Origin of the sequence: Micromonospora violae, from assembly GCF_004217135.1 — a bacterium.
In the GTDB taxonomy this organism is placed as follows: Bacteria; Actinomycetota; Actinomycetes; order Mycobacteriales; family Micromonosporaceae; genus Micromonospora; species Micromonospora violae.
This window is the reverse complement of record NZ_SHKK01000001.1, coordinates 4012732-4127810: the sequence shown is the minus strand read 5'-3', so window position 1 is coordinate 4127810 and position 115079 is coordinate 4012732. Positions and strand designations below refer to the sequence as shown.

The following is a 115079-nucleotide window of genomic DNA, read 5'->3' as shown; positions in this document are numbered from 1 at the left end:
CGCCGCCATCGGCCGCGACCCGGACGAGTTGCGGGCCAACGGCCTGGCCGGCACGCCCGCCGAGGTGCTGGACACCATCGGCCGGTACGCGGAGATCGGCAGTCAGCGGCTCTACCTCCAGGTGTTGGACCTCAGCGACCTGGAGCACCTGGAGTTGGTCGCCAGCGAGGTGATGGCGAAGCTCTGAGTCGGCCGGGTGGCCCGGGGACGCCACCGCCGGTCAGGCCCGGTGGGCGCCCGTCGCGACCGCGTTCGGGTCGCCCAGCACGGTGTCCAGCCGCCCGTCGTGGTCACTGTCCACATAGGTGATGTCCGGGATCCCGTCGCCGTCCACGTCGATCTGGACGACGTCGGCGACACCGTCACCGTCGAGGTCGGTGACCACCTCCACCGAGCCGTCCAGGTGGCGGGTCACGATCGACTGTGTGCCGGGGGCGCGTGGTGGCGGGCCGGGCGCCGGCACCGGTGTCGGGGCCGGCGCGGGTGCCGGGGTGGGGCGAGGGCCGGGCGTCGGCGACGGGTGGCTCGGCGATCCGCCCGCCGGCGGCGCGCTGGCCTGCTCGATTCCGGTGCCGGTCGGGTCCAGCTCCTCCTCGGAGGGGAAGACGTCACCTCGTGCGGCCGGATCACGGTAGCTGCTCATGGGCGTAGGGTTCCCCGACGATGACGAGAACAACCGTGCCCGATCGACCGGTGTCCTCGGTGCCCGGTTTGGCGGAAGATGCGGGGACCGACGCCACGGTCATGAACGGGGGATCGAGCGTGGAACTGCGCCGGAGTCGGGGCGCCCGGGTGCTCGCCCTGGTCTGCGTACTCGGTGGAGCGCTCTTGTTGGTTTATCCCAGCGACGGCGCCCTGCTACGGACGATCATCGCGGTGGGGGCGATCGCGCTCGGCGTGGTGGCGCTGCTCAGCGCGTTGCGTCCGTTCCGGTTCGGGATCGGCGCCGACGGGCTCACCGTCCGACGGCCCGGCCTGCGCCGGGACATCCGGTGGGCCGAGGTCGGCGCGCTGGTCCTCGACGAGCCGCCCCGGCGCGACGGCCATCCGGAGCCGCCGCGACTGCTGCTGGTGCCCGCGCCAGGTGTGACGATTGAGCCGGCGACCGCCCGCCATCCGCTCGACGGCCGACCCGCCATCGAGTTGCTCGTCCTCGACCAGGTCCGTGAGCAGCCCGAGCAGGTGTCGGCCGCGCTCACCCGCTACGCCGGAGACCGCTTCGTCGACCTGCTCGCGCAGCGTCGCGCCGCCTTCGACCCCCCGGACCTCCCGGTCGGCCTGCGCGGCTACCAGATGGACCGGGTCGACCGGTTGATCCGACGCGGCCAGGACGCCCTGCTGTCCGGGGACCCGTCGGCCCGGCAGGCGGCCCGGGGGGAGATCGAACGCGCGAGCGCGGCCGGCCTGCCGCTGGCCCAGCGTGGCTACCACCCGCTCCAGGCGGATACGGTTCTGGACGCCCTCGTCGCCGCGTTGGCCGACCAGCAGACCACCGATCGGGAGACCGCCACATGACCGCGCAGGGACCGCACACCGCGTCGAACGCCGACGTTCCGCGCCGCAACTGGGCCGGCAACGTGCGGTACGCCGCGAAGGCGTTCCACCGGCCCACCTCCGTCGACGACCTGCGCCGGCTCGTCGCCGGCAGCCCCCGGATCCGGGCGGTGGGCAGCGGGCACTCCTTCAACCGGTTCGGCGACACCGACGGTGACCTGGTCAGCCTCGCCGGGCTGCCCCCGGTGGTCGAGGTGGACCACGAGCGGCGGCAGGTCACCGTGAGCGGCGCGCTGCGCTACGGCGACGTCGCCCAACAGCTGCACACCCAGGGGTACGCGCTGGCCAACCTCGCCTCGCTCCCGCACATCTCGGTGGCCGGCGCGGTGGCCACCGCCACCCACGGCTCCGGCCAGACCCACGGCAACCTGGCCAGCGCGGTCGCCGGCCTGGAGTTGGTCACCGCCGACGGCGATCTGCTCCGGGTCGACCGTGACACCGACACGTTCGCCGGCATGGTGGTCGGGCTCGGCGCGCTCGGCGTGGTCACCCGCGTCACCCTGGACATCGTGCCGACCTTCGCGGTGCGCCAGTACGTCCGCCTCGACCTCGACCGGGCGGCGCTGGACGAGGCGCTCGGCTCGGCGTACAGCGTCAGTGTCTTCACCGACTTCCGTAGCCCCCGGCTGCGTGAGGTCTGGCGTAAGCAGGTGGCGGACCAGGCCCCGCCGTCGGCGGAGTGGCTGGGCACCACCGCCGCCGACCAGCCCCGGCACCCGGTGCTCGGGATGCCGGCGGAGAACAGCACCCCGCAGCTGGGCGAGCCGGGCCCGTGGCACGAGCGGCTACCGCACTTCAAGCTCGGCTTCACCCCGAGCAGCGGCGACGAGTTGCAGTCCGAGTACCACGTCGCGCGGTCGGCCGCGGCGGACGCGCTCGCCGCGCTGGACGACCTGGCGGACCTGATCGCCCCGGTGCTGCTGGTGTCGGAGCTGCGGACCGTGGCGGCCGACGAGCTGTGGCTCAGCCCGAACTACCGGCGGGACAGCTTCGTGCTGCACTTCACCTGGGTCGAGGACACTGCGGCGGTGCTGCCGGTGGTGGCCGCCGTGGAGGAGCGCCTGGCGCCCTTCGCGCCCCGCCCGCACTGGGGCAAGGTCTTCGTCACCGACCCGGCCGCGCTGTCCACCCGCTACCCGAAGTACGTCGACTTCACCACCCTCCTAACCCGGCTCGATCCCACCGGGAAGTTCCGCACCGACCTGCTGAACCACTACTTCCCCCGCCCCCTCTCCGGTTGATCATGAGGTTAGCGGTGCGAGACGCCCGTTTTGGTGCCGCTAACCTCATGATCAGCGGGAGCGGGCGAGGGTGCTGCGTTGGACGGCTCGGCTGATGTCGCTGGGGGAGACGATGCCGGTCAGGTGGCCGTCGTCGGTCACCACCAGGGCGCGGCCGTCGGCGCACTCGCTGAGCCGGGGGAGCAGGTCGTTGAGCTGTTCACCGGGCTGGGCCAGCACCAGATCGTCGGCACGGCAGGCCACCTCGGCCAGGGTGGTCGATGCCCGCCGCTCGGGCGGTACGCCCCGCACCCGGTCGACGGTGACCAGGCCGGTCGGCCGGCCGTCCTCGGTCAGCGGCAGCGCCGAATGCCGGTACGCGAACAGGTAGTGGTCGACGAAGTCCGCGACCGTCATCTCCGCTGAGGCGGTCTGCGGCTGCGGGGTCATCACATCACCGACCCGGATTCCGCGCAGCGCGGTGCCGGTGCGGGCCTGCCGCTCCTCCATGCCGGCCGCGCCGATCAGGAACCAGCCGATCAGCGCCAGCCAGAGCCCGCCGAAGCCGACCCCGGACAGGAACTGCCACAGCCCCAGGCCGATCAGCAGCACACCCAGCACCCAGCCGGCCCGGGCAGCGACCACGGATGCCCTGGTCCGGTCACCGGTGGCCTTCCAGACCGCCGCCCGCAGCAACCGGCCACCGTCCAGGGGCGCGGCCGGCAGCACGTTAAAGATGGCCAGCAGCACGTTGATCCCCGCCAGCCAGGCCACGGCCCCGAACAGCAGCCCGCCCTGCCCGGTCAGCGCGAGCAGCGCCGCGATGGCACCGAAGAACGCCCCGATCAGCAGGCTGACCAGCGGGCCGACGCCCGCGATCCGCAACTCCGCGCCCGGGTCACGCGGCTCGCCGCGCAACTCGGCGACGCCGCCGAACAGCCACAGCGTGATGCCGTCGACCGTCAACCCGTTGCGCTTGGCCACCACCGCGTGCGACACCTCGTGGGCGAGCAGGCCGACGAGGAAGACCACCGCCGCGGCCAGCCCGGCGAGGGCGTACGCCACCGGCGAGTGGTCGGGGTACGAGCGGGGAAACTGGTTGGCGGCCAACCCCCACGCGATCAGCGCGAAGATGACCAGCACGCTCCAGTTGACGCCGACCGGTACTCCCGCGACCCGGCCAAGCCGGAAACTGGCCCTCATCCCCGGCTCATACCCCTACTCAGCCTGCCCATGCCAGTCGACGAGGCGACGTCTCGGTCGGTGTGATCGGTCGGCCATGCCAAGCGAACATCTGCCCAAGTTCCGTCCGACCGCGCTCCACCACGTCGAGCAGGGGACCAGGGCCGACGGTGTCCGGCAGCGGAGTGTCGGTGGTCAGGTCTCGAACGGAGATGGGGCGGCACAACCACTGGTGCAGTGCCCGTCGATCGACGGCAGCCTTCTCCCGGTCGCCGAGCATCCACACATCCGTCTTGTACGGGGTGCTGTCGCTTCCGAGCGCGGTAAGGAGACCAGAATGGCGTACCAGACAGGGGTAACAGGTCCCGCAGTGGTAGTGCTCGGCACCCGGTCGATCCCGTGGTGGGCGCCCACAGCTGATGGTGGCATGGGTGAGCGTCGCCGGGGCCAGACCGGCGTCCAGGGCCTGCTGGCAGACCTCTCCCTTGGTGAGGTGCAGGTACGGGTTGATGACGGTCACCCCGCCGCCGAGAGCGTCGATCAACGAGTTGAGCGGGTGCAGTGTCCCAGGATGTACAGATTTCGTGGAGCAGGCGGCTACCCGGGCCGGTGTGAGCGGGGGATTGACGGCAAGCTGCCCGTTCTCCGGTACGACCACCTGTGGCACCCCGTGGGCGGCGGCGAGGTAGATGGCGGTGGTGAGATAGAGCAGCCCGCGGGTACGCGCAGATTTTTCCAGCTTCCTGGTGAGACGGACCTGCTGCGACGCCTTGAGTTGCTCGATGTCGCGACGGGCCGAGCTCTCGATCGCGTTGAGAGTCTGGTCCTGCTGGCTGCCCCACTGAGGTTCGAAGTAGGAGACGAGCAGCAGGGGGCCGGCCGTGACCTTGGCACGCTCTGCCGCCCACGCGGTGGAATCGAGGCCTCCGGAGAACAGGGCTACCTCTCCCACATCGGCGTAGATGGTCCGTCCCTGCTGGGGCCACCGCTGCCCGCCGACCCGGACGTTGATCGTCCATTGATCCGCGCTTAACGTCTCCGCGAGGTGGGACAGCAGCCGCAGCGTCGGCGGGCTCCAGACGGAGGGGTCGACCACCTCCACGGACAGGTCGATCCTTCGGGTCCAGCCGTCGACCGCGTACTCGCGCAGCGACAGCTTGTCGGCCAGGTACACGGCTCGGGCGATCTGCAGCAGGTCCTGGGCCCAGTCCGGGCGGTCCTGGGGTACCTCGGCCAATTTCTGCAACCGCTCGTCGGCGTGCTCCAGCAGCGGCCATCCAATGGCCTCCCGCTTCCTATCGGTGGAAACGCCGCCCCGGGCTGCGTAGTGATACGCGAAGCTGGCCCGGCTCACGCCGCCAACTCCAGTCCGCTGTCGCCGAGCCCGAGGGCCTGAGTCACCGTGGTCGTCAGCAGGTCCCTGGCGACGTCGGCGAGCCGTGGCGGCTCCGGCCCACGTTTGACCGCCTCGGCGCAGGGGTTGGGCAGCACCTTGACGACCTGATTGGCAACGAAACCAGCCACCACATCGGTCGGGTCGAGGATGGCCAGTGCCGGTACGGCGATCTTGATGTTCTCCGCGATGAGGATGTGTACGAATTCGCCGACCACCTCACCGAAGAACGCCCGATACAACGCGCAGAACAGCTCGCCGGTGATCGGTCTTGGACGGCCAGGATCGGCGAGCGGTCCTTCCTGCGTCACGAGGCGTTCCGCGACGCGTCGGGCGGCCCGGCGGACGGCAGCGTCCACGATGAGTTGGCCATCGCCGGCGACCTGCCCGACGAACCGCCGGACGAACTCGTCGGCGTCATCCTGCGCGGCCAAGTCCCCCACCAGCGGGAGATCCGCTCGCCCGAGGCCATCGAGCAGCTCGATCAGCCGTCCGCCGGCCTGCTCCGCTGCCGCACGGATGCCGAACGCCTCCGGATCTGCGTTCAGGGCGTCTCGCAACGCTCGCTGGTACTGGGCCGCGATCGCCTCGGCGCGCTGCTGGTCATGCTCGAGTAGTTGATCGGGTCGGCTGGTGGCGTCCGGTGTCCAGGTGCCCAGCCGGCCTTTGGCAGCGGTCCAGCTGCCGTTCTTTGGACCTGGTAGACGCGTCGAGGTGCCCATGCCGACCTCCCGAGGGGATGGGAAGGACGTCGAGCAAAGTCTATTGATACCCAGCGTGTTTGGCCAGATGCACTACGTACGCGAGTGGTGGTCTCCGCTGATCAAGCGGCGAAACGGTAAAGTGCGCAGCCTGAGCCGGAACATGACGGCCGGGGCGGAAGGGTCGGCGCATGCGGGAGGATTCACCGCGCTGGGAGCAGATCAACTCCAGCTCGTACATCTGGGAGCAGGACGGCCTGCGCGAGCTGGCCGGCTACCTTCCCGACGCTGACCCGTACCACGTCTGGACGAACGTCGAGTTCGTCGGCGCCGACGGCTCGATCAACGAGGTCGACGCCCTGGTGTTGACCCCGAGCGGGCTCTACGTGCTGGAGTTGAAGCACTGGCAGGGCGAGATTCGCGGTGACGGCACCCAGTGGCTGCGCCGAGCCCCGAACTCCCGGCTCATCCCCGAGGACAACCCTTACATCCTGGCCAACCGGAAAGCGAAGCGGCTGGCCAGCCTGATCCGGTACTACGCGAAGCAACACGGACGGCAACGCGAGACGCCCTACGTCGGGGCCGCCGTATTCCTCCACGCGAGAGCGATGCGGGCCGACCTCGATGAGATCGGCAGCCAACACATCTACGGGCTGGAGCAACACGACTCCGGTCTGCCCGGTCTGAAGAAGCTGCTCCTGGCCCTGCCGCGGAACCCTGATCATCTGGTGGACGAGGCGCGCGGCCGGGAGATCGTCGAGCTGGTGCGCGGCGCGAAGATCCGGCCGTCCGTGGCCGACCGCAAGGTCGGTCAACTGCTGCTGCACCCGAAGCCGTTCGCCGAAGGGCTCGGCTGGCAGGACTTCCTCGCCGGACACGCGCTGGACACCTCGCTGGTGCGTCGGGTGCGGTTCTACCTGACCAGCCGGGCCGCTGAGCATGAGGTTCCGGCGATCCGCAGGGCGGCGGAGCGGGAGTTCCGCCTGCTGCAGGGCATTCACCACCCCGGGGTGGCGCGGGCGCACGACCTGGTCGAGCATTCGTGGGGCCCGGCGGTCATCTTTGACCACCAGGAGGAGTGGGTACGCCTCGACCAGTGGCTGCTGCGCCGCGGCGACGCGTTGACCCTGGCCCAGCGACTGCAGTTGGTGCAGGATCTCGCCGAGATCATCGACTATGCGCACTCCCGCCGGCTGGCCCACCGGGCGCTTTCGCCCCGGGCGATCTACGTCGGTAACCCGGACGGGTCGCGCCCGACGCTGGTGGTCACCGACTGGCAGACCGGCGGCCGGTTGGCTGGCACTACCCAGTTCACCCGGCTCGGCCCGTCGAGCGACCCGGCCAGCCTGGAGCTGTTCTTCGATGACGAGGTCCGCCGCTACCAGGCGCCGGAGGCGGAGAACGCCACCCGGCTGCCAGGCCACCAGCTCGACGTGTTCTCCCTCGGCGCGCTGGCGTACCGGATCTTCGCCGGGGCGGTGCCGGCCGCCACGCCGGAGGAACTCGTCAACGCGGTACGCGACAGCGGCCTGCACCTCGATGCTGCGGTCGACGGCATGCCGCACACGCTGGTCACCCTGGTCTACGACGCGACCCGAGGCGATCCGGCGCAACGGCTGCCCAGCGTCTCCCGGTTCCACAAGGACCTGGAGAAGGTCTGGGAGGAGCTGACCGCGCCTGAGCCCGAGCCGGTCGCCGACCCGCTCTCCGCTCACCGAGGTGACGTGCTCGACGGCGGCCTGGAGGTGAAGGACCGGCTTGGCTCCGGCGCCACCGCCGTCGCCTTCCTGGTCACTCACGACGGGGAGTCGCGTGACCTGGTGCTGAAGGTCGCCCGCGACGAGCAGCACGAGGAACGGCTGACGGCGGAGGCACGTACCCTCGCGCGGTTGAAGCACCCCCAGGTGGCCGCGCTGGTCAAGGGTCCGGTCCGGGTCGGCGGCCGGACCGCGCTGCTGATGGAGAGCGCCGGATCGCGGACCCTCGCCGAGGAGCTGCGCGGCGGCCGACTGGCGCTGGACCTGCTGGAGCGGTACGGCCGGGACCTGCTCGACATCGTCAACTACCTGGACGGCCAGGGCATCTGGCACCGTGACCTGAAGCCGGCGAACCTGGCGGCCCGGCCCCGGCCGAAGGACAAGCAGCCGCACCTGTGCGTCTTCGACTTCTCGCTCTCGTCCGCCCCCGCCGACCAGCTCGGCGCGGGCACCGTCGGCTACCTCGATCCGTTCCTCGGTCCGCCGCGCCGGCTGCGCTACGACGCGGCGGCCGAGCGGTTCGCGGCGGCCGTCGTGCTCTACGAGATGGCGACCGGCGTGCTGCCCCGGTGGGGTGACAACGCCAACCCGGCCGTGGTCAGCGACGAGGTGGCCCTCGACCCGGCGGTGTTCGACCCGGCGGTCGCCGATCGGCTGGTGGAGTTCTTCGGCCGGGCGTTGGCGAGGGACGCGGCGGCGCGCTTCGACACGGTCGACGAGATGACCGACGCCTGGCGGGCCATCTTCCAGCAGATCCCGCAGCCGGCGGTGACCCCGGTCGGCCCGGTGCCGGCGGCGGTGGGGCTGACTCGTGAGTCGCCGTTGGAGGTCACCGAGCTGACCGCCCGGGCCCGCTCGGCGTTGGAACGGCTCGGCCTGCACACCGTCGGCGAGCTGCTGGACGCGGAACCGTCGGCGTTGACCCGAGCCAAGGGAGTGCCGGACGCCACCCGCAAGGAGATCCTCGCCCAGGCGAGGGCGCTGCGCGCCGTGCTGCCAGGCGGCAGCGAGTCGGCCGCCGTCGAGGAGCAACCGCTGGCGCAGGGCGTGGAGGCGCTCTGCGCGACCCTGCTTCCCGCCGCGACCTCCCGCAACCACCGGACCCTCGCCGTGCTACTTGGGCAGACGCCCACCGACGACGGTGAGTTCCTGTGCTGGCCGGCGCAGAGCGAAGCGGCCCGGGCCACCGGCCGGAGCCAGCCGCAGATCTCCAAGCTTCTCGCTGCCCAGGCCAGGAACTGGCTGGGGGAGCCGGCACTGGAGGCGGTGCGCAACGAGATCGTGGCGCTGCTCGACGCTCGCGGCGGGGTGATGTCCGCCGAGGAGTTGGCCCAGGCGCTGATCGCCGCCCGCGGCTCCTACACCCCCGAGCCGAAGCGGCTGCCACAGGCGATCGGGCTCGTCCGCGCCGCCGTCGAGGCCGAGCTGAGCACCGGCGGGGACGCCAGGGTGGCCATTCACCGGCTCCGCACCTCCGGCACCGTCCTGATCGGCCGGGAACCGGACGATCCGGCGTCCGACGTCACCGCCGCCGACTTCCTCGGGTACGTGGTGGAGCTGGGCGGCCGGGCCGTCGAGCTGGCTGGTGCCGATCCGCTGCCGACCCGGCAACGTGCCGTCGAGGAACTGCGCCGGCTGCCCGTGCCGGCCGGGATGCCGGCCGTGGCCGACCTGCGGCTGTTGCAGCTCGCGGCAGCCGCCCGCAACGATCGGGTCGACGTCAACGCGCAGGGGCAGCTCTACCCGGTGGGAATGCCGGCGGAGCGGGCGCTGCGGCTGTCGGTGGGCAGCCTGATCGGGCAGCGGCTCAGCGAGGAGCAGATCCGCGACCGGGTGCGGAGCCGCTTCCCCAGCGCGGAGCGGCTGCCGAAGCGGCCCGCGCTGAACGAGATGCTCGCTGCGGCTGAGATTCCGCTGACCTGGCACCCGCACGACCGGGTGTACGGGCCGGCGACCACGGCGGCGTCGGTGACCGGTACCCGGATGGCCACCACCCACGCACCGCTGCTCGGGCTCACCGCAGCCGACGAGGTGGGAGACAAGCTCACCGCTGCCATCGAGCGGCGGGCCTTCCTCGCGGTGCTGGCGCCGCTGCGCCGGCTCGGGCCAGCCCGGCGGGCGCTGCTGGCCCGGCTGCCGCTGACCGAGGTGGACGTCACCGCGATCCTGCTGGACCGGCTGCGTGCGCTGGGCTTCCCGTGGGAGGCGATCGTGGCGGCCGACAACGGCTCCGCGCTGGACGCGGACTTCCGCAGCCTGGTGGACCTGGTCCGGCACCAGGTGGTGCCGGCGGTCAGCACGGCGATTGCCGCCGCCGACGGGCCGGTACTCATCACCGAGGCGGCACCACTGGCCCGGTACGGGCAGCTCGGACTGCTCCAGGAGCTGGCCGACCCGACCCGGTCCCGGCCGGCGGCGCGGATGCTGCTGGTGCCGGCGCGCCGCCCCGAGCCGGCGGTGCTGGACGGGGTGCAGTTGCCGCTGACATCCCCGGCCAGCCAGTCGCTGTGGCTCGCCGAAGACTGGCTAGAGTCGTCGGGCCGGGCGCCATCAGCGACGGGTTGAGCGGGGGAGACTCCCGTAGCGGTGCCGCTCGCCGGTCGGCTGGCCGCGCCCGGTACGGGGTGCCAGGAGCGGTGATCCAGCGAAGGAGTTGAATCGTGGCGAAGCTCGCGTTGACGCCGGCTGAGGCCGCGCTCTACGAGCTTGTCGGCTCCCGGACTTTCCTGCGCGCGCGCCAGGTGCTTGAGCGCGGGGAGTTGCTGGACGTGCGGTGGGATCCGGAAGCCGGCCAGGCTAACGGTCGGCTCGGCAGCGGACCCGGGCTGGTGGCGGCGACGGTAGAGCTGGCCGCCGACGGCACGGTCGAGGCGTTGAAGGGCACCTGTACGTGCGGGCACGCCAGCTGTGCCCACCCAACCGCGCTGGTGCTTTCAACGCTCTCCACGGCCACGCCCCGGAAATCTCGCCCGGCGCGGTCGGCGGCGAGCTGGGAGCGGGCGGTCTTCGCGTTGGTCCGGGACATCGCACCGCCGCAGGCCGTGGTGGAGTCGGAGCCGCCGGGTCTCGGCCTGCAGTTCGACGTCGTCTCCCAGGGCTCGGATGACGCGGCGGGTTTTCAGGTCGAGCTGCGGCCGGTGCTGCCGGGCCGCACCGGCTGGGTGCGGTCCGGGATCAGCTGGTCGACGCTGAGCTACGCCTACTTCGGCCGGTCGGGGCAGACCGAGCGGCATCGTCGACTGCTCGTCGAGATCGCCCGGCTGGGGAGTACGGACACCGACCCCTACCACTACTACGACGGCCACCGGCGGACGTTCGCGCTGCACGAGTTCTCCAGCCGGAGAATCTGGGACCTGCTGGCCGAGGCGGACGAGGCCGGGTTGCCTGGTGCAGGCTGGCAAACGTGCCGGGCCGGTCGTGCTGGGCCGTCCGGCCCGACTCTCGGTGCAGGTCGGTCGGGCCGATCGGGAGCTGGTGCTGGCCCCGACATTGTCAGCTGGCGGCGCGCCGATCCCCGTTTCGCGCGTACTCCTCGTCGGCGAGCCAGCGCACGGCCTCGCCGGGCTGGCGGAGCTGAGCGGGCCGGACGCCCGAGCCGGCGCACCGGCGCTCTGGCTGGCGCCGCTGGTCGGGACGTTGCAGCCGGGAATGCTAAGGGCGCTTGCCGGGCCGGCGATCCGGATTCCGGCTGCCGAGGAACAGCAGTTCTTCGACCGTTTCTACCCGGAACTGCTCCGCCAGGTGGAAGTGTTCGCCGCCGATCCGGCCGTTCAGCTTCCGACGGTAGGGCCGGCCACGCTGAGCGCGACGGTGAGCCCCGAGCCCGACCACCGTCTGAGGGTGGGCTGGGAGTGGCATCGGGTCGTCGGTGGCCAGCGACACCCCGAGCCGCTGCGACAAGGGATGGCCGCCGAAGCGGACGAGCGCCGTGCGGAGCTGTTGCAGCAGGTCGCCGACCTGGTCGCCAAGCCGGCGCCCGAGCTGCTGGAGCCGTCGTCGAGCGGGCCCCGGCTGGCAGCCTCGGCGAGCCTTGCTGGCGACGCCCTGATCCGGTTCGTCAGTGACGTCCTGCCGCGACTGGCCGAGCTGGACGGTGTCGAGCTGGTCACTCCATCGGGCGGGGCGCTCGACGACTATCAGGAGACGTACGCCGCGCCCACCATCACCTTCCCCGACGGCGCTGAGCCCGGCGAGAACGACTGGTTCGACCTGTCGGTGCGGGTCACCGTCGGCGAAGAACAGGTCGACTTCGCCGCGCTCTTCGCGGCATTGGCGCAGGAGCAGCAGTACCTGATCCTGCCCAGCGGTACCTACTTCGCACTCGAACGACCGGAATTCCAGCAGTTGCGGGACCTGATCGCCGAGTCGCGCGCACTCGCGGATGCTCCCCCCGGGGTGCTGCGGGTCGGTCGGTTCCAGGCCGGGATCTGGGACGAACTGGCCGACCTGGGTGAGGTCACCGGCCAGGCCGCGGCCTGGCAGCGGTCGGTACGCGCGGTCAGCGAGTTGGAACCCCGCGCCGAGCAGCAGATCCCATCCGGGGTACGGGCGCAGCTGCGCCCGTACCAGCAGGAGGGTTTCCGTTGGTTGGCCATTCTGCACGACCACGGCCTCGGCGGCGTTCTCGCCGACGACATGGGGCTCGGTAAGACCCTGCAGACGCTGGCGTTGATCTGCCACGCGCGCGCCGAGTCGCCGTTCCTGGTGGTCGCACCGGCCAGTGTCGTCGCCAACTGGGCGAGTGAGGCGGCCCGCTTCACGCCGGAGCTGGACGTCCGGGCGGTCACCCAGACCGTGGCGCGGCGCGGCGCCCCGCTGGCCGAGACGGTTGCCGGCGCGGACATCGTGGTCACCTCGTACACGCTGTTCCGGCTGGAGTACGACGACTATCGCGCTCTCGACTGGGCAGGGCTGATCCTCGACGAGGCGCAGTTCGTCAAGAACCCGCAGTCTCAGGCGTACCGCTGCGCGAAGCTGCTGTCGGCCCCGTTCAAGTTGGCGATCACCGGTACGCCGATGGAGAACCACCTCGGCGAGCTCTGGTCGCTCTGCTCGATCACCGCACCCGGGTTGCTGCCCCGCGCCGACCGGTTCACCGACTACTACCGGAACCCGATCGAGAAGGAGCGGGACGCGGAGCGGCTCGCCCAACTGCGCCGCCGGATCCGGCCGCTGATGCTGCGCCGACGCAAGGCCGACGTGGCGGCCGACCTACCGGCCAAGCAGGAACAGGTCATCGAGGTCGAGCTGGACCGCCGGCACCGCCGGGTTTATCAGGCGTACCTGCAGCGGGAGCGGCAGAAGGTCCTCGGGCTCCTCGGGAATTTGGAGAAGAACCGGTTCGAGATCTTCCGGTCGTTGACGCTGCTCCGGCAGGCGAGCCTGGACGTTGCGCTTGTCGATCCGAAGCACCAGAACGTGCCGGCGACAAAGCTGGACGTGCTCACCGAACGGATCAGCAACCTGGTCGCCGAGGGGCACCGGAGTCTGGTGTTCAGCCAGTTCACCCGCTTCCTCGGCGCGGCCCGGCAACGACTGGAGGCGGCCGGGATCACCTGCAGCTGCCTGGACGGGACCACCCGGGACCGGGCTGCCGTCATCGACGGGTTCAAGACCGGCGGCAACCAGGTCTTCCTGATCAGCCTCAAAGCCGGCGGTTTCGGCCTCAACCTCACCGAGGCCGACTACTGCCTGCTGCTCGACCCGTGGTGGAACCCGGCCGCGGAGAACCAGGCGGTCGACCGGACGCACCGCATCGGCCAGACCCGCAACGTCATGGTGTATCGGATGGTCGCCAAGGACACCATCGAGGAGAAGGTGATGGCGTTGCAGGCGCGTAAGGCGGAGCTGTTCAGCAGCGTCCTGGACGGCAGCGAGTTCGCCTCCGCACAGTTCACCGCCGCCGACATCAAAAGCCTGCTGGAGTAGGCGGCGACGGCTTCTCGGGGGTCTCGAAGGGACCTGTCAGATCGGGTAGCCCTCCGCTCTTGAGCCAGTCGGCGAACTGCCGCCGCTTCTCCCGGTCGGCGACAGCCTTGAGAGCGGCGTCGACGGTGGCCCGCGTCGTCGCGGTGCCAAGGATCTTGCCGGCCTCGGCCAATAGCTCGTCATCCACATCAAGGACAGTCCGGCTCATGGCTACTCCTCAGGTGGGCGATCATCGCCGATGGCATCGACCGGTCCGGCCTGCCCTTGATAGCAGACGCTGCTGGAACGCCCTACCTTTGCCCCGTAAGCCAACGTCTGGAGTTGATCGTTGAGGGTGATAAAGCGCGACCGGTCCACAGCAGACGGCCGGAGGGCACCTGCGTCGTTACTGGCTGTGGTAAGAATCTAGGAATGCCGCTGCGCAAGATCGTGTTGGAGAACTACCGCTGTTTTCGGGACCGGCAGGAGATCGAGTTGGCCCCGGTCACGGTGGTCCTCGGTAAGAACAACTCTGGCAAGAGTGTGCTGACCCGCGCGCCGCTAGTCATCGCCACGGGGTTCAATACCAGCGGCACGGCACCGCTCGACCTCGACAGGCTCGGGCCGGACACCGTCGACGACTTCCGAGAGCTCTACCATGATCATCTGACGGGACGCCCGATAAAGCTCGGGCTGGTTGTCGAGGGCAGATCGAGGTTTGCTCTTGAGGCCGAGATCCAGTACTTGGACAGCATCAACAGCGCGGTCGTGTCGAGCCTGGACATCATGTCGCCGCAGATCACGGCGATGCTCGTCTCATCACGGTTGGTCGCGTCCGGTCAGCGCGATACACCCGACATCGACGGGATCGCCGTCACGCCGCTACCCCAGATTCGTCAGGGCGAGCAACTGGAGTACGAAATCAAGCAGGTTGGACAAGAACGGATTGTCCTGCCGGTCGCCTTCAAGGGTCTCGTGCCGGACCTGAGCGCCGTGCCGGGGCTGACGGACCTGTTCGACTTCGACCTGAGCCCCGGCCCGATCCGATATCTCAGCCCCTATCGGGAACGGGTCGCTCGGCAGCACCGGCTGCCGCTGGGGGCACCGAAGCTGCTGGGCGTGCAGGGCGAAGGAATGCAGGGGATCCTCGCGGATGATGCCCGGCGAGCAGGTGGGGCCTTGGTCGCACGGGTCAACGAACTATTGGAGGCGATCGTGCCAGACTGGCGGATCGCCGAGATTCCGGACGGCACCCTGTGGTCGACCGTATTGGTCCGGCGGGACAGCGAGGTCAGGGTCAACCTGGCCGACGCGGGTACCGGGCTGGCCCAGGTGCTGCCGATCCTGGTGCAGTGTGCCCTCGACGAGATGCGCGGCGCTACGGACCGCGCGCCCTTGCAGATCATCGAGGAGCCGGAGATGCACCTGCATCCGGCGGCGCACGCCGAGTTGGCGGACCTCTACCTCAACACCGCCATGGCGACGAGCACCCAGTTCCTCATCGAGACGCACAGCGAGACGTTGCTGCTGCGACTACGCCGCAGGATCGCCGAGCCCAACGACATCTCGGCTGACATGGTCCGGGTGTATGTCGTCGAGCAGCAGGACGGCGCCTCGGTGGTTCGTCGGGTGGACATCGACGAACTAGGCAACCTCGACGACACCTGGCCCGACGGCTACTTCTCGCAGGACTACCACGAGGTCCGAGCCCTCGCTGCCGCACAGATGGAGCGACTCGACGATGCTTCTTGACATCGACACTGAGGTCTTCGATGGCGACGACCATCTTCCGGTGATCGAGATCCTCAAGCTGGTCGCACGGGGACGTCACGATTGGTCGCCGACCGGCCCCGAGGCGGTACGCGCCGCATCCTTCGTGGCGACGCTCTACGCGGCCAAGATCAAAGGGCCGGACCTGAAGCTTTGGGCCACGAAGGCGGTGGAGGCGGCAGCGGACCGTGGCGTACCAGCCGCCGCCCGGCCGCGCAGCCGACGAGGGTTCGCGGTGACGACGGGAAATGTCGGGGCGGTCGCCGATGACCTGGGCAAGCCAGCGGTGCTGGTGGTCGAGAACAGAATCGGCGACGGCGGCTTCGTCCAGGCAATGGCTGCTGCCCTCGACGACCAGCGGGTGGTCCAGGCGCTTCGGAAGCGGTGGTTGAAGTTCTGCCACAGCGGCGGCACCGGTCAGATGCCGGCTCTGGCAGCCGACGAGTGTCGGGACTTCTCGCTGATCATTCGGGTCGCGATGCTGCTCGACAGCGACCGTGACGATGCCGCCAAACCTAGCCCGAACGACGCCAAGGTTCGGCAGGCGCAGCGCGACGGCGTGCCGCACGTGCACATGCTCACCTGGCGGATGGTCGAGAACTATGTGCCCTTCCAGGTGTGGGACCGGCACTTCCCGCACCGCACGGACAAGGTCAAGGAACTCCGGGGGATGGTCCCGCAGCAGCGCGGATACAAGCATCTGAAAGTTCACTTCGTGGGCAGAGATGGGAAGATGCCTTCGCCACTGATGCCGGAGGGCCTGATGTTGTCCGAAGCCGACTTTCATGAGCTGGGACCCGACGTGGTAGCCGAGCTGCGGCAGGTGCTGGCAATGATCCACGAGATCCTGTAGGACACTAGGCTCATGCTGAGTGAGCGCGGCGAGAGCCGACTCGAACCGGCCGTACTCCATTTGGACGCGGTGTTGGATGACGTTGCCGCTGGCGTGCTGCGGGTGCCGGCGTTTCAACGGCCATTCGTGTGGCGGCCTGAGCAGATGCTCGACCTGTTCGACAGTATCGAGCGCGGCTACCCGATCGGGAGTCTGCTGCTGTGGGAAACCACCAGGCAGGTCGAGTCACTCGACCAGGTTGGGGACGTCGCTGTCGATGATCCACCCGTAGGGGAGTTGGTGTCCTATGTGCTGGATGGACACCAACGGATTTCCACACTCTTCGGTGTCCTGCGTCGCCTCGGTCGCCCGCCTCGCCCTGACGATCAGCGCGAATGGAAGTGGCGGATCTACCGTGACCTGTCGCCCAAAAGCGACACTGAACGCTACCGCCACCACCGTGCAGCTGGCAGTCCGCCCGCTCCCGCTCCGGACAACTTCCTCCCCGTTCGCTCAGTGGCCAGCACCCTCGACTTCCTGAACTTCTCTCGAAACCTGGAGTATCGGGTGGGGCGGGACAGGGCGGACCGGCTGGTGCGCGAGGCGGATCGGGTCGTTCAGCGAATCAAGGGTTACAAGCTCAGCCTGATCAAGATCAAGGGCGGTGACCTGGAGCAGGCGGTAGAGGTCTACACCAGGCTCAACCGCAAGGGCGTACGGATGGACGCCGATCAGGTGATCTCAGCGCTCACTCACCGGCCGGGTCAGCGCACACTGGCCAACCGCGTCGACGACATCGTCGAATCGATCGCCACTACTGGCTTCGGTGAGCTGCCCCGTCTGGCAGTTTTCCGCGTCGTCCTGGCGGTCGCCGACGAGCCGGACGTGATGACGCCGCGGTGGGAGGCGATGGCCCGGCGACTTCAGAACCGCCTGGTTGATGCCGTTCCCGCCGCAGAGCAGGCGGTGCACCGCACGGTCGCTTTCCTGATTTCTGCGGGGCTGCCGTTGGCTCGGTTCCTACCGTACGCACACCAACTCGTGGTGCTGGCCAAGTTTTTCCACCACTGCCCGAAGCCGAACGATGACCAGTGGTTTGAGCTTCGGCGCTGGTTCTGGGTCACCTCCTGGGCTGGCTCCTTCGCGGGTGCAAACTCGACGGTTCTCCGTTCGGCTCTTGATGAGATGCAACAGTTCGCCGAGCGGCGGGTCAGGCTGAGCCTCGACACCGGGGCGGTCCAGCCGATGCCCGACTCCTTCAACCTCAACAGTGCTCGTACGCTGGCCTATGTCGCGTGGGAGACGAACGAGCTGCCCAAGCGCTTGGATGGAATGGGTCAGGAGTTCGACGTGGTCCGGTTGCTCGCCTCAGGTGCGACCCAGGCATATCGTTCGGTAGTCGCCGGTGATTCCCGGCCCGCCAACAAGCTGGTCTTCCCTACTGTCGCGGGGCTCGGGGTGGAGAATTCATTGACCGGTCTGCCGGTTGGCGGAGGTGGGTTGTTCGATCACGATCCCACCAGCCCGTACTCATCTGCTGGTGCCCGGCGGATTCTGGAAAGCCACGCCATTCCCTTGTCCGCCTGGTTTCGACTCAAAGAGGGCGGCGGCGGCCTCTTCGTTGCCGACCGTACCCGCGAACTTGAGGTCCGGCTGCGTGCTTTCGCTGAGGAAATCGGGTTTGGACTGGGTGATGATCTCGAAGGCGTGGCCGACGACGACTCGGAGTAGTGGCTGTGGGGGCGTCCGGCCTTAGAATCTGGCGGTGATCGAGCTGAAGGCGTTGCAGACGCAGGTCAAGACCCTGGTGGAGGATCTGCGTCGGCAGGTCGCGGAGGCGCCGGGCCTGCGGGCTGAGCTGCGCCAGGAGTACGCGGCGGCGCAGGCCGCCCAGCGGGTCGGCGGCAGCTTCGAGACCTGGCTCGACGACGTGCTCGACCAGGCGGCGGTGGCCTGGGTGCTCGGCTGCGTGTTCGTCCGATTCTGCGAGGACAACGCGCTGGTCGAGAAGCTCTGGATCGGCGGCGCCGACCCGGCCGCGCCGGCCGAACGGGCCGTGCAGCACCGGCAGGCGTACCTGATCGCCAATCCCCGCCACAACGACCGGCACTGGCTGCGGGAGGCGTTCGGCTATCTGGCGGAGCTGAAGGCCACCGGCAAGATCTTCGACAGAAAGCACAACCCGCTGTGGCGGTTCGACATCTCCGGCCCCGCCGCTGAGGAGCTGAGCGACTTCTTCCGGCGCGGCGCCGGCCAGGAGTCGCTGCGCCGCGACGACCTGAACACCCGCTTCCTGGGCGACCTCTACCAGGACATGTCGACGCACGCGAAGAAGACGTACGCGCTGTTGCAGACGCCGGAGTTCGTGGAGGAGTTCATCCTCGACCGCACGTTCGAGCCTGCGGTCAAGGAGTTCGGCCTCGCCGCGACCAGCGTCATCGACCCGACCTGCGGCTCCGGCCACTTCCTGCTCGGTGCGTTCCACCGGTTGGTGGGTAAGTGGCGGGACCGGGAGCCGGCCACCGACGTGAAGGTGCTCGCCGAGCGGGCGCTCGGCCAGGTCACCGGCGTCGACATCAACGGCTTCGCGGTGGCGATCGCACGGTTCCGGCTGCTGATCGCGGCGATGAAGGTCTGCGGCCTGAACAAGCTGGAACGCACGCCGGAGTGGCCGATCCGGGTCGCGACAGGCGACTCACTGCTGCCATGGGGCCCGTTGTACTCCCGAGCTCAGGGTGACCTGCTCAAGGTCTTGGAGAGTCAGGCGCAGGAGAACGACGAGACTGAGGCCCCAAAGAAGAACATTTTCGCGTACGAGAGCGAAGACGCCGACCTCCTCAAGGACTACCTCGCCGAGAATCAGTACACGGTGGTGGTCGGTAACCCGCCCTACATCACCGTCGCCGACAGCGCCCGCAATAGCCTCTACCGCGAGATCTATAAGACTGTTTGCCACCGGCAGTACGCGTTGACCGTGCCCTTCGCAAAGCGGTTCTTCGATCTGGCTAATTGGTCAGACGAGCACGGCGAGGCTGCTGGCTACGTTGGCCAAATTACCGGTAACGCCTTCATGAAGCGCGAGTTTGGTAAGCACCTGATCGAGAAGTACTTTGCCCACGAGGTCGAGTTGACTGAGGTGATCGATACCTCCGGCGCCTACATTCCCGGCCACGGCACGCCGACGGTGATCCTTGTTGGCCGCGCAAACAAGCGCCGCCGTTCTCCCACCCTGCGCACGGTCCTCGGCGTGCGGGGCGAGCCTTCGACTCCGGAAAACCCCGCCGAAGGTTTGGTTTGGGCGTCAATTATCAAGCAATTCGACTATCCGGATTCTGAATCCGAGTGGATCAACGTCGTTGATCTTCCACGTTCGAGGTTCGCTGGCTACCCCTGGAGCCTTTCCGGGGGTGGCGCGGTGAGTCTGATGCAGTCATTGAAGTTGGAGCGGCGACTTGCTGACCTGGTCGACTCGATCGGCCGGACTACTGTGCTTGGTGAAGATGATGCCTGGATTCTTCCCGATCTTGCAACTGTTAGAAGGCTTGGGGAGCGCGACTTTGTCGACGTTTTCGCTACGGGTGAGCATGTTCGTGACTTTCGGATAGAGGAACCGCTTTTCGCGCGTTCGCCGTACGTTGATGAGAAACATTCGAAGGTTGCGCCTCCCGATCACCCTTTGGTTTCTCGTTTGTGGCCGATGCGCACTACCCTGAAGGCCCGGGTTATCTTTGGCATGACGATGGCGGACAAGGGTCGGCACTGGTATGAGCATCTAGAAAATTATGCTCAGAGACTTCGGGAGCCTTTGTCGATCGTCTTTGTTTTCGTGGCTACCCATAACCATTTCGTCCTTGATCGAGGTGGGAAGATCTTTAACCGTCACGCGCCGGTGATTAAGTTGCCGGAGGGGGCGACGGAGGACGATCACCTGCGGCTGCTCGGGGTGCTGAACAGCTCGACCGCCTGCTTCTGGCTGAAGCAGGTGAGCCAGAGCAAGGCAGGGAGCGGGATCGGGCGGGGCATTCAGCCCGAGGCTTGGATGGATCGGTGGGAGTTCACTGGTACCAAGCTGGAGGAGTTTCCGCTGCCTTCGGCGTACCCGTTGGGGCGGGCTCGGGAGATTGATCAGCTGGCGCAGCGGCTCGCTAGCTTGACCCCGGCGGCGGTTGCCGCCTCGGGCGTGCCTAGCCGGCAGCGGCTCGCGGAGGCTGCGGCGGAGTACCACTCGGTGCGGGCGCGGATGATCGCGTTGCAGGAGGAGTTGGACTGGGAGGTCTACCGGCTCTACGGGCTGATCGATGAGGACCTGACCTGCGCCGACCCACCGGAGTTGGCGTTGGGGGAGCGGGCCTTCGAGATTGTGCTGCACACCAGCGGGGCGCAGACCGAGTGGTTCAACCGGCACGGGTCGAAGCCGATCGACCGGCCGCAGCCGCACTGGCCGGCGGAGTACCGGTCCCTCGTGGAGCGGCGGATCGCCACCATCGAAGCGAACCGGCACATTGGGCTGATCGAGCGGCCGGAGTGCAAGCGGCGCTGGTCCACCGACGGGTGGGAGAAGATGCAGTCGGCCGCGCTGTGGGAGTGGCTGCTCGATCGGTTGGAGTCCGCGGAGCTGTGGGCGGGGCAGCCGAAGCCCTTGTCGGTGGCGCAGCTCGCCGACCGGGTCGGTGGCGATCAGGATTTCCGGGCGGTGCTGGACCTGTGGGTTGGGCACGACAGCTACGACCTGACCCGCACGCTGGGGCAGTTGCTCGCCGACGAGCACGTGCCGTACTTGCCTGCGCAGCGTTACAAGCCAGCCGGGCTGCGCAAGCGTGCGCAGTGGGAGCGGACCTGGGCGTTGCAGCGCAAGGAGGACGCGGGGGAGAAGGTCACCATCGAGGTGCCGCCGAAGTACACGTCGGCGGACTTCGCCCGGCCGTCGTACTGGAAGGCGCGCGGCAAGCTCGATGTGCCGAAGGAGCGGTTCATCTCGTACCCGCAGGCGGGGCGGGATAGCGACGGCAGTGAGCTGCTCGGTTGGGCCGGGTGGGACCACTTGAGGCAGGCGCAGGCGCTCGCCACCGTCTACCTTGACCGGAAGACGCAGGAGGCGTGGCCGGCGCACCGGCTGCTACCGCTGCTTGCCGGGCTGGTGGAGATCGAGCCGTGGCTACACCAGTGGCACTCGGGTGAGGAGCCTGGCTTCCCCGGGTCGCCCGCCGAGTTCTTCACCGACTTCATCAACGCCGAGCTGGCCCAGCTCAGCTCCGACCGTTCGGCGTTGGCGTTGCTGCGCGGGGTGCCCGAGCTGCCGTGAACTCTGGCGGGCGGCTCGCCGGAAGTCGTTCAGAGGTGGGAATCTATTGATTCGGTGTATGCGCCTAACTACTATCCGTAGTTGCCGACCTCTGGAGGGGGAACGATGAAGCTTCGCTTTCTGACGACGTCGAGCAACTCTGGCTCCTGCCCCACCCTCTACGAGACTGACGAGGGCGACATCGTGGTGCAGGGCTACCAGTTGACCGATCCTGAGGCGCTCGCGCAGTTGCGCGACGTGCTGCCCAACGAGACGTTCGTCGTGGTGCCGCGCGAGCTGATGACCTGGTTCGAACAGAAGGGCTGAGATGGGGTTGCTCGTCACTGATCCAGACGCTTTCCAGCGCCTGTTCGAAGACTTCCAACACGTGGCCTTCAAGCTGGAGGTTCGCCGGTCATACGGCCTCGCGTCCGAGGACGAGCCATTCCAGACGTTCCTCGCCGGGGGAGATCCGGGCATCGAGTGGCTTCGGTCGTGGCTGGACCTGATGGAAGCGGAGACCTCGAAGGGCAAGCGGGTGGAGCGGGTGCGGGTCGTTGACGAGCCCCCGAGCGACTATTTGCGTTTCGAGATATCGGTGACGCCGCACAATCTGGCGGTGGGTGAGGATATTCGATACCTTGCCCGCACACGCGCGGCAGAGCTGGCGCTGCCGGAGTACGACTTCTGGCTGTTCGACTCGCAGGTCGTTGCCTTCCTGCACTTCACCGACGATGACCGGTTCGTGGGCTTCAGCACCACCGAAGATCCCGCTGAGGTGTTGATGCACTGCCAGTGGCGGGACCGGGCTTGGACGAGAGCCACCCACTTCACGGAGCTTCCCGCGACCGTGACGGCTGCGAGCTGATCGGCGGTTCCGTGTTCTCTGGATGGTCGGGCAGCCTGGTGAGGCTCCGCGCCATCGAGCCCGAGGACGACGGCTACTACCGAGAGTTCGCTGCGGACGTCGTCGGGGCGCGTGCCGTCTATATGGCCGAACCACCGCGTTCGCGGGGACAACTGCGCAAAGATGTCGAACGCCTCAGCCTGTCCGAAGTGAGTGACGACTGCTTCGCTCTCGCCATCGAGCGAATCGACGACACCGGAATGATCGGTGCCATCTCGACTCATCGCACGAACGCGCGCACCGGCACCTTCAGCTACGGCCTCGCGATCAGCGCGGCACACCGCAGGCGGGGGCACGGCACAGCGGCAGCCCGAATCCTGCTGGCGTACATGTTCACCGAGCGCCGCTACCACAAGTGCCTCGTCGAGATCCACGCCGACAACGCCGCCTCCCTGCGGCTGCACCACAGTCTGGGATTCACCCAGGAAGGACTACTCAGGGAGCAGGAGTACCTGGCGGGTCGCCACCACGATGTCGTGCTCATGGGGCTGATCGGCCGTGAATTCCTGTCGGACATACAGCCCCATGACTGACGACAGGGGCCCGGTCGAGAACGACTTCTCCGGCCACAGCGGGGCGGTGGTCCAGGCTGGCCTCATCCAGGGAAGCGTCAACTTGCGCACGGTTAAGGAGGTGCCGCTGCCGTCGCCACGGCAGCTGCCGCCCGCGACGAAGGGCTTCATCGACCGTGAGGTGCACATCCGGCAGCTCGACTCCCTGCTCGACGAGGTCGAACTGACCACCGATGAAGCGCAGCTGCCAGTCGTGACCATCTCGACGATCTCCGGCAGTGCCGGGGTCGGCAAGACCGCGCTGGCCGTGCACTGGGCCCATCGGGTTCGGGAACGTTTCCCCGACGGCGACATCTACATCAATCTGCGCGGATACGATGCTGTGCCGCCGCTGACTCCGCACGAGGCCCTGGACGGGTTTCTCCGCGCCATGGACGTACCCGCCGAGAAGATTCCGCGGGACCTGCACGGTCGCGCCGCGCTCTACCGATCGTTGACCACCGGCCGGAAGATGCTGATCCTCCTCGACAACGCCGCCACCGCCGAGCAGGTGCGACCGCTCCTGCCGGCCTCACCCAGCTGCATGGTGATCATCACGAGCCGCAGTCGGCTCTCCGGCCTGGCTGTCCGCGATGGCGCCATCCGTGCCGTACTGGACGTGTTGTCGAGCCAGGACGCGACGCGGCTGCTGAGCGTGACGATCGGATCGGAACGGGTGGATCGCGAACGAGTACCAGTAGCTAAGCTGGTCGAACTCTGCTCCTACCTGCCGCTCGCCCTGCGGATCGTCGCCGACCGAGCCTGCCTCGACGACGAAATGCCGCTCACGGAGTTGGTCGAGGAACTTGCGGCTGAGGAGAGCCGGCTTGATGCGCTGACCGTCGAGGACGACGAGCTGTCGGCCGTACGGACTGTCTTCTCTTGGTCGTACAAGGCGCTGAACGCGGAGACGGCGCGGGTCTTCCGGCTGATCGGCATTCACCCCGGGGCGGACATCGCCCTGGACGCCGCGGCCAGCCTCACCGGACTCGCACCACAGTCCGCGCGCCGCCACCTGGAATCACTGGTCGGGCTACACATGTTGGCCCGCACCGGGCCCAACCGATACCGCCTGCACGACCTATTGAAGCTCTACGCCGCGGAGCGGGCGAACCTCGACGAAAACTTCGACGCCGTGCACACAGCGCGGGAGAGACTGCTGGACTGGTATCTGCACCACACCTATGCGGCCTACCAGGCGATCCTCCCGCAGGGTCGCTCCCTGCCTGAGGTTGACGACCCTCCGAGGCAGTCGCTCGACGAAGCCCTGCGGTGGTGCGAGAAGGAGCGGCTCAACCTTCTCGACCTCATCCGGACCGCGTCCGGGTGGGGTCAGCACCAGTTCGGGTGGCAGCTTGCGCTCGCTGGGATGGCCTTCTTCGAACTGCGCTCCTACTGGAGGGCCTGGGTGGACAGCCACCTCATCGGGCTCCAATGCGCCCGCTACCTGGGCGACCGCCTGGCCGAAGGCTGGCTGCTGCTCAGCCTTGGTGACGCCTGGTGGGATCGGGGGGACCTCGACGAGGCCTTGCGCAGCTACACCGATTCCCTGCGGGCGGCGCGGGACGTCGATGACCTGTGGACTGCCGGCTTCGCCGTGCGTGGCTGCGGACTGGTCTACGAGGACCGTGAAGAATTCCAGGCAGCCACTCGACACGCGCAGGAGGCACTCGACACCTTCGGCCGGATGGGAGAAAGACGAGGCGCGGGCTTGGCGCTCATGAGCCTCGGCAACGCGCACCGCGGCGCCGGGCGGTTCGCTGAGGCGCTGGCCTCATACCGCGAAGCGATGCAGGTCTTTCAACGTCTGAACAACCGATGGAGTCAGGGGCTGGTTGAGTTTCATCGCGGTCAGACGCTGCTCCGCACAGGTGACCATGAGGAGGCGCTATCCGCGCTGACCTCGGCAGCGGCACTCTTTCGAGAGCTGGGCGACCGTCGGCACGCGGCCCTGGCCCGGTCGTACGAGGGTGAAGCGCACCTCAAGCTGCACGACCGACGTGCCGCCCGGGAAGCCCTCGCCGATGCCCTTCTGACGCTGCTGGAACTCGACGATCCGGTAGCGGTGGACGTGCAGCGACGACTGAAAGATGTCGGCTGGGAAGAGCCTGATGCCGGAGCGAACCGGGGAGAGCTAGATGGATGATCCGATTCTCGCGGCCATCGCGGTGGCCCTGTCGACCCGGGCCGCAGAGGGCATGGCCGACGCAGGAAAAACGGCGTTTGCCTCGTTGGTGCGCCTTGTTCGCCGCAAGGCCGGGGACCACTCTGGCCTACGGACCTCGATTGAGGCCGAGCCGACGTCATCGACATCCGATGACCGAGCTGTTGCTTTACGGCGAGCGCTGGTCGACGCGGCCGCGCAGGATCCGTTCTTTGATCAAGAGCTACGCCGGCGCTGGGAGATCTTCCACCAGACAACCCTGAGGGCCGACACGGTGACCAACACGGTCTCGGGCCGCATCACCGGGCCAGTGGTGCAGGCGCGCGACATCTTCGGCGGAGTGAATCTGGCGCCACCTCCGCAACAGCGCCACGAGCCGTAATTTCGGCAAGACGGCACTGCCTGAGTCGGGTTGTGCATATGCCTCATCCGGTATGCGCGCCATGGAGTACCAGTGGGGTCGTTGCAGCCGAGTTGACGGGGCCCGCCGCCCGGCGTGTCAAGTGTCCGTCCGCAAAGGCTAGTGACCTTTCCCGATTGTCGGCGGCATGGCGGGGTCACAAACTCAAGAACCGTGAGCCAAGATCTTCAGGCGTGCCGATCAACGCGTAACTCTCTCGCCCGTTTTCTGCATAAGGTAGCACGGCGAGACTGCCAGGAGACCCTCAACTTGATCAACAAGTTCGCCGGACGCCTCGGGGTCATTCTTCACGCGTCCTCGACACCTTGGTTCAATTTCGAACACCCGAACGGTCCATGTTGATGATCATGCTTCCCGGAATACTGAGTTGCGTGGAAGAAACGGACTTGGGAACGTTGGTTGTGGATGTTCTTTCTGGAGCTATGGGGAACTATGTGGGAGGCGAGTTGGTGCAGCTGCGGCGTGTCCTTCAAGAGCGTTTCCGGGGCACCCAGGCGTACCAGGCTTTCGTCGACTATCCCAATGACCCCAAGGCGCACGAGCTTTTGACGCTGGCGATCAACCAGGAGGCCGGGCGGGATTCGGCCTTCGACATCAAGATCTCGGATCTTGTTCACCACATTACTATGGGTCCGGTCAAAACGAACACACAGCACGCTGACCGCGGGGGCATGATCATCGGTGGTGATGTGGGCGCCGGAAGTGTGATTGCTGGCCCAAAGAGCAACGTTAAGATCCAGATCGGGGATAGAAACTACTCGTTCTCTCTTGGTGGCCTCGCTCAGGCGGCATTGGCTGTCATTCTAGTGATCTACCTTGCGGGCTATTTCACGCCGGTGGTAGTTGGGCAGATGACGGACGGTACCTCGGCACTCACCGCGGAATCCCTATGCAGCGACTTCATGGCCGAGCCGCCGGAAGTCCGAGACGAAGCAGTCCGGCGACTCGGCAAAGAGTTGGGGCGAGTGCAGCGCTCCTTTGATCTTCTGAACGTCGAGTCCACGTGCGGAAACGTTCCTGCCCGGACTCTCGGCGAGGCGATCAGAGGGGTTATGCCTGCTGGACGCTGACGTGCGATGCCCTGCTATTGACCGGATCACCTCGTCTGGGCACGCGCCGTTCGGGAAGCGGCAGCCCACCGCGAGGCAGAAGACCGGGCTGAGCAGTGGCGACGCGACGCCACACTGCGGTGCCCGGCGCTCTGGCTGCCCCGGCGGTGGCAACCGCCAGGTGCGATGAAGAACCGTGATGGCCCCCGAGACGTCGACCAGCACATACGTCCCAACAAGGTTGTCGTGAACGTGTTGATGTCCGTGATCATCCAAGAGCCCTTGCCGGCGACCATCACGGCTGCGCGGTGGCTGTCGACATCGACGAAAGTCTGCGCGCCCGTGAAGCTCACCCGGTGACCCCCGGCATTGGCCAGAGTTTGCGGAGAGCCTTCGCCTCGGGGGACTGCGCCTCGAAGGGCTCGCGCCAGTCGATCTCACCGCCAACTGCCTGGACAGCCTCACTCACCTTCTCGAACGGGCAGGTGCCAAGACCACCGGTGTTGTGCGGCCATACCAGGAAGGCCACCGGCCGGCGTCGCTCCTCGATCACCACCCGTGCGACCCGGGCCGGTGGCCAGGCTCGGGAATTCTTCCGTGGTTCCTGCCTGATCGGGCCGACGTCGACCAGAACGACCTCGTCACCCTGACGGACCATGCGCTCGTCGCCTCGGTACATGCGCCACGGCAGGACGGCGCCGTGGCCGTGGCGCTGCTCCAGCCGCTCTGCCACCGCCGCAGCCTTTCCTGAGATTGTCGTCGGCTCGTTGACTGCCATGCCCACCCACAGGCGGGAAAGCCGCCGGCTGGCGCGCGGCGGGGATGCGATAACAGGAGGGCGATAGACCTGCTGTGCGTGCGTCAGCCACGCTGCGTCAACCCGATCGCTGTCGGCCTGCCACACGTCCAACTGCTCGACGACCTGCGCGCACAGCCCGTCGTCGTCCGTTACGACGGCGGCCTCCCGCAGTCGATCGCGAGAGTGAGCGGAAGCGTTCGCCGAACCGATCACGACGCGCGTCCGTCTGCCCTCCAGATGCATCACCTTGGCATGCAGACCGCACAGGGAGCGCACTTCGACACCGGCGGTGACCCAGGCCCCGATGACGGCGGGGTCCACGAGACCGGCTCCGAGCGCGGCGTCGGAACCGTCGATGATGATCAGATCAGCCGACACGAGATTGAGCAGGTCAGCGGCGGCCGATCCGACGTAGGCGATGGCAGCGCGTTTGCGGGTCGCCTGCCGCAGATAGTTTTCCAAGCCGTCCCAGGTGTCGTCCGCGATCAGCCGGATCATGGTCGCATCCTTGCACTTCGCTGCAACCGCGGTCGATGCCCTCTCAAAAAGTTGTTGATTCCCGAGACCGGCGCTTCCTCGTCACCTTGGCGGGTTGACGGATGATGTCCTCGTCCTCCGGCTCCCGCGGTACCAGGTGGAAGCCGTCCTCCGTGTCCGGGTCGTAGTGCACCACGGCGTGCCGCTCCTTCAACTCGCGCAGGAGGGCGTCGACTCGGTAGCTGTCGTTCTGGTCCAGTGTCTTGCCGGCGCGACGTCGCGCCTCTGCGCGGAGCAGGACCAGCAGGTATTTGTGTTTGTGCCGAGGCTCGACCCCCCACGGGATCAGCTCCTCGTCGCGGACCTGCCGGGGACCCATGCCGTGCGTGCGCCGGAAATAGCTCCAGCCAGAGGGGCTGATACGGATGTTGTACTTCCGCTCGTGCTCGGCCGTCATCCACGTATAGGTGCGGCCCTCCGTGATCCACCGCATCGCTTCATCCGCGTTCTGGATCTTGGGCTTCGGTGCCATCCAACCCCCTGTCATCGCGCCCCCGGACACGCGACTCCCCGATCGCGCCGGCGCTGGAACATACCTCGTCGCCGAGACGAGGCAAGTGGGGACTCCACGCCTTCGCGGACGACCCGGAGCGCATGCGCGTGAACCCCTTATTGATGAGCGTCACGAGGTGTCAAGAGGCGCCAAGAGCGCCAGGCGATCCAGATACCGGGGCGCAGCTCCGAGAGTTCGAGGGCTGCCCCGATAACAGTCCGTGGCAGAGGGTCCACGCCCTAAAGCCTTGGACGAAGGTGGCCCAGGCCGCCGGGGCGAAGGGCAGCACGGGCCGGCCGCCTAGATCCTTTAACCAAGACCTGCGGGCCGTTCTTTGAGGACAGTCAAAGGACGTGAACCGCCAAGGCATGCGTCCTACCCTGTTTCCGCCCGCGCTTGCCCTTGCACCACTCGATCTTCTGCTTATGAGCCAATTCATCCGTTGAAGCGGGTGTCGTCGAGCCCTTCGACCTGACGCCCCCCGAGCGCGGCCCCGACGCGCGCGTGCACCTGATCGACCGCATCGGCCGCATGAAGGTAGATCAACAGCCGGAATACCGATAGTGGATCAAGCGACGCCATCCTCACAGCAAAGCCTAGAGTGCATTCTTTGGCTAGACCGGATGGTGACAAAGCGGCGAAAAGCTTGTATTTCGCAGTCACCGTCGCGGCAACGCAAGTCAGGGTGTTCTCCAATCCTGCCCGCTGTCGTATCATTCGCTCATGCCTGCGAGCTTCGATGGATTCCGGCAGACCTTCTTCGGCAAGTTCCCAGAAGCTGTCCAACTCGAAAGGGCGCTACGGACGGCAAGAAATAGCAACCCCATGTTCTTCTTTCATGAGTCGCGTGATCCGGACCTGAAGAAGTCGTGGATTGTGCTCGGTCGACTCGGGCCGGAAATGGAGGACATTCTCTCCATAAACGGAGAGGTTCTGTTCCTCTTCAGTCCTCACGAGGAGTTTCAGCGTCGATCGTTCAACAAAATGGTTGACGCTGCCAGACAGGAGATCGCAGACGTTCAGCGCCGCCTCTTCGGCATCGTCCGATTCACCCCTGATTCCCACATATCGCTCATTTACTCCAAGGATCCTTCACTGCCAAAGAATTTGAAGGCCTGGAATGCGGATGGCGCCACTTCTCTGGTTGCCAGGGTGCCGATGTTGGACGGTACGCTTGACGGGATAACGACCGATCTTCGGAAGTCGATAGCGACGGTATTGGCATCGCGAGACCTATACGGTGGCAAGAATCCGGTAACCGGGCGGGACTTCTTTGGTCGTCTCGATACTATCCAGTCTGTCTCTGCCGAATTGCGTAACGGGCGTTCAATAGGGCTCTTCGGGCTGCGCCGCTCGGGCAAAACCTCCTTGTTGAGGGAGTTGCAACGACGGGAGGAGCCTTCAGGGCTCGCCCTTGTTCTCAGCGACTTGGAGTCGACGGACGGTGTGGACGATATTCCGCATCAGATCTCTCAAGATTTATTGACGGTCCTACGCCGCATGCGTGAGGCGCGGTCTAACATCTGGCTGGGCCCTGAAGGTGAGCATGAGGCTAGGACCTTTGGCGAGTTGTCGGCACGGTTGATCCATGTAGCGGAGCGCAACGCGTCGCTTAATTTCGTTATTGCCGTCGATGAAGTCGAGAATCTGCGCAGGCTTTCGCAAGTCTCGCCGGAGAGAGTGCGCCTTTTCCTTGGGTCGCTCCGAAGAGCTGCTCAGGCCACGAGGAACCTTTCGCTTTTCTTCACTGGTCTAACGACTGCGTTCTTTGATCAAAGTATGATTGTTGACGAGGTTGATAATCCGCTGTTCGGGTTTGTTGATTCTCACTTCCTCCCACCGTTCTCCATGGCTGAGTCCACGGGCCTTGTCCGTGACCTGGGCACGTCGATGATGCTGGAATGGGACGAAGTTTCCCTATCTGCTGTGCATTCTCTAACTGGAGGCTTTCCCTTCTTCGTGCGTGACCTGGCTTCGGCGGTTAGGAGAGCGGCCCTCGACGAGTTGCTTGACGATTCGCAGATCTCATCGCCGATAGGAATCAGGAAAGGTCATGTCGATGCAGCGTTCGGGCAATGGAAGGATCAGGCGGGGAGAAACTGGCGGGAGATCATTCGGACCCTGGAGTCGTATCATCCGTATATGGCTGAGATGTTGCGGGCCGGGACGGAGGAAGAAATCAATGAGTGGCGAAGCATTGGAGTTGACGGGGAGATCTCTGCGCTGGCGCTCCAGCGCCTTGGTTTGTTGATCCCCGCCGAGCCTAAAGGATTGAAGCGTTCGGCGAGTCTTGTGGCCTTGGACGGCCTCGCAGGAAGGCCTACGATCTTCGCTGGCGATATCCAGAAGCGGCGGGATTTCCGCAGCTTGCTGTCGCAGACCGAAAGCCTGCACTTGGAGTTCAAGTCCACTGCGCGCTGGAACCTTCGAAGTGCCAAGAAAGACGAAGCTATGGAGCATGCAGTCGTCAAGACTGTTGCGGCATTCTTGAACACCGACGGGGGCACCCTAGTGATTGGCGCTAATGACGATGGGCGGCCTCGAGGGTTGGTGGAAGACTTGAGCACGTGCCGCAACAGCTTTGATCAGTATGAGCGGTGGCTCATGGGGAGTCTGCTGGGCAAAAAGATCGGGACTGACATCGTTTCGCAGTATGTTGAATACGCCAAGCACACGCTGGACGGGCATGACCTGGTTGTGTTGACGGTCCGAAGGTTCCCCGGGGTCGCCTGGGTTGTATCTGGAGAGGATGAGAACCTCTACGTCCGTAATGGGAACGAGACACAGCAACTGCGCGGACGGCAGGTTGCGGAGTTCGCTCGCAGTCGGTCTGCCTGACAGAAGTGGGTGAGCGTTGGAAGGTCGGCGGCGTTAAGTGGCCGCTACCCCTGCCTGCCTCAGTCGCTGAGCGTCGTATTCGTGACGGCCCGGAGGAAGAGAGACCATGACTCCGGGTTGAAGGTGAGAACAGCACCGGCTGGATCCTTGCTGTCTCGCAGCCCGACCTCGCCCGCCAGATTGTCGGCGACCTCGACGCAGTTGCCGGAGCCGTTGCTGCGGGTGCTCTTGCGCCAGGTCACCGCTGCCTGGTTGACCTCTTCCACCCGCGCCGTCCTCTCATGGCTCGTCGATCGCCCCCCGGATCAGGTCGCGTGACTCCCGGGCGCTGGCCGCCGTAGCGACCAGATGCTCGAAGACCCGGCTGTACTCCCTGACCTGTTGGCCTTCAAGGTAGAGGCTACCCGCGCGGGTTTCGACGTAGACGACCCCCGGATCAGCCGGCTCGGGAAAGGTCAGCACGCTGAAGGCGCTGCCCATCGACCCGTACTCGCCTGCCCCGAAGGTCAGGATCTGGATGGTGCGGCCAGGTCGATCCGCCTCCTCGACCAGCCGTCGCAACTGCGCCTGGAACGCCTCGGCACCGCCGACCGGCCGCCGCAGGGCTGCCTCGTCCAGCACCACCCAGAGCTTCGGGGGAGTGTCCGTGTTCTGCCGGCGCATTCGCAGCTCGACTCGCCGATCCACCTCGTCGCCGGAGGCGTCCGGATGCTCGGCACGGATGACCGCGCGGGCATAGTCGGCTGTCTGGAGCAGGCCGGGGATCAGTTGCGGCTCGAAGGCGCGGATCTCCGCCGCCTCCGCTTCCAGTCCGACGTAGACCTCGAACCAGTCCGGCAGCACGTCGTCGTACGCCTGCCACCAGCCGCGCTTGCGGGCGTCGCGGGCCACCTGAACAAGTGCGTCGACCTCGTCACCCTCGACGCCGTACAGCTCCAGGAGGCCGCGGGCGACCGGTGGCATGACGGAGACCTGGGCGTTCTCGATCCGGCTGATCGCCGACTTCGAGATGCCCACCTCCTTGGCGGCCTGGTCGGCGGTCATGCCGGTCTGCTCGCGGAGGCGACGAAGCGCGGCAGCCAGGCGTCGACGTCGGACGGTCGGACTTCCAGTCATAGTCGTCAGTTTGGCGTAATCGGACTTGCTTCGCAACGACACACTCCCGAATCGGGAGTTGCATAAACTGCCGGCAGACCTGCACGATGAGTGAGGCCGTGGGTCGCGTGAGTGACGAAAGACGCTCACCTTCCTGGCTGCTCGACAGGCCCTGCTGTCGTACTGCTGATTGAAGGCTGCGGTGGCAGGTGCCGGGGTGGGTTCGCCGGTGCGGGGTGGGCCGGTGGGCCTACCCCATCCACAGGTCAATCTCGACGGTGAGAGGCAGGTCCTGTCATGCGCGTCTTCTTCCGGCGTGCCCGGAATCGCCAACGGTCGGTCAGCGGGCCGACCTGCTACCGCTCGGCGGCCTACCATCCGCTGCGGCCCTGGCAGGTGCGCGAGCGGGGCTTCCGGCCTACCCCGCTCGGTCGTCGCGGGCTCGACCCGCAGGAGGTGCGCGACTTCCTCGACCGGGTCGCCAGTGACCTGGCCGTCGTCTACGAAGCGCTGGCGCAGAGCCGCCGGGAGACCGACCGGGTCAAGGACGCGCTGCGCCGCTGGCAGTCCCAGCAGGCCCGTGCCCGCAACGAGCGGGGGTCCGACCGGTGACCGAGCGCTGGGTCATCCACCTGCCGGTGGTCGTGAACGACCTGGTCTCCGCCCAGCGTCTGGCCCGGGTGGTGGCGCATTGGACGTACGTCCTGCCGCAAACCGAGCCGGGCGGCACGACCGTGTCGACCGAAGACGACCAGAACGTACGCCACTGGGTCTTTTGCGACCGGCTCATGCCGGGCGGCCGTCGGTGTCTGCTCCGGCCTGACCACGAGGGTGAGTGTTCCCGGCGGTTCCGGCGGCGGTGAGCGCGGCCGAACGCATCTCCTGATCGCCGGGCCGGCGGGCTGGGACCTGCTGCGGTGACGCCTTAGGATCGGCGGGTTGCCGGTGACGCCGGCGTCACGGGGAGCTGGTGGGGGCGAGGAGCGGCGATGACCCTGTTACGGGACGTGATCGAAATTCCGACCTCGGTCGGTGACGGCGACTTCGTCGTCCGCGCCGCCGAGGGCGCCGACCTGCACCGGTACGTGGTCACCGACCAGCTCCGGGACAACTTCGCCGAGGCGCTGCGCCGGATCGGGCACGCCGTCACCACCGGCCGCTCCCAGGCGATGTTCCTGCACGGCTCGTTCGGCTCCGGCAAATCGCACTTCATGGCGGTGCTGCGGGAGATCCTCCAGCACAACCCGGCAGCCCGAGAGGTGCGCGGCCTGGCCGAGCCCGTCCTCGCCGCCGACCCCTGGCTGCGCGACCGGAAGCTGCTCACCCTCACCTTCCACATGCTCGACGCGCGCTCCGTCGAGCAGGCCGTCCTGGAGGGGTACCTCAACCAGATCACCAGGCTGCACCCCGAGGCGCCCGTCCCCGCCGTACACCGGTCGGACGCGTTGCTGAACGACGCCGCGCGGCTGCGCGAGCGGATGGGCGACGACGCCTTCTTCGCGGCGCTGCGCGACGGTGGCGGCACCCCGGCGGCCGGTGGTGGCCTCTCACTCGCCGCGCTGCGCGCCCAGGCCGACGGCTGGACCCCGCAGAGCTACGCCGCCGCTGCGGCGGCGGTACCCGGCACCGAGCAGCGGGACCGGCTGGTCAGCGCGCTGACCAGCACGTTCTTCACGGGCGCGGTCCGCAGCGGGGAGTACCTCGACCTGGACACCGGCCTCGCCGTGATCACCCGGCACGCCAAGGCTCTCGGGTACGACGCGCTGGTGCTCTTCCTTGACGAGCTGATCCTCTGGCTCTCCACCAAGATCAGCGATCACACCTTCGTCAACACCGAGGGCGCGAAGCTCAACAAGCTCATCGAGTCCGCCGACGCCACCCGGCCGCTGCCGCTGATCTCGTTCGTCGCCCGGCAGCGCAACCTGGAGGACTTCCTCGGCCCCCAGGTCGGCGGCACCGAGCGTGAGGCCCTCGCGCACGTCATGCGCAGCGTCCAGGGCCGCTTCGGCGAGATCGTCCTCGCCGACACCAACCTGCCCGAGATCACCGAGAAGCGGCTGCTCAAGCCGCTCACCGACGAGGGTCGGGCGGTCATCGACAACGCCTTCGCCGCCGTGAAGGGCAACCGGGAGGTCTGGGACGCCCTGCTGCTCGGCGCCCAGTACGGTGACGCCGGCATCGGCTCCGACGCCGCCGCCTTCCGCAAGCTCTACCCGTTCTCGCCCGCCCTGGTCGCCACCCTGGTCGCCCTCTCCCAGGCGTTGCAGCGGGAACGCACCGCGTTGAAGGTGATGACCGAGCTGCTCGTCGACCGCCGGGACACCCTGCGGGTCAACGACCTGATCGGGGTGGCCGCCCTCTTCGACCCCCTAGTGCTGCACGGCGAACTGCCCGACCGGCCCAAGCTCAAGCAGCTCTTCCAGGCCGCCCGCACCCTCTACACCCAGAAGCTGCGCCCCATCCTGCTCAACCTCAACGGCATCACCGAGGAGCAGGCGGCCGGCCACCAGCAGTTCCAGCTCGACGACAAGCTGGTCAAGACGGTGCTGCTCGGCGCGCTGGTCCCCGAGGTGCCGGCCCTGCACAACCTCACCGCCGCCAAGCTGCACGCGCTGAACTTCGGCTCGATCACCTCGCCGATCCCCGGCTACGAGCGGCAGATCGTGCTCAACCGGCTCAACCGGGTCGCCGACGGCGCCGGCGAGCTGCACCTCACCAAGACCCCCGACCCGGTGGTCAGCCTCAAGCTGCACACCGTCGACTACGACAAGCTGCTCGACCTGGTCCCCGAGGACGAGGCCACCACCACCGGCGTCCGGCAGCAGCTCATCCGGGAGCTGGTCACCGCCGAGATGGGCATCGCCGGCGCCGAGGGGCAGCTCGGTGAGCTGCTGCACGCCCGCGACTGGCGTGGCCGGAAGCACACCGTCCAGGTCAAGTTCGGCAACGTCCGCGACCCCGACACCATGCCGGTCTCCGCGCTGATCGCCACCGGCGAGGCGTGGCGCATCATCATCGACTATCCGTTCGACCCCCAGGGTTACGAGCGCAGCGCGGACCGCGCCCGGATCGAGCGCCTGGAACGGGGCTCCCGGACGGTCTTCTGGCTGCCCTACTTCCTGACCGACGAGCTGATGGGCAAGGTCGGCCAGCTCGCCAGGATCAACTACCTGTTGGGCAACGGCACCGGCGACCGGCTCAACTCGCTGGCCGCCGACTGGCCCCTCGCCGACCGGCAGCAGGGCCGGGTCTACCTCCAGCAGCGCCAGACCCAACTGCGCGGCACGCTGATCAGCGCCATGATGCAGGCGTACGGGTCGGCCACATCGCGCGGCTCCGACGTGCAGGACGATGCCATCGGGGTGTTCCACACCCTCGCCGAAGGCCTGCACGTCGGCGACCCCCGGGGCGGCACCCTCGCCGAGGCGTTCCACAACCTGACCGGGGAACTCCTTGCCTGGTCCTACCCGGGCCGGCCGGCAATGCCGGACGACGAGAAGCCCGTCACCCGCAGCGAGATGACCAAGATCCTGGAGTACGCCCGGCTGGCCGCCGTCGACCCCGCTCGCGGCGTCAGCGTGCCCAACCCGGTCGACCAGCGCATCCTCCGGCGCGTCTGCAACAACCTGCGCCTCGGTGAGCTGATCGACGGCCGCTACGTGCTCAACACGACTACCTGCCGGTGGAGTCAACACCTGCTCCAGGCCGCCGCCAACGAGGGCTACACCGACCACTTCCCGGTGCACGTGCTGCGTCGGCTCATCGACGAACCCGCCGCGTTCGGCTTCGACCGTGAGCTGCAAAACCTGATCATCGTCGTCTTTGGGCTGGAGCAGCAGCTCGCCTGGTACCAGCACGGCGGCAAGGTCGACGTGGGCAACCTCGCCCTCGTGCGCGACGAGCTGGAGCTGCGCCACCCACCGATGCCCGACGAGCAGGCCTGGAGAGACGCGGTCCGCCGGGGTTCGGCGATCTTCGGCGGCGTGCTGCCCGTCTGGCGGACGCCGGCCAACCTCGGTGAACTCGCCGGAACGCTGCGCACGGCGGCGAGCACGCGCACGAAAGCCGCGCGCGACCTCGTCGAAGCGCTGGAAGCCCACGCCGACGTGCTGGGCCTGGACACCTCAGCCCCAACGGGCCGGCTCGCCACCGCACGCCGAGCGGCTCGACTCGTGACCGAGTTGGCCGCCGAGCGCGACGACGTGGTGCTGGTCGAAACGGTTGCTCGGGCCGACCTGGGCGACGTCGACGACCAGGCCGTCGGGGAGCTGCTCAGCCAGGCGGGAACGATCCTTGCCGCCATGGCCCGAGGCCACCAGTGGTCCCTGCTCCAGGCGATCTCGGCCCGGGCCGCCCACGACGAGCAGGCGCAGGCGATCATCGGGCAGCTCCGGGAGGTCGCCCGACACCAGCAGCACGGGCAGGACCTGGTGGACGCCCTCCAGACGGCAGTCGACGCGTCGGCGGCGCTGCTCGCCACCAACCCGCCGCAGGACCCCACAGTCAACAACCCCGGGGGTACGCCGAACGGCGGGGGGACCATCCCCACCGTCACGGTGCCGGGGCAGCAGCCGCCCCGCGAGTCCGGCCCTGTCGAGGTGCCCGCGAATGGCGGCGGTGGCGGGCCGGGCCGTGGGGCTGAGATCGAGGGGACCGGTGGGGCTGGGCCGGTCGCGGTGGCCGGTGGCGATCGGCTGATCGCGGTCGCCCATCAGCGTCGCGAGGTCGCCGATGCGGCCACCTGGGAGAAGGTCGCTGCCGAGATCACGGCCGAGGTCGCTGCCGGGCGGCGGCTCACGGTCACCTGGGAGATCCGGTGACCGGCTCGGCGGTCGGCCGCGTCGCACACCGCCGAGCCGGCGCGGCGGGATCCGCGGCCGGTCGTCCTGAGGTGGGATCGTGAGCGTGCCCGTCGGCGTAGCCCAACCCGACGCGATCCGCCGCAAGGTCGAGGCGTGGCTGGCCGAGGACGATCCGGCCGACGCCATCGCGCTGACCGCCCGCCCCGACGGGCCGGCCGAAACGGTGTTCAGCGTCAACGGCTGTCGGGTCCGGGTCGTTCCATGTCCCACTCCGCTGGCCGCCCGCGCCGCCCTGCACGACCGGGCCGACGGCGAACGGTTGGTCCTGTTGACCGAGCTGACCGACACCGAACTGGGCGATGGGGTCCTCGCCCACCTCAGCAAGCAGACCGTGCGCAAGATTGATCCGTGGGACCTGGTCCGGCAGATGTTCGGCGGAGTGGCCGCACTCGACCCGACCCTGGTTCGGGTCGGACGCTGGGTCGCCAACGCGCTCACCGACCACGCCCCGGCCGACGGCTGGCCGGCCCCGCCCGGCGCGATCCTCACCCGCGACCACGCGCTGCGCAGCCTCACCTCCGAACTGCTCGACCTGCCACCCGCCGAACTCGACGACAGCGGCCTGGTGCAGTGGAGCACCGACGCACGGCGGCAACTGCGCTTCACCCAGCTGCCGGAGGCCGTCGCCGACGGCATCACCGCGTACCTGACCGGGACCGCCGGCCACGCTGCCGTCCCGATGATGGCCGCCGTACGCGCCGGACACGGCGTCGACGTCATCCCGCTGGGGCTGCTCGCCGGGCTGCTCTGGCCCGCCAGCACCGGTGGTGCCGTCCAGGTGGAGGCAGCCGTCGGTCGTACCCGACTGGAGCCCCGGTTCGGCGGCCTTCGGCTCAGCCCGCAGCAGGCCGATCAGCTGCACCAGGCGGCCGAGTCGTGGGTCTACCGGACCGTCGAGTCGGGCGACAAGGGCCGGGACGAAGCGATGCGAATGCTGCGCCGGGCCGAGGCGATCGCCGCCGAGGTCGAGATCAACGCACTGCTCGGCGCCTCGACCGTCCTGCCCAGCGGATTCGTTCAGCGACTGCGGGCCTTCGCCGACGCCGTACGACTCGCCGTGCCGGCCGGTGGGTCGGCGCTCTCGGCGGCGGTGGCACGGGCACAGTCGGCCCTCGCCACGGTCGAGGAGCACCGGGCCGCCGAGCCGCGCCGGGTCGAGACCGCCCGGATGGCCGTCCGCCTGCTGCGCTGGCTGCACACCACCGACGGCCCGCCACCGGCCACCCTGCTCGACGCACTGCACCGGCAGGTCCGGCAGGACGGCTGGGTCGACAGGGCCCGGCTCGACGTCTTCGCCGGGGATCCCGACCCACAGGTCGCCGAGGCGTATCGACTGCTGCACCGGGCTGTCGACGCCCGTCGCTCTCGGCACGACCAGCAGTTCGCCACGCTGCTCGCCGCCGGTACCAACGCCGAGATACAGCCCGGTGCGCTACTGCGCGTCGAAGACGTGCTCGACCGGGTGGTCCAGCCGGTCCTCGACACCGGTCGCCGGGTGCTGATGCTCGTCATGGACGGCATGGGTGTCGCCGCCGCGACCGAGCTGGCCGAGTCCGTCACCCGCAGCGGCGCCTGGGTGGAACTCACCCCCGATGGCGGCCCGCGCACGGGTGTGCTGGCGGCCCTGCCCACCGTCACCGAGGCCAGCCGGTGCAGCCTGCTGAGCGGGCGCATCGCTGCCGGCGGCCAGCAGGCCGAGCGGAAGGCGTTCGAGCAACGCTTCGCCGCCGGGCGGCTGCTGCACAAGTCGGCATTGCGCGCCGGAGCCGGAGCAGCCCTGGACCCGGACGTGCTCGCCGCCCTCGACGACAAGTCGATCCCCCTGGTCGCCGCCGTTGTCAACACGATCGACGACGCCCTGGACCGCAGCGACCCGGGTACCACCGTCTGGGGCGACGACACCATCACCGCTGTCGGTGACCTGCTGGCCTCTGCGGGCGACCCGGACCGGGTGGTCGTCATCGTTTCCGACCACGGCCACGTCGTGGACCGGGGCCCGGAGTCAGTCACCCTGCCCAGCGTCAGCGGTGAGAACCGGTGGCGACCGCCGACCGACCCGCCCGGCGACGCCGAAGTGGCCGTCGCCGGCAGCCGGGTGGCGCTGGGCGGCGGGTCCGTCGTTTTGCCCTGGCGGGAGGAGGTGCGGTACGGGCCGCGCAAGGCGGGCTACCACGGCGGCGCCGCACCGGCGGAAGCCGTCATCCCACTGCTCGTGCTGACCGCTGGTGACGACCTTGCCGTGCCCGGCTGGGCAGGCGCGCCGGTGGCCAGCCCGGACTGGTGGCGGGAACCGTTGACGGAGAGCACGCCCCCGCCGGCCGAACCCGCGCCGGCAACCCGGCGTCGCCCGCGCAAATCCGTCGAGCAGCAGACCGACGGTCTCTTCGACCTGGCGCCGGCTGTCGTCGCGTCGGCTGCCGCACTGCGGCCTGTCCCCACTCCGCCTGACCTGGTGACGGCCCTGCTCTCCAGTGAGCGCTACGCCCAACGGCGCGACCCTCGACTGCCCCTGGCCGACGAACGGGTCGCCGCGCTGCTGACCACGCTGATCGCCGGCGGTGACCGGGCAACCCTCGACACCCTCGCCGCCCGGTCCGGCGTACCTGCACACAGGATCAACGGCACCGTCACCGTGTTGCGTCGGCTCCTTCAGGTCGAGGGCTATCCCGTGATCACCGTCGACGCGGACGGTCGCACCGTTCACCTCAACCGCGCGTTGCTGATCGAGCAGTTCGAGCTGGAGCCGCGGTGACCGTGGAATTGTCGGCCCGCCGCCGCCGGGACATCGTCGATGCGCTGCGGCGCGGGGTAGTCCCGAGTAACGGACTCGACGCACTCGCGGTCGGACTGGACCGGTTCACCACCGCGCTAGACGACGACCTGGAACGGGTCGCCAGCGGCGGGAGCGTCTTCAAGGCCGTGCGCGGCGAATACGGGGCCGGCAAGACGTTCTTCACACGGTGGCTGGCCGAGCGCGCCAAGCGCCGCGGCTTTTCCGCCGCGGAGGTGCAGATCTCCGAGCTAGAAACACCACTGCACCGGATGGAGACCGTCTACCGGCGGCTGGTCGAACACCTCAGCACTGAGCAGTTCGCCCCGAGCGCGTTCCGACCCGTACTCGACGGTTGGATCTTCGCGTTGGAGGAGGACGTGCTCGCCGGGGGTACGGTCGCCGAGGACGATGCCGAGGCGCTCGATCGAGCAGTCGGCGAGCTGCTGGAACGCCGGCTGGGTGACATTTCCCGGAGCACGCCGGGCTTCGCCGCCGCCCTGCGTGGTTACCGGGCCGCCAGCGCCAGCGGTGACCACCTCACCGCCGACGGACTGGCCGCCTGGCTCGGCGGTCAGCCACACGTCGCGGCATCCGCCCGGCGCGCGGCCGGAGTGAAGGGCGACCTTGACCACTACGGCGCGCTGAGCTTCCTCCAGGGGCTGCTCACCGTCATGCGTGACAGCGGGCACCGGGGGCTTCTGCTGGTGCTCGACGAGGTCGAAACGCTGCAACGGGTGCGCTCTGACGCACGGGACAAGGCACTGAACGCCCTCCGACAGCTCATCGACGAGGTCCATGCCGACCGCTTCCCTGGCCTGTTGCTGGTAATCACCGGGACGCCCGCGTTCTTCGACGGCCCGCAGGGCGTCCAACGGCTCGCGCCACTCGCGCAACGACTCGCCACCGACCTCGGCCCCGACCCGCGTTGGGACAACCCCCGCGCCACCCAACTGCGGCTGCCCGGGTTCACCGTCGACGCCCTGGTGGAACTCGGCAGCAGGGTCCGGGACATCTACGCCAGTGAGCAGGTCGACGCACGGGTAGACGACGGCTACCTCGCGACCCTGGCCCGGGCCGTCACCGGAGCACTGGGCGGTCGGGTCGGGGTGGCACCCCGCGTCTACCTCAAGAAGCTCGTCGCGGACGTCTTCGATCGGGTGGACCAGTTCGCCGACTGGGACCCGCGGCAGCACTACGCACTGACCCTGCGGGCCGACGAGCTGACCGAGGTGGAACGCAACGCAGCCGCCTGCGCCGACGACATCGAACTGACGATCTGACGTGGTGCCGGACCTCGACCCGGTCGTGGTGCACCACGTGGTCAACACGCTGGGTTGGCGAGACCTGCGTCCACTGCAGCGTGCTGCGATCGCCCCTGTGCAGGGCGGCCTGGATGCCCTTCTGCTCGCCCCGACGGCCGGCGGCAAGACGGAGGCCGCACTGTTCCCGCTGCTGTCCCGGATGGCCACGCACCAGTGGACGGGCACCTCGGTGCTCTACCTCGCCCCGCTGAAGGCGCTACTCAACAACCTGGAGCCTCGCTTAGCGCAGTACGCCGGCTGGCTTGGACGGCAGGTCGCCCTCTGGCACGGGGATGTCGGCGCCTCGCGGCGGCGGGGCGTGCTCTTCGAACGGCCGGACATCCTGTTGACCACACCTGAGTCGCTGGAAGCCATGCTGGTCAGCGCCAACGTCGACCACCGCCAGTTCTTCGCCAGCCTCCAAGCGGTGGTCGTTGACGAGGTGCACGCCTTCGCGGGAGATGACCGAGGTTGGCACCTGCTCGCCGTCTTGGAACGTTTGACCCGGGTAGCTGGTCGGCCCCTGCAGCGGATCGGGCTCTCCGCCACCGTCGGCAACCCCGACCACCTGCTCACCTGGCTCCAGGGTTCTGGCGCGGGCAGCCGGCCGGCCCAGGTCGTCGCACCCGAGGTGGTCCATATCGCGGGTGACGCACCAGCGGGCGAGATCGAGCTGGACTATGTCGGCTCGCTCACCAACGCCGCAGCCGTGATCGCCGCGCTGCATCCGGGCGAGAAGCGGCTGGTCTTCTGCGAATCCCGGCAGACAGTCGAGGAGCTCGGACAGCTGCTGCGGGAGCAGGGCGTTACCACCTTCCTCTCACATGCGTCATTGTCCGTGGACGAGCGGCGCCGCGCGGAACAGGCGTTTGGTGAGTCACGGGACTGCGTCATCGTCTCAACCAGCACCCTCGAACTCGGCATCGACGTTGGTGATCTGGACCGCGTGATCCAGATCGACGCGCCACCTACCGTAGCGTCCTTCCTGCAGCGGCTCGGACGCACCGGTCGCCGTCCGGGAAGCAGCCGGAACTGCCTGTTCCTCACGCTCGGTGGCCAGCCGCTCGTGGAGGCGGCCGCGTTGCTCCTGCTCTGGTCGCGAGGTTGGGTGGAGCCGGTCACCGCGCCGCCGGAACCTCGGCACATCGTCGCCCAACAGGTGCTCGCGCTCTGCCTTCAGGAGCATCGGATCGGTGCGGAAACCTGGATCCAGGCCTGGAACGAGCTGCCGCCCTTTGCGAAGAACGCCCGACCGATCGTTCGACACCTCGTCGAGCACGGTTATCTGGAGCAGGACGAGGGCATGCTCTTCATCGGTCCCACCGCTGAGGAGCGGTTCGGCCGTCGCCACTTCATGGAGATGACGGCCGTATTCACCGGGCCGCCCGAGTTCACCGTCCTCCTGGGCCGTAGCGAGCTGGGTCGGATCGATCCCAGCCTGCTCACCGAGGAGGTCCGGGGCGAACGCCGCCTGCTGTTGAGCGGCCGGAGTTGGCGCGTCACCTACATCGACTGGCGCCGTCGACGGTGTTTCGTCGAGCCCGCCGACGGCGGCGGACGTGCCCGTTGGACGGGCACCGGGTGGGCGTACCGCAGTCACGAGATCACCCGGGCGATGCGTGAGGTGCTGCTGGGAGCGGAGCCTCCCGTCGCTCTCACCCGTCGTGCGCTGACTCGCCTGGCGCGGGAGCGCGAGGAGAAACTGCACCTGGTGCATCCCGGTGGCACTGTTATTGCCCGCGAGAGCAGCGGTGACCTGCGTTGGTGGACCTGGGCGGGTTTCCGGACGAATGCCACGTTGACCGCCACGCTGGGCGAAGTTGTCGATCCGGTGGAGCGGTTCGACGGCAACAGCATCCGACTACGGGAAGACGTCACTCCTGCGACCTGGCGGGCACTCACCGCGGACGCCGCCACCCGACTGTGCCTGCCAGAGGTCAACGACAAGGCCGTGGACGGTCTCAAGTTCGGCGCCGCCCTGCCGAAACGGTTGGCCGCAGCCACGCTGGCCGCGCGCCTGGCCGACCTGGAGGGCGCTGCCGTGGTGCTGGACGAACCCGTACGATTCGTCATCGTCCAGTAGTGGGTGTACCAGTTCCTTCGTCAGGGTGGGCGATGGGCGGGTCAGCGGCGGGGGGTCTCGCTGGCGATTGTCGCCTCCCGGGGCAGGGCCGCCGCCCGCAGCGCCCAGTCCAGCGCGTAGTCGGCGATCTTCTCCCAGCCGTCCTGACCGACGGTGAAGTGTGACCGGCCGGGGAACTCCTCGTACGCGGTGAGGGCGCGGGACCTCTGATAGAGCGCGGCGTTGGCGCGGACCACCGACGCCGGCACCACGTGGTCGATCTCGCCGGCCATCAGCAGCAGCGGTGCCCGGTTGTCACGCCCGAAGTCGACCCGGGCCGGCGAGCGCGGGTCGAGGTTGGCGAACGCGCCCTCGAAGTAGACCCGACCGGCGCCGGGGACGGCGTAGCGCTGCCAGGCCCGGTCGGAGTCCTCCCGGCTCAACGCGTTGCCGAAGGTGTAGGCGAAGTCGTCCTTCGTGAACGGGACGGCCTTGTTGCGGTTGGCGGGGCTGCGCAGGATCGGGAAGCCCGAGCGCAGCTGACTCAGCGGCACCTTGAGCACCCCTTTCGCCTGCGCGGGGTGCACTCCGACCGCTGCGGCGCCGAGGCCCCGGTCGACGAGGAGCTGGGTGATCAGGCCGCCGAACGAGTGCCCCATGATGATCGGTGGTCGGGGCAGCGCCCGGATGATCCGGTCGTAGTGCGCCACGATCGTGGCGATGCTCTGCTCGGCGATCGGGGTGGGATCGTCGCGCAGCTGCTCCACGGACCGGTCCATTCCGGGCCAGGCGGGGGCGATGACGTGCATGCCGCGCGCGGTGTACCGCTGCGTCCACCCCTCCCAGCTGCGCGGCGTCATCCAGAGCCCGTGAATCAGCACGACCGTGTCGACCTGCCCCTGCGGCGTGGCACCCATCGCGTCCCCCCGGTATCGCGGCATCCGGGGCGGCGGTTACCCGCTGCCGCGTCGGGAATTCCTCCGCCGGTTGCTCGCCTCGGCCTGTCGTGTTCGGGGGGCGGACGTGGCGGTGAGCGTGATGACTCAGGGGCATCGTGATGACTCAGAGGCATCACGCTCGTCGCGGTGTTCGCTCGCGCGGAGGTCACTCTCCGTGGCGCCTGGTCTCCTGACAAATGTCATGGTCGGGGCGTGACGACCGCTCCGGGCATCGGGGTACGCGCTGACCGAGCATCAGTGGCATGACCAGTACGCATCCGGCTGTCGAGTTGGACGGCCTCACCAAGAGCTTCGGCGCGGTCACCGCTGTCGACGGGCTGAGCCTGCGGGTGCAGCCCGGCGAGGTGGTGGCGTTCCTCGGGCCGAACGGCGCGGGCAAGACCACCACCATCGACATGCTGCTCGGGTTGTCCCGCCCGGACACGGGCACCGTCCGCGTCCTCGGTGGCACCCCGGACGACGCGGTGGCCCGGGGCCGGGTCGCCGCCGTACTCCAGACCGGTGGGCTGCTCAAGGACCTCACCGTGGGCGAGACGGTGCAGATGACCGCCCACTTCTACCGGCACACCCGCCCGACTGCGGAGGTGCTGGAGCGGGCCGGAATCGCCGACATCGCCGACCGGGTGGTCGGGCGCTGCTCGGGCGGTCAGCAGCAGCGACTGCGCTTCGCGTTGGCCCTGCTGCCCGACCCGGACCTGATGGTGCTCGACGAGCCGACCACCGGCATGGACGTCGAGGGTCGGCGGGACTTCTGGCAGGCGCTCCGCCGTGACGCCCGGGGTGGACGGACCGTCATCTTCGCCACCCACTACCTGGACGAGGCGGACGCCTACGCCGACCGGATCGTGCTGGTCCGGCAGGGGCGCGTCGTCGCCGACGGCACCACCGCCGAGATCAAGAACCTGGCGGCCGGCCGTACGGTGCGGGCCACCCTGCCCGGGGCCGACCAGGCCGCGCTCGCCGCGCTGCCCGGCGTGGACGCCGTGGAGGTGCGCGGCGACAGCGTGCTGGTGCGGACCGGCGACTCGGACGCGATCGCCCGGTACCTGCTGACCCGGACCGCCGCGCGGGACGTCGAGATCACCTCCCGCAACCTCGAGGACGCCTTCCTCGCCCTGACCACCGCGCAGACCGGAGCCTGAGATGACCACCGCCACCCCCACCCGCGCCACCGCGCCGGATCGTCGGCTGCCCGCCCTCGGCGGGTTCGCCCTGGGAGCCCTGCGCATCGAGCTGCGCCGGGTGCTGCGTAACCGCCGCACCCTGGCCTTCACGCTGATCATGCCGGGCGTCTTCTTCCTCATCTTCGGCCTGCCACAGCGCGGGCGGTCACTGGACAACGGTCAGCCGGTGACGGCGTACGTCATGATCAGCCTGGCCGTGTACGCGGCCATGGTGGCGACGACCAGTGTCGGTGGCGCGGTGGCCACGGAGCGGGCGCTGGGCTGGAGCCGGCAGCTGCGGCTCACCCCGCTACGCCCGGCGGCGTACGTGGCGACGAAGCTGATCACCGCGATGAGCCTCGGTCTGCTCGCGGTCGTCGTCGAGTTCCTGGTGGGTGCCGTGGCCGGCGTCCGCGTCCCGGCGTCCGTCTGGCTGCTGTCCGGGCTCGCCGCCTGGATCGGCTCGCTGGTCTTCGCCGCCTTCGGTCTCTTCATCGGCTACCTGGCGCCGGCCGAGAACGTCATGCAGATCATCGGCCCGGTCCTGGCGGTGCTGGCCATGTTCGGCGGGTTGTTCGTCCCGGTCGAGGTGCTGCCGGACGTGCTCCAGCAGGTCGCGAAGTTCACTCCCGTCTACGGCATCGGGGTGCTGGCCCGCGCCCCCCTCACCGGTGACGGGGTGAGCATGGCGGCGGTGGTCAACGTGGTCGTCTGGGCGCTGGCCTTCGGCGTCGGCGCAGCCCGGCTGTTCCGCCGGGACACCGCGCGGGTCTGACCGGCCGGGCCGCTAGCGTGAACCCGATGGACCTCTCGACCGGGCAGCCCCGGCCGGTGAGCCGCCACTGGCGGGTCACCGGCTGGCTGCTGGCCGCCGTCTGGTTGTTCTTCCTCAACGTGCCGCTCGCCACCGCGCTGCACCAGCCGGCGCCGTGGCGGCGGCTCGTCGGTGTGGCGGCCCTGGTCGCGTTCAGCGTCGGCTACGTGCTGCTGTTCCAGTGGGCCCGCAAGCTGCGTCAGTCGCTGCTGCCGATTCCGGTCGGTCGGGCCCGGGCCGGGCTGTTGCTGCTGTTCGCGGTGGGCCTGGCCAGTATGCCGGGCACCGGCGGGGACTGGCTGGCCACTCTGGTCTACGTTGCCGCCGCGGCGGTGTTCCTGCTGCCGCTGGGGGAGTCGCTGGCCGTCGTGGTGCTCTGCGCCGTGACCCCCGTGCTGACGTCCGAGCTGGTGGCGGGGTGGGAGGCGGAGCACGGCATCGTCTTCGCGGTGCTGCTCGCCTCGTTCGCCATGTTCGGGGTGTCCCAGTTGGCCCAGCGCAACAGCGAACTCCGGGCCGCCCAACAGGAGATCGGTCGGCTCGCGGTCGCCGAGGAGCGGGCCCGCGCCGCCCGCGACCTGCACGACATCCTCGGGCACTCGCTGACCGTGGTGGCGATCAAGGCCGAGTTGGCCGGGCGCCTGCTCGACGTCGACCGGGAGCGGGCCGCCGCCGAGATCGCCGAGGTGGAGGCGCTGGCGCGGACCGCGCTGGCCGATGTACGACAGACGGTCGGGGCGTACCGCGAGGTCAGTCTCGCCGCGGAGTTGGCCGGCGCCCGTTCGGCGCTGGCCGCGGCGGGCATCGCGGCGGACGTGTCGACGGAGGTGCCGGAGCTGCCGCAGCAGTGGGATCAGTTGTTCGGCTGGGCGGTACGGGAAGGGGTGACCAACGTGGTCCGGCACAGCGGGGCGCGGTGCTGCGTGATCAGGGTGCGCCCGGATCGGGTCGAGGTCAGTGACGATGGCCGTGGCCCGTCCACTCCCGACCCGAGCGGGCACGGGCTGGTCGGCTTGCGGGAGCGGGCGCGGCGGCTCGACGCGGCGGTGACCGTGGGTAAGCGGCCGGAGGGCGACGGTTTTCTGCTGCGGGTGCACGCGCCGGAGGATGCCCGGTGAGCGCCGAACCCGCGCCGATCAGGCTGCTGCTCGCCGACGACCAGGCGCTGGTCCGGGGTGCGCTGGCCGCCCTGCTCTCGCTGGAGGAGGACCTGACCGTGGTCGCCGAGGTCGGCCGGGGCGACGAGGTGGTGCCCGAGGCTCGACGCAGCGCCCCCGACGTCGCCCTGCTGGACGTCGAGATGCCCGGCCTGGACGGGATCGCCGCCACCGCCCAGTTGCGGGCCGCGCTGCCGACCTGCCGGGTGCTGGTGGTGACCACCTTCGGTCGACCCGGTTACCTTCGCCGGGCGATGGAGGCCGGTGCGAGCGGTTTCGTGGTCAAGGACACCCCGGCCCGGCAGCTCGCCGACGCGGTCCGCCGGGTGCACGCGGGCCTGCGGGTGGTCGACCCGACACTGGCCGCGGAGACGCTGGCCGTCGGCGTCAGCCCGCTGACCGAGCGGGAGACCGAGGTGCTGCGGACCGCGCGCGGCGGTGGCACCGTCGCCGACCTGGCCCGGGTGCTGCACCTGTCCGAGGGGACGGTACGCAACCATCTGTCGGCGGCGATCGGCAAGACCGGTGCGCGTAACCGGGCCGACGCGATCCGGGTCGCCGAGCAGAACGGCTGGCTGCTCGGCGAGTGACCGTCCGCTCCGGCGCTCAGGCGGTCGGTGGCGGGGCGGCCAGTTGGTCGACCACGACGACGCTGCTGCCGGGGCGGACCTCGGCGAGCAGTTCCCGCTGACCGCTGCGGGTCAGCCGGATGCAGCCGTTGGTGGTGTTCTCGCCCAACTCGTCGTCGTTGTGCCAGGTGTGCACGCCGATGTGCGCGCCGCGCAGCCCGTCGGGCACCGACTCCGGGTCGTCCGGCACCGAACCGAGGGCGTAGATGTCCACCCCGCCGTAGACCGACTCCGGCGGTGGGGTGCGGCCCAGGATGAAGGTCCGCCCGAGTGGCGTCTCCTGGCCGGACTGGCCGAGGCTGACCTCCCAGGAGCGCACCGCCTTGCCGGCCCGGTACCAGGTGAGCCGGTGGACCTTGCGTTCCACCACGATCTGGTCGCGCAGTGGCACGGTCTCGAACCCGCCGGGAGGGAGCCAGGCGAGCCGTCGGTTGGCTGAGGGCAGCAGGACGGCCGTCCAGCCGGCGCGCCGCTGGGCGATCGGCATGGTCAGCTCGACACCGCGGATCGTCGGTTCGAGGAAGGCGCGCGGACGACCGCCCGGCGCGTCGTACGCGGCGATCCGTCTGGTCGGGTGCGCGCCCTCGGTCAGCGGCGTGACGTCCATGCTGGCCGGATCGGCGGGGAACCCTTTGGGTGCGGGGTCGTAGTCGACCACCGGCAGCCCGTCCGGGGCGGGCGCGGCCGGTGGGATCGACTCCTCCGGGCTCTGCTCCACACTGCTCGGGGTCGGGTCGGCCACCACCACGGTGCGGTCCTCGGGGGCCGTCGAGCTCGGGGTGAGGGCCTGGCCGACCAGCAGCGCGGTCACCAGCAACACGGGTACGCCGATCGCGGCGGTCACCCAGAGCCCGCGGCGACGAGACGGAGACTTTCGGTCAAACGACACGAAACCACTCTATGGTGGCGAATGCTCCGGGGCCCCCGGTTCGGCTAAAACCGCCGTCCGGAGGCCCCGGCCAGGCCCTAGAGTCGCGCGCCGATGTGGATGGCGACCGCGTCATGTGCCGGTACGTTGGCCGCGAACCAGCCGTTACCGTCCACCGTGATCACCGGTCCGCTGCACGTGCCGCCCGCGTACGTGCCGTGGATGACGTCGCAGTATCGGCCGGCGGGCAGCCCGCTGAAGTAGGAGCGGCCGTTCACCGCGGCATCCTCGTCGTTGACGGTGAGGTAGCCCTTGCCGCTGCGACTGAACGCGATGTGGTTGTTGCCGTTGCCGTACCAGTTGGCCACGCCGGCGCCCTCGGTGGCGTTGCGGAAGCCGACCATGTTGGCGATCACCGGCCAGCGGTGTTCACATTCCCAGCCGGAGTAGCAGGTGGTGTTGAGCGTCTTGTTGGCACCGTCCGACGGCGGGCCGGCGTCCCGGCTGCTGAAGGTGTAGCTGGACATGACGGTGGGGGAGCCGTACGGCCAGGCCAGCATGAAGGCGTTCGCCAGGGCGTAGATCCCGCGGTCCTTGTAGGTCAACACTCCGCCGGAGTCGCGTTGGGTGTCGTGGTTGTCGACGAACACCGACGCCGGGCCGGTGGGCAGGTGCCCCCAGCCCTCGCCGAAGTTGCGCAGGTACGCCAGCCGTTCGGAGCGGAACACCCGGGCCAGGTCCTTGCCGTAGCGGAACTCGTGCACGTCGCCGTTGCCGGTGTACTCGGTCGGCTGGATCGGCTCGCCGGCACCGTGGATGACCTCCTGGACGAGGTACGCCGAGCGCGACAACTTGCCCTTGATCGCGGCGATGTCGGCGGCCGGCATGTGCTTGCTGGCGTCCAGCCGGAAACCGTCCACGCCGAGCGAGAGCAGGTCGTTGAGGTACGAGGCGATCTTCGTACGGACGTAGTCCGACTCGGTCTTCAGGTCGGAGAGGTTGACCAGTTCGCAGTTCTGCACCTCGTACCGGTCGTTGTAGTTGGCGATGTCGTCGCCGCCGTTGCGTCCGCAGTGGTGGAAGTCCTGGGTCTGGTAGATGCCCGGGTAGTCGTAGTGCGAGTAGGACGAGCCGGCCCAGCCGGTGCCGCCGTTGTCCTGACCGGACATGTGGTTGATCACCGCGTCGACGATGACCTTGACCCCGGCGGCGTGGCAGGTGTTCACCATCGACTGGAACTGGGCCCGGGTGCCCTTGCGGGACTCGATCCGATAGCTGACCGGCTGGTACGCCAGCCACCACTGGTTGCCCCGCACGTGCTCCTGCGGGGGTGAGACCTGCACGTAGCCGTACCCCTTCGGGCCGAGGGTGCTCTGGCACTCGCTGGCCACCGAGGGCCAGTTCCACTCGAAGAGCTGGACGATGACCTTCTTGCCGCCGGACGGGGCGGCGACGGCCGGGGGCGCCGTCACGGTGCTGGGGACGAGCAGGCTGGCGATCAGGCCGAGGGCGAGGAGCGCCGAGCCGCGTCGACGTCGGTGCATGGGGACTCCTGACGGGGGCGGGGGTGGTGGTGCGGTGGGGGAGCCGAGTTGTCGAAATCTTGCAACCCTTGCTGAAAAGTTACAAGCGTGTTGCGAGGGCTGTCAATGCATGGACATCCGTCGCTGTCCGGGTCGGTGACGGGGAGCGGCCACAACGCACGGCCGGGCCCCTCGGTTCGATGTCGGCCCAGAATTTTTTCGGCGGCGGGTGATCCGCGCGCCCCGCCGGTCCGTACTGGATGGGGGAGCAGGGGTCGGCCGGTGGTGCGCCGCCGCGAGACGATCGAGGAGCAGATGGCCCGGGCACAGCAGGACAAGAAGGCGGCGACCGTCCGGACCAGCGCCAGCAGTCGGGGGGTACGCACCCAGTCGCGGCCGGCGGCCGCCCTGCTGATCGCGTCGGTCCTCGCCGCGCTCTGGGCGGCGATCATGCTGACCGGCGCGGGCCAGACGGCGTACGCGTACGGCTTCTTCTTCACCGAGTTCTTCGCCGGGGTGGTCTCCCTGGTGGCGTTGAGCCTCACCGTGATGTTCGGCCTGCTCGCCACCGACCGGCTGGTGCTGCGGATCCCGCACCGGGTGCTGCTGCAGTCGGCGCACCGGGCCACCGGCGTGCTGGGCGTGGCCGGGCTCGGCTTCCACGTCCTCACCAAGATCGGCACCGGGCGGGCGGCGGCGACCGACGCGCTGGTGCCGTTCGTCGGCGGCGGAGGGCTCTACGTCGGGCTCGGCACGGTGGCCGCCCTGCTGATGGTCAGCGTGATCTGGACCGGCATCATCCGGGCCCGCTTCGCCGGTGTCGGTCCGAAGTGGCTGTGGCGCACGCTGCACTCCACCGCGTACCTGGCCTGGCCGTTCGCCATCCTGCACGGCCTCAACGCCGGCCGGGCCGCAGCGCCCTGGGTGGTGCTCAGCTACCTCGGCTGCGTCCTGCTGGTGGTGCTGGCCCTGCTGGTCCGGTTCTCGGTCACCATCGGTCGGCGCAGCCGGGAGCAGCACCAGGCCGCGGTGCGCAACGCGGTGATGGTTGGTCGGGCCGAGGAGGCGAAGACCGCCCGAACGCTGCTGGCCGGGTTGGGTCGGCGCCCGAAGGCCGCCGACAAGCGTCCCGCCTGGGCGGACACCACGACCGCCACCTGGGCCGCCCCGGCCGCGCGGCGCGACCCGGAACGGTTCACCGTCCCGGTGGTGCCCGAGCCCGGTTCCCTCGTCGAGCCGGCCCGGCCCAGCCGACGCCGCCGGGAGGAGGAGCCGGCCGCCCGCCGCGACACCGAACGGTCCTCGCGCGGCCGACGAGCCGAGGAGGAGCCGACGAACCGCCGACCGGCCCGCCGCAGCGTGGAGGAGACCGATACCCGTCGACGCGACGAAGCCGTCCCCACCGGCCGGCGACGTGCCGACGAGCCGGCCGCCGAACGGTCCCGTCGCCGCTCCCGCAGCGAGGACGACGGCAGCCGCTACTCGACGCCGCCGCTGCCGGCCCTCGACGAGCCCGAGGAGCCGTGGGACAGCCCACGCCGGTGGCAGGCCGCCGAACCCATCTCCGCCGGCCCGGTCTCCGCCGAGCCGATCTCGTCCGCCCCGCGCAGCGGCAGCGGCCGGCACAGCGTCGAGGACGACCTGCCCGAAGAGCCGGACTACTGGCGCCCGCCGGCCCGGTACGTGCCGGACGAGGTGCCGCCGCCCGTCGACGACACCCCGACCCTGGTCGACCTGGCGTCCCGCCGCGCCAAGCGGGCCGCCGGCGAGGGCCGCTCCGCCAAGCGCCGCAAGGCCAGTGCCGACGCGGTGGACGGGGCGTACTGGGCCGGGCTGCGGGGTGAGGCGAAGTGATGCGGACCGCCGTGCCGCCGGTCGCCTGCGTGGGCGAGCCCCGGCTCACCGCCGGTTTCGCCGAGTACGGCCGGCTCGACCTGATCGCGCACGAGGACGTGCACGGACCGATCGGCCCGATGGAACCGGCGCAGCTGCTCCGGCTCGCCGAGGGCATGCAACTCAAGGGCAAGGGTGGTGCCGGGTTCCCGTTCGCCCGCAAGCTGCGCGCGGTGCTGGAGTCCTGCGAACGGCAGGACCTCGCCGCAGTGGTGGTGGTCAACGCCACCGAGGGGGAGCCGGCCAGCTGGAAGGACAAGGTGCTGCTGACCCGCGCCCCGCACCTGATCCTGGACGGCGCGGCGCTGGCCGCCTACGCGCTGGACGCCGACGAGATCGTCATCGGCGTGGCCGACGACGGGGTCGGCCGGGACTCGCTGATGGAGGCTCTCGACGAGCGCCGGATGCCGGTGCAGACGACGATCGTCACCGTGCCGCACCGGTTCATCTCCGGCGAGGGGGGTGCCCTGGTCAACGGGATCAACGGGCTGCCGCACATCCCACCGGGCACCAAGAAGCGCTCCAGCGACTCCGGGGTCAGCGGTCTGCCCACCCTGCTGTCCAACGCCGAGACGTACGCCCAGCTCGCCGTCGGCGCCCGACTGGGCCCGTACGAGTACGCGGCGCTCGGCACCGACGACGAGCCGGGCACCGTGCTGCTCACCGTGACCGGCGCGGCGGGCCGACCGGCCGTGGTGGAGTGCACCGCCGGGATGCCGTTGCGTGACGTCCTTGACCTGTGCGAGGTGCCGGACGTCCAGGGCATCCTGATGGGCGGCTACCACGGCAAGTGGATCACCCCGGAGGCGGCGGAGAAGGCCGAGGTCTCCCGCAAGGGCCTGGCTGCGGTCGGCGGCACCCTCGGCGCGGGCATCATCGTCCCGATCGGTGTCGACACCTGCCCGCTCGGCGAGGCCGCCCAGGTGGTCCGCTACCTGGCTGGCGAGTCCGCCGGGCAGTGCGGCCCGTGCAAGATGGGCCTGCCGGACCTGGCCCGCGCGGTGGACCTGGCCGTCGCCGGCAGCCAACCGGCGGACGTGGTGCGCGCCGCGGCCGGCGAGGTGAAGGGCCGGGGCGCGTGCAGCCACCCGGACGGCACCGCCCGGTTCGCGCTCTCCGCGATCGAGGTCTTCAGCGAGGACCTGCGGCTGCACAGCACCGGCGACGGTTGTGGCCGACGGGTCAAGGGCGTGATGGGGCTGCCGGGCGCGCCCGACGCGAACCCGCAGAAGCTCACCCTGGACTGGTCGCGCTGTGACGGGCACGGCCTCTGCGCGCACGTCGTACCGGACTTCATCCGGCTCGACGCGAACGGATATCCCGCCTTCCCGGCCACCCCGGTGCCGACCTGGCTGCGGGAGGGCGCGCTGAAGGCGGTCAAGGTCTGCCCGGAGCTGGCTCTGCGGCTCGCCAAGGCCGAATAGTTAAGCGTCAGGCCCGGCAAGGGTCCCTTCCGGACCGGAACGGAGAAGCGGATGCGGATCGGCATGGCGTTGACAAGGGCCGGGCAGCTGCGCCGCGTTCCAGCGGCCGGGCAGTTGCGCCGGGCCGCCACCGTCGGGGCGCTCGTCGTGGCCCTGTTCGGCGCTGCGGCCTGCACCGGCACCGCCCCGGGTGGACCCGCCGCCGCCGGATCGGCCCCGGCCTCGACCGACTCACCGTCTCCGCCGAGCGACGCGGCGACCGGCGGACCACCCGCCGCCCCGGCGCAGGTTCCGGACGTTCTGCGCTTCACCGGGACCACCCTCGGCGGGGCGGCGTTCGACGCGGCACAGCTCGCCGGCAGACCCGTGGTGCTGTGGTTCTGGGCGCCGTGGTGCGCCACCTGCGCCAGCCAGGCCTGGACGGTGGCCGAGATCGCACCGAAGTACCGGGACACCGTGCCGATCGTCGGTGTCGCCGGGCTCGGCGAGCGCAAGGCCATGAAGGAGTTCGTCACCGAGTTCGAGCTCGGCGCGACACCACAGATCGAGGACAGCAAGGGAGTGCTCTGGAAGCGGTTCAAGGTGACCGAGCAGAGCATCTTCGTGGTCATCGACCGGAACGGCGCAATCGTCCACCAGGGCTTCCTGGACGGTGAGGCGCTCACCGCCAAGGTCGCCGCACTGGCCGGGGCGTGACCGCCGCCCTGCTGCTCGCGCTGACCGCCGGCATGCTCGGCGCGGTCAACCCGTGCGGCTTCGCGTTGCTGCCCGCGTACCTCTCGCTGTTGGTCGCCGGGACGTCGGACACCCGCGGCGCGGTCGGCCGCGCGCTCACCGCGGCGGCCGGGCTGACAGTGGGGTACGTGCTGGTGTTCGGCGCGTTCGGCCTGGCGCTCGCGCCGCTGGCCGGGTGGCTGCGGCCCCGGCTGCCGTGGCTGACGGTGGCGCTCGGTGTGCTGCTGGTGCTGGCCGGCTGCTGGCTGCTGGCCGGTCGGCGGCTGCCCGCCCCCGGCTGGTCCGCCCGAGCCCCCCGGCTGACCCGGTCCTGGCCGTCGATGGCGCTGTTCGGCGCGGCGTACGCGTTGGCGTCGCTCGGCTGCGCCATCGCCCCGTTCCTGGCCATCGTGGTGACCAGCCTCCAGGCCGGCTCGACCGGCCAGGGGTTGGCGCTGTTCGGCGCGTACGCCCTCGGGATGGGTCTGGTGGTCGCGGTCGCCGCGCTCGGGGTGGCGCTGGTGCGCGACGGCCTGGTGGCCCGGCTGCGCGTCGCCGGTGCGTTGGTGCCCCGGCTCAGTGGCCTGGTGCTGCTGCTCGCCGGCGGCTATGTCGCCTGGTACGGCTGGTACGAGCTGCGGCTTGCCGCCGGCCGCCGCGACGCGCTGCACGACCCGGTCATCCGGGTGGCCGCCCAGGTCCAGCGAGCCCTGGCCGACGCCGTCGACCGGGTCGGCCCGGCGGTGCTGCTGGCCGCCCTGGCCACCCTGCTCCTAATCGCGCTCCTGGCGAAGCGCGCCCGCCGCCCGACCTGAGGTAACGCACTGCTCTTGACATCGGGAAGCGATCATCGGAGTCTGTCTGACAACGTTGTCACACCGAAGGACCACCATGCGTATCTCCGAATTCGAGCTGAGCAGGCGACGGCTCCTCATCCTTGGCGGCGCCATCGGCGCTGGACTCGCCATCGCCCGACCGGCCGCCGCCCAGGCCGCGCCAGCCGGCACCACGCCACCGGCTGCGGCCACCGGCCCGGTCGCCAAGACCTACCACGCGCTGCTGCTCGCCCACACCCGATGGGCCGAGGAGCAGTGGGATCCGGCGATCAACGCGTACCGCCTCGCGGACTTCAGGTTCGCGGTCGTCCTCGGTAACGCGGTCCTGCTCATCTCGCCCGGGTACGACGCGGCGGCAGCCGGCGTCGACCGGGACACGCTGCACGCCCGTACCATCGCGACCATCCGCCGGTTCGCGGCCACCAACCGGCTCACCGGCGGCACCGAGTGGGGCCGACAGCTGTTCTGGGACAGCACCTTTGAGCTGTACTTCGTCCTGGCCGCCCGACTGCTCTGGTCCGACCTGGACGAGGTGACCCGCAACAACGTCGACCGCATCGCCCGTGGGCAGGCCGCGTACGCCCACTCCCTCGGCACCGGTAACGACCCGCTGAGTGGCGGTTGGACGCCGAACGGCCTCACCGGTGGCTGGAGCGGTGACACCAAGCTCGAGGAGATGGGGGTCTACGCCCAGGCGATCGCGCCCGGCCTGGCCTGGGCGGCGGACGACCCCGCAGCCGCGGCGTGGCGCGAGCGGTTCCTGACGTGGATGCTCAACGCGAGCGGACTACCGGCAGCCGACCGGGCCAACCCCGCCGTCGTCGAGGGGCGGGCGGTCGCGGACTGGAACACCGCTCACAACATCCACGACACGTTCCTCGTCGAGAATCACGACTCCTTCGGCCCGCACTACCAGGAAGAACTGTGGCGCACCGCCGGTCGTACCGCCGTGCACTTCCTGACCGCCGGCCAACCGCTCCCCGAGGCACTCACCCGGCAGCCCAACGGCGCCGAGTTGTGGCGGACCATGCGGCTGATGGCCAGCGATGCCGGCGAACCCTTCATGCCGATGGTCGCGGACCGCTACCACCTGTACGGCCGTGATGCCCTGCCGCTCGCCTTCCTCGCGCAGGTCCAGGGCGACCGGCACGCCGCCCGGGCCGAGGCGGACCTCGCCGACCGGCTCATGCCCTACCTGAACTACCCGCCCGAGAACCGGCTCACCAAGTTCAGCGGCGAGCCGAAGTACGAGCCCGAAGCCCGGGCCGAAATCGCCATCAGCTACCTCTTCCACGCCTGGCGGGCAGCCAACGGCGGCGTGGTCGAACCGGTCGCCAGCACCACGTTCTTCGCGGCGGCGGCGGGCACCCGGGACTTCGGGGCGAAAGCTGGGCTGACCGCCCAGCAAACCCCGACCGCCTTCGCCGCAGCGGTCAGTAAGACCGGATTCGTCTCGTTCCAGTGGGCCCCCGCCCACGACAACTGGCTGTTCGACACCCGGGCCGCCTCGCTGCTGCCGAAGCAGTCCGCGCCGGTCCTCGGTCGCACCTCCGCCGCGTACACCGTGGCCCGGGACGGTGTCGACGCCACGGCGACCGTTCTCCGCGTCGCCGGCGGCACCGCCGGATACGTCACGCTGCCCACCGGTACGGTCGTGTACGCCACCACCGGCATTGCTGCCGATGAGGGCGCGCTCACCCTGTTCAACCTGGACATGCCCGGTGTACCCGGGCTCACCGGCACCCGTACCTTCACCGGCGAACAGGGGTCCGTCACCCTGGCTGGACAGGGCGTCGGCGACGGCGGCACCGACGAGATCAGCTTCGCGCCTCGTTCAGCCCGGCACGTGCGGATGCTCGGCCGATCCCCCGCCAACCAGTACGGCTACTCGCTGTTCGCCTTCGCCGTGCTCGACGCCGGCGGCGTCGACCGCGCCATCGGCCGGCCCACCACGGCCTCGTCCGCTGACCCCGCCTACCCCGCAGCGCGCGCGACCGACGGCAACTCCGGCACCCGCTGGGCGGTCGCCCGGGAGGAACGCGGCCGCACGGACAGTTGGCTCGCCGTCGACCTCGGCGAGCCGACCGACATCAGCGGCGTACGCCTGGACTGGGAGGCCGCGTACGGCACCCGCTACGTCATCCAGACCTCGCTCGACGGCACCAACTGGAGCGACGCGGCGGTGGTGCCGGACAGCCCGACCATCGCCGGCTCCTGGCTGGATGTCGACGGACGGGCGGGTCTGGTCGTCCACAACGCCCAGAATCCGATCACCGTGACCGCGACCACCGTCACCCTGTCCAGCGGACCGGCCACCGGCAGCACTCGAATGATCGTCGAGGGGTACGCGGGCGCGAGCAGGTCGGCCCTGGCCGCCGCGGCGTCGCGAACCCTGCCCAGTGGTGGTCCGGAGGCGTTGCGGGTGAGTGACGCGGACGGATACCTGAGCCTGTTCAACCTGTCCGGCGACGACATCACGGCGGCGGCCGTCACGCTGTCGCAGGGCACCACGCTGCGGCTGTACCACGGAAGCCAGGTCGCCGGGTCGGGGACCACCACCTACCAGGTCGACCTTGCCGCCGCGACGGCACGCGTCGAGCCGCCCCGGTTCACCGTGACCGCCGCACAGCCGGAGGAGGAGATTCCCGCCGGTACCCGGTTCGACGTCACCGACTCGCACCACCTCCGCATCACCGCACCCGCCGGGCACATCGTGAAGGTGCAGGTGGAGTCCGCGGCCGGCGGCACCCGACAGCGGGTGACGGTCCCCGCTGGACACAGCAAGGACGTCGCGTTCGCGGGTGAAACGGTGACGCCGACCAGCGACCTGGCCCGGTCTCGGACGACCTACCCGACGTCACCGCTCCCGGCCGGCATGACCGACCCGTCGGCCGCCGTCGACGGCGACCCGGGGACGGCCTGGCAACCCGGCCCGAACGGCCGAATGGTGATCGACCTCGGATCGCTCCAGGCACTGGCATCGGTCCGCCTGACCTGGACTCCCGGTCGGCGGCGGCCGATCACCGTCGCCACCTCGGCCGACGGACTCGGCTACGGGACGGTCGCCTCGGAGCCGAAGCCGAAACCCGAGACCACCATCTCGACCGGGTCCTCCGCGCGGTACCTGGCGGTCGCGGTCGCCGACTGGCAGCCCGGTGACGCCCGACTGACCTCCGTGGAGGTGTTCGGTGCCTGAACCGGCACCGCCTGTCCGCGCCGGAGCCGGAACAGCTCCGCGTCGGGATTGACCACGGTGTGACACCCGGGGCCCGAATGGACGGGGGCGGGGCTGATGCGATCCGCATCAGCCCCGCCCCCGTCGATCAATTCGGGGAGCTGGCTAGCGCAGGGGGGTCAGCCGGTCGGTGCCCAGGCGGTCCTGGAGGACCTTGGGGATCAGGACGCTGCCGTCGGCCTGCTGGTACTGCTCCAGGATGGCCGGGAAGAGCCGGCTGGTGGCCAGCGCCGACCCGTTGAGGGTGTGCACGAAGCGGGTCTGCTTGCCGCCCGGCTCGCGGTAACGGATGGCGGCCCGACGAGCCTGGTAGTCGCCGGCCCAGGAGACCGACGACACCTCCTTGTACTTGCCGGTGCTCGGCATCCACACCTCAATGTCGAGTGTCTTCTTCATCGAGGCGCTGGCGTCACCGGCCGAGAGCAGCGTGCGCTGGTAGTGCAGACCCAGCCCCTCGACCAGGCTCTCGGCGTGGGCGAGCATCTCCTCCAGCGCCGCGTCGGCCTGCTCCGGCAGGGTGAACTGGAAGATCTCCACCTTGTTGAACTGGTGCCCCCGCACCGTGCCGCGCTCGTCCGAGTGCGAGCCGGCCGACTCCCGCCGGTAGCACGGGGTGTACGCGAACGCCTTCAGCGGCAGCTTCGGGGTCTCCAGGATCTCGTCCTGGTAGGCGCCGAGGATCGCTGTCTCCGACGTGGGCAGCAGGAACTGGCCGCGCGGGGCGGACGCCGAGTCCAGGTGGTAGACGTCGTCGTAGAACTTGGGGAACTGCCCGGCGGCGAAGCCGGCCGAATCCAGCAGCAGGTGCGGCGGGAGCAGGAACTCGTAGCCGGCCTTGATGTGCTGGTCGACGAAGTAGTTGAGCAGCGCCCACTCCAGCCGGGCGCCGACCCCCGTGTAGATCCAGAAACCGGACCCGCCGAGCTTCACGCCGCGCTCGTAGTCGACCAGACCCAGCGCGCGGCTCAGCTCCACGTGGTCGCGGACCTTCTCGATCACCGGCGGCTCGCCGAAGGTCTTCACGACCCGGTTGGCTTCCTTGCCGCCGGCCACGACATCGTCGCTGGGCAGGTTGGGCAGCTCACTCATCGCGTCGCGCAGCCGGGCCTGCACCTCGTCCAGCTGGGACTCCAGCTCGGCGAGCTGCTTACGCTCCGCCTCCGGTGCGGCGACCTGCGGCTCCTCGCCGGCGCGCTTTGCCTGCGCGTACGCCCGGGCCTCGGCCTTGCGGCGCTGCCGCTCGGCGTCGATCTCCGTGATCAGGGCACGGCGTTCCTGGTCGAGCCGCTGGATCTCGTCCAGGGCACGGGTGACCTCGGCGGGATCCAGACGCTTCGCCAGCGCGGTCGCCACCGCCTCGCGATCCTTCCGGATCAACTCCATGTCGAGCATGCTGCTCCGTACGCCTCCGTCCGGGGTTCACTGGTGAACCCCCAGATGTTACCGTCGCGGCCCCCTGGGCCCGGGGCGGGGAGGTTCTAGAGTCGGATCGGCATGAGCACCGAGTAGGTGTCCGCGTCGTCCGGTCGGCGTACGGCCAGCGGGGCGATCGGCCCATCCAGCTCCAGCACCAGTTGCGGCCCGCCGGCCGCGTTCAGCGCGTCCAGCAGGTAACCACCGTCCACCCCGACCCGCAGCGCGTCGGTGCCCAGGTCGGCGGCGGGGAGCAGCCGCAGCCCGCCCTGGTCGTCGACGCCCAGCACGGTGACCTCCCGGGTCGTGCCGTCGTGGTCGAGGGCGACCGTGGGGGCCGCCGGGTCGACCAGCGCGGCGCGCAGCGTGGCCACGTCCACCGGGATCCGCCGCGCGGTCGGCCGCTCGCCGACGGACGTACGCAGCAGCCGGTGGTAGTCCGGGAAGTCGTACGGCAGGGCGGTGCCGGTCAGCGTGCGGTCGGCCACCCGCAGCCGCAGGTCCGCGCCGGCCACGGTCAACCGGACCGGCCAGGTGTCGGCGGTGTCGAGCAGCGGCCGGAGCTGGTCGACGAGGGCCACCGGCACGAACACCCGCACCGGCGGACCGTCGACGTCGGCCCCGGCCCGAGCCAACGCGAGCCGGTACCGGTCGGTGGCGACGAGCCGGACGCCGTCGGGCTCCACGTCGAAGAGCACACCGGCGAGCATCGGCAGGGCCGGGTCGACGCTGACGGCGAAGCGCACCGCGTCGAGCGCGGCGGCCAACCCGGCGGGGGAGAGCAGCAGCGTGGTGGCGGCCGGCGGGGCCGGGTCCACCAGGGCCCGGAGCCGGTCGGCCTCCCGGCGGGCGTCGCTGAGCCCGTCGGCGAGTCGGCGCAGGTGCGCGTCGAGCAGGTGGTGCACCACGGCCGGCTCGGCGCGTACCGCGGCGGCGATCTCCGGAACCGGCATGCCGATCCGGCGCAGCCCGGCCACCAGCCGGGCCGGGGTGATCTGCTCCTCGGTGTACCAGCGGTAGCCGGTCACCGGGTCGACCAGGGTCGGCGTCAGCACCCCCGCCGAGTCGTAGAAGCGCAGGGCGCTGACGGTCAGGCCGCTGGCCCGGGCCAGCTCGCCGATGCTGTGCAGGTCGTTCACGCTGGGCATCCTGCCCCCTCGACCCGGTCGAGGGTCAAGCCGAGCGTTCCAGCACCCGGAAGGTGAGGCCGGCCCGGACGAGCCGGTCGAGCAGCGCGTCACCCATCGCGGCGACCGGGGTGAGCTGGCCGGCGGTCGGCGGCAGCTCGTCGAGCGCCAGGCACAGCGCCGACTCGCCGAGCATCTTCGCCGTCTCGTCGTAGCCGGGGTCACCGCCGGCGACCTCGGTGACCACCCGCTGCCCGCCGCCGGTGCCGACGAACCGGACCCGGAACCAGGACGACGCCCGCTGCTGTGCGGTGGGCCCCTGCCCGGACGCGAGCCGGCCGAGCAGCCAGCGTCGGCTGGGCGGCAGCTTCACCAGCCCGATCAGCGCGCCGAGCCCGGCCGCGCCGACCAGGACGGTGGGTAGCCGTTTCACTGCGGCGAAGTGCCGGTAGCGGAAGTCCGGGCCGTACTCCGGGCGGGCCGCGGCCGAGCGGCGGACCACCTGCGGGTCGATGGTCGGCAGCGGCACGGTCCAGATGCCCAGCTCCGCCGAGCGGGCGAGCCGGCCGGGCACCGCCCGGACCCGACGGTCGGTGGGGCGCGGCTCGACCGCCCGCCGGGCGAGGGCGGCCTGGCTGGCCTGCCCGGTACGGGAGAACGCGGTGAGCGCCGAATGGTAGGTGCCGGCGGAGAACCGGCCACCGGCGCGCACGTACCCGTCCACGGTGATCGGGACGTCGGCGGGCAACTGTTTGACGGTGAACCAGGCGCCCAGGTCGTGCGGGATGGAGTCGAAGCCGCAGGCGTGTACCAGCCGCGCGCCGGTGCGGGTCGCCTCGGCGTGGTGGCGTACGTACATGAGGTCGACGAACTCCGGCTCGCCGGTGATGTCCAGGTAGTCGGTGCCGGCCCGGGCGCAGGCCGCGACCAGCGGCTCGCCGTGGTGGATGTACGGGCCGACCGTGCTGGCCACCACCCGGGCGCTGTCCGCCACCGCCCGCAGGGAGTCGGCGTCGGTCACGTCGGCGCTGAGCAGCGGCAGGTCGGTCAGGCGCGCATCGATCGCGGCGAGCCGATCCCGGACCGCGGCGAGGCGCTGCGGGTTGCGCCCGGCCAGCGCCCAGCGCAGCCCAGCCGGCGCGTGTCGGGCCAGGTACTCAGCGGTCAGGCCGCCGGTGAACCCGGTCGCTCCGAACAGCACCACGTCGTACGTTCGCTCCACGGCCATCCCCGGAGTCTGCCATTCGCCCCCGCCGATCGACACTCGTCACGGCGTGAACACGGCCCGTACGCAGCCGTCGGCCCGGTCCCGGAACAGCGCGTACCCCTCGGGGCCCTGCGCCAACGGCAGTCGGTGGGTGGCCAGGTGTTCGGTCCGCAGCTCGTCGCGGGCCATCCGGTCCAGCAGCATCGGCACGTCCCGCAGATCCGGCCGCCCGGCCCCGCGCAGGGTGAGCCGCCGCTCGGTCACCGCGCCCAGCGGGAACGCGTCGACGAACCCGTCCGTTCCGCCGAGCACCACCACCACGCCGCCCTTGCGACACGCGTGCACGGCCTCCCGCAGCGCGTCCGGTCGGTCGGCGTGCGGGCCGGCGAACCGGTCGACCAGCGACCGGGCCGGCGGGGTGCCGACCGCCACCACGCACACGTCCGGCCCGCGCCCGCCGCTACGGTCGCGCAGCTCGGCCGCGACGTCGGTGCGGCGGTAGTCCAGCGGCTCGGCTGCCGCGTGCCGCTCGGCCATCCGCAACCGCTCCTCGTGCCGGTCCACGACCAGCACCCGGGCCGCGCCGCGCAGCACCGCCGCCCGGGCGGTCAACTGGCCGACCGCCCCGGCGCCCCAGATCGCCACCACGTCGCCGGGGCGCACCGCACCCAACTCGGCGGCGAGCCACCCGGTCGGCGCGGCGTCCGCCGCGAACACCGCCCGGTCGTCGTCGACGCTCTCCGGCACCCGGAACGCGCTCACGTCGGCGTACGGCACCCGCACGTACTCGGCGTGGCCGCCCGCGAAGCCGCCCGCCGCCCGGGGTCGGCCGAAACAGCCGGCGTCCGAGCGGACCCAGTCGGGGTCGGCGCTCGGCAGGTCGGCATGGGCGTTGTCGCAGCAGGAGTGCAGGCCCTGACGGCAGTACCAGCAGCCGCCGCAGGCCACGCCCGCGCCGACGACCACCCGGTCGCCGGTGCGGTGCCGCCGGACCTCGGGGCCAACCTCGACCACCTCGCCCAGGAACTCCGCGCCGAGCACGTCGCCGGCGCGCAGCAGCGGGTGCGGGCCGGCCAGCAGCGGCAGGTCACCTCCGCAGGTGGCGCTGCGCCGAACCCGGACGATGACGTCACGCTCGTTGCGCAGCTCCGGGTCGGGCACCTCGCGTACCCCCACCTCGCCGGCCGCCACCCAGCACAGCGCCCTCACCCGTGGACCTCGGGACGGTCCAGCGCCGAGCGGTCCGCGCGGAGCACCTCGCCGGCCTCCACCCGTTGCTTGACCTGGCGCAGTGTCCGGCGGACCAGCAGACCCGGGTCGTCGCCGACCAGGTGCGCGGCCAGCCCGGTGGGCGGGGTGACGCCGGTCAGTGGCCGGGCGGCCAGCTCGGTGCCCCGGTCGCCGGGCGCCGCGCGCATCCGCACCTCGACCGCCCCGCCCAGGCGGCGCAGCGGCTCCGGCCAGCGGCCGTCGGGAAGCACCTGCTCCGGCGGCCGGTCGACGGTCACCACCTCCCACCGGCCCGCCGCGTCGCCGTCCGCGCCGAACCGGCCCCGCTGACGGGGTACGCGCAGCAACCGGGCCGCCCCGGCCAGCGCCGCGCCGCCGAGGGCGAATCCCGCCCGCACCAGCCGTCGCATGGGTACCACCTGACCTCCCGGTTCACGTCCCCCGATCGTCGGTGCTGGCCGGGTGAAGCGCGCTCGCCCGGAAGGGGTGAACCGGCCCGCGCCGGGTAACCGCTCGCCGACCGGGGGCGGAACGTGTGGTGGGGGTGGGGCTGGGTGGCGGAACAGGAACGCGTACGGGTCGAGCCGGCGCCGGGGCCGCCGCTGCTGGCGTCCCGGCTGACGCCGGCTGTGCCGCCGGAGCCGGTGGTGGCCCGGCCCCGCCTGCTGCGCCGGTTGGACGAGGGCAGCCGGGGACCGGTCACCCTGGTGGCCGCCCCCGCCGGCTGGGGCAAGACCACCCTGCTCGCCTCCTGGGTACGGCTGGGCGGTGTTCCGCCCGACGTCGAGCCCGGCGCGACCGTGCCCGACTCCGGCGACCTGTCGGTGTCCTCGGCTGACGAGCCGGTCACGGCGTGGATGTCGGTGGAGGCCGGCGACGACTCCGACCGGCTCTGGGCGTACCTCGCCGCGGCTCTGCGCTCGGCGATCGGGTTGGCGCAGGACGGCCCGGTGCCCGACCGGCCGCCGCGCCCCGACCAGCTGGAGGCGCTGGCCGCCACGCTCGCCGCCGCCGACCGGCCGGTGCTGCTGATCCTGGACGACCTGCACCGGGCCGCCGACCCGGCGGCCCTGACCGGCCTGGAGTTCCTGCTGCGCCACGCCGGGGGGCGGCTGCGTCTGGTGGTCGGCGCGCGGGCCGGTCTGCACCTGCCCCTGCACCGGCTCCGCCTCGCCGGCGAGCTGACCGAGATCGGCCCGGACGAGCTGGCGTTCACCGACGACGAGGTGGCCGATCTGCTCACCGCCCACGCCGCTCCGTTGCCGGCGACCGCCGTGCGCCGGCTGCGGGAGCGCACCGGCGGCTGGCCGGCCGCGCTGCGCATCGCGGCCCTGGCGGTACGCGGACAGCCCGACCCGGAACGCTGGGTGGGGCAGTTCGGCGGCGACCAACCGGAGATCGCCGGCTACCTGCACGAGGAGGTGCTCGCGACGCTCGACCCGGCGGAGGAGGACCTGCTGCGCCGTACCGCCCTCGTCGACACCGTCTGCGCCGACCTGGCCGAGGCCCTGACCGGTCGCGCCGACGCCGGGCAGGCGCTGGCCGACCTGGCCGGAACCGGTGGTCTGCTGCACCGGGAGGGCAGCCGGCCGCCGTGGTACCGGTGCGAGTCGCTGCTGGCCGACCTGCTCCGCGCCGACCTGGCGCGGTTGCCCGCCGACGAGCGGCACGAGCTGCACGCACGGGCCGCCGACTGGTACGCGGGCGCCGGCCGGCCCGCCGACGGTCTGCGGCACGCCCTGGCCGCCGGCCGCTGGGATCTGGCCGGTGATCTGTTCGTCGCGCACTGGCCGGAGCTGGCCCGCTACGACCGTGAACCGGTGCACGCGCCGGCACCCGCGCCGCCGCCAGCGGAGGTGATCCGCGCCGACCCGGAGGTGGCGTTGGCCTGTGCCGCCGAGCGCGCGTACGCCGGTGACCTGACGGCCGCCGTCGGTCACCTGCGCGCCGCCGCCGGGTACGCCGCGGGCCTGCCGGTGCCGCGCCGGGACCGGTTCCTGCGGTTGGTCACCGCGCTGGAACTGACCGTGGCCCGGCTCGACGACGACCGCGCAGAGGTCCGAGCCGCCGCCGGGCGACTGCTACGTACCCGCCCACCGCAGGCCACGCCGACACGGGTGCCGAACGCCGCCCCGACCGGGTTGACGGGCTCCGCCCCGACCACCGGTGGTGGCGGCGCGGCCGACGACCTGGACCTGCGGGCGTTCACCGGCACCGCGCTGGGGCTGGGCGAGTTGGCCGACGGCGCGCTGCCCACCGCCCGGTTCGTCCGGGCCCGGGCGGCGGCTCGGGAGGCCGGTCGGCCGCGTACCGAACTGGTCGGTGCCAGCCGGGCCGCGCTGCTGCTCGCGGTGCGCGGCGAGTTGCGGGCGGCTGAGCAGGCGGCCCGGGACGCGCTTGGCCTGCCGTCCGGTCGGGGCTGGTCCGGTCGGCTCGACTGCGGCTACGCGTACCTGGCTCTCGCAGTGGTGGCGCTGCTGCGCGACCAGCCCGAGGAGGCCACGGCGAACCTCGCCCTCGCCCGTCCGGCGTTCGATGTGACGGAGAGCTGGGCCGGCGCGGCGGTGGGCGACGACTGGCCCGTCGCGGCCGGCGGCGAACCGGTGGCGGCGGCGGTGGCCGCACTGTGTCGGGCGCAGCTGTGCCGCGACTCGGGCGACCCGGCGGCCGGCCAGCGGCTGCTGGTCCAGGCCCGGGAGTCGCTGGCCGACCGGCCGTCCGCCGCCGAATTGACCAATCTGCTGCGCGCCGCCGAAGCCGAACTGCGCGCCGTGCGGGGCGATCTGGACTCCGCCCGCGAGCTGCTGGACGGCGTCACCGACGAGGAGACCGACCCGGTGCTCGCGGTGACGTTGGCGAAGGTGCAGTTGCTGGCCGGCGACGCCGCCGCCGAGCGGACCCTGCCGGACTGGCTGGCGCCCGCGGCGAGCGCGTGGCCGCTACCGGTACGTCTGGACGCGGGCCTGCTGGACGCGGTGCTGGCCGAGCGCGCCGGGGACCGGCGTCGAGCGGGTCGGATCCTGGAGCAGACGTTGGACCTGGCCGGCCCGCAGGGCTGCCGACGGGCCTTCACCCGTGCCGAGCCGCCCGTGCGGGACCTGCTGGCCGCGCACCTGGACGCGGGCACCGCCCACTTCGCGCTGGTCAGTGATCTGGTGCGGGGGGCGGGGCAGAGCACGGCCGGGCCGGCCGCCGGGCCGAGAGGCACGCTCGACGAGCCGTTGACCGAGCGGGAGCTGACCATCCTGCGGTACCTGCAGAGCATCCTGTCCAACGTGGAGATCGCCAGCGAGCTGTCCCTCTCGGTCAACACGGTGAAGACCCACGTCCGCAACATCTACCGCAAACTCGACGCGACCCGCCGGCGCGAAGCGGTCCGGCGGGCGCGCGAGTTGCGGCTGATCTGAGCGGATGGCGGTCAGGCGTTGGCGGCGGCGTCCGCAGCCGTCAGCAGGTCGGGCAGGTCGTACCCGCCGTCGTGCCGAACCCCGTTGACGAACAGGGTGGGGGTGCCGTTCACCCCGCTGCGGATGCCCCCCACGAAGTCGCGGCGTACCCGGTCGGCGTGCGTCCGGTTCTCCACCTCGGCGTTCAACTCGTCCGGCGGCAACCCGACCTGCTCGACACCGAGCGAGAGGTGCACCGGGTCGAGTTGGTCCTGATGCTCGTAGAGCCAGTCGTGCATCTCCCAGAACCGGCCCCGGACGGCGGCGGCCTCGGCCGTCTCGGCGGCGCGTTCGGCGTACGGGTGCACGTTGGCGATCGGGAAGTAGCGGTAGACCAGCCGTACGGTGTCGGCCCGCTGTCGCAGCAACTCGTGCAGGTTCGGGTACGCGGCACCGCAGAACTGGCACTGGAAGTCGCCGTACTCGACGATGGTCACCGCCGCGTCGGCCGGCCCCCGGATGTGGTCGTCGGCGGTCACCGGGTCCCGAAGTCGGGCGGTGACCTGAAGTGGCGTGGTCATCCGGCCATCACCTTCCGATCGGCGGCGAGTTGGTCCAGCGCGTCGAAGATGCCGTCGGCGCCGGGGTTGACGTCCGGCGGCGACAGGTGGCTCCAGGTCACCGTCCCCGTCGGGTCGAGCACGACCAGCGCGCGGGCCGCCTCGCCCTGCTGCGGCTGGTACGCCCCGTAGCGGCGCGAAACCTCGCCCTTCGGCTCGAAGTCGGCCAGCAGGGGAAACTCGATGCCCCGGCTCTCCGCGAACGCCCGGTGTGACCAGATGCTGTCCACCGACACGCCGAGCACCACCGCCTGGTACTGGGCGAAGACGGGTGCCGCCGACTGGTAGAGCGACATCTGGTCCCCGCAGACCGGGCTCCAGTCGGCGGGGTAGAAGGCGAGCACGACCGGCCGGCCACGGAACTGCTGGGGCCCCGTCAGAGCACCGTCCGGGGTGGCCGGCAGGGTGAAATCGGGCGCGGTGCGTCCCGGTTGGATCAGCCCGTTCGGATCACTCATGCCACCAGCCTGCTCCCGGGGTGGGTGAGGTGGGCTCACCCACCCCGGGTGGTTCGGCGCCTGCTCAGCGCAGCACCGGGGCGACCGCGATGTGGTTCTGCACCTCCCGGATGCCGGGCGCGGACCAGGCCACCTGCTCGACCTCGGCCCGTTCGGGCATCGAGTGCACCAATCCGGCGAGGATCGCGGTGTCGCCGTGCACCCGGACGCTGATCCGTTCGGCCTCGGTCGCGCCGGCCCGGGTGAGGGCGTCGACGATCCGGTCGGCCAGATCGTGCCCGTCCGGGGCGGCGGCCGGTCGGACGGTGATGCCGTTGCTCACCCCGCGTACGCCGGTCAGCCGGGCGACCGCGTTCTCGGCGGCTCGGCGCTGGTACTCCCACTCGACGTCGCCGTGCAGCGTCACCCAGCCGGCGGAGACGGTGACCTGGAGCTTCTCGATGGGTACGAACGCGTCCCACTCCAGCGCGTGGCTGGCCGCGGCGGCCAGGTCGCTGTCGGCACGCTCGGTGCTGTTGGTGAGCTGCACGGCCACGTCGTTGGCGACCGCCCGGACCGAGGCGACCCGGTGAGCGGCCCGTTCGGCGGCCCACTTCCTGGCGTAGCTGTCCACGCGGCCGGTCAGGGTGACGACGCCCTCGGCGACGGTCACGCCGATCTCGTGCGGCTGCACCCGCGGTTCCCAGGTCAGCTCGTCGAGCACGGCGGACTGGATGTCCTGGTCGGTGCGGCTGATCTGCGCGATGGCCATCTGTCCCTCCTCGGCTGTTGCGGTGGCGGACCGGGTGGCTGTGGCCGGCGGTCCGCCGTGCTGCGATCCTGCCGTCGCCCGGGGTGAGCCGCCGTCGCCCGGACCGGGTGACGGTGTCGCCGGACCTGGGCGGCTCGGCGGGGAAGGACGGACGAACATCTATGATGGGAGCGCTTCCAAAGCGAGCGCCTTTCGGTTACGGTAAATCGCGTTCCTCGATTGCGGGAGCCGTCGCATCGGGTGGTGGAGCCAGGGCAGCTCCGCCCGTCCTCGTCGCCGTGCTCGTCCCCCGGCCACGGCGTCACCCAGGCGATCGACCCCGTCCCCCGGGGCTCCATCCCGAGAGGAACCGCAGATGCGGAGAAGTCTCACCGACGCGTTCGTGTCCGTGTTGGCCGCCACCACCCCCACCACCGTGGTGACGGGAAGACCGGGTCGCCACCGAACACCGGTCCGCCGGGCCGCCTGAGGGGTCCGGCACCCGGCGGACCGGTTCCATCCCGCTCGATGGCGCAGTGACGCGCGACGGGCCCCGCTCGACCGGGGTCGCGCCGGGGCCCGTGCTGGTGCTGTGGTTCAGGCGGCGGGGGAGCTGGGGCGGTCGACGTCGACGAACTCCACGTCGTCCATGGCACGGTCGTCCCGGCTGCCGGCGGCCCGCGCGGCGGAGCCGACGGCCCAACCGACCGCCGCGCCGACAAGCGCGGCGCCGATCAGGAGCGTCCAGGGCAGTGCCGGCTGGCGGCCGGCGAGCGCATCGAAGGCCAGCGAGGCCCGGCGTCGCGCCTCGTCGGCGGCGGATCCCACCAGGTCACCGGCCTCTTCGGCGAGACCGCTGCTGTTGCGACGGGCCGAGCGGGCGGTGTCCCGCACACTGTCTCCAGCGGAACTGACGGCCGAGAGCAGGTGCTCCCAGGCCTGGTCCGCGATCCGCTCCGGCTTGCTGCGGCGGTCCAGCAGGTTGGTTCCGAACATCGTGGTTACCTCCTCGGGTGCCGAAGCGCCGGCCACTTCGGACGTCGGCGTCTTCCCAGCGCGTCACGGTGTCGCCTATCCCGCAGTGCCCCACGTCGGCCGGGCGCAAACCCCGACCGCCGCGGGGCAACGGCGGGTCGGCGCACCATGACTCGGTGCGCCGCCGGTTCAGCGCACCATGCCTGGGTGCGCCGCCGGCTCAGCGCACCGCCGACACGGCTACGCCGCGGGCGAAGTCGTCGTCATCGTCGTCATCGTCATCCCCGCCGCCACCGAAACCGCAGGCCAGGACGAGGGCGAGCAGAACGCCGACGCCGGCCAACCCGGCAAGTCGCTTGATCATCGAAGATCCTCTCCGTTGCGGTTGGTGTCCCGGCCGATGCTAGGGCGCGTCGGCAACGGTGGGCCGCGAATCACGGCGGCCGGACGTGGGCGACACGCCGACGGCACACGGGGCGGGAGTGCGCGGTGGGGCGGTTGTCGGGTGTGCCGGGTCCGGACCGCTACCCTGGTTCGGCGGCGCGTCGGTCCCGACCGATCGTCGATGGTCAGATAACGAAAAGTCTTGAGTAATCAGATACTGAAAAGTGCGGATATGGGTGGCTTTGTGGGTCCGGATCCGCGAATTGCTCATCCCGAGGGGTGGCGACCGAGGCCATCGGAGGAATACTCTCGGTCGCGGCCCGCGTACTGATGAGGCGCCCGGGGGACGGGCGGGTGGAGGTGCTCGCGTGAGCCTGTCGATCGTGAAGTCTGTTCTGTCCGGTGGTGTCGTGGAGATCGCCCCACGGGGCGAGATCGACGTCGACACAGCGTACGAGGTGCGCGAAGCGATCGCGGAGGTGCTGGCCAAGGGCCGCCCGCTCCGCATCGAACTCAACATGAGGCTGGTCACCTTCATCGACTCGGTCGGCATCAGCGCCATGGTTGCCGGCTTCCAGACGGCCGAGGTCAGCGGCGTCAAGCTGGTGGTGACCGAGCCGAGCCGATTCGTGCACCGGCAGCTCTGGGTGACCGGCCTGCTCGGCCTCTTCGGCGCCCCGGAGCCCTACTTCGCCGGTGCCGCCACCCCCGAGGTGCTGCCCGGCGCCTGAGCGCGTCGGTGAGCGCGAGGAGTGAGCAGCCCCGCAGTCGCGAACGAAGCCGTGCGGGCTACTCGTCCAGGCCGGTCAGGTCGATGTCGCTCGCCTCGCTGACCGCCCGGATGGCTGTCACCGACGCGTACCCGGCAGCCAGCAACGCCACGTCCGTGCCGGGCTGTGCGGCCTGCCCCGGCTCCTGCAGTGAGGTACGCACGAAGCCGTGGCCGGATTCCGCCACCGTCATCTGCACCTGACCGAAGCTGGCCAGGGTGCCTCGCCGCACGCCGCGCAGCTCCCCGTGCGGCAGGTCGGGAACGTTCACGTTGAGCACGCTCTCCATCGGCGCGGAGGTCAACCGGGGGAGCAGGTCCAGGGCGACGCGCGTGGCGGTGTTCCAGTGCCGCTCGGCGTCGCGTACCCGAGCGGCGGCGTCCACCGCGGCCCCGCCGCTCGCGGCCGTCGCCTCGCCGGCCGAGAGCACGTCGAGGGAGACCGCCATCGCCCGGCAGCCGTTGGTGGCGGCGGTGAACGCGGCGCCCACGGTCCCGGAGTGCAGCACCGCCCGACCGGCGTTGGCACCCCGGTTGACACCGGAGAGCACCACCGACGGCGGCGGGCCGAACGCCCCGTGCAGGGCGATCAGCGTGATGAAGCCGGGGGACCCGGCGACTCCGTACGCCGGCACACCCACCAGCTCGGGCAGCGGGTGGTCGTTCACGACGACGCGCCCGTCGCGTTCCACGGCGCTCATCGCGGCGCTGGTGCCGCTCGCCTCCTCCATCGGCGCGGCGACCACCACGTCCAGGCCCCGCTGCCGGGCCGCCCAGGCCAGGGCCTGGATGCCCGGTGCCGCGATCCCGTCGTCATTGGTGATGAGCACCCGTAGGGTCATCGCTCGATCACCCGGTCGGCCAACTCGTCCGGAGTGGTCCGTTCCTGTTGCCGGCTGTCCGCCGGCACCAGTCGGACCCGGTCCACCAGGCCGGTGATCGAGTCCAACCGCCCGGTGCCCAGGCCGTGCCGGGTCACGTTCAGCGCGCCAGCGGCGGCACCGGTGCGGATGGCGGTCCGGATGTCTCCGCCCCTGGCCACGACGGCCGCCACTCCCGCGGTCATCGAGTCGCCCGCACCCCGCGGGTCGGCCGCCTCCAGCCGGGGCATCTCGACCTGGAACAGCTCCCCGTCGATGAGCGCCAACGCCGGCTGATCGGCGCGGCTGACCACCACCGTCTCGGCGCCGCCCGCGTGCAGCTCGTACATGGCCCGGGTCAGCTCCACGCTGTCGTCGCTGCGGGCGCGACCGTCGCGGATCAGCTCCTCGTGACTCACCTTGAGGAAGAACACCCCGCTCTCCAGCACCGACGTGAGGTGGTCACCGGAGAGGTCGACCACCACCCGGCCGCCGTTGGCGCCGAGGTCGGCGGCGAAGCGTCGGTACAGGTCGGCAGGGACGAGCCAGGGTTCGTTCGGCCCACTGAGGATGCTCACCGAGGCGCGCAGGCCCTCGCCGAGCGCGAGGTTGTACAACTCGTCGATCTCGTGCCGGCTCAGCGGCTGCCCGGGCACGTCGGCGATCTCCTGCCGGGAGCCCGCCCGGCGATCGTGCACGTACCCGCCGCTGCCGGAGTCGCGGACCACCACCTTGAGGTCCACGCCCTCGCTGACCAGCAGTGGCTCCAGCACCTGGCCGATCTCGCCCCCGAGGGCGGCGCAGAGCACCACGTCGACGCCGAGGGAGATCACCATCCGGGCCTGCCAGACACCCTGCCCACCGGGGTGCAGGTGCAGCTCGGGGTGGTCGTTGGGCTGGTCCACGGTCACCGTCAGCTGTGGCGTGGGCGCGAAGACCATCACGTGCCCACTCATCGGTCGTCGCTGTTCATGCTGGCCGCCTCCGGCACCCTCGGAAGACTTCGTACCAATCGACCTTAATGGGGCAGGTGGTGCCAGGTCGCCGCATCGGCCCGGTCCGGTGCGGCACCCGGGGCGGTCGGGCGTTGCCAGCCAGACATCGGTGCGGGACGATCGGGCGACCAACGACGGCGGGAGACGGTGTGCTCAGCAGCGATACCTTCAGCTACACCGTCCAGGCCCGGTGCTCACCCGCCGAGGCGGCAGCACTGCTCAGTGACCTGACCCGGCAGGGTGAGCTGCATCCGCTGATCGTCCGGGTCCGCCGGGTGCCGCCCCGACCCGGCGCGCGGGCCAGTTACACGATCAACGACCGGTTGGCGGCCGGCCCGCTGCGGTTCCGGACCACGTACCACGCGGACGTGCTGATCATCGGGACCGACGAGATCGTCACGGTGGCCCGCCAGTGGCCCGCCACCACGGTACGCAACCACACCCGCCTGCGCGCCGAGCCGGACGGCCTGGTCCGCATCGACGTCGAGATCACCCTGACCGCGCCGACGCCGCTGTTCCGCTACGCGTTCCGCCAGGCCCGAGCCGCTCACCTCGCGCTGGCGACCCGGCTCGGCGCGGCCCTGGACCGCAGCGCCGACCCGTCGCCCCCCACCTGACCGGCGCGCCGTCGCCCCCACGGCTTGTCCGTGGCGAGCACGGTCGCGATGATCATCAGGCCCGCGCCGTCGCGGTCGACGTAACGTCACCGAGGTCGGGGTATCCCGGCGTGCGGATGCCCCGACCTCGGCGACAGCGAGCGGATGCCCCTGCTCGGACGGGTCAGTAGACCGACAGGTGCACGTGGTTGGTGTGGTCGGTGGACGGGGTGCCGTGCGCGCCGCTGTACGACTTCCACCCGCTGCTGGGCAGCCAGATCTGCTTGTACCAGATCACGTAGAGCACGGCGAGCCGGTCCGCGTTGCGGATGAAGTACGCGGCCAGGTTGTTGCCGTACGTCTTGTCGCCGCCGGTGGCGACCCCACCGAAGCCGTTCTTCTGTGCTGCGAAGTCGCAGGCCCGACCCTTCGGGTGTTCACCGGAGCCGCTGGGGCGGTGGCACGAGACGTACCGGGTGAAGCCGGCGGCCTTGGCCTGGTTGAGCGCGTGCAGCGTGCGTGGGGTGATGCAGCCGCTGGCCGGCGTCGGGTCGTTGACGCTGCATGACTCGGAGGGCCAGGAGCCGTCGGAGTTGCGCGGCGCGGCCTTCGCGTTGGCGGTGGAGGTACCCCGGTTGGAGCCGGTGTCGGTGGTGGTCTGCGGCTTGGCCGCGGTGGCCACGGTCAGGGCCCGTTCGGCCTGATCCTTGCGCTTGGCCATCACCGCCACCTGCTTGCGCTGTTCGTTGATCTCGCCGTCCAGCGCGGTCCGGGTGCGGTTGGCCCGGTCCTTGCTGGCCAGCAGGTCGCGCAGCACCCGGTCCTCGTTGGCGGCCACCGCGTCCAGCGCGGCCGCCCGGTCCATGAAGCCCTCCGGGGTGTTGCTGTTGAGCAGCGCCGACATCGCGCCGAGCCGGCCGGTCCGGTACGCCACTTCGGCGATCTCGCCGACCTTGCCGTTGCGCTGGTCGATCTCGACCTCGATGGTCTTGAGCTGGGTGGCGAGCTGCCGCTGCCGTTGTACCGAGGTGTCCAGGGCGCGTTTCGCGTCCAGGTAGCCCTTGCTGGCCGCCTCGAGTTGGGCGCGCAACGCCGGGGTGCCGCCCTCCTCGTCGGAGTTGGGCGCGGCGGCCCGTTGGCCGGTCGGGGGAGCGGCCGAGGCGGTGCCGGCCGGAAGCGCGACGCCGAGGGCGAACATCGCGACGATCAGGGCCGCCAGGCGGGCGGCGGGTGGTCGTGCTGGTGCCACTGCGCATGTCCTTCCGTCAGCCGCCGACCGGGTTAGCTGTCGGGTTCGGGACGGAAGATCCCTACCGCTGACGCGGATGCACCCCAGGAACGTGGTTCCCCGGTTCGCCCTGCTGGGCGATTAGGCGGCGACCGCCACCGGCGCCGGGAGGGCGCCGCCTGGTGGAGGCCGGGACTGAGCCTACCGGTGCAGGTGGGGCGACTGCAGCCGATGTGACGGACGGTGCGTGCGTTACCACGGAAAATTACCGTGATCCCGTCACCACTCGATGGAGCCACACGCCCCGGCGGCGGCGCCGGGCTCGATCTGCAACGTCGCGTGCTCGATGCGGAAGTCGTCGTGCAGGGCCGTGCGGGCTGCGGCGAGCACCGCGCCGACGTCCGCGCCGGGTGCCATGGTCAGGTGTGCGGAGGCCACCTCCATGCCCGAGGTGAGCGTCCAGACGTGCAGGTCGTGCACCTCGACGACACCGGGGACCGCGGCCAGTCGGTCGTGCACGGCGGTCACCTGGAGGTGCTCCGGGGCGGCCTGCACCAGGATGCGGATGGCGGCGCGGGCCAGCCGCCAGGTGCGCGGCAGGATGAAGACGCCGATGGCGACCGCGACCAGGGGGTCCGCCCACCACCAGTCGGTGACGGTGATGAGCAGCGCCGCGCCGATGACGCCGAGCGAGCCGAGCAGGTCGCCGAGCACCTCCAGGTAGGCGCCCTGGAGGTTGATGCTCTCCCGGGCCCCGGCGCGCAGCAGGGCGAAGGCGGCGATGTTCGCGAGCAGACCGAGCACAGCCACCGCGAGCATCGGGCCGGCGATGACCTCGGGCGGGTCGCCGAAACGGCGGATCGCCTCGATCACCACGTAGATCGCGACGCCGGAGAGCAGGACGGCGTTGGCCAGCGCGGCGAGCACCTCGAGTCGGTAGAGCCCGAAGGTGCGCTGCGGGTCGCCGGTGGCCCGCCGGGTCGCCGTGATGGCGGCGAGCGCCATCCCGATGCCGAGCACGTCGGTGAACATGTGCCCGGCGTCGGAGAGCAGGGCGAGTGAACCGGTGTGCAGGGCCACCACGGCCTCGACCACCATCAGGGTGGCGAGGAGCCCGAATGCCGCCCAGAGTCGACCCCGGTGCTGGTGTGCGGCATTGGCGACGGAGCCGTGGTGGTGGTCATGACCTGCGCCCACGAGATCCACCTTCCGCCGCCGATCGGGACCCGGTCAAATGTATGCGCACATCGCTATGTGTGCAAGTGTACGCGTAGCGCCGTGCACCGGTGGCAGTCCGCGCAGGTCAGCCGTTCGGGTCGATGGTGGTGAGTCGCTGGGTGGCCCGGGAGAGCGCCACGTACAGGGTGCGTACGCCGGCACCCGGGTCCGCGCGGATCTCACTCGGGGCGACCAGCACCACCCCGTCGTACTCCATGCCCTTGGCCTCCAGGCTGGTCACCACCTGTAGCCGTGCGCCGCCCAGAGCGCCCAGCCAACCGGCGACCTCATCGCGGCGGGGGACCGGCGTGATCACCCCGACCGTCCCCTCCACCTCCGCCAACAGGGCGCTGGCGGCCTCCACGGTCGCGGTCTCCAACCCCGTGGCGGGCACCACCAGCTCGACCGGCTCGACCCCGGTGGAGCGGACGGCGGTCGGCAGCGGCAGGTCGGGGTAGAGCCGACGGATCTCCGCAGCCGCCACCGCGAAGATCTCCGCCGAGTTGCGGTAGTTCGTGGTGAGCGTGAAGTCGTGTCGCTTGCGCCGGCCCAGCGCCTGGTCGCGGGCTCGGGTCAGCTCCTCCGGGTCGCCGGTCCACGCGGTCTGCGCCGGGTCACCGACCACCGTCCAGGAGGCCAACCGGCCGCGTCGACCGATCATCCGCCACTGCATCGGCGAGACGTCCTGGGCCTCGTCGACCACCACGTGCGCGTAATCCCGGTAGTCCTCCGGGCGCTCCCGGGCCGCCGCGCGGGCGGCCCGCTGCCGCTCGCCGAACGTGCTCAGCTCCCGGACGCCACCGGCGAGCTGGAACGGATCGCGTCGCGCGCGGGCCGGCTGCACGGGTTTACCGAGCAGCGCGTCCAACTCGTCCAGCAGCGCCACGTCGGCGATGGTCAACCCGGCCGAGTCCAGATTCCGGTACGCGGCGTTGAGCAGCCGGATCTCCGCCGACGAGAGGATGCCTCCGGCGTACCGGCGCAGTCGGTCCGACTGCGCCAGCCAGCCGAGCACGTGCCGGGGGTGCAGCCGAGGCCACCACGCCTTGAGAAACTCCCGGAACTCCGGCCGCTCGGCGATCTCCGCCTCGAAGGCCGGCTGTTCCGGCAGGCGACCGCTGCTCAGCTCACGGGCCTGCGCCCAGAGCGCGGCGAACACCCCGTCGAAACCGGCCCGGCGCACCTCGTTGCGCCGCGCGCCCCGGTGCAGCGCGCGATCCCGGATCCGGTCCAGCGTGGCCCGGTCCAGGCGCAGCAGCGTCCCCCGGTAGAGCAGCCGCAGCTCACCCGGGCCGCCCGGCACCGCGTCGCGGGCCGCCCGCTCCAGGACCCGGCGCATCCGCAGCGAGCCCTTCACCGCCGCCACCTCGGGCGGGTCGGTGCGGGTGGCGGTCATCCCCGGAAAGAGGGTGCCCAGCGAGTGCAGGGTCGCGGTGTCCTCACCCAGCGACGGCAGCACCGAGCCGATGTACTCGACGAAGACCGACGACGGGCCGACCACCAGGATGCCTCCGCCGGCGTAGCGGCTGCGGTCGGAGTAGAGCAGGAACGCGGCCCGGTGCAGGGCGACCGCGGTCTTTCCGGTGCCGGGGCCGCCCGCGACGATCGTCACTCCGGAGCCGGGCGAGCGGATCGCCTCGTCCTGCTCCCGCTGGATGGTCGCCACGATGTCCCGCATGCCCCGGCCGGTGGCCTTCGACAGGGTGGCCAGCAACGCGCCGTCACCGACGACCGTCATCCCCTCCGGGGCGGCGGGCGGGTCCAGCAGGTCGTCCTCGATCCGGGTGACCCGCTCGGCACGGGACTGGATCGTGCGACGCCGCACCACGTCCAGCGGCTGCGCCGGGGTGGCCTGGTAGAAGGCGGCGGCGGCCGGCGCCCGCCAGTCGACGACCAGCGTGACGGCGTCCTCGTCGCGGATCCCCAGTCGCCCGACGTGCAGCACCTGACGGTCGCGCAGGTCCAGCCGACCGAAGACCAGCCCCTCGTGCTCGGCGTCCAGGATGTGCCGCCGCTGCGCCGCGTGGAAGACCATCGCGTCGCGCTCGACCAGTGCGCCGTGCGTGCCCACCCGCGCCATCCGGTAGCCGTCCCGCTCGGCGCGGACCGCCGAGCGCCGCAGCTCGGCCAGTCGGGCGTACACCCGGTCGAGGTGTCGTTGCTCGACGGCGATCTCCTGCTCCAGGCCGGTCTGGTCGGTCAACGCACGCTCCTTCAACTGTCGCCGGCCGGCGGTGGGAACCGCGCGGGCCAACCGCAGAAGGGTACGGCCCCGAGCCCGACCCGCCGCGCCCGAGGTGCGCGAACGTGCTCAAACACCCGTCTCGACGGGGGTCGCGTCACGGTGGCCCGGCGACGATTCGGCGAGCACCCGCCGCAGCACGCCGGTGAGCGCGGCGTTGACCTCGTCCGGGCGTTCCATCATCAGCATGTGCCCGGCCCCGGGGCAGACGGTCAGTTCGGTGGCCGGCAGAGCCGCCGCGATCGACTCCGCGCACGGCGGCGGGGTCAGCCGGTCCCGGTCGCCGACCAGGGCGGCGGCCGGCAGGTGCGCCAGCGCGGCGAGGGTGTCCAGTCGGTGCTGGGCGCCGATGGAGGCGCGGAACCCGCCGATCGAGCGCAGCGAGGCCCGCGCCACCGCCGACGTCACCAGGCGGATGTCGGCCGGTTCGCAGCGGTCGCCGAAGAGCATCCACCGGATGCTCGGTCGCAGCGCGGTCAGCAGCGCCCGGGGCGCACGCCACGAGCCGCACCGGGCCAGTACGCCGGCGCTGGTCGTCTCGGCCAGCCGGATCAACCGGGCGATCCGCGGTGAGAGCCCGTAGACGGTGTGCGTGTGCCCCTCGGCGGTGGTCGAGACGAAGACCAGGCCGGCGGTGTGGGCGGCGAAGTGCGCGGGGTGGCGGTGCGCGTACTCCATGACCGTCATGCCGCCCATCGAGTGCCCGACCAGCACCACCGGACCGGTCGGCGCCACGGCGTCGATCACCGCGGCCAGGTCGTCACCCAACTGGGCGAGGGTGGCGGTGGGCAGCGCCATGCAACTGGACCGGCCGTGCCCGCGCGCGTCGTAGGCGACCACCCGCACCGCGCCGCCGAATGGCGCCGCGGTGAGCGCGTCGACCTGCCGGTGCCAGGCGCGTCCGTCCAGCGTCCAGCCGTGCAGCAGGATGGCGGTGACCGGGGCGTCCGTCTGACCCGTCGTCTCGACGTTGAGCCGTACGCCGTCCGGCAGACGGACCTCGAACCGCTCCGCCATCGCCACCTCCCCTGGGCCGCCCAGCACCATCAGCACCTCCGATACCCGGCGGTAACACCGGCTACCCGCCAGGAGAGCGCGCCAATCGCGCCGGGGCGAACATTCCCGACCTCGCCCATGCCGCGCGGTGACGGGCCAAGCTGAACGGCATGGGGTCGTCGGGAGCGCCCATGGGCGCGGTGTCCGGGCCGGGGCGGCAGGCCGGCGGTACGCCCCGCGCCGCGCTGGCCGATCTGCTCGCCGGTAAATCGACGGTTCGTCAGCGGCCAGCCGGTGCACGGGCACGACGTCACGGCCGCCGCGGCCGCGGCCTCCGGCGACCAGCAGCCGTACGCCGTGGTGCTCGGCTGCATCGACTCCCGGGTGCCGTTGGAGGCGATCTTCGACCAGACGTTCGGGGCGATCTGTGTGATCCGTACCGGGGGGCATGTGCTCGATCGCGCGGTCTGCGGCTCGATCGAGTACGTGGTCGGCCAGCTCGGCGTACCGCTGGTGATGGTCCTCGGCCACGAGCGGTGCGGTGCGGTGGAGGCCACGGTGGAGGCGCTGCGCACCGGGCGGCGTCCCGGCGGGTCGCTGGCGCACCTGGTGGACGAGATCGCGCCGTCGGTGACCGAGGCGGGGATCGACGATCCGGCGGTGCAGCCGCTGGCGATCCGCCGCCACGTGCGGCGCACGGTGCGCATGCTGCGCCAGGACGAGCTGCTGGCCGGGTCGGTGGCCGCCGGCCGGGTGGCCGTGGTCGGCGGACTCTACGACCTGGCCACCGGAGAGGTCGCCCTGCTCGATGCAGGCTGACCTGCCCTGGCCCGAGGACCGTCCCGCCGCCGCCCGCGCCGATCATGGAGTTGTGGTGGGTGACAAACCGGCCTGGATGACTCCAAGCCGGGCACCACAACTCCATGATCGACGAAGCCGATCTCAGGAGACGCGAAACCGCCCGCCGGGAATTCCCGGCGGGCGGTTCAGTTGGTGCGGTGGGGGAGGGCTCAGCCCTCGAAGACGCCGGCCGCGACCAGGCGCTTCTCGGTGGCCTCCCAGCCGTCACCCGGGTGGGTGGCAGCCAGGTTGTTGATCTCCGCCCGGATCTTGGCGGCGTGGCCGGCGGCGGCCAGAACGCGGATCTCCTCGACGAAGGCGTCGGAGTCCGTGCGCAGGTGCGCGGTCTTGCCGTTGGTCAGGTTCCGCACGTAGGCGTGCTTGCCGCCGTTGAGCGGGATGAGGTACTTGAACTCGCCCAGCACGCTGAGGGCGCCACCCTGGCCAGCCTGGCCGGCCCGGACGGACGCGCGCGCGGTCTTAGAGGTGTTGCTCGCCACGGAGGTACTCCTTGCAAGACGTACGGGAGGACTGGACGTCCGGGGGCTGTGTGCGGGTCGTACAACACTCGACCCGCGAAGGTGTAACGCGGCATAAGCCGCCGGTGGAACTGTACAGGACCACGACATCATGCTGGTCGTCGCGGTGTCCTGAGAGGCAACGGCGACCACCCGTCCGGCTATTCCACCCGGCGTTTTTTCCGATTCCCTGGCGCACCACCCGTCACAGGAGTCATCATGTGTTGCAGCAGCCACCCGGGTGGACGAGGTCGTAGGGGAAGACGCACCTCGCTCTCCGGGAGGTCACCGTGCCAACGCGTGGCGTCGTATACGTCCACTCGACCCCGCTCGCCGTGTGCTCGCACGTCGAGTGGGCGATCGCGCGCGTCCTAGCCGCGCCGGTCAACCTGCAGTGGACGGCTCAGCCCGTCGAACCCGGCGCTCGCCGGGCCGAGTGCGGGTGGACCGGTCGTCCGGGGACGGGCGCCGAGCTGGCTGCTGCCCTTCGGCAGTGGCCCATGATCCGTTTCGAGGTCACCGAGGAGCCGAGTCCCGGTGCCGATGGTGAGCGCTTCATGTACGTGCCGGCCCGTGGCCTGTTCCGGGCGACCATGGGCGTGGCCGGCGACATTCAGCTCGGCGAGGACCGACTGCGGGCGCTGATGGCGGCGTCCCGGGCCCCGGAGGCGTTGGCGCACGCCCTCGACAAGGCGCTCGGCACGGCGTGGGACGCTGACCTGGAGCCGTACCGGTACGCCGGCGACGGTGCCCCGGTGACCTTGCTCACGCGGGTCGGCTGACCGGTGGCCCGCGCACCGGCGACGTGCCCGTGCGCCGCCGGTGCGACCTGCGGGCGGTAAGGTCAAGTTGCCCCGATAAGGGGGAACTGGTGGGATAGGCGGCGTGTCGAATCGCCCGTGGCGCGCCCGTGTCGCTGTCGCCGCCCTGACCGCTCTGCTCGTCTCCGGCTGCTCGGGTGGGTCGCCCCGCTCCGCCCCGACGCCCAGCCCGGCCGCCCCGTCCGGTGGCCCGAGCGCGCCGGCCGCACCGCCGGCCAGCGACCCCGCCGGCCGCGCCGCCGCGCTGGTGGCGACGCTCTCCGACGAAGACCTGGTCGGCCAGGTGCTGATGCCGTACGCGTACGGCGACTCGGCGACGAAGGTCTCCGCCGGCTCGGCGGCCGGTAACCAGGCCCTCGCCGGGGTCGACACCCCCGCCGAAATGATCGCCAAGTACCGACTGGGTGGCCTGATCCTGGTCGGTTTCAGCGCCGACGACCCGACCAAGGGCAACCAGGAGACCACGAACGTCGACAACCCCCGGCAGGTGCACGAGCTCACCACCGGGCTGCGGACCGCCGCCGGTCGGCTCGCCGCCGGGTCCGCGCCGCTGCTGATCGGCACCGACCAGGAGTACGGCGTCGTCACCCGGGTGACCGACGGGGTCACCGTGCTGCCCAGCGCCCTCGCGGCCGGCGCGGCCGGTGACCCGAAGCTCACCGAGGCCGCCTGGCGGGCCGCCGGCACCGAGCTGGCCGCGATGGGCATCAACATCGACTTCGCCCCGGTGGCCGACGTGCTGGCCACCCGCAGCACCGTGATCGGCTCCCGGTCGTACGGCGCCGACCCGAAGCGGGCCGCCGCGCAGGTGGGCAGCGCGGTCCGGGGCCTACAGGCGGTCGGGGTCGCGGCGACCCTGAAACACTTCCCCGGGCACGGCCACAGCGCCGACGACTCGCACCAGGATCTTCCGGTGCTCACCCAGTCCGCCGCCGCGTTGCAGAGCGGGGCGTGGCCGCCGTTCACCGCCGGGATGGACGCCGGCGCGATGGCCGTGATGTCCGGTCACCTGGACGCCCGCGCGATCGACCCGGGGACCCCGGCGACGTTCTCGCACAAGCTGCTCACCGACGTGCTGCGCGGCCAACTCGGCTTCAAGGGCGTGGTCATCACCGATGGGATGAACATGCCTCCCGCGAAGCGCTGGGCCCCCGGTGAGGCGGCGGTCCGGGCGCTCAACGCCGGTAACGACCTCATCCTGATGACCCCGAACGTCGGTCAGGCGTACGACGGGCTGCTCGCCGCGCTGCGCGGCGGATCGCTGCCCCGGACCCGCCTGGTCGAGGCGGTCACCCGGGTGCTGACCATGAAGTTCCAGCTCGCGGAGCTGCCGACGGCGCAGATGTCCACGCTCAACACCCCGGCGCACCGGGCGGCGGCGGACGCGCTGGCCGCCGCCGCCGTCACCGTGCTGCGCGGCGCCTGCGGCAAAGCGGTACGCGGGCCGATCACCGTCACCTCGTCCGACGGTCGGGACGGCACCCGGGCCACCCTCACCGCCGCGTTGACCGCCGCCGGAGTGTCGGTCAAGCCCAGCGGCGGCACGATCGTGCACCTGGTGGGCTATGGCGACGGCGCCAAGGACCTGCGCGCCGACGCGGCGGTCACGGTGGCCATGGACACCCCGTACGTGCTGGCCGAGGCCACGTCGCCGACGCTGCTGGCCACGTACTCCTCCAGCCGGGCGTCGATGACCGCCCTGGCCGCCGTGCTCGCCGGCAAGGCCCGGCCCGGCGGCCGGTCGCCGGTGGTCGTCCCCGGACTACCCGCGACGACCTGCGCCAGCACCTGACCCCGCCGGAGCCGACGTCAGCCGGCAGCCGTGAGCCCGTGCACCGCCAGCCGGTACGCCGGCAGCACGTCGGTCCGCTCGGTGATCAGCCCTTCGTTGACCGCGAAGACCAGCGTCTGCCCCGCCGACTGGACGGCCAGCGCCCAGTTCCGCGACTCCTCCTCGGCCAACGCGCTGGTGGCGAGCCAGGTCATCTCGGTAGCGTCGAAGCCGCCAGCGCGCAGGTCGCGGACCTGCTGGCCGCTGATCGTCTCGCCGCCTCCGGCGGCGAAGCCCTCCAGCGCGGCCCGCGGAGCGATCGTCGGCGTGTCCGCAGCCCAGATCCGCAGGAACCCGCCACCGGCCGAGCGGCCGTCCACCTCGCAGCGCACCGTGGTGCCGCCGCGCTTGGTGAGCGCCTCACCGACCAGTTCGGCCAGCTCACCCTTGGGCGGCTCGATGGCCTTCGCCGTCCACCCGTCGGCCAGCGGAAACGACACCGGTACCGGGCAGGGCGAACCCGTGCCGCCGGTCGTACCGCCGGGCGACGCCGGGCCCACCTCGTCGTACCAGGGCTCACCCGTGGCCTGCGGCGCAGGATCGCCGGCCGTGGCACCGGTGGGGGCGGCGTCGTCGCCGCAGCCGGCCAGCAGGCCGACGGCGAGCAGCGCCGACACGGCAACGCGGGTGCGGGTACGAGTGTCCATGGTGGTGATCCCCGTCAGTCGATCTTCAGTCGGCCCATCTAAGCCGGGCGCTGTCCCGGCGTCAATCGGCATCGTGTCCGCGCCACCGAAATCGGGTCGCCCCGCCCCGGCCGGTCTGACAACCTCTCCCCATGGGAGCGGCAGCGGGATTCCGGCACACGCAACGGGCGGACGGCACAGTGGTGATCACCCACCACGGACGGGTCGCCGGCACGCTGCGTGGCGCTCGGGCCGCAGAGTTCCTGGCTGAGGTCGACGACGACCCGCAGTTGGTGATGGCCCGCTGGACGGGCAACTACCGGCACGGCAACGAGCGCACCGCGAAACAGCATCCCCGCAACCGGGGCTGAACGGCGAAAGGGCCCCTCCTCGACGAGGAGGGGCCCTTTCGCGGGATATCAGGGCCGGGCGAAGACGAGCGCCACGTTGTGGCCGCCGAAGCCGAACGCGTTGTTCAACGCGGCCGGGATCTCCATCTGGCGGGCCTTGTGCGCGGCGACGTCCAGGGTGAGGCCGGGCTCCGGGTCGTCGAGGTTGATCGTCGGCGGGACGACGCTGTCGCGAATCGCCAGGATGGTGGCGATCGACTCCAGCGCGCCGGCCGCACCGAGCAGGTGACCGGTCATCGACTTCGTCGCGGACAGCACCGGGTGGTCGCCGAGCGCCTTGTGCAGCCCGCCGATCTCCAGCATGTCCCCGACCGGGGTCGAGGTGGCGTGCGCGTTGACGTGCACGATGTCCCGCTTGGCGATGTCCGCGTCGGCGATCGCCTTGGCGATGGCCCGGATGGCGCCCTCGCCCTCGGCGTGCGGCTGCACGATGTCGTACGCGTCGGAGGTGATGCCGGCGCCGGCGAGGCGCGCGTACACCCGGGCGCCCCGGGCTGCGGCGTGCTCGGCCCGCTCCAGCACCACGATGCCGGCGCCCTCGCCGAGGACGAAGCCGTCCCGGCCCCGGTCCCACGGGCGGGAGGCCCGCTCCGGGTCGTCGTTGCGGGTCGACATGGCCCGCATCGAGCTGAAGCCGGCGATCGGCAGCGGGTGGATGACCGCCTCGGTGCCGCCGGCCACCACCACGTCGGCCCGGCCGGAGCGGATGATGTCCAGACCCAGGGCGATCGCCTCGGCGCCGGTGGCGCAGGCGCTGGCCACCGAGTGCACACCGGCCTTGGCGCCCAGCTCCAGCCCGACCCAGGCGGCCGGACCGTTGGGCATCAGCATCGGGATGGTGTGCGGGGAGACCCGCCGTGGCCCGGAGGCCTCCAGGATGTCGTCCTGGGCCAGCAGGGTGGTGGCACCGCCGATGCCGGAGCCGACGCTGACGGCCAACCGCTCGCCGTCGAGGTCGGAACCGGCCAGGCCGGCGTCCGCCCAGGCCTGCTGCGCCGCGATGATCGCGATCGCCTCGGAACGGTCGAGGCGGCGCAGGCGGACCCGGTCCAGCACCTCGGACGGCTCGACGGCCAGCTGGGCGGCGATCCGGACCGGCAGTTGCTCGGCCCACTCCTGGGTGAGGGCACTCACCCCGGAGCGGCCGGCGAGCATGGCGTCCCAGGTCGACGCGACGTCCCCGCCAAGCGGGGTCGTCGCGCCGAGCCCGGTGACGACGACGTCGGGACGACTCATGATCAGGACTGCGCCGCGATGTAGCTGACAGCGTCACCGACGGTCTTGAGGTTCTGCACCTCGTTGTCCGGGATCTTGACGCCGAACTTCTCCTCGGCCGCGACCACGACCTCCACCATGGAGAGCGAGTCGACATCGAGGTCGTCGGTGAAGGACTTCCCCTCGGCCACGTCGTCCGGGTTCACCCCGGCAACCTCTTCGAGGATCTCGGCGAGGCCGGTGGTGATCTCGTCACGGGTCATTGCGGTTGGTTCCTTTCATCGGGGTTCTCCGGCGGTCGGCGTCGCCGACCGCCACTCCTGGACGCGTACGCGCCCGAGGGGGTCATCAGGGGCAGCGGACGACCTGACCGGCGTAGGTCAGGCCGCCGCCGAAGCCGAACAGCAGCACCGGCGCGCCCGAGGGCACCTCCCGGCGCTCGACCAGCTTGGACAGGGCCAGCGGCACGCTCGCCGCGGAGGTGTTACCGGACTCGACGATGTCCTTCACGATGATCGCGTTGGGGATGTTGAGCCGCTTGGCGATGCCGTCGATGATCCGGGCGTTGGCCTGGTGCGGCACGAACGCGGCCAGCTCCGACGGGTCGACCCCGGCCCGCTCGCAGGCCTGGAGCGCGAGCGGCGCCAGCGCGGTGGTGGCCCAGCGGAACACCGCCTGCCCCTCCTGCTGGATGTACGGGCGCCAGCCCTCGATGCGGACCGCGTCGCTCTTGTCCGGCACCGAACCCCAGACGACCGGGCCGATCCCGGCCGGCTCGTCGTCGGCGCTGGCGGAGACCACCGCGGCACCGGCCCCGTCGGCGAAGATGATGCAGGTCGAGCGGTCGGTCCAGTCGGTGAAGTCGGACAGCTTCTCCGCGCCGATGACGATCGCGTTGCGCGACGCCCCGGCCCGGATGGCGTGGTCGACGGTGCCCAGCGCGTACGCGAAGCCCGAGCAGGCGGTGTTCAGGTCGTACGCGCCCGGCGCGGTGATGCCCAGCTTGGCGGCGACCCGGCAGGCCACGTTGGGGCTGCGGTCGATGGAGGAGCAGGTGGCGACGACGACCAGGTCGATGTCGGCGGCGGTCAGGCCCGAGTTGGCCAGCGCCTTGCCGGCGGCCGCGGCGGCCATGTCGGCCACCGTCTCCGTGTCGGCGATGCGCCGGCTGACGATGCCGACCCGGTCGCGGATCCACTCGTCGTTGGTGTCGACGAGCTTGGCGATGTCGTCGTTGGTCACCACCCGGGAGGGCTGGTAGTGCCCCATCGAGACGATGCGACTGCCAGTCATGAACGACCTCCGATACGGGCGATCAGGTCCCGTGCGGCCGGCAGGTCGTCCGGGGTGTTGAGGGTGACGATCTCCGGGGCGCCGTCGCCCTTGAGTTCCCGCTTGACCAGGCCGGCGAGGGTGCCGGCCGGGGGTAGTTCGATCACGCCGGTGACCCCGAGGTCGGCCAGCGTGCGCATGCACAGGTCCCAGCGCACCGGCGCGGTGACCTGACGGACGAGGCGCTGCACCATGGCCGCGCCGTCGCCGACCGCGGTGCCGTCCAGGTTCGACAGCAGGGTCCGGGCCGGGTCGGCGGGAGTGATTCCGGCGGCCTCCGCGGCGAGCGCGGTCTCGGCCGGCGCCATGTACGGGGTGTGGAACGCGCCGGCGACCTGGAGTCGGATGATCCGGGTCCGGGTGGGCGGCGCGGCGGCGAGCTTGTCGAGCCCGTCCAGCGCGCCCGCGGCGACGATCTGCCCGGCGCCGTTGCGGTTGGCCGGGTAGAGCCCGTTCGCCTCGATCGCGGCGATCACCTCGTCGGGGTCGCCGCCGAGCACCGCGGCCATGCCGGTCGGCTCCAGCGCGCACGCGGCCGCCATCTCCCGGCCACGGACGCCGGCCAGGGTGATCGCGGCGTCGGCCGTGAGCACGCCGGCCAGGGCGGCGGCACCCAACTCGCCGACGCTGTGGCCGGCGGTGAGCGCGACGTCGTCCATCGGCAGGTGCTCGGCGGCGAGCAACGCCGCGGCGACCAGCAACGGCTGGGTGCGTGCGGTGTCCTTGATCTCGTCGGCGTCGGCGGCGGTGCCCAGGTGCAGCAGGTCGACCCCGGCCAACGCCGACCACTCGCGCAGTCGCGCCTCAGTGCCGGTCAGGTCGAGCCAGGGGGTCAGGAAGCCGGGTTTCTGAGAACCCTGGCCAGGACTAAGTACGGCGAGCACGCCTATGACTCTCCCGGATAAGGGCGGGTAACGCTGTGCCGCCTTCGACCAAACCGTACTAGGACCTTTGGAGGTTTCCTACAAAGATCGGCGGGGATCATCCTCGTTTTGGGCGGGTTTCCGGCTGGCCGGGGTCATTGTCTGACTCGGGACCGACGAGGCCAGCGGGACAACCGGATCCAACCGACCCACGGTCAGCGCCACCTGGAGGGCGAACGCGTCGCGCGGCGACAGTGGCGAGAACCCGGTCACCTCGGCGATCCGGCGCAACCGGTAACGCACCGTGTTCGGGTGCACGAACAGTGCCCGGGCCGCGCTCTCCAGCGTGCCACCAGCGGCCAGGAACGCGTCCAGTGTGGCCAGCAACTCCCCACCGGCGCGCACCAGCGTCGCGTACACATCATGCCGTAGCCGCCGGCGGGCCTCCGCGTCACCGGCGAGGGCCCGCTCCGGCAGCAGGTCCGCGGCCGGCACCGGCCGGGGCGCGCTGGGCCACGCCGGTGCGGCCCGGAAGCCGGACAGCGCGGCCCGCGCCGACTCCGTCGCCTCGTCCAGGCTCGGTACGGCGGGACCGACCACCACCGGGCCGTCCCCGAAGGCGCTGAGCAGCTTCGCCGTGGCGGTCAGCGGATCCGGTGCGCCGCCCAGCACGATCACCAACCGGTCACCGTGGACGCCACCGATCACCTCCACGCCGATCCGGCGGGCCTGCCGGTAGACCACATGCAGCACCGCGGAGACCTCACCGCCGGGTGATCGACCAACCGCCACCGCCACCGGCGGCGCGTCCGCCCAGCCGAGCGCGGCGGCCCGACTGGCCAGGACGTCCGGCGAGTCACCGCGCAACAGCGCGTCGACCAGCAGCGCCTGCAACCGGGCGTCCCAGGCGCCGCGCGACTCGGCGGCCCGCGCGTACACCCGGGCGGCGGAGAACGCGATCTCCCGGGAGAAACGCAGCACCGCCTCGCGGAGCTGCTGCTCCTCGCCCTCGGCGGCCAGGTGCGACACCTGCTCCTCGACCACGTCGATCGTCACCTTGATCAACGCCACGGTCTGCTGGAGGGTGATCGACCGGGCCAGCGCCTGCGGGGCGGCGGCGAAGACGTCGTCCGAGACCTCCTGGGTGCTGTCCGCCGTGCCGCCGCCGTCACGCAGCCACTGCACCAGCGACCTCGCGCCCGCCTGGGCGACCAACATGACCCACGAGCGCTGGTCGGCCGGCAGCGCCCGGAACCACGGCAGCGTCTCGTCCATCCGGGCCACGCTGGAGGTGGCCAACGCCCCCGCCGATCGTTCGATCCGGCGCAGCGTGGCCGACAGATCCCCACCGCCCGGCGTGCTCACCGCCCTAGCCTGACACGTCGTGAGCAGGCCAACCACGTCGGCACCGGTCCGCCGGTCCACCCGCCGGACCCGCTCACGGCTGCGGGGGAGGCGGCAGGCCCAACTCCTGGGCCAGGATCGCGGCCTGCACCCGGCTGCGCAGGTCCAGTTTCGCGAGGATCCGGCTCACATGGGTCTTGGCGGTGCTCTCCGCCAGCACCAGCCGATCGGCGATCTGCTGGTTGGACAGGCCGAACCCGAGGCAGGCCAGCACGTCACGCTCGCGCGGAGTGAGGGTGCCCAACGCGGCCCGGGTGTCCGCCGAGGCGCCGGGCGCCGTCGCCGCGAACGCGGTGATCAGCCGGCGGGTCACCGTGGGCGCGATGAAGCCGTCGCCCCGCGCCACCGTCCGCACCGCGCCGACCAGGCCCTCGGCGTCGGTGTCCTTGAGCAGGAACCCGGCCGCCCCGGCCCGCAACGCCCCGAAGACGTACTCGTCCAGGTCGAAGGTGGTGAGCACCAGCACGTCGGCGAGCCCGTCGGCGACGATCGCCCGGGTCGCGGAGATCCCGTCCCGGTGCGGCATCCGCACATCCAGCACCGCCACGTCCGGGCGCAGCTCCCGGCACAGCCGCACCGCGGCGTCGCCGTCGCCCGCCTCGCCGACCACCTCGACGCCCGGTGAGCCGTTCAGGATCAGGGCCAGTCCGGCCCGTACCGCCGGCTGATCGTCGGCGAGCACCACCCGTACCGTCGCCGCTCCCGGGTCGCCCGGCGGCCCGGTCACCCGCCCTCCCCGGTGGGCAGGGCGGCCCGCACCTGCCAACGGCCGTCGCGCGGTCCGGCGGTGAACCGTCCGGCCAGCAGCGTGGCGCGCTCCCGCATGCCGATCAGCCCGGCCCCGGCGCCCGGCAGCCCGCCCGCGCCCCGGCGAACCGGATTCTCCACCGTCAGCACCACCTCGGCCGGCCGGTACGCGATCGTCAGTTCGGCCTCACCCGTACCGTGCTTGAGCGCGTTCGTCAGCGACTCCTGCACGATCCGGTACGCGGCGAGATCCACCCCCACCGGCAGCGCACCGGGCGTGCCATCGGTGCGGACCCGCACCGCGAGGCCGGCCGCCCGGACCCGCTCGACCAGTGCGTCCGCCTCGGCCAGCCGGGCGGTGACCACCTCCGGTGTCACCGGGGCGGCACCCGGCCCGCCGCTGGTCCCGGGGTCACGCAGCACCTCGATCATCTGACGCATCTCCGCCAGCCCCTGCACGCTGCTCTCCCGGATCACCCGCAACGCCGAGTCCACCTGACCGCGATCCAACCCGGGCACCGAGAGCACGGCGGTGGCGTGGATGGCCACCGCGCTGAGGTGGTTGGCGACCACGTCGTGCAGCTCCCGGGCCATCCGGGCCCGCTCGGCGCTGACCGCCTGCCGACGGTCCAACTCCACCAGCCGGGCGGTCTGCTCGGCCCGCGCCCGCTCGGCGGCGGCCTGGTCACGGTACTGCCGCACACTGACACCGGTAAGGACCGGCAGCAGCCCGGCGAGCACCACCAGCACCCCGAGCGCCGCGCCACGCCACTGGCCGTACGACAGCACGCCGACGACGACCCCGACCACGCTCAACGCCACGGTGATCCGCAGCAACCACCGCCACAGCCGGGGCGGGCCGTACACGCAGGCGTCGTAGAGCACCTGCGTGTAGACCAGGACCGTGCCCAACGAGCTGCCCAGCGCCGTGTCGACGACCAGCGCGCCGGTCCCCACGGCCAGGCTGGCGCGCGGCGCGACCCGCCGTAGGCCGACCGCGACACACACCGCCACCAGCGGCGGCAGGAACAGCGCCGACGGCAGCTGCGCGTTCGGACGGACCTGCGGCTGCCAACCCAGGGCGAACAGGACCAGACCACCGGCGAGCGACGCGCCGGCCAGCAGGAGGTCCCGACCGAGAGTGCCGGAGTCGAGCCACGGTGGCGAACGCATGCCCCGATCCCACCACAGCCGTCGCCCGCCGAACTCCGACCGAGGGAGGACCTCGACGGCACCGCCATGCGCCGAAAGGGGTACGCGCAGCGCGGCGGATCACCCCACGGTGAACGGTGCGCGAAGAAGCTGTGAACTGCGTAACCGGATCCCGTGCTCCCCGCCGTCGTGGCGAACCGGCCGGTCCTGAGCCCGGGTACGCTGCGCGCGGCCCGTCGGCCCCGGCCAGTACGGTGACAGGGGCACGTCGGGGGGAGCACCCGCGGGTGAGCGAGCGTGAGGAGACCGGGGATGGCGCACGGGGAGGCCGACCACGGCTGCGCCCAGGGCGAGCCCTGCCGGCCGGGGCACCACGACCCGCAGGCGGCTGGGAAACACCGCCGGGCGGTCGGCGGGGCGTCAGCACACCCGGTGGAGCCACTCGTCGCGCGGGTCGATGACGAGCTTGTGCTGCCGCGTCAGCGCTGCGCCGAGCCCGGCGGCCTCGCCGAGCCCGACTCCGATGTTCCCGCTGGTTGCCTCAGCGAACTTCCCGGCTGGGCCGGGGCGCACCGACACGGCCCGGTCCGGCCTCGGCCACGGGCCACCCGCCGGGAGCGCCCACCGCGCCGCTGGTGCTGACCGCGCTGTTGGTGCTGACCGCCGCTGCCGAAAGGCGGCGGGGTCAGCGCCAGCTCAGCGCGTGCGGCGGCGGATCAGCAGGGCGATCCCGGCGAGGCCGACCGTGATGGTCAGCATCACGCCGACGTTGAGCAGCAGGAGGCGTTGCAGGTCGCCGAGCGCCTCGTCGAGGTCTTTCGCCGGGTCGAGCGTGTCCTCCGGGAGCACCCGCTCGCCGCCGCCCGCGCCGCCGCTGACCGTGTCGAACTGACGCTCCAACGGCACCCCGGCGGTGCGCAGGGTCTCGGACATGCTGAGCCGACCCAGGAACCAGCCGGCGCTGGTCTTCCGGCCGTCCGGCTGCTTTGCCGGCCGGTAGACGCGGGGACCGCCGACCGCCTTGGGGTACAGGTCGTACGTCTGCTTCGGCGTCTCACCGGCGAGCACCACGACCGTGTATTTCGGACCGAGGTTGGCTGCCTTCGGACCGGTCGGCGAGCCGGTGCGGGCGAGGAAGTTGACCTGGTCGATGATCGCGCCGACGAGGGCGGGCTCCTTGTCCGCGTGCATCCGCAGCGGCTCGGACAGCCCGGTGCCGGTGATGTCCACTCCGGCGGGTGCCGGCTTCGGCGCCGCCGTGGCCGAGCCGGCGGTGCCGAGCGACAGCAGCGCTGCCGCCAGGGTGCCCGCCAACACGGCGGCCAACCGCCTCATGTGTCGGACCATCCCGCCTCCTCGCCCCGTTCGATGGATGGCTTCGTCGTGACGTCCGGACCGACCTGCTGGTGCGGCATCGACCAGCTGGTCGTGTCCACCCCTACAGACTCAACAGAACGTCGATGGGTTGCAGCTTTCGGAACAGTAATTGGAACTATCTGCGATCTCTGCTCAACTAACGAGGAGCCGTTTGATCAGCGGGCGGATCGTACCCTTACGGAGGGGTTCATGGGGGGCAGGGTTACACGTACGGTGCGGGTCGTGCCAGTGGTGTTCGGCGTGGCGCTCGGTGTGTCGGTTTTGCTGCCGGCGACACCGGCCGCCGCCCACAACGAGTTGACCGGCAGCAACCCGCGCGACGGCGCGCGCGTGGCCACGGCACCCGCCCGGGTCGAGCTGCGGTTCCTCGCCAAGCCGTCACCGGCTACGACGAAGATCACAATAACCGGACCGGACAATGTGGTCGCCGGCGGGACACCCGCCTTCGACGGCAGCCGGGTGCGGGTGCCGTTCACGCCGGCCGCCGCGGGGCTCTACATCGTCGGCTACCAGCTCGCGTCCTCCGACGGACATCCGGTGAAGGGCGAGGTGCGGTTCACCCTCACCACCGGCACCGCCGCCGACCCGTCCGCCACCGTCAGCCCGGCCGATTCACCCTCGGCAGCCGCATCACCCTCGGCCGCCGCATCACCCTCGGCCGCCGCATCACCCTCGGCTGCCGTCCCGCCCTCCGTCGGCCCGGCGTCGCCCTCCGCCGGCGGCGCGACGGCGTCCACAGTGCCGGCCGCGTCGGAGCAGTCCGACTCCGGCGGTCGCTGGTGGCTCTGGGCGCTCGGCGGCCTGGTGCTGCTCGCCGCGCTCGGAACCGGCCTCGCGTTCCGCCGCCGCCGCGGCAGCCGCGACAGCGCCTAGTCGATCATGGAGTTATGGTGGGGGACAAAAGCCCCGAGAGGCACCAAACCAGGCACCACAACTCCATGATCGACGGGGACAGGCGCGCGGGGCGCTTCTTAGACCAGGCGTAGGCGGGCGGCGCGGATGCGGGTCAGGGTGCGCTCGCGACCGAGCACCTCCAGCGACTCGAACAGCGGCAGGCCCACGGTGCGGCCGGTGACCGCGACGCGTACCGGTGCCTGTGTCTTGCCGAGCTTGAGGCCGCGCTCCGCGCCGACCGCCTCCAGCGTCGACTTCAACGACTCGGCATCCCAGGACTCCAGCGCCTCGAACGCCGCGACGGCGTCGTCCAGCAGCTCGGCGGAGCCGTCCTTCATCGTCTTGGCCCAGGCGGCCTCGTCGATCAGCGGCGAGGCCAGGAAGAGGAAGTCGACGTTCGGCACGATCTCGCTGAGCACCGCGATCCGTGTCTGAGCCAGCGGCGCGACGGCGGCGAACGCGTCGGCATCGAACTCCTCCGGCTGCCACGGCGGCGGCGCGATGGTCTCGGTGCCGGTCAGCCACGGCTGGCAGGCGTCGATGAACTCGGCCACCGGCAGCGCGCGAATGTACTCACCGTTGAACGCGCGCAGCTTCTTCTCGTCGAAGAAGGCCGAGGACAGATTGACCTCGTCCAGCCGGAACTCGTTCTCGATGACCGACCAGGGAACGATCTCCCGGTCGCCGGAGGGGGCCCAGCCGAGCAGCATGAGGTAGTTGCGCATCGCGCCGGCGAGGTAACCCTCGTCGCGGTACGCCTCCAGGGCGACCTTGTCCCGGCGCTTGGAGAGCTTCTGCCGCTTCTCGTTGACCACCACCGGCACGTGCGCCCAGACCGGCGGCTTGACGCCGAGGGCCTCCCAGAGCAGCTGCTGCTTGGGGGTGTTGGGCAGGTGCTCCTCGGCCCGGATCACGTGGGTGATCCCCATGGTCATGTCGTCGACGACGTTGGCCAGCAGGAAGACCGGCGAGCCGTCACCGCGGGCGATGACGAAGTCCTCGATGAGCTTGTTCTCGAAGGTGGGCTCACCGCGGATCAGGTCGACCACCACTGTCGAGCCCTCGTCCGGCGTACGGAAGCGCAGAGCGTGCCCCGGGCCCGGGCCGAGGCCACGGTCGCGGTGGTAGCCGTCGTAGCCCTGGTGCTGCGAGCCGGTGCGGGCCTGCACGTCCTCCCGGGTGCAGTCGCAGTAGTAGGCGCGGCCCGAGTCGTACAGGCGGGCGGCGGCGGCCCGGTGCTCGCCGGCGTTCGCCGACTGGAAGTAGGGGCCCTCGTAGCTGCCCCGGGAGATCCCGATCCAGTCCAGCGCGGAGAGGATGCCCTCGGTCCACTCGGGCTTGTTGCGCGCCGCGTCGGTGTCCTCGATGCGCAGCACGAACACGCCGCCCTGCTGCTTGGCGTAGATCCAGTTCTGCAGCGCCGAGCGGGCACCGCCGACGTGGAACATACCGGTCGGGGAAGGGGCGAAGCGCACACGTACTGTCACACCCCACAGCCTACGGCGGTACGCGACCGCTTTCCGCCACCGCCCCCTGGCTCACCGGACTGAACGGATCTTGACGACCAGGACGCTGCCGACCAGGGTGACCACGGCGGTCACCGCGTAGAGGGTGGGGTAGCCGCCCAGGTACACCACGAGCGGGGCGGAGAGCGCCGGGCCGAGCACCTGCGGCGCCGAGTTGGCGATGTTGATGACGCCCAGGTCCTTGGCCCGGTCGGTGGCCCGGGGCAGCACCTGGGTGATCAACGCGGCGTCCACCGAGAGGTAGACGCCGTAGCCGGCGCCGAGCAGCAGCGCGGCGACGACGGCCATCGGCCAGACCGGCGCGACAGCGAGCAGCAGCGCCGCCACCGCCATGATCAGCCCAGAGGTGATCACGTAGATCTTGCGGCGGCCGGAGCGGTCGGAGAGGCGTCCGGCGACCACCGCGGTCAGCATCATCCCGAGCGTGTAGAGCAGGATCAGCACCAGCAGACCGCCCTCGGGGTCCGGGTGACGCACCCCGTCGCTGAGGAAGTACAGCAGGTAGAGGGTGCCCAGCGCGTTGCCCAACTGGACCAGGAACCGGGTGATCCAGGCCCAGGCGAAATCCGGGTGCCGGCGGGGGCTGATCCACATCGAGGCCAGCAGCGCCCGCGTCCGGAACACCGGCCGGTGCGTACGCGGCAGCGGTTCGTCGGGGGTGAGCAGCGCGAACGGCAACGACAACAGCAGGACGGCCACCGCGATGGCCAGGTAGCCCGCCGCGTTGCCGGTGACCACGGCGGTGACCAGCAGCGCGCCGAGCACCAGCCCGAGCGCCTGCGGGATGCCCACCCAGCCGGAGACGCCGCCGCGCTGCCGCACCGGGACCCGGTCCGGGACGGCCGCGGTGAGGCTGGCCAGCATCGCGTTGAAGCAGACCTGCGCGGCGACCCAACCGAGGACGACCCCGAGGATGGTCCGCTGCTGGGCGAGCAGCACCAGGGCCGCCGCGCCGAGCACCGCCCCGCCCGCCGTCCAGACGTGGCGACGACCGAACTCGCGACCGGCGATCCGCAGGCAGGTCCGGTCGGAGAGCGCGCCCGCGAGGGGGTTGGCCAGTACCGCCGCCAGCGCGCCGAGGCCGGTGACCAGGGCCAGCACGTTCTCCTTGTCGCCGGGCGCGATCTGCTCGATCTGCTGGGGCAGCAGCACCTGGATGGGCGTGAAGAACGCCATCCAGACGCCGAGGTTGGCCGCGAAGATCAGACCGATCCAGCCGCGCCGCACCGGCACCGTCGGCTCGGCGAGCGCCGCCGGCAACGACGTCGGCGTCGGGTCGAGGGTGGTCACCGCGTCGACCCCGGCCGGCCGGCCGCAATCACGTCCCGCAACCAGGTGTACGACGACTTCGGCGTACGGGTCTGGGCGGCGTAGTCGACGTGCACCAGACCGAAGCGCTTGGTGAACCCCTCGGCCCACTCCCAGTTGTCCAGCAGCGACCAGACGAAGTACCCGCGTACGTCCACCCCGTCGTCGAGGGCGGCCCGGACCGCGCGCAGGTGCCCGTCGAGGTACGCGATCCGCTCCGGATCCGCCACCTGCCCGTCGGCGTCGGGTACGTCGTCGTACGCGCAGCCGCTCTCGGTGATCTCGATGGGCGGCAGCGCGTCGCCGTACGTGTCGTGGAGCCAGCCGAGCAGTTCGCGCAGCCCATCGGGGGCCACCGGCCAGTCGAAGGCGGTACGCGGGTAGCCGTCCAGCGCGACGAGGTCGAACGGCAGGGGCGAGCCCTCCTCGGCCGCCCGTACCCCGGTGGGGTTGTAGTAGTTGACCCCGAGCACGTCGATCGGCGCGGCGATCGTGTCGAGGTCGCCGGGGTGCACGACGCTCGCGTCGAAGCCGGGCAGTTCCGGGTAGCCGCGGCCGAGCAGCGGGTCGGTGAAGAGGCGGTTGTGCAGCGCCTCGTACGCGGCCCCGGCGGCCCGGTCGGCGTCGCGGTCGCCGAGCACCCGCACCGGCGAGTAGTTGTTGGCGATCGCCACCGGGTTGGTGGTGTGCGCCCGCAGTGCCTGCACCGCGAGCCCGTGTCCGAGCAGTTGGTGGTGGGCGACCGGAAAGGCGTCGAAGAGCAGCATCCGGCCGGGGGCGTGCACACCCATGCCGTAGCCGAGGCTCATGTGGATGAACGGTTCGTTGAGGGTGATCCAGAGCCGGACCCGGTCGCCGAGCCGGGCGGCGGTCTTCTCGGCGTACTCGGCGAACCGGGCGGCGGTGTCGCGGTGCAGCCAGCCGCCGGCGTCTTCGAGGGGTTGCGGCAGGTCCCAGTGGTAGAGGGTGGCCACTGGGTCGATGTCGGCGGCCAGCAACTCGTCCACCAGGCGGTCGTAGAAGTCCAGCCCGGCCGCGTTGGTGGCGCCGGTGCCGGTGGGCTGGACCCGGGGCCAGGCGATGGAGAACCGGTACGCGGAGACGCCCAGCCCGGCCAGGAGCGCGGTGTCCTCGCTGTGCCGGTGGTAGTGGTCGCAGGCCACCTGCGCGCTGCTGCCGTCGCTGATCCGGCCGGGGGAGTGCGCAAAGGTGTCCCAGATGGACGGACCTCGGCCGTCGGCCGTGGTGGCGCCTTCGATCTGGTGGGCCGATGTGGAGACGCCCCAGCGGAAGCCGGTGGGGAACTGGGGCATCGGTGCGGTCGACATGCGCCCTCCCGGTCAACGTGAAACGTGCTCGGGACTTTAGGACGATCTCGATGAATGCGCCATAGGCCGGCCTGGCGCAATGCGCAATGGTTGATCGGCGTGTCTTTTTCCGAACCCGTCCAGGTAAGTCCGATTTAGCGCATAGAGTGCCGATATCGTGTGATGTCCTCACCGGAGGAAAGACGGAAATGATCCTCGTGGAACGCAGTGCGCACGTGGCGGCGCCAATTGAAGTGGTCTGGGATGTCGTGCAGCGGGCCGAGCAGTTGCCGGCCTGGCTGGCCGGGGTCCGCGCGGCCGAAGTGCTCTCGGGAGAGGGCTTCGGGCGGCGACAACTTGTCCAGGCGGGGCGCGGCTCGGCGCATGAGGCCGAGGTGATCGCCTACCAGGAGCCGACGCTGATCGGCTGGCGGGAACGGGCGAAGGGCGCCGGTGCTCGGGCGGAGGCGCGCACCGAGATCTACGTCCAGCTCACCGGAGACGAGGAGGAGGGCGGAACCATCGTGCGCCTCATCGTGGTCCGCTGGCCGGCCGGCCCGGTCAAGGCGGCCCTGCTGCGCCTCGGACTGCGTCGGGTCGGCGCCGACCTGGAGGACTCGCTGGCCCGGCTCACCGACCTGGCCGCCGTCGGCTGACGAGCGCCCATCCTCCCGGCGTCACCCGCGACGGCGGTGGTCCGGATCCCCGCCAGGGCCCCGGACCGCCGCCGCCCCCGCGTCCCGCCCCCGCCCCCCGCTGCGGTCGATCATGGAGTTGTGGTGCCCGGTGAGTGATGGTTCGAGTGCTTCGTCCCCCACCACAACTCCATGATCGACGCACCCGGCACCGCTCACAACGCCCGCCCGCGGTGGAGGGGTGGTCGTACCGAAAAGGGCCCGGCGCAGATGCGCCGGGCCCTTCTTTCGGTGCTGGATCAGCTGTCGCCGCCGGTTTCGCCCACTGGGGCGGCGTTGACGTCGTCGATCGCGTACTTCTTGGCGGCCTCGGCCGGCACCGTGGCCGGCACCGCGCCGCTGCGGGCGAGCTGCCGCAGCGTGGCCACCACGATCGACTCCGCGTCGACGTGGAAGTGCCGGCGCAGCGCGTGCCTGGTGTCCGACATGCCGAAACCGTCGGTGCCGAGCGACGTGTAGTCGCCGGGTACCCAGCGGGCGATCAGATCCGGTACCGCGCGCATGAAGTCGCTGACCGCGATCTTCGGCCCGTCCGCATCGGCCAGCTTCTGCTGGATGTACGGAACCTTCGCCTCGGCGCCCGGGTTGAGCAGGTTGTACTCCTCGGTCTCCACCGCGTCGCGGCGCAGCTCCGTCCAGGAGGTGACCGACCAGACGTCGGCGCCCACCCCCCAGTCCTGGGCGAGCAGCTGCTGGGCCTTGAGCGCCCACTGCATTCCGGTGCCCGAGGCGAGCAGGTTGGCCTTCGGCCCGTCGACCTGCGGTGCCGGCGAGTAGCGGTAGATGCCCTTGAGCAGGCCCTCCACGTCCACGTCGGCCGGCTCGGCCGGCTGCAGGGTCGGCTCGTTGTAGACCGTCAGGTAGTAGAAGACGTTCTCCTGCGCGTCCCCGTACATCCGGTGCAGACCCTGCTCCAGGATGTGCGCGATCTCGTACGCGAACGCCGGGTCGTACGCCACCACGGCCGGGTTGGTGGCGGCGATCAGCAGCGAGTGCCCGTCCTCGTGCTGAAGGCCCTCACCGTTGAGCGTGGTGCGACCCGCGGTGGCGCCGAGCAGGAAGCCCCGGGCCATCTGGTCGGCCGCCGCCCACAGCCCGTCGGCGGTCCGCTGGAACCCGAACATCGAGTAGAAGATGTACATCGGGATCATCGGCTCGTCGTGCGTGGCGTACGCCGAGCCGGCCGCGGTGAACGAGGCCACCGAACCGGCCTCGTTGATCCCCTCGTGCAGGATCTGCCCGGAGGTCGACTCCTTGTACGACAGGAACAGCTCGCGGTCGACCGAGGTGTAGCGCTGGCCGTGCGGGGAGTAGATCTTCGCGGTCGGGAAGATCGAGTCGAGACCGAAGGTGCGGGCCTCGTCCGGAATGATCGGCACCCAGCGCTTGCCGAACTCCTTGTCCTTCATCACGTCCTTGAGCAGCCGGACGAAGGCCTGCGTGGTGGCCACCTTCTGCTTGCCCGAGCCGCGCTTGATGTCGGCGAACCGCTCCGGGCCGGGGATGGCCAGCCGCTTGGTGCTGGTTCGCCGGGACGGCAGGTATCCGCCGAGCTGCTCGCGCCGCTCCTTGAGGTACGCCATCTCGTCGGACTTCTCGCCCGGGTGGAAGTACGGCGGGAGGTAGGGGTTCTCCTCCAGAGCCGAGTCCGGGATGTCCAGGTAGAGCCGGTCGCGGAAGGTCTTCAAGTCCTCCAGCGTCAGCTTCTTCATCTGGTGGGTCGCGTTGCGGCCCTCGAAGTGCGAGCCGAGCGTCCAGCCCTTGATCGTCTTCGCCAGGATGACGGTGGGCTGACCGGTGTGCTCGGTGGCCGCCTTGTAGGCCGCGTAGAGCTTGCGGTAGTCGTGCCCACCCCGCTTGAGGTTCCAGATCTCGTCGTCGCTGAGGGGCTCGACCATCTTGCGGGTCCGTGCGTCACGGCCGAAGAAGTGCTCCCGCACGTACGCGCCCGACTCCGCCTTGTAGGTCTGGTAGTCGCCGTCGGTCGTGGTGTTCATCAGGTTGACCAGCGCACCGTCGGTGTCCGCGGCGAGCAGCGGGTCCCACTCACGGCCCCAGACGACCTTGATCACGTTCCAGCCGGCACCCCGGAAGAACGCCTCCAGCTCCTGCATGACCTTGCCGTTGCCCCGGACCGGGCCGTCCAGCCGCTGCAGGTTGCAGTTGATCACGAAGGTGAGGTTGTCCAGCTCCTCGCGGGCGGCGACGCCGATGGCACCGAGCGTCTCCGGCTCGTCCATCTCGCCGTCGCCGAGGAACGCCCAGACGTGCTGCTGGGAGGTGTCCTTGATGCCCCGGTGCTGCATGTACCGGTTGAACCGGGCCTGGTAGATCGCGTTCAGACCGCCGAGACCCATCGAGACGGTGGGGAACTCCCAGAAGTCCGGCATGAGCCGAGGGTGCGGGTACGAGGGCAGCCCACCACCGGGGTGCGACAGCTCCTGACGGAACCCGTCGAGCTGGTGCTCGCTGAGCCGCCCTTCCAGGAACGCCCGCGCGTACATGCCGGGGGAGGCGTGGCCCTGGTAGAAGATCTGGTCGCCGCCGCCCGGGTGGTTCTTGCCCCGGAAGAAGTGGTTGAAGCCCACCTCGTAGAGCGAGGCCGAGCTGGCGAAGGTGGAGATGTGCCCGCCGACGCCGATCTCCGGGCGCTGCGCCCGGTGCACCAGCATGGCGGCGTTCCACCGGACGTACGCCCGGATCCGCCGCTCGACGTGCTCGTCACCCGGGAACCAGGGTTCGCGCTCCGACGGGATGGTGTTGATGTAGTCGGTGGTGGTCAGGGGGGGAACCCCGACCTGGCGTTCACGGGCCCGCTCCAGCAGGCGCAGCATGACGTAGCGGGCGCGTTTGGCGCCGCGCTCGTCGATGACACCATCAAGCGACTCGACCCATTCGCTGGTTTCTTCAGGGTCGATGTCCGGAAGCTGGCTCGGTAGGCCGTCGCTGATCACCGGGCGCTTGCGTTCCGTAGCCACAGGCGTTCCCTCGGGTGTGTGTGGGATAGGTCTCTAGCGCCATCCTGCCCCCTGGTGGCACCTGTCGTCACGTCTAGGTGCCCCCGACGCGATGCTCAACACAGGTACTCGCCGGTAACTTAGCGCTACGACCCGCTTTTGGCGCTTGTTCTGGCTTCCTACCGTGGTGGGATGAACGGACGACGAGTGCTTGTCGGCGGTGTGCTGCTGGCGGTCGGGGTGCTCCCGGCGGTCCCTGCGACCTGGGTGCTGGTGTCGGGTGAGCCCGCTGCGCTCCCGATCGTCATTTTCGGTCTGGCCGCCGCCGTCTTCGGTGCGGCCCAGTTGCGTACCGGTCTGCGGGAACCTGCCGCCCCCAGGGTGCGGCCCGTGCCCGGCCAGCGCCGCAGGCACGCCGACACCAGCATGCCCGCGACCTACTACGGAAGCGACTCCGGCGGCTGGGACTGGGGCGGTGGTGATTCCGGCGGTGGTGGTGGTGGGGACTCTGGCGGCGGTGGCGGCGGCTCCTGAGCCCTGCCCTGCGGCAGAATGCGACGTATGCGCAGCGACGTGATCACCGTCCAGACCGGGTCCCGGCCGACCGTCCGGGACATCACCGCCGAGGCCCAGCAGTTCGTCTCGGGCGAGGACGACGGCCTGCTGCACGTCTTCGTGCCGCACGCCACCGCCGGCCTGGCGATCATCGAGACCGGGGCGGGCTCCGACGACGACCTGCTCAGCGCGCTGGCCGACCTGCTCCCCACCGAGGACCGCTGGCGGCACCGACACGGCTCGCCCGGGCACGGCCGCGATCACGTGCTGCCGGCGTTCATCCCGCCGTACGCCACACTGCCGGTGCTCGGCGGCCGGCTGGCACTGGGCACCTGGCAGTCGATCTGCCTGGTCGACACCAACGGCGACAACCCGACCCGCCAGGTCCGCTTCTCCTTCCTGCCCGGCTGACCGCCCGGCCGCCCCGCGTCACGATCCACCCGGCATCCTGCCGTCCCTCGGCGGGAGAGGGCGGATCGTGACGCGCCAGGCGGGTTACGGGCGGACGGTCTCCTGGTCGACGGTCTGCTGACCGAGGTCGACGGACGGCGCGCCGCCCCGCAGCGCCGACGGCAGCGGGTTGTCCGCCGTCTGGTTCAGGCCCGGCACCCGGTCCTCGATCACGAACGACGCCCGGGTGTACGCGGGCGCGTCCGGCCGGCTGACGTACGGCAGCACGTCGAAGTCGGCGGCGAGCTGCCCCGGGGTGATCGTGGTGCGCACGTACCCCCGCAGGTTGTTCTGGAAGCGCAGGTGCGGGTTGAACGCGAACCACGGGTGCGAGCCGGACGCCGAGTCCGCGCCGTCACCGGTCGAGGTGATCGAGGAGCAGACCAGCTCGGTGCCAACGGTGCGTGAGGTCGGGTCGGCGTAGTCCAGCTTGAGATCGCTGGCCCAGTGGGCGTGCACGTCGCCGGTCAGCACCACCGGGTTGCGTACCCCGGCGGCCAGCCAGCCCCGGGTGATGCGGTCCCGGGAGGCCACGTAGCCGTCCCAGGCGTCCATGCTGGTGACGGTGAGCGGGCCGGAGTTGTTGTCCCGCTGCGCGAAGAAGACCTGCTGACCCAGGATGTCCCACTGGGCGTCCGAGCGGCGGAAGCCGTCCAGCAGCCACGCCTCCTGCTCGGCCCCGGTGATCGACCGGGCCGGGTCGGATGCCGCGGCACAGTCCCGGTAGCCGTCGCCGCAGGCCTGGTCATCGCGGTACTGCCGGGTGTCGAGCAGGTGGAACGTGGCCAGCCGCCCCCAGCGCACCCGCCGGTAGAGCTGCATGTCGATGCCGCGGGGGATCGTGGTGCGCCGCAGCGGCATGTTCTCGTAGTACGCCTGGAACGCCGCCGCCCGCCGCGCGGGGAACTCCGGGTCCGGCGCCTCGGGCACCTCGTCGGCCCAGTTGTTCTCCACCTCGTGGTCGTCGAAGACCACCGCCCACGGCGCCACCGCGTGCGCGGCCTGCAGGTCGGGGTCGGTCTTGTACTGGGCGTGCCGCTGCCGGTAGTTGGCCAGCGTCCGGGTCTCCGGTCCCTCGTGGTCACGGGGGTTGCCACCGGGCACGTTGTAGGTGTCCGGGGCGTACTCGTACTGGTAGTCGCCCAGGTGCAGGATCAGCTCCGGCTCGGTCTCGGCCAGCCGCCGGTAGGCGGTGAAGTAGCCGTGCTCGTACTGGGAGCAGGAGGCGAAGCCCATCGCGAGGGCGGCGGGCATGGTCCACGGTGCCGGGGCGGTGCGGGTGCGCCCGGTCGGCGAGATGTGCCGCTCGGCCCGGAACCGGTAGAAGTACTCGCGCCCGGCCAGCAGGCCGGCCAACTCCACGTGCACGCTGTGCGCCGAGCGGGCGCGGGCGACCGCGACCCCGCGGCGCACCACGTGCCGGAACCGCTCGTCGGCGGCCAACTCCCAGTGCACCGGCACGTCGCGGTCCGGCATGCCGCCGAGGCCGTCCTCGGCCAGTGGCTGCGGGGCCAGGCGGGTCCACAACACGAACCCCTCGTGGTCGGGGTCGCCGGAGGCCACCCCGAGGGTGAACGGGTAGGCCAGCGGCCGGCCCGCCGCCGCGCCGGCCGCCGCCGGCAGCCCGGTGACCGCGCCCGCGGCGCCGATCGCGGCGCCGGACAGCAGGATGGTACGTCGGGACAGTGACACGAATCCTCCCCAGAGTCCGATCTTCGTGACTCCGGGAGCCTCGCTAGCCCCGGTGGCCGACAGGTGACAGCGAGTGGCCCTGCTCGTCGCCGGCAGTCGAACACCGATGACCGCAGTCGATTCGTGCTGGTCGCCGCCCGGCCGGGGATCCGGACGGCCGGGCCGGGCCGACGATGCCCGTCACTGCGTACGATGTGGCAGTGACGCAGCAGGTGAGTCCCGCGGCGGGCGCACCGGTGGATCGCGCCGCTCTCGCCGTCGACGTGGTGCGCCGGATGGCGCACGTCACCGCCGCGCTGCGACACCGGCAGGGCTCCGCGTTCGCCGAGTTGGGCCTCACCCCGGCGGCGGCCCGGGCGCTGCGGGAGTTGGACCCGGACCACCCGCTGCCGGCCCGGGACCTCGCCGGTCAGCTGGGTTGCGACCGGTCGAACGTGACGGTGCTGGTCGACAAGCTGGAGCAGGCCGGGTTGGTCGAGCGCCGTACCGACCCGACGGACCGGCGGCAGAAGACGCTGCTGGTGACCGGCGAGGGGCGGGTCGTGCGAGCCCGGGTGATCGAGGTGATGTCCGACTCCCGACTCCTGTCCGGGCTCACCGACGAGGAGCTGAGCACCCTTCGTGACCTGGTCTGGAAGGTGTCCGACGGCGGCTGTCCGGAGTCCTGCGGGCCGGAGTGAGCACAGCCCTGCCGGCCGTGTCCCACTGGGCGAGCAGGCCTTCCGTCGGTAATGCTGTCCGACGTGACCACCCCGCAAGATCTCGACGACCGCTTCCGGGAGACGCTGGCGGCGCTGCCCGCCGCCGAGCGGCGGCGTGACCCCGCCGACCCGGTCACCGACGACGCCCCACTGACCGGTGCGCAGCTGCTGGACCTGTTCGACGCGCAGGTGACCAGCCGGCAGCTCGACCTGGCCGGCCGCTGGTTGCGCAGCTTCGGGGAGGGTTTCTACACCATCAGTTCGGCCGGGCACGAGGGCAACGCCGCGGTCGCCGCCGCGTTGCGTCCCACCGATCCGGCGCTGCTGCACTACCGTTCGGGCGCCTTCTACTGCCTTCGTGCCGCCCAGGCCGCCACCGCCCAGGCTGCCACCGACACCGGGCCGACCGCAGCCGAGACCACTCAACCCGGGCCGACCGCCGCCAAGACCGCCACCGACCCCGGGCCGACCGCAGCCCAGGCCGCCACCGACACCGGGCCAACCACGGCCCAGACCACCGACGCGCAGGTGTCCGAATCGGAGCCCCCCGGGCCGCCGCCGACCTCGGCCGACAACGGCTTCGCGGCGTACGCCGACGCGGCCCGGGACGTGCTGCGGGGGATGGCCGCGTCCAGCCTCGAACCGATCGCCGGCGGCCGGCACAAGGTGTTCGGCCGCGCCGACCTGGCCATCGTGCCGACCACCTCCACCATCGCCTCGCACCTGCCGCGCGCGGTCGGGATGGGACTGGCCGTGGAGCGGCTGCGCCGGCTGGACAGCGCTGGACGGCGTACCGGGGCGGGGGTGCGGGTCGGCAGCGGCGCGGGCGCGGCACACGCCCCCTGGCCACCGGACGCGATCGTGGTCTGCTCCTTCGGTGACGCGTCGGTCAACCACGCCAGCGCCACCGCCGCCTTCAACACCGCCGGCTGGTACGACCACGCCGGGCTGCGGATCCCGGTGCTCTTCGTCTGCGAGGACAACGGACTGGGCATCAGCGTCCGTTCGCCGGAGGGCTGGGTCGAGGCGACGCTGCGGGCCAAGCCGGGCATCCGGTACTTCAGCGCGGACGGGGTCGACCCGGTGCAGACGTACGCGGTGGCGGCGGAGGCCGCGGCGTGGGTGCGCCGTAACCGGCGGCCGGCCGTACTGCACCTGCGTACCGTCCGGCTGATGGGGCACGCCGGGGCGGACGCGGAGTCGGCGTACCGCAGCCCGGCCGAACTGGCCGAGGACCTGAACCGGGATCCGCTGGCCGCCACCGCGCGGCTCCTGGTCGACGCCGGCGTGGCCAGCGGCGAGGAACTGCTGGCCCGGTACGACGAGACCGGCTGGCAGGTACGCCGGCTGGCCGAGGAGGTGCTGGGCGAGCCGAAGCTGGCCTCCGCGGCCGACGTGGTGTCGGCGTTGGCGCCCCGCCGTCCGGTGCGGGTGGCGCGGGCGGTGGCCGACGCCGCGGCGCGGGCCAGCGGGCCGGGCGCGGGCGCGCGGGCGGAGGCGTTCGGCGGCAAGCCGCCGGAGCTGGCCGGGCCGATGACCCTGGCGCAGAGCATCAACGCCGCGCTCGCCGACGGGATGCTCGACCACCCGCAGATGGCGATCTTCGGTGAGGATGTGGCCGCCAAGGGCGGCGTGTACGGGGTGACGAAGGGGCTGCGCGACCGGTTCGGGGCGGCCCGGGTCTTCGACACCCTGCTCGACGAGACGTCGGTGCTCGGGTTGGGCCTCGGTGCCGGGCTGGCCGGGATGCTGCCGGTGCCGGAGATCCAGTACCTGGCGTACCTGCACAACGCCGAGGACCAGTTGCGCGGTGAGGCTGCCACCATGCGGTTCTTCTCGCAGGGGGCGTTCCGCAACCCGATGGTGGTGCGGGTGGCGGGGCTGGCGTACCAGGAAGGGTTCGGCGGGCACTTCCACAACGACAACTCGGTGGCCGTACTGCGGGATGTGCCCGGTCTGGTGATCGCGGTGCCGGCGCGGCCGGACGATGCCGCGCCCATGCTGCGGACCTGCCTGGCGAGCGCGGCGGTGGACGGCAGCGTCTGCGTGTTCCTGGAGCCGATCGCGCTTTACCACACCCGTGACCTGTACGCGGAGGGCGACGGGGAGTGGTTGGCCGGCTATCCGGAGCCGGGTGGCTGGGTGGCCGGGCACGTGCCGATCGGGCGGGCCCGGGTCTACCGGGTCGGCTCGGCGGACGATCTCACCATCATCACCTTCGGTAACGGGGTGCGGATGTCGCTGCGGGCCGCGGCCGTCCTCGCCGACGAGGGGGTGGGCACCCGCGTGGTGGATCTGCGCTGGTTGGCTCCGCTGCCGGTGGCCGACATCATCCGGGAGTCCTCGGCAACCGGCCGGGTGCTGGTGGTGGACGAGACGCGCCGCTCCGGCGGGGTCGGCGAGGGCGTGATCGCCGCGTTGGTCGACGCCGGATATGTCGGCGCCGCACGTCGAGTGGCGGGAGTTGACTCGTTTGTACCATTAGGTCCGGCAGCACGTCACGTACTGGTCTCCGCGGAAGCCATTACCGACGGTGCCCGTACGCTGCTGGCACGGTAAATTCCGTTCCACCCGGTGCGCCACTTGCGCGCGGACGCACAAGTGTGTGGACTTTGCCTGACGGCGTCGCACCGACGCCGCGAGCAGGGATGAGATGAGGAGGCACGCGACAGTGAGCGCGACCGCTGGTCAGGCCGCCGACGGGGTACGCAGCCTGGCGGACCGGTTCGGAATCGAACCGGGGATGGTCGTCATGGAGATGGGGTACGACGAAGACGTCGACCAGGATCTCCGAGACGCCCTGACCGACCGCTGTGGAGATCTGGTCGACGAGGACACCGACGAGGTGGTCGACGCGGTGCTGGTCTGGTACCGGGACGGCGACGGTGACCTCTTCGAGCTGCTCGTCGACGCCCTCGGCCCGCTGGCCGACAACGGCGTCGTGTGGCTACTCACCCCGAAGGCGGGGCGCGAGGGGCACGTCGAGCCGAGCGAGGTCGCGGAGTCCGCGCCCACCGCCGGCCTTCAACAGACCTCGACCGTCAACGCCGGCCGGGACTGGAGCGGCGCACGTCTGGTGCTGCGTCGAGGGGCCAAGGCCAAGAAGTAACCCCTGCGCCGCCGCACGCCCCGACGGTCCGCCCACCGCCGGGTGGCAGGCTGCTGCCGTACTCCCAACTCGACGCGAGGAGAGTTCCCAATGCCCATCGAGGTTGGTGCCGAGGCGCCGGACTTCGTGCTCAAGGACCAGAACAACCAGGAGGTCCGTCTCTCGGACTTCCGGGGCAGGCGCACCGTGCTGCTGGTCTTCTACCCGCTCGCCTTCACCGGCACCTGCCAGGGCGAGTTGAGCGAGGTGCGCGACAACCTCGGCGAGTACGTGAACGACGACGTCCAGGTGCTGACGGTCAGCGTCGACTCGGCCTACAGCCACAAGATCTGGGCCGACCGCGAGGGCTACCAGTTCCCGATGCTGGCCGACTTCTGGCCGCACGGCGGTGTCGCCCAGGCGTACGGGGTCTTCAACGACGTCGCCGGCTTCGCCAACCGGGGCACCTTCGTCATCGACAAGACCGGCGTAGTCCGCTTCGCCGAGATGAACGGCCCGGGCGAGGCCCGCGACCAGCAGGGCTGGCGCAAGGCCATCGCCGAAGCGGCCGGCTGACCGGGGTACGCCGTGCGCCCGGGTCGGTGGTGGGCAGGTAAGCTTGCCAGCCACCGGCCCGCCGCGGGCGATCCGGGCGCGTAGCTCAGTGGGAGAGCACTCGCCTTACAAGCGAGGGGTCGCAGGTTCGAAACCTGCCGCGCCCACCCTTCACCACCACCGACATCACCTGTGCCGAGGCGCCGTCTGGCGTTGGCGACGTATCGAGTGGGTCGACGCAGTCATGATCCAGGGTGCAGCATCCTGATCAGGACGGTACGCAGCGCGTTGGCGGCCTCGGCTGGAGACATTCGGCCGGCGTCGACCTCCTCGCCGGCGGCGTGACCGAGCTTGATGGTGATCGTGGCCAGCCAGCTGGCCGGGAGCCCGTTGTCGAACTCGCCGCTCGCCTGACCGCGCTGGATCACGCGGTTGATCCGGTCGGTGACCGGTGCGTGGCGTTCCTCGTCCACCTGCGGGGTCACCGGAAGCGACGCGATCTGCTGGACGAGGACCGGATGGCGCCCGGCGGTCCGGGCACCGGCCTCGAGGACGCGGATCAGCGCGTCCGTGGCCGATCCGTTGTCGGGGTCGGCGGCGTCCATCGCGGCGACGGCCTCGTCGGTGATCCGTCGCACGACCGCCGCCATCAGGTGCTCGCGGGACGGGAAGTGGGCGTAGACGGTCTGCCGGGTCACGCCGGCGGTGCTGGCGATGGCGTCGAGGCTCGCGTCGGGCTGCGCGTCGAGCAGTCGGACTGCCGCGTCGAGGATCGCGCTGCTGTTGCGGCGTGCGTCGGCACGGCGGTTGCGGTCTGCTGAGGCGGTCATCTTTTACACCTTGCCAAAGTTGTCGGAGGTCGATATTTTACAAGCTGTCTAGTTTCATCGAATCACAAGCTGACGGCGGGTGACATGGGCGGCCTCGATGGCAGCGATCCGAAAGAGTTCATCGTCAACTTCTTCACCTCCTTCATGAACGATCTGGTTCACGGCGACGAGGATCCGGCAGTGGTCGTCGACCGGTACCACACGCCCGACATCGTGCAGTTCGCCGACGGCAACCTGATGGATCGCAGCAAGCTCATCGCGCACACCCGCCCGGCACGGAAGCACCAGACCGGCACCCGGTGGGAGGTGCACGAGGCGATAGCGGACGGGGACCGGATCGCCGCCCGCTACACACTGCACTTCCACACCTCGAAGCGGGCCGGCAGTGTGGACGTCCACTTCTTCGGGCAGTTCGCCGACGACGGGCGGATGCGTCAGGCGCACCTGCTCACCCGTTCCGTGCCGGCCAGGGCCAGCGACCGCGGGCAGGTGTCGCAATGACCGTCAGCAGCTATCGCGTGATCGGTATGGCCTGCGGGCACTGCGCGGGCTTCGTCACCGAGGAGATCGAACGGATTCCCGGTGTCACCGCCGTGGCGGTGGACGTCGAAGGCGACACCGCCACGGTGACGAGCGACCGACCTCTCGACATCGCGGAGGTGCGTGCCGCCGTGGAGGAAGCCGGTTACGAACTGCCCTGACTGTCACTCACCCGTCTGCCGACGGTTTCGTCCAGTTCGGGCAGGCTGCTCAAGCACCTGGCCTTCGTCGAGGGCCTCTACTTCTCGCCGGAGCTGACCGGACGGTCCGGAGTGATCAGTGCAGAACACCGTCGCCGTCGCGCTGATCCCGCCGATCGAGCCACCGCCGAACCCGTCCGCGAGCGCCGTAGAGAACAGCCCCCGCGACGAGCATCATCGCCAGTCCTGTCCAGAGCCAGAACCGTCCACCCACCCCGCCCGGCGGCTGCGCGTCGCGGACCCGCCCGCCGCGGATCACCTGATCGGCGACATCGACGGCGTTCACCTGGGCGGGCGCGGTCAGCACGGTCCGTGGTGCGGTGGCACCAGGGGTGAGCGCCAGCACCCGTACGCCGCTCGCCTGCTCGGCCGGCGCGGGTGGCTGGGCCTGCTCCTCCAGCGGACGTTCGGGCGCCTCCAGGTCCTCCTGGTAGGCGGCCACCAGCGCCGAACCGTCCGGTGCCCAGCCGAGCAGCCGGATGGCGACCGCCCCCGCCACGGCGGGTAGGCGGAGCGACTCGTCGTCGCGCCCGGTGCGAGGATCGACCCGGTGCAGGGTCCACTCGCCGGTGGTCGGCTGTCGGGTGGCCAGCGTCAACGTGGCACCGTCGGGGCTCCACGCACCCTTGCCGGCCAGCGAGGATCCGTCGGGCAGCGGGAACGAGGAGAGTTCCCGACCCTGCATGTCGGCCACCGTGACGGTGCGGCCGGCCTGGTAGGCGAGTCGACCCGGGGCGGCGGCGACAATTGATCCGAAGCGCGCCTCTTGCGCGCCGGAGGCCAAGGCGGTCCAGCGCCCGCCGTCCACCGGGACGATGCTCAGCACCGACGTGTAGGTGGCGCCAGCGAAGGCGACCGGCACCTCGTCCCGGACGACCAGCGACGCGCTGTCGGCCGCCCAGCCGACCGGCGTGCTCGCCACGGTGTTGGTGACGCTGGACTTCAGCTGCCGGGTCCGGCCGGTGGCCAGGTCGACGACGTCGATGCCGGGTTCGTCCTCGTCGCCGTCCGGTCGGGCGAGGTGCTGGCCGTCCGGGGAGAGGTGGACGGTCTCGCCCGCCGCCACCTGCCCACCCACCCGCATGATCCGATAGTGGTCGGCGTCCGCGCCGACCAACCCGACGACGCTCGCGTTGTTCCAGCCACGCAGCCGTGGTGCGGGGCCAGTGAAGATGACCGAGGCGGACCCGAGCCGGGGACGGTCGGAGACGTGCAGTGTGCCGATGGGCGGCAGGCCGAGCCGGTCGGGCAGCGCGGCGTCCGCAGCGGCGGGGTCGATGGCAGGGATATGGGTCAGCGGCACCACCACCCCGGTCAGCGCGAGCAGCACCACCACCCCGGCCGCGGCGGCCAGTCGGCGGCGGCGGGAACGACGGGCGGTGGCGACCGCGCGGTCGTACACGGGGTAGGTGGGCACGTCCTCGGCGGCGGACCGCAGCGCGTCGCGGAGTCGAGCGGTCATCGGGTGCTCCTCTCCGCGGCGGTGTCGATCAGGTCGGGGGCGACGGCTCGGAGTCGACGCAGGGCGTCGTGAGCGTGGCGCTTGACGGTGCCGACAGAGCAGCCGAGCAGGTCGGCGACCTGCGACTTGGTGTGATCTTCGTAGTAGCGCAGCACGATGACGGCCCGTTGGCGGGGGGTGAGGTGGCGCAGCGCGGCGGTGAGGCTCAGTCGCAACGCGGTGCTGTCGGTGTGGTCGCCGCCAGCACGTTCGGTGGGTTCGGCCTCGAGTCGTTCGGCCAGGCGGCGGCGTCGCCACCAGGAGACCTGCTGGTGGTACATGACGCGACGGACGTAGGCCTCGGGGTCGCCGTCGCGGATGCGTCTCCAGTGGCGGTACGTGCGTGCCAGGGCGGTCTGGACCAGGTCCTCGGCGAGTTGGTGATCGCCGGTGAGGAGGTACGCGCTCCGGGACAGGGCAGGCGAACGGTGCACCACGAACTCGTGGAACGTCTCGGTCATGCCCACCTCCTCAGTGAGGAAGACGCCTCCGGCGCGGTAAACGGTTGAGGACGGGCGCGCCGGAGAATGACCGGCGCGCCCGCGGTTCTCAGCTGGTGAAGCCGCCGTCCACGTTGACCACCGCACCGGTCACGTAACCGGCCTCGGGGCTGGCCAGGTGCGCGACGGTGGCCGCGATGTCGGCGGGGCGAGCGTAACGGCCGAGGGCGGTGAACCCGGCGATGGCCGCCGCGTTCGGCCCGTCCGCCGGGTTGGCGTCGGTGTCCGTGGGCCCCGGGTTGATCAGGTTGACGGTGATGTTTCGGGAGCCCAGTTCCCGGGCCAGGCCCCGAGTCAGTCCGACCAGAGCGGTCTTGCTCATCGCGTAGAGCGTCAGCCCGGGAAAGACCGCCCGTTCACCGACGTTGCTGCCGATGCTGATGATCCGTCCGCCCTCGCCCAGGTGCCGCAGCGCCGCCCGCGCGGCGACGTACGGTGCCCGGATGTTGACCGCGACGGTCTGCTCCACCTCCGTCATTCCGAGCTCGTCCACCGCGCCGACCAGGAACACGGCGGCGTTGTTCACCAGGATGTCCAGCCGGCCCAGTTCGGCGGCTGCCCGGTCGACCGCGCCCGTGACGGCGGTCGGGTCGGCGCCGTCGGCCTGAATCGCCAGCGCCCGTCGGCCCAGCGCCTCGATCCGCTTCACCACGGTCGCGGCCTGCTCGGTGTCCTGTCGGTAGGTCAGCGCCACGTCGGCCCCGTCCTGAGCCAGGCGCAGGGCGATGGCGGCTCCGATGCCCCGGGAACCGCCGGTCACCAGGGCCACCTTGTTGTTGAGTGTCGTCGTCATGCCAACGATCATCTGGTCGGCGGGCCGTGCCGTCTGGCGGCCATCGGACCCCTCGTTCGGACCTCCAGGTCCGATACCCGCGATCCGCCAGACGTCAGCCTGCGGGGCCGCCGGACAACCCATCACACCGCCGCCGGGTCAGGCGGACGGCGGTCAGTGCGATCAGGACCAGCGTGAGCCCGAAGAGCAGGGCGTTGAGGGCGACGGTGGGGTAGCCGAGTCGGGGTACGTCGAGGAACGGGTAGAGGTAGCGGTCCTCGGCCTCGCCGAAGGCGCCCCGGAGCAGGATCACCGTCAGCCACAGCAGCGGGTAACCGAGCAGGCTGACCGCGTACGCCGGACGGAGCGCGACCCGAGGTCGGCGGTGAAGCCACTGGGCGGCGGCCAGCGGCGGTGCCACGGCGTGCAGCAGCAGATTGCCGGCGTCGGAGATCGTCCCGCGAGCGTCGGGGTTCGCCACCATGGCGTAGCCGCTCCACGGGTTGGCCAGCACGAGGACGAAGACCAGGGCGGTGCCGACGAGGTAGACGGTGAGCGCGGTGCGCAACCGGTCGCCGCAGCCGGCCAGCAACACCACCAGGTAGGCAATGTTGACCTGCACGGTGAAGTAGAACAGCAGCTCGACGGGCTCGTCGCGGGCGGCGACCCCGGCGAGGGCCAGCCCGACGGCGACCACCACCGCCGTGCTCACCCGCAGGGCCCGGTCGACCAGCGCCACCTTCGCCGCGTCGATGGATGTCACGACGGCCACCCGCGCCCGGTCTCCGACGCTGGGCTGACGGGCGGCAGCGACGCGTACAGCGTGGCCAGTTCGGTCAGGTAACGCTCGGCGGACCAGTCCGCCGCCGCCGCGAGCCCGTCCCGGATCACTGCCGCGCGTAGCTCCGGCTCGGTCAGCAGCCGGGTGAGCAGCGCCGCGAACGCCGCTCCGGTGGGCTCGGCGACCGGCCGGGGAGTGCCGGTGCCGGGCCGTTCGGCGAGCAGAGTGTCCACCATGGCCACCGGCAGTTGGTACGCCTCGGCTTCGGCGAGCACCAGGCCCTGCGTGTCGGTGGTGGAGGTGAACGCGAGCACGTCCGCCGCCCGGTAGTAGGCGCCGACCCGGTGGCGAGGCGCCGGACGGAGCAGGTGCAGCCCGCCGCCGACGCCGTACCGGTGGGCCATCCGGCGGACCGCGAGCCGGTGCCGTCGGGCCCCGAGCAGCACCAGCTGGGCGGTCGGCAACACGCGGCGGACCTGGGCGAACGCGGCCAACAGCAGCTCCGGGTTCTTCTCCGGCGTGGCCCGGCCCACCGCGAGCAGCACCGGCGCGTCCGCCGGAATGCCCAGCCGGGCCCGTACCCGCCGCCGGTCGTCGGCGTCCGCGTGCGGCGCGGCGGCCGGGGTCGGCAGGACCACGATCGGGGTACGCCCGGCCATCGTCGCCATCATCGTCGCGGTCTTCGGCGACGGGGCGATCAGGACAGTGGTGTGGGCCAGCAGGGTTCGCCCGAGGGCCGCCAGTCGGGCCTGTCGACCTGGTCCGGGGCGGGCGAGCGCCCACAGGTCCCGCACCCGCCACCGCAGGCCCAGCCGCAGGCCGGCGTACGCGGCCCCGATGGGGATCTCCGGGTAGTACGCCGCGTACGCGACGAGGTCGGTGTGCCAGGTCAGCACGGTCGGTACGCCCCGGGCGGCGGCCCAGCGTAGGCCGGCGACGCCGAGCGGGCCGGTGGTGTGCACGTGCACCACGTCGACCGGTGCACCCGGCGGTCGGGGCAGCGCCAGCCGGTACGGCCGGGTCGGTACCGACAGCGAGGGCACCTCGCCGGGTCGGCGGCGAACCCGGGACAGTGGGCCGGGGCGGTACAGCACGACCCGGTGCCCGGCGGCGCGCAGGAGCGCCACTGTGGTGCCGACCGAGGTGGCCACCCCCTCCGGGTTGGTGAGGTGGCTGTCGCTGACATGGGCGATCCGCACGGTGCCATCGTCGCTAAGCCGCGCACCCCCGGGCGTCCCGTGCGCCCGCTGGGGAAAACGTTGGCGTGTCCGGACCGGTTCTGTTCCACTACCCGCTGGCCGCGAGGGAAGGGGAGGACACGGTGGAGTTGACGCTGACACCGATGACGGCAGCGGAGTTGGCCCGCTTGCAGGGGCCACTGGAGCAGGGGTACGCCGAGGATCTGGTGGCCCACCGGGGATTGACCCCGGAGGCGGCCCGCGAACGGTCGGCCAGCCAGATCCGGGAGTCACTGCCGGCCGGCGCGGCCACCGAGGGGGCGCTGCTGCGAGTTGCCCGGGTCGGTGACACCGAGGTCGGCTGGATCTGGGTGACCCTGCCGGCGGCCGGTGCCGCGCGCCAGGCGTGGATCCACAACATCGAGGTGCACGAGGAGCACCGGGGACGGGGACACGCCCGCCGGATGATTCAGCTCATCGAGGCCGAACTCGCCCAGCTCGGTGTGCCCGAACTGGGTCTGAACGTCTTCGGGACGAACACCGTGGCGATCGGCCTCTACCGCAGTCTGGGCTTCGAGGTCACCTCGCAGCAGATGGCGAAGCGAATCAGCCCGGCGGGCTGAGCTGGCAATGCCCCAGGGACGGTCCCCTCGGCAGGACTGTTCACCCGCCCAGCGGGAAACCGGCGCGGACCGCACCTGGGGAGGAGCGACGGATGACGCACGGCGCCGGACTGACCATCGGTGTGCTCGGCTCGTACGGTGGGCGAAACCTCGGCGACGAGGCGATCCTCACCGGCCTGCTCACCGATCTGC

The 115079-nt window shown here is 70.9% G+C and carries 98 protein-coding genes, 1 tRNA gene, 4 pseudogenes and 1 riboswitch (2 of these 104 only partly in view); of the genes and pseudogenes, 53 read left to right on the top strand and 50 right to left on the bottom strand.

Going from position 1 to position 115079, the window contains the following annotated elements:
• On the top strand, nucleotides 1–187 hold the 3' portion of the coding sequence (locus EV382_RS18145; RefSeq protein ID WP_130403478.1) for an LLM class F420-dependent oxidoreductase. It extends 743 nt beyond the left edge of the window; the window shows 187 of its 930 coding nt (coding positions 744–930); its start codon lies beyond the left edge, outside the window; it ends in the stop codon at nucleotides 185–187.
• Nucleotides 188–220: 33 nt separating this feature from the next.
• Here the strand turns inward: EV382_RS18145 and EV382_RS18140 are convergent, their stop codons facing one another.
• Entirely contained in the window at nucleotides 221–643 is a 423-nt protein-coding gene (locus tag EV382_RS18140; RefSeq protein ID WP_130403476.1) for a hypothetical protein, read from the bottom strand.
• Nucleotides 644–762: 119 nt separating this feature from the next.
• Between EV382_RS18140 and EV382_RS18135 the strand changes: the two genes are divergently transcribed.
• Both EV382_RS18135 and EV382_RS18130 read left to right on the top strand, forming a co-directional pair.
• Nucleotides 763–1515: a hypothetical protein gene (locus tag EV382_RS18135; RefSeq protein WP_130403474.1), complete on the top strand. Its 753-nt coding sequence runs from the start codon at nucleotides 763–765 to the stop codon at nucleotides 1513–1515.
• Complete coding sequence (locus EV382_RS18130) at nucleotides 1512–2795, top strand: FAD-binding protein (protein ID WP_130403472.1); 1284 nt, start codon at nucleotides 1512–1514, stop codon at nucleotides 2793–2795. Before EV382_RS18135 ends, EV382_RS18130 begins: the two co-directional genes overlap by 4 nt.
• A gap of 51 nt (nucleotides 2796–2846) precedes the next feature.
• Here the strand turns inward: EV382_RS18130 and EV382_RS18125 are convergent, their stop codons facing one another.
• Genes EV382_RS18125 through EV382_RS32825 form a run of 3 tightly spaced genes read right to left on the bottom strand, consistent with a single transcriptional unit; the run spans nucleotide 2847 to nucleotide 5567 of the window.
• Complete coding sequence (locus tag EV382_RS18125) at nucleotides 2847–3977, bottom strand: site-2 protease family protein (protein ID WP_130403470.1); 1131 nt, start codon at nucleotides 3975–3977, stop codon at nucleotides 2847–2849.
• Nucleotides 3978–3996: 19 nt separating this feature from the next.
• On the bottom strand, nucleotides 3997–5310 hold the full coding sequence (locus EV382_RS18120; RefSeq protein WP_165435824.1) for a 7-cyano-7-deazaguanine synthase: 1314 nt from the start codon (nucleotides 5308–5310) through the stop codon (nucleotides 3997–3999).
• Nucleotides 5307–5567, bottom strand: a complete 261-nt coding sequence (locus EV382_RS32825; protein WP_165435823.1) for a hypothetical protein — start codon at nucleotides 5565–5567, stop codon at nucleotides 5307–5309. The genes EV382_RS18120 and EV382_RS32825 overlap by 4 nt, the downstream gene beginning before the upstream one ends.
• Here EV382_RS32825 and EV382_RS18115 point away from each other — a divergent pair.
• The 3 genes from EV382_RS18115 to EV382_RS18105 all read left to right on the top strand — a co-directional run bounded on the left by EV382_RS18115 (nucleotide 5547) and on the right by EV382_RS18105 (nucleotide 13735).
• A complete protein-coding gene (locus EV382_RS18115; RefSeq protein WP_130403466.1) occupies nucleotides 5547–5966 on the top strand; it encodes a hypothetical protein in 420 nt (139 codons plus the stop codon). The two genes, EV382_RS32825 and EV382_RS18115, sit on opposite strands and share 21 nt — an antisense overlap.
• A 275-nt stretch (nucleotides 5967–6241) precedes the next feature.
• Entirely contained in the window at nucleotides 6242–10372 is a 4131-nt protein-coding gene (gene pglW, locus EV382_RS18110) for a BREX system serine/threonine kinase PglW (RefSeq protein WP_130403464.1), read from the top strand.
• Nucleotides 10373–11194: 822 nt separating this feature from the next.
• Nucleotides 11195–13735 carry a DEAD/DEAH box helicase gene (locus EV382_RS18105; protein WP_130403462.1) on the top strand — a complete coding sequence of 847 codons (2541 nt, stop codon included), beginning with the start codon at nucleotides 11195–11197 and terminating at the stop codon, nucleotides 13733–13735.
• Here EV382_RS18105 and EV382_RS18100 read toward each other — a convergent pair.
• Nucleotides 13716–13943 carry a type II toxin-antitoxin system VapB family antitoxin gene (locus tag EV382_RS18100; RefSeq protein WP_130403460.1) on the bottom strand — a complete coding sequence of 76 codons (228 nt, stop codon included), beginning with the start codon at nucleotides 13941–13943 and terminating at the stop codon, nucleotides 13716–13718. The two genes, EV382_RS18105 and EV382_RS18100, sit on opposite strands and share 20 nt — an antisense overlap.
• 203 nt (nucleotides 13944–14146) lie before the next feature.
• Between EV382_RS18100 and EV382_RS18095 the strand changes: the two genes are divergently transcribed.
• From EV382_RS18095 to EV382_RS18050, 10 genes are all read left to right on the top strand, one after another.
• On the top strand, nucleotides 14147–15466 hold the full coding sequence (locus EV382_RS18095; RefSeq protein WP_130403458.1) for an AAA family ATPase: 1320 nt from the start codon (nucleotides 14147–14149) through the stop codon (nucleotides 15464–15466).
• Nucleotides 15456–16337 carry a hypothetical protein gene (locus EV382_RS18090; protein WP_130403456.1) on the top strand — a complete coding sequence of 294 codons (882 nt, stop codon included), beginning with the start codon at nucleotides 15456–15458 and terminating at the stop codon, nucleotides 16335–16337. Before EV382_RS18095 ends, EV382_RS18090 begins: the two co-directional genes overlap by 11 nt.
• A 12-nt stretch (nucleotides 16338–16349) precedes the next feature.
• The gene (locus tag EV382_RS18085; RefSeq protein WP_130403454.1) at nucleotides 16350–18047 is read left to right on the top strand and encodes a DUF262 domain-containing protein; all 1698 of its coding nucleotides are present in this window, start codon (nucleotides 16350–16352) and stop codon (nucleotides 18045–18047) included.
• Between the two features lie 34 nt (nucleotides 18048–18081).
• Entirely contained in the window at nucleotides 18082–21618 is a 3537-nt protein-coding gene (gene pglX, locus EV382_RS18080; RefSeq protein ID WP_130403452.1) for a BREX-2 system adenine-specific DNA-methyltransferase PglX, read from the top strand.
• A 105-nt stretch (nucleotides 21619–21723) separates the two neighbouring features.
• The gene (locus EV382_RS18075; protein WP_130403450.1) at nucleotides 21724–21924 is read left to right on the top strand and encodes a hypothetical protein; all 201 of its coding nucleotides are present in this window, start codon (nucleotides 21724–21726) and stop codon (nucleotides 21922–21924) included.
• A gap of 1 nt (nucleotide 21925) precedes the next feature.
• Entirely contained in the window at nucleotides 21926–22465 is a 540-nt protein-coding gene (locus tag EV382_RS18070; RefSeq protein ID WP_130403448.1) for a DUF6879 family protein, read from the top strand.
• A complete protein-coding gene (locus EV382_RS18065) occupies nucleotides 22408–23037 on the top strand; it encodes a GNAT family N-acetyltransferase (protein ID WP_165435822.1) in 630 nt (209 codons plus the stop codon). The genes EV382_RS18070 and EV382_RS18065 overlap by 58 nt, the downstream gene beginning before the upstream one ends.
• Entirely contained in the window at nucleotides 23030–25201 is a 2172-nt protein-coding gene (locus EV382_RS18060) for an ATP-binding protein (protein WP_130403444.1), read from the top strand. Before EV382_RS18065 ends, EV382_RS18060 begins: the two co-directional genes overlap by 8 nt.
• On the top strand, nucleotides 25194–25601 hold the full coding sequence (locus EV382_RS18055; protein WP_130403442.1) for a hypothetical protein: 408 nt from the start codon (nucleotides 25194–25196) through the stop codon (nucleotides 25599–25601). The genes EV382_RS18060 and EV382_RS18055 overlap by 8 nt, the downstream gene beginning before the upstream one ends.
• 410 nt (nucleotides 25602–26011) lie before the next feature.
• Nucleotides 26012–26710 (top strand): hypothetical protein, encoded by a 699-nt coding sequence (locus tag EV382_RS18050; RefSeq protein WP_165435821.1) that lies wholly within the window; start codon nucleotides 26012–26014, stop codon nucleotides 26708–26710.
• Between the two features lie 328 nt (nucleotides 26711–27038).
• Here EV382_RS18050 and EV382_RS18045 read toward each other — a convergent pair whose 3' ends face one another.
• From EV382_RS18045 to EV382_RS32820, 3 genes are all read right to left on the bottom strand, one after another.
• Entirely contained in the window at nucleotides 27039–27986 is a 948-nt protein-coding gene (locus tag EV382_RS18045) for a phospholipase D-like domain-containing protein (RefSeq protein ID WP_130403438.1), read from the bottom strand.
• Nucleotides 27987–28029: 43 nt separating this feature from the next.
• Nucleotides 28030–28497, bottom strand: coding sequence for a hypothetical protein (locus EV382_RS18040; RefSeq protein WP_130403436.1), 468 nt, complete (start codon nucleotides 28495–28497; stop codon nucleotides 28030–28032).
• Between the two features lie 456 nt (nucleotides 28498–28953).
• Entirely contained in the window at nucleotides 28954–29100 is a 147-nt protein-coding gene (locus EV382_RS32820) for a hypothetical protein (RefSeq protein WP_165435820.1), read from the bottom strand.
• Between the two features lie 141 nt (nucleotides 29101–29241).
• On the opposite strand from EV382_RS32820, the gene EV382_RS18035 reads away from it, so the two are divergent.
• Nucleotides 29242–31356, top strand: a complete 2115-nt coding sequence (locus tag EV382_RS18035) for an ATP-binding protein (protein ID WP_130403434.1) — start codon at nucleotides 29242–29244, stop codon at nucleotides 31354–31356.
• Nucleotides 31357–31415: 59 nt separating this feature from the next.
• Here EV382_RS18035 and EV382_RS18030 read toward each other — a convergent pair whose 3' ends face one another.
• Together EV382_RS18030 and EV382_RS18025 are read right to left on the bottom strand one after the other, a co-directional pair.
• Complete coding sequence (locus EV382_RS18030) at nucleotides 31416–31622, bottom strand: DUF397 domain-containing protein (RefSeq protein WP_130403432.1); 207 nt, start codon at nucleotides 31620–31622, stop codon at nucleotides 31416–31418.
• Between the two features lie 13 nt (nucleotides 31623–31635).
• Nucleotides 31636–32472, bottom strand: coding sequence for a helix-turn-helix domain-containing protein (locus EV382_RS18025; RefSeq protein ID WP_130403430.1), 837 nt, complete (start codon nucleotides 32470–32472; stop codon nucleotides 31636–31638).
• Between the two features lie 276 nt (nucleotides 32473–32748).
• Here EV382_RS18025 and EV382_RS18020 point away from each other — a divergent pair, with 276 nt between their 5' ends.
• From EV382_RS18020 to EV382_RS17995, 6 genes are all read left to right on the top strand, one after another.
• Nucleotides 32749–33063 carry a DivIVA domain-containing protein gene (locus EV382_RS18020; protein ID WP_130403428.1) on the top strand — a complete coding sequence of 105 codons (315 nt, stop codon included), beginning with the start codon at nucleotides 32749–32751 and terminating at the stop codon, nucleotides 33061–33063.
• A complete protein-coding gene (locus EV382_RS18015; protein ID WP_130403426.1) occupies nucleotides 33060–33314 on the top strand; it encodes a hypothetical protein in 255 nt (84 codons plus the stop codon). The genes EV382_RS18020 and EV382_RS18015 overlap by 4 nt, the downstream gene beginning before the upstream one ends.
• A 126-nt stretch (nucleotides 33315–33440) precedes the next feature.
• Nucleotides 33441–37271 (top strand): BREX-2 system ATPase PglY family protein, encoded by a 3831-nt coding sequence (locus tag EV382_RS18010; protein WP_130403424.1) that lies wholly within the window; start codon nucleotides 33441–33443, stop codon nucleotides 37269–37271.
• 79 nt (nucleotides 37272–37350) lie between these two features.
• Complete coding sequence (gene pglZ, locus EV382_RS18005; protein ID WP_130403422.1) at nucleotides 37351–40065, top strand: BREX-2 system phosphatase PglZ; 2715 nt, start codon at nucleotides 37351–37353, stop codon at nucleotides 40063–40065.
• Nucleotides 40062–41366: a BREX system ATP-binding protein BrxD gene (gene brxD / locus EV382_RS18000; RefSeq protein WP_130403420.1), complete on the top strand. Its 1305-nt coding sequence runs from the start codon at nucleotides 40062–40064 to the stop codon at nucleotides 41364–41366. The genes pglZ and brxD overlap by 4 nt, the downstream gene beginning before the upstream one ends.
• 4 nt (nucleotides 41367–41370) lie before the next feature.
• Nucleotides 41371–43470, top strand: a complete 2100-nt coding sequence (locus EV382_RS17995) for a DEAD/DEAH box helicase (protein WP_244236746.1) — start codon at nucleotides 41371–41373, stop codon at nucleotides 43468–43470.
• A 41-nt stretch (nucleotides 43471–43511) separates the two neighbouring features.
• On the opposite strand, the gene EV382_RS17990 is transcribed toward EV382_RS17995, so the two are convergent.
• Nucleotides 43512–44366 (bottom strand): alpha/beta hydrolase, encoded by an 855-nt coding sequence (locus EV382_RS17990; RefSeq protein WP_130403416.1) that lies wholly within the window; start codon nucleotides 44364–44366, stop codon nucleotides 43512–43514.
• 284 nt (nucleotides 44367–44650) lie between these two features.
• Between EV382_RS17990 and EV382_RS17985 the strand changes: the two genes are divergently transcribed.
• Genes EV382_RS17985 through EV382_RS17970 form a run of 4 tightly spaced genes read left to right on the top strand, consistent with a single transcriptional unit; the run spans nucleotide 44651 to nucleotide 48132 of the window.
• A complete protein-coding gene (locus EV382_RS17985) occupies nucleotides 44651–45550 on the top strand; it encodes an ABC transporter ATP-binding protein (RefSeq protein ID WP_130403414.1) in 900 nt (299 codons plus the stop codon).
• 1 nt (nucleotide 45551) lies between these two features.
• A complete protein-coding gene (locus EV382_RS17980; RefSeq protein WP_130403412.1) occupies nucleotides 45552–46346 on the top strand; it encodes an ABC transporter permease in 795 nt (264 codons plus the stop codon).
• Nucleotides 46347–46372: 26 nt separating this feature from the next.
• Nucleotides 46373–47503 carry a sensor histidine kinase gene (locus tag EV382_RS17975; RefSeq protein WP_130403410.1) on the top strand — a complete coding sequence of 377 codons (1131 nt, stop codon included), beginning with the start codon at nucleotides 46373–46375 and terminating at the stop codon, nucleotides 47501–47503.
• Nucleotides 47500–48132 carry a response regulator transcription factor gene (locus EV382_RS17970; protein ID WP_244236745.1) on the top strand — a complete coding sequence of 211 codons (633 nt, stop codon included), beginning with the start codon at nucleotides 47500–47502 and terminating at the stop codon, nucleotides 48130–48132. The genes EV382_RS17975 and EV382_RS17970 overlap by 4 nt, the downstream gene beginning before the upstream one ends.
• Before the next feature lie 16 nt (nucleotides 48133–48148).
• Here the strand turns inward: EV382_RS17970 and EV382_RS17965 are convergent, their stop codons facing one another.
• Both EV382_RS17965 and EV382_RS17960 read right to left on the bottom strand, forming a co-directional pair.
• The gene (locus tag EV382_RS17965) at nucleotides 48149–49060 is read right to left on the bottom strand and encodes a L,D-transpeptidase family protein (RefSeq protein ID WP_130403408.1); all 912 of its coding nucleotides are present in this window, start codon (nucleotides 49058–49060) and stop codon (nucleotides 48149–48151) included.
• Nucleotides 49061–49137: 77 nt separating this feature from the next.
• Nucleotides 49138–50583, bottom strand: coding sequence for an alpha-amylase (locus tag EV382_RS17960; RefSeq protein WP_130403406.1), 1446 nt, complete (start codon nucleotides 50581–50583; stop codon nucleotides 49138–49140).
• A 261-nt stretch (nucleotides 50584–50844) separates the two neighbouring features.
• On the opposite strand from EV382_RS17960, the gene EV382_RS17955 reads away from it, so the two are divergent.
• The 5 genes from EV382_RS17955 to EV382_RS17935 all read left to right on the top strand — a co-directional run bounded on the left by EV382_RS17955 (nucleotide 50845) and on the right by EV382_RS17935 (nucleotide 58625).
• Entirely contained in the window at nucleotides 50845–52416 is a 1572-nt protein-coding gene (locus EV382_RS17955; RefSeq protein ID WP_244236744.1) for a chromosomal replication initiator protein DnaA, read from the top strand.
• A complete protein-coding gene (locus EV382_RS17950) occupies nucleotides 52416–53879 on the top strand; it encodes an NADH-quinone oxidoreductase subunit NuoF family protein (RefSeq protein ID WP_208758442.1) in 1464 nt (487 codons plus the stop codon). Before EV382_RS17955 ends, EV382_RS17950 begins: the two co-directional genes overlap by 1 nt.
• Nucleotides 53880–53942: 63 nt before the next feature.
• Entirely contained in the window at nucleotides 53943–54575 is a 633-nt protein-coding gene (locus EV382_RS17945; protein ID WP_130408960.1) for a TlpA family protein disulfide reductase, read from the top strand.
• A complete protein-coding gene (locus EV382_RS17940; protein ID WP_130403402.1) occupies nucleotides 54572–55408 on the top strand; it encodes a cytochrome c biogenesis CcdA family protein in 837 nt (278 codons plus the stop codon). Before EV382_RS17945 ends, EV382_RS17940 begins: the two co-directional genes overlap by 4 nt.
• A gap of 76 nt (nucleotides 55409–55484) precedes the next feature.
• Nucleotides 55485–58625: a discoidin domain-containing protein gene (locus tag EV382_RS17935; protein ID WP_130403400.1), complete on the top strand. Its 3141-nt coding sequence runs from the start codon at nucleotides 55485–55487 to the stop codon at nucleotides 58623–58625.
• A gap of 144 nt (nucleotides 58626–58769) precedes the next feature.
• Here EV382_RS17935 and serS read toward each other — a convergent pair whose 3' ends face one another.
• From serS to EV382_RS17910, 5 genes are all read right to left on the bottom strand, one after another.
• A complete protein-coding gene (gene serS / locus EV382_RS17930) occupies nucleotides 58770–60056 on the bottom strand; it encodes a serine--tRNA ligase (RefSeq protein WP_130403398.1) in 1287 nt (428 codons plus the stop codon).
• A gap of 86 nt (nucleotides 60057–60142) precedes the next feature.
• Nucleotides 60143–61225, bottom strand: a complete 1083-nt coding sequence (locus EV382_RS17925) for a DNA polymerase III subunit beta family protein (protein ID WP_130403396.1) — start codon at nucleotides 61223–61225, stop codon at nucleotides 60143–60145.
• 25 nt (nucleotides 61226–61250) lie between these two features.
• Nucleotides 61251–62432, bottom strand: coding sequence for a saccharopine dehydrogenase family protein (locus EV382_RS17920; protein ID WP_130403394.1), 1182 nt, complete (start codon nucleotides 62430–62432; stop codon nucleotides 61251–61253).
• 39 nt (nucleotides 62433–62471) lie between these two features.
• Complete coding sequence (locus EV382_RS17915) at nucleotides 62472–63620, bottom strand: alcohol dehydrogenase catalytic domain-containing protein (protein WP_130403392.1); 1149 nt, start codon at nucleotides 63618–63620, stop codon at nucleotides 62472–62474.
• Complete coding sequence (locus EV382_RS17910; RefSeq protein ID WP_244236742.1) at nucleotides 63617–64051, bottom strand: hypothetical protein; 435 nt, start codon at nucleotides 64049–64051, stop codon at nucleotides 63617–63619. The genes EV382_RS17915 and EV382_RS17910 overlap by 4 nt, the downstream gene beginning before the upstream one ends.
• Before the next feature lie 76 nt (nucleotides 64052–64127).
• On the opposite strand from EV382_RS17910, the pseudogene EV382_RS17905 reads away from it, so the two are divergent.
• Nucleotides 64128–67048: pseudogene (locus EV382_RS17905) on the top strand (winged helix-turn-helix domain-containing protein).
• Between the two features lie 11 nt (nucleotides 67049–67059).
• On the opposite strand, the gene EV382_RS17900 reads toward EV382_RS17905, so the two are convergent.
• The 5 genes from EV382_RS17900 to EV382_RS32815 form a co-directional block, all read right to left on the bottom strand.
• Nucleotides 67060–67608 carry a DsbA family protein gene (locus tag EV382_RS17900; RefSeq protein ID WP_130403386.1) on the bottom strand — a complete coding sequence of 183 codons (549 nt, stop codon included), beginning with the start codon at nucleotides 67606–67608 and terminating at the stop codon, nucleotides 67060–67062.
• Nucleotides 67605–68105, bottom strand: a complete 501-nt coding sequence (locus EV382_RS17895) for a redoxin domain-containing protein (RefSeq protein WP_130403384.1) — start codon at nucleotides 68103–68105, stop codon at nucleotides 67605–67607. Before EV382_RS17895 ends, EV382_RS17900 begins: the two co-directional genes overlap by 4 nt.
• Nucleotides 68106–68169: 64 nt before the next feature.
• Nucleotides 68170–68856 (bottom strand): BON domain-containing protein, encoded by a 687-nt coding sequence (locus EV382_RS17890; protein WP_130403382.1) that lies wholly within the window; start codon nucleotides 68854–68856, stop codon nucleotides 68170–68172.
• 576 nt (nucleotides 68857–69432) lie between these two features.
• Nucleotides 69433–69831 carry a hypothetical protein gene (locus EV382_RS17885; protein ID WP_130403380.1) on the bottom strand — a complete coding sequence of 133 codons (399 nt, stop codon included), beginning with the start codon at nucleotides 69829–69831 and terminating at the stop codon, nucleotides 69433–69435.
• A 199-nt stretch (nucleotides 69832–70030) separates the two neighbouring features.
• A complete protein-coding gene (locus EV382_RS32815) occupies nucleotides 70031–70174 on the bottom strand; it encodes a hypothetical protein (protein ID WP_158629639.1) in 144 nt (47 codons plus the stop codon).
• 388 nt (nucleotides 70175–70562) lie between these two features.
• On the opposite strand from EV382_RS32815, the gene EV382_RS17880 reads away from it, so the two are divergent.
• Complete coding sequence (locus tag EV382_RS17880) at nucleotides 70563–70925, top strand: STAS domain-containing protein (RefSeq protein WP_130403378.1); 363 nt, start codon at nucleotides 70563–70565, stop codon at nucleotides 70923–70925.
• A gap of 58 nt (nucleotides 70926–70983) precedes the next feature.
• On the opposite strand, the gene surE is transcribed toward EV382_RS17880, so the two are convergent.
• Nucleotides 70984–71805: a 5'/3'-nucleotidase SurE gene (gene surE / locus EV382_RS17875; protein ID WP_130403376.1), complete on the bottom strand. Its 822-nt coding sequence runs from the start codon at nucleotides 71803–71805 to the stop codon at nucleotides 70984–70986.
• A complete protein-coding gene (locus EV382_RS17870) occupies nucleotides 71802–72779 on the bottom strand; it encodes a 1-phosphofructokinase family hexose kinase (protein WP_208758441.1) in 978 nt (325 codons plus the stop codon). The genes surE and EV382_RS17870 overlap by 4 nt, the downstream gene beginning before the upstream one ends.
• A 188-nt stretch (nucleotides 72780–72967) precedes the next feature.
• On the opposite strand from EV382_RS17870, the gene EV382_RS17865 reads away from it, so the two are divergent.
• A complete protein-coding gene (locus EV382_RS17865; RefSeq protein WP_130403374.1) occupies nucleotides 72968–73435 on the top strand; it encodes an SRPBCC family protein in 468 nt (155 codons plus the stop codon).
• A 163-nt stretch (nucleotides 73436–73598) separates the two neighbouring features.
• Here EV382_RS17865 and EV382_RS17860 read toward each other — a convergent pair whose 3' ends face one another.
• The 4 genes from EV382_RS17860 to EV382_RS17845 all read right to left on the bottom strand — a co-directional run bounded on the left by EV382_RS17860 (nucleotide 73599) and on the right by EV382_RS17845 (nucleotide 79119).
• Entirely contained in the window at nucleotides 73599–74663 is a 1065-nt protein-coding gene (locus tag EV382_RS17860) for a coiled-coil domain-containing protein (protein ID WP_425271909.1), read from the bottom strand.
• A gap of 5 nt (nucleotides 74664–74668) precedes the next feature.
• Nucleotides 74669–74800: riboswitch (cyclic di-AMP (ydaO/yuaA leader) on the bottom strand.
• Nucleotides 74801–74921: 121 nt separating this feature from the next.
• On the bottom strand, nucleotides 74922–75839 hold the full coding sequence (locus tag EV382_RS17855) for a cation diffusion facilitator family transporter (RefSeq protein ID WP_130403372.1): 918 nt from the start codon (nucleotides 75837–75839) through the stop codon (nucleotides 74922–74924).
• Between the two features lie 106 nt (nucleotides 75840–75945).
• On the bottom strand, nucleotides 75946–78063 hold the full coding sequence (locus EV382_RS17850; RefSeq protein WP_130403370.1) for a HelD family protein: 2118 nt from the start codon (nucleotides 78061–78063) through the stop codon (nucleotides 75946–75948).
• 108 nt (nucleotides 78064–78171) lie between these two features.
• Entirely contained in the window at nucleotides 78172–79119 is a 948-nt protein-coding gene (locus tag EV382_RS17845; protein ID WP_130403368.1) for an alpha/beta fold hydrolase, read from the bottom strand.
• Nucleotides 79120–79289: 170 nt separating this feature from the next.
• On the opposite strand from EV382_RS17845, the pseudogene EV382_RS17840 reads away from it, so the two are divergent.
• Nucleotides 79290–79917 (top strand): annotated as a pseudogene (locus EV382_RS17840) (carbonic anhydrase).
• A gap of 191 nt (nucleotides 79918–80108) precedes the next feature.
• Here the strand turns inward: EV382_RS17840 and EV382_RS17835 are convergent.
• A complete protein-coding gene (locus EV382_RS17835) occupies nucleotides 80109–80438 on the bottom strand; it encodes a hypothetical protein (RefSeq protein ID WP_030330285.1) in 330 nt (109 codons plus the stop codon).
• 308 nt (nucleotides 80439–80746) lie between these two features.
• On the opposite strand from EV382_RS17835, the gene EV382_RS17830 reads away from it, so the two are divergent.
• Together EV382_RS17830 and EV382_RS17825 are read left to right on the top strand one after the other, a co-directional pair.
• Nucleotides 80747–81238, top strand: a complete 492-nt coding sequence (locus tag EV382_RS17830) for a DUF3145 domain-containing protein (protein WP_130403366.1) — start codon at nucleotides 80747–80749, stop codon at nucleotides 81236–81238.
• 94 nt (nucleotides 81239–81332) lie between these two features.
• Nucleotides 81333–83069, top strand: a complete 1737-nt coding sequence (locus EV382_RS17825) for a glycoside hydrolase family 3 protein (RefSeq protein WP_130403364.1) — start codon at nucleotides 81333–81335, stop codon at nucleotides 83067–83069.
• A 17-nt stretch (nucleotides 83070–83086) separates the two neighbouring features.
• Here EV382_RS17825 and EV382_RS17820 read toward each other — a convergent pair whose 3' ends face one another.
• Entirely contained in the window at nucleotides 83087–83755 is a 669-nt protein-coding gene (locus EV382_RS17820; RefSeq protein ID WP_130403362.1) for a lipoprotein, read from the bottom strand.
• Nucleotides 83756–83886: 131 nt separating this feature from the next.
• On the opposite strand from EV382_RS17820, the gene EV382_RS17815 reads away from it, so the two are divergent.
• Nucleotides 83887–84105: a hypothetical protein gene (locus EV382_RS17815; protein WP_091409273.1), complete on the top strand. Its 219-nt coding sequence runs from the start codon at nucleotides 83887–83889 to the stop codon at nucleotides 84103–84105.
• Nucleotides 84106–84153: 48 nt separating this feature from the next.
• On the opposite strand, the gene fabF is transcribed toward EV382_RS17815, so the two are convergent.
• From fabF to EV382_RS17780, 7 genes and pseudogenes are all read right to left on the bottom strand, one after another.
• On the bottom strand, nucleotides 84154–85380 hold the full coding sequence (gene fabF / locus EV382_RS17810) for a beta-ketoacyl-ACP synthase II (protein WP_130403360.1): 1227 nt from the start codon (nucleotides 85378–85380) through the stop codon (nucleotides 84154–84156).
• Nucleotides 85381–85382: 2 nt separating this feature from the next.
• Nucleotides 85383–85622 (bottom strand): acyl carrier protein, encoded by a 240-nt coding sequence (locus EV382_RS17805; protein ID WP_030330276.1) that lies wholly within the window; start codon nucleotides 85620–85622, stop codon nucleotides 85383–85385.
• A gap of 85 nt (nucleotides 85623–85707) precedes the next feature.
• Nucleotides 85708–86652 (bottom strand): beta-ketoacyl-ACP synthase III, encoded by a 945-nt coding sequence (locus tag EV382_RS17800; protein ID WP_130403358.1) that lies wholly within the window; start codon nucleotides 86650–86652, stop codon nucleotides 85708–85710.
• Between the two features lie 5 nt (nucleotides 86653–86657).
• Nucleotides 86658–87575 (bottom strand): annotated as a pseudogene (locus tag EV382_RS17795) (ACP S-malonyltransferase); the annotation flags it as partial.
• Between the two features lie 78 nt (nucleotides 87576–87653).
• Nucleotides 87654–88979 carry a PucR family transcriptional regulator gene (locus EV382_RS17790; protein WP_425271908.1) on the bottom strand — a complete coding sequence of 442 codons (1326 nt, stop codon included), beginning with the start codon at nucleotides 88977–88979 and terminating at the stop codon, nucleotides 87654–87656.
• A gap of 13 nt (nucleotides 88980–88992) precedes the next feature.
• Nucleotides 88993–89685: a response regulator gene (locus tag EV382_RS17785; protein WP_130403352.1), complete on the bottom strand. Its 693-nt coding sequence runs from the start codon at nucleotides 89683–89685 to the stop codon at nucleotides 88993–88995.
• Nucleotides 89682–90878, bottom strand: coding sequence for a sensor histidine kinase (locus EV382_RS17780; RefSeq protein WP_130403350.1), 1197 nt, complete (start codon nucleotides 90876–90878; stop codon nucleotides 89682–89684). The genes EV382_RS17785 and EV382_RS17780 overlap by 4 nt, the downstream gene beginning before the upstream one ends.
• A gap of 291 nt (nucleotides 90879–91169) precedes the next feature.
• Between EV382_RS17780 and EV382_RS17775 the strand changes: the two genes are divergently transcribed.
• On the top strand, nucleotides 91170–91499 hold the full coding sequence (locus EV382_RS17775) for a hypothetical protein (protein WP_130403348.1): 330 nt from the start codon (nucleotides 91170–91172) through the stop codon (nucleotides 91497–91499).
• A gap of 54 nt (nucleotides 91500–91553) precedes the next feature.
• Here EV382_RS17775 and EV382_RS17770 read toward each other — a convergent pair whose 3' ends face one another.
• Entirely contained in the window at nucleotides 91554–92204 is a 651-nt protein-coding gene (locus EV382_RS17770; protein WP_130403346.1) for a hypothetical protein, read from the bottom strand.
• Nucleotides 92205–92456: 252 nt separating this feature from the next.
• Here EV382_RS17770 and EV382_RS17765 point away from each other — a divergent pair, with 252 nt between their 5' ends.
• Nucleotides 92457–93107, top strand: coding sequence for a copper resistance CopC family protein (locus EV382_RS17765; protein ID WP_244236740.1), 651 nt, complete (start codon nucleotides 92457–92459; stop codon nucleotides 93105–93107).
• A gap of 98 nt (nucleotides 93108–93205) precedes the next feature.
• Here the strand turns inward: EV382_RS17765 and gltX are convergent, their stop codons facing one another.
• From gltX to EV382_RS17750, 3 genes are read right to left on the bottom strand one after another with little or no spacing between them, the layout of a single operon-like run.
• Nucleotides 93206–94615, bottom strand: a complete 1410-nt coding sequence (gene gltX, locus EV382_RS17760) for a glutamate--tRNA ligase (RefSeq protein ID WP_130403342.1) — start codon at nucleotides 94613–94615, stop codon at nucleotides 93206–93208.
• Between the two features lie 51 nt (nucleotides 94616–94666).
• Complete coding sequence (locus tag EV382_RS17755; RefSeq protein WP_130403340.1) at nucleotides 94667–95944, bottom strand: MFS transporter; 1278 nt, start codon at nucleotides 95942–95944, stop codon at nucleotides 94667–94669.
• Nucleotides 95941–97290 (bottom strand): GH1 family beta-glucosidase, encoded by a 1350-nt coding sequence (locus tag EV382_RS17750; protein ID WP_130403338.1) that lies wholly within the window; start codon nucleotides 97288–97290, stop codon nucleotides 95941–95943. Before EV382_RS17750 ends, EV382_RS17755 begins: the two co-directional genes overlap by 4 nt.
• Before the next feature lie 188 nt (nucleotides 97291–97478).
• Here EV382_RS17750 and EV382_RS17745 point away from each other — a divergent pair, with 188 nt between their 5' ends.
• Nucleotides 97479–97925: an SRPBCC family protein gene (locus EV382_RS17745; RefSeq protein ID WP_112582592.1), complete on the top strand. Its 447-nt coding sequence runs from the start codon at nucleotides 97479–97481 to the stop codon at nucleotides 97923–97925.
• A 278-nt stretch (nucleotides 97926–98203) separates the two neighbouring features.
• On the opposite strand, the gene aceE is transcribed toward EV382_RS17745, so the two are convergent.
• Nucleotides 98204–100942 (bottom strand): pyruvate dehydrogenase (acetyl-transferring), homodimeric type, encoded by a 2739-nt coding sequence (gene aceE, locus EV382_RS17740; RefSeq protein ID WP_130403336.1) that lies wholly within the window; start codon nucleotides 100940–100942, stop codon nucleotides 98204–98206.
• Between the two features lie 171 nt (nucleotides 100943–101113).
• Between aceE and EV382_RS32810 the strand changes: the two genes are divergently transcribed.
• Nucleotides 101114–101455: a hypothetical protein gene (locus EV382_RS32810; protein WP_165435819.1), complete on the top strand. Its 342-nt coding sequence runs from the start codon at nucleotides 101114–101116 to the stop codon at nucleotides 101453–101455.
• A gap of 27 nt (nucleotides 101456–101482) precedes the next feature.
• The gene (locus EV382_RS17730) at nucleotides 101483–101887 is read left to right on the top strand and encodes a YjbQ family protein (RefSeq protein ID WP_165435818.1); all 405 of its coding nucleotides are present in this window, start codon (nucleotides 101483–101485) and stop codon (nucleotides 101885–101887) included.
• Between the two features lie 84 nt (nucleotides 101888–101971).
• Here EV382_RS17730 and EV382_RS17725 read toward each other — a convergent pair whose 3' ends face one another.
• Entirely contained in the window at nucleotides 101972–103618 is a 1647-nt protein-coding gene (locus EV382_RS17725; protein WP_130403332.1) for an alkaline phosphatase D family protein, read from the bottom strand.
• Nucleotides 103619–103893: 275 nt separating this feature from the next.
• On the opposite strand from EV382_RS17725, the gene EV382_RS17720 reads away from it, so the two are divergent.
• The 5 genes and pseudogenes from EV382_RS17720 (at nucleotide 103894) to EV382_RS17700 (ending at nucleotide 108129) form a co-directional block, all read left to right on the top strand.
• Nucleotides 103894–104298, top strand: a complete 405-nt coding sequence (locus EV382_RS17720) for a MarR family winged helix-turn-helix transcriptional regulator (RefSeq protein WP_244236963.1) — start codon at nucleotides 103894–103896, stop codon at nucleotides 104296–104298.
• A gap of 51 nt (nucleotides 104299–104349) precedes the next feature.
• Nucleotides 104350–106878: pseudogene (locus tag EV382_RS17715) on the top strand (thiamine pyrophosphate-dependent enzyme).
• 112 nt (nucleotides 106879–106990) lie between these two features.
• Nucleotides 106991–107428: a DUF3052 domain-containing protein gene (locus EV382_RS17710; protein WP_117673355.1), complete on the top strand. Its 438-nt coding sequence runs from the start codon at nucleotides 106991–106993 to the stop codon at nucleotides 107426–107428.
• 90 nt (nucleotides 107429–107518) lie between these two features.
• Complete coding sequence (locus tag EV382_RS17705) at nucleotides 107519–107983, top strand: peroxiredoxin (RefSeq protein ID WP_130403326.1); 465 nt, start codon at nucleotides 107519–107521, stop codon at nucleotides 107981–107983.
• A gap of 74 nt (nucleotides 107984–108057) precedes the next feature.
• Nucleotides 108058–108129: transfer RNA gene (locus EV382_RS17700), tRNA-Val, on the top strand.
• A gap of 75 nt (nucleotides 108130–108204) precedes the next feature.
• On the opposite strand, the gene EV382_RS17695 is transcribed toward EV382_RS17700, so the two are convergent.
• Nucleotides 108205–108792 (bottom strand): TetR/AcrR family transcriptional regulator, encoded by a 588-nt coding sequence (locus tag EV382_RS17695; RefSeq protein ID WP_130403324.1) that lies wholly within the window; start codon nucleotides 108790–108792, stop codon nucleotides 108205–108207.
• Between the two features lie 84 nt (nucleotides 108793–108876).
• On the opposite strand from EV382_RS17695, the gene EV382_RS17690 reads away from it, so the two are divergent.
• The gene (locus EV382_RS17690; RefSeq protein WP_130403322.1) at nucleotides 108877–109293 is read left to right on the top strand and encodes a nuclear transport factor 2 family protein; all 417 of its coding nucleotides are present in this window, start codon (nucleotides 108877–108879) and stop codon (nucleotides 109291–109293) included.
• Nucleotides 109290–109493: a heavy-metal-associated domain-containing protein gene (locus tag EV382_RS17685; protein ID WP_110565658.1), complete on the top strand. Its 204-nt coding sequence runs from the start codon at nucleotides 109290–109292 to the stop codon at nucleotides 109491–109493. The genes EV382_RS17690 and EV382_RS17685 overlap by 4 nt, the downstream gene beginning before the upstream one ends.
• 115 nt (nucleotides 109494–109608) lie before the next feature.
• Here EV382_RS17685 and EV382_RS32805 read toward each other — a convergent pair whose 3' ends face one another.
• From EV382_RS32805 to EV382_RS17660, 5 genes are all read right to left on the bottom strand, one after another.
• Entirely contained in the window at nucleotides 109609–110994 is a 1386-nt protein-coding gene (locus tag EV382_RS32805) for a hypothetical protein (RefSeq protein WP_165435817.1), read from the bottom strand.
• Nucleotides 110991–111494: a SigE family RNA polymerase sigma factor gene (locus tag EV382_RS17675; RefSeq protein ID WP_130403320.1), complete on the bottom strand. Its 504-nt coding sequence runs from the start codon at nucleotides 111492–111494 to the stop codon at nucleotides 110991–110993. The genes EV382_RS32805 and EV382_RS17675 overlap by 4 nt, the downstream gene beginning before the upstream one ends.
• An 88-nt stretch (nucleotides 111495–111582) precedes the next feature.
• Nucleotides 111583–112326, bottom strand: a complete 744-nt coding sequence (locus EV382_RS17670; RefSeq protein WP_130403318.1) for an SDR family NAD(P)-dependent oxidoreductase — start codon at nucleotides 112324–112326, stop codon at nucleotides 111583–111585.
• 94 nt (nucleotides 112327–112420) lie between these two features.
• Nucleotides 112421–113068 (bottom strand): Pr6Pr family membrane protein, encoded by a 648-nt coding sequence (locus EV382_RS17665; protein ID WP_130403316.1) that lies wholly within the window; start codon nucleotides 113066–113068, stop codon nucleotides 112421–112423.
• On the bottom strand, nucleotides 113065–114285 hold the full coding sequence (locus EV382_RS17660) for a glycosyltransferase (RefSeq protein WP_165435816.1): 1221 nt from the start codon (nucleotides 114283–114285) through the stop codon (nucleotides 113065–113067). The genes EV382_RS17665 and EV382_RS17660 overlap by 4 nt, the downstream gene beginning before the upstream one ends.
• Nucleotides 114286–114350: 65 nt before the next feature.
• Between EV382_RS17660 and EV382_RS17655 the strand changes: the two genes are divergently transcribed.
• Both EV382_RS17655 and EV382_RS17650 read left to right on the top strand, forming a co-directional pair.
• Nucleotides 114351–114887: a GNAT family N-acetyltransferase gene (locus EV382_RS17655; protein WP_165435815.1), complete on the top strand. Its 537-nt coding sequence runs from the start codon at nucleotides 114351–114353 to the stop codon at nucleotides 114885–114887.
• Between the two features lie 92 nt (nucleotides 114888–114979).
• Nucleotides 114980–115079, top strand: partial view of a polysaccharide pyruvyl transferase family protein gene (locus EV382_RS17650; RefSeq protein WP_130403310.1) — the beginning only. It continues 1043 nt past the right edge of the window; 100 of the gene's 1143 nt are visible here — the first part of the coding sequence; it begins with the start codon at nucleotides 114980–114982; its stop codon lies beyond the right edge, outside the window.

What these genes read in the sequence shown, in the direction of transcription:
- EV382_RS17870 (WP_208758441.1), bottom strand. Translation starts at nt 72,779, where the DNA reads ATGAGTGGGCACGTGATGGTCTTCGCGCCCACGCCACAGCTGACGGTG.
- EV382_RS17920 (WP_130403394.1), bottom strand. Translation starts at nt 62,432, where the DNA reads ATGGCCGTGGAGCGAACGTACGACGTGGTGCTGTTCGGAGCGACCGGG.
- EV382_RS17770 (WP_130403346.1), bottom strand. Translation starts at nt 92,204, where the DNA reads ATGGTCCGACACATGAGGCGGTTGGCCGCCGTGTTGGCGGGCACCCTG.
- EV382_RS17895 (WP_130403384.1), bottom strand. Translation starts at nt 68,105, where the DNA reads ATGAGTGATCCGAACGGGCTGATCCAACCGGGACGCACCGCGCCCGAT.
- EV382_RS18140 (WP_130403476.1), bottom strand. Translation starts at nt 643, where the DNA reads ATGAGCAGCTACCGTGATCCGGCCGCACGAGGTGACGTCTTCCCCTCC.
- EV382_RS18100 (WP_130403460.1), bottom strand. Translation starts at nt 13,943, where the DNA reads ATGAGCCGGACTGTCCTTGATGTGGATGACGAGCTATTGGCCGAGGCC.
- EV382_RS17980 (WP_130403412.1), top strand. Translation starts at nt 45,552, where the DNA reads ATGACCACCGCCACCCCCACCCGCGCCACCGCGCCGGATCGTCGGCTG.
- EV382_RS18095 (WP_130403458.1), top strand. Translation starts at nt 14,147, where the DNA reads ATGCCGCTGCGCAAGATCGTGTTGGAGAACTACCGCTGTTTTCGGGAC.
- EV382_RS17815 (WP_091409273.1), top strand. Translation starts at nt 83,887, where the DNA reads ATGGGAGCGGCAGCGGGATTCCGGCACACGCAACGGGCGGACGGCACA.
- EV382_RS17960 (WP_130403406.1), bottom strand. Translation starts at nt 50,583, where the DNA reads ATGCACCGACGTCGACGCGGCTCGGCGCTCCTCGCCCTCGGCCTGATC.
- EV382_RS17670 (WP_130403318.1), bottom strand. Translation starts at nt 112,326, where the DNA reads ATGACGACGACACTCAACAACAAGGTGGCCCTGGTGACCGGCGGTTCC.
- EV382_RS17985 (WP_130403414.1), top strand. Translation starts at nt 44,651, where the DNA reads ATGACCAGTACGCATCCGGCTGTCGAGTTGGACGGCCTCACCAAGAGC.
- EV382_RS17990 (WP_130403416.1), bottom strand. Translation starts at nt 44,366, where the DNA reads ATGGGTGCCACGCCGCAGGGGCAGGTCGACACGGTCGTGCTGATTCAC.
- EV382_RS17675 (WP_130403320.1), bottom strand. Translation starts at nt 111,494, where the DNA reads ATGACCGAGACGTTCCACGAGTTCGTGGTGCACCGTTCGCCTGCCCTG.
- EV382_RS18010 (WP_130403424.1), top strand. Translation starts at nt 33,441, where the DNA reads ATGACCCTGTTACGGGACGTGATCGAAATTCCGACCTCGGTCGGTGAC.
- EV382_RS18025 (WP_130403430.1), bottom strand. Translation starts at nt 32,472, where the DNA reads ATGACTGGAAGTCCGACCGTCCGACGTCGACGCCTGGCTGCCGCGCTT.
- EV382_RS17805 (WP_030330276.1), bottom strand. Translation starts at nt 85,622, where the DNA reads ATGACCCGTGACGAGATCACCACCGGCCTCGCCGAGATCCTCGAAGAG.
- EV382_RS17695 (WP_130403324.1), bottom strand. Translation starts at nt 108,792, where the DNA reads ATGACCGCCTCAGCAGACCGCAACCGCCGTGCCGACGCACGCCGCAAC.
- EV382_RS17780 (WP_130403350.1), bottom strand. Translation starts at nt 90,878, where the DNA reads ATGCGTTCGCCACCGTGGCTCGACTCCGGCACTCTCGGTCGGGACCTC.
- EV382_RS17900 (WP_130403386.1), bottom strand. Translation starts at nt 67,608, where the DNA reads ATGACCACGCCACTTCAGGTCACCGCCCGACTTCGGGACCCGGTGACC.
- EV382_RS32820 (WP_165435820.1), bottom strand. Translation starts at nt 29,100, where the DNA reads ATGGCGTCGCTTGATCCACTATCGGTATTCCGGCTGTTGATCTACCTT.
- EV382_RS18040 (WP_130403436.1), bottom strand. Translation starts at nt 28,497, where the DNA reads ATGGCACCGAAGCCCAAGATCCAGAACGCGGATGAAGCGATGCGGTGG.
- EV382_RS17910 (WP_244236742.1), bottom strand. Translation starts at nt 64,051, where the DNA reads ATGCGACGGCTGGTGCGGGCGGGATTCGCCCTCGGCGGCGCGGCGCTG.
- surE (WP_130403376.1), bottom strand. Translation starts at nt 71,805, where the DNA reads ATGACCCTACGGGTGCTCATCACCAATGACGACGGGATCGCGGCACCG.
- EV382_RS17745 (WP_112582592.1), top strand. Translation starts at nt 97,479, where the DNA reads ATGATCCTCGTGGAACGCAGTGCGCACGTGGCGGCGCCAATTGAAGTG.
- EV382_RS17800 (WP_130403358.1), bottom strand. Translation starts at nt 86,652, where the DNA reads ATGACTGGCAGTCGCATCGTCTCGATGGGGCACTACCAGCCCTCCCGG.
- EV382_RS17820 (WP_130403362.1), bottom strand. Translation starts at nt 83,755, where the DNA reads ATGGACACTCGTACCCGCACCCGCGTTGCCGTGTCGGCGCTGCTCGCC.
- EV382_RS32810 (WP_165435819.1), top strand. Translation starts at nt 101,114, where the DNA reads ATGAACGGACGACGAGTGCTTGTCGGCGGTGTGCTGCTGGCGGTCGGG.
- EV382_RS17975 (WP_130403410.1), top strand. Translation starts at nt 46,373, where the DNA reads ATGGACCTCTCGACCGGGCAGCCCCGGCCGGTGAGCCGCCACTGGCGG.
- EV382_RS18075 (WP_130403450.1), top strand. Translation starts at nt 21,724, where the DNA reads ATGAAGCTTCGCTTTCTGACGACGTCGAGCAACTCTGGCTCCTGCCCC.
- fabF (WP_130403360.1), bottom strand. Translation starts at nt 85,380, where the DNA reads ATGAGTCGTCCCGACGTCGTCGTCACCGGGCTCGGCGCGACGACCCCG.
- EV382_RS17705 (WP_130403326.1), top strand. Translation starts at nt 107,519, where the DNA reads ATGCCCATCGAGGTTGGTGCCGAGGCGCCGGACTTCGTGCTCAAGGAC.
- EV382_RS17950 (WP_208758442.1), top strand. Translation starts at nt 52,416, where the DNA reads ATGCGGACCGCCGTGCCGCCGGTCGCCTGCGTGGGCGAGCCCCGGCTC.
- EV382_RS18045 (WP_130403438.1), bottom strand. Translation starts at nt 27,986, where the DNA reads ATGATCCGGCTGATCGCGGACGACACCTGGGACGGCTTGGAAAACTAT.
- EV382_RS32805 (WP_165435817.1), bottom strand. Translation starts at nt 110,994, where the DNA reads ATGACCGCTCGACTCCGCGACGCGCTGCGGTCCGCCGCCGAGGACGTG.
- serS (WP_130403398.1), bottom strand. Translation starts at nt 60,056, where the DNA reads ATGCTCGACATGGAGTTGATCCGGAAGGATCGCGAGGCGGTGGCGACC.
- EV382_RS18060 (WP_130403444.1), top strand. Translation starts at nt 23,030, where the DNA reads ATGACTGACGACAGGGGCCCGGTCGAGAACGACTTCTCCGGCCACAGC.
- EV382_RS17885 (WP_130403380.1), bottom strand. Translation starts at nt 69,831, where the DNA reads ATGTTCGGAACCAACCTGCTGGACCGCCGCAGCAAGCCGGAGCGGATC.
- EV382_RS17690 (WP_130403322.1), top strand. Translation starts at nt 108,877, where the DNA reads ATGGGCGGCCTCGATGGCAGCGATCCGAAAGAGTTCATCGTCAACTTC.
- EV382_RS18090 (WP_130403456.1), top strand. Translation starts at nt 15,456, where the DNA reads ATGCTTCTTGACATCGACACTGAGGTCTTCGATGGCGACGACCATCTT.
- EV382_RS18070 (WP_130403448.1), top strand. Translation starts at nt 21,926, where the DNA reads ATGGGGTTGCTCGTCACTGATCCAGACGCTTTCCAGCGCCTGTTCGAA.
- EV382_RS17775 (WP_130403348.1), top strand. Translation starts at nt 91,170, where the DNA reads ATGGCGCACGGGGAGGCCGACCACGGCTGCGCCCAGGGCGAGCCCTGC.
- EV382_RS17730 (WP_165435818.1), top strand. Translation starts at nt 101,483, where the DNA reads ATGCGCAGCGACGTGATCACCGTCCAGACCGGGTCCCGGCCGACCGTC.
- EV382_RS18035 (WP_130403434.1), top strand. Translation starts at nt 29,242, where the DNA reads ATGCCTGCGAGCTTCGATGGATTCCGGCAGACCTTCTTCGGCAAGTTC.
- EV382_RS17890 (WP_130403382.1), bottom strand. Translation starts at nt 68,856, where the DNA reads ATGGCCATCGCGCAGATCAGCCGCACCGACCAGGACATCCAGTCCGCC.
- EV382_RS17720 (WP_244236963.1), top strand. Translation starts at nt 103,894, where the DNA reads ATGGCGCACGTCACCGCCGCGCTGCGACACCGGCAGGGCTCCGCGTTC.
- EV382_RS18020 (WP_130403428.1), top strand. Translation starts at nt 32,749, where the DNA reads ATGCGCGTCTTCTTCCGGCGTGCCCGGAATCGCCAACGGTCGGTCAGC.
- EV382_RS17925 (WP_130403396.1), bottom strand. Translation starts at nt 61,225, where the DNA reads ATGCCCAGCGTGAACGACCTGCACAGCATCGGCGAGCTGGCCCGGGCC.
- EV382_RS32815 (WP_158629639.1), bottom strand. Translation starts at nt 70,174, where the DNA reads ATGATCAAGCGACTTGCCGGGTTGGCCGGCGTCGGCGTTCTGCTCGCC.
- EV382_RS18055 (WP_130403442.1), top strand. Translation starts at nt 25,194, where the DNA reads ATGGATGATCCGATTCTCGCGGCCATCGCGGTGGCCCTGTCGACCCGG.
- EV382_RS18130 (WP_130403472.1), top strand. Translation starts at nt 1,512, where the DNA reads ATGACCGCGCAGGGACCGCACACCGCGTCGAACGCCGACGTTCCGCGC.
- EV382_RS17685 (WP_110565658.1), top strand. Translation starts at nt 109,290, where the DNA reads ATGACCGTCAGCAGCTATCGCGTGATCGGTATGGCCTGCGGGCACTGC.
- EV382_RS17935 (WP_130403400.1), top strand. Translation starts at nt 55,485, where the DNA reads ATGCGTATCTCCGAATTCGAGCTGAGCAGGCGACGGCTCCTCATCCTT.
- EV382_RS17750 (WP_130403338.1), bottom strand. Translation starts at nt 97,290, where the DNA reads ATGTCGACCGCACCGATGCCCCAGTTCCCCACCGGCTTCCGCTGGGGC.
- EV382_RS18085 (WP_130403454.1), top strand. Translation starts at nt 16,350, where the DNA reads ATGCTGAGTGAGCGCGGCGAGAGCCGACTCGAACCGGCCGTACTCCAT.
- EV382_RS17845 (WP_130403368.1), bottom strand. Translation starts at nt 79,119, where the DNA reads ATGGCGGAGCGGTTCGAGGTCCGTCTGCCGGACGGCGTACGGCTCAAC.
- EV382_RS17945 (WP_130408960.1), top strand. Translation starts at nt 53,943, where the DNA reads ATGGCGTTGACAAGGGCCGGGCAGCTGCGCCGCGTTCCAGCGGCCGGG.
- EV382_RS18125 (WP_130403470.1), bottom strand. Translation starts at nt 3,977, where the DNA reads ATGAGGGCCAGTTTCCGGCTTGGCCGGGTCGCGGGAGTACCGGTCGGC.
- pglW (WP_130403464.1), top strand. Translation starts at nt 6,242, where the DNA reads ATGCGGGAGGATTCACCGCGCTGGGAGCAGATCAACTCCAGCTCGTAC.